Origin of the sequence: Micromonospora sp. CA-244673 (assembly GCF_050948395.1) — a bacterium.
In the GTDB taxonomy this organism is placed as follows: domain Bacteria; phylum Actinomycetota; class Actinomycetes; order Mycobacteriales; family Micromonosporaceae; genus Micromonospora.
In genome coordinates this window covers 110807-224235 of record NZ_CP192019.1, presented here as the reverse complement: position 1 = coordinate 224235, position 113429 = coordinate 110807, and the positions used below count along the sequence as shown (strand labels likewise).

The 113429-nt window shown below is 73.7% G+C and carries 106 protein-coding genes and 1 pseudogene; 46 read left to right on the top strand and 61 right to left on the bottom strand.

Annotated elements, in window-relative coordinates; all coding sequences use genetic code 11:
* Window positions 1–46: 46 nt before the first annotated feature.
* Window positions 47–1396 carry an ABC transporter substrate-binding protein gene (locus tag ACQP12_RS01105; protein WP_433284332.1) on the top strand — a complete coding sequence of 450 codons (1350 nt, stop codon included), beginning with the start codon at window positions 47–49 and terminating at the stop codon, window positions 1394–1396.
* Between the two features lie 55 nt (window positions 1397–1451).
* On the opposite strand, the gene ACQP12_RS01100 is transcribed toward ACQP12_RS01105, so the two are convergent.
* Both ACQP12_RS01100 and ACQP12_RS01095 read right to left on the bottom strand, forming a co-directional pair.
* A complete protein-coding gene (locus ACQP12_RS01100) occupies window positions 1452–2195 on the bottom strand; it encodes an enoyl-CoA hydratase/isomerase family protein (RefSeq protein ID WP_433284330.1) in 744 nt (247 codons plus the stop codon).
* Between the two features lie 52 nt (window positions 2196–2247).
* Window positions 2248–3105, bottom strand: coding sequence for a 3-hydroxyacyl-CoA dehydrogenase family protein (locus ACQP12_RS01095; RefSeq protein ID WP_433284328.1), 858 nt, complete (start codon window positions 3103–3105; stop codon window positions 2248–2250).
* Between the two features lie 166 nt (window positions 3106–3271).
* Here ACQP12_RS01095 and ACQP12_RS01090 point away from each other — a divergent pair, with 166 nt between their 5' ends.
* Entirely contained in the window at window positions 3272–3559 is a 288-nt protein-coding gene (locus ACQP12_RS01090) for a hypothetical protein (RefSeq protein WP_433284326.1), read from the top strand.
* Between the two features lie 37 nt (window positions 3560–3596).
* Here the strand turns inward: ACQP12_RS01090 and ACQP12_RS01085 are convergent, their stop codons facing one another.
* Window positions 3597–4373, bottom strand: a complete 777-nt coding sequence (locus ACQP12_RS01085; RefSeq protein ID WP_433284324.1) for a class I SAM-dependent methyltransferase — start codon at window positions 4371–4373, stop codon at window positions 3597–3599.
* Between the two features lie 54 nt (window positions 4374–4427).
* Between ACQP12_RS01085 and ACQP12_RS01080 the strand changes: the two genes are divergently transcribed.
* Window positions 4428–4805 carry a PPOX class F420-dependent oxidoreductase gene (locus ACQP12_RS01080; protein ID WP_313723643.1) on the top strand — a complete coding sequence of 126 codons (378 nt, stop codon included), beginning with the start codon at window positions 4428–4430 and terminating at the stop codon, window positions 4803–4805.
* Between the two features lie 91 nt (window positions 4806–4896).
* Here ACQP12_RS01080 and ACQP12_RS01075 read toward each other — a convergent pair whose 3' ends face one another.
* Together ACQP12_RS01075 and ACQP12_RS01070 are read right to left on the bottom strand one after the other, a co-directional pair.
* Window positions 4897–5106 (bottom strand): BldC family transcriptional regulator, encoded by a 210-nt coding sequence (locus ACQP12_RS01075; RefSeq protein WP_007073996.1) that lies wholly within the window; start codon window positions 5104–5106, stop codon window positions 4897–4899.
* Window positions 5107–5373: 267 nt separating this feature from the next.
* Window positions 5374–6213, bottom strand: coding sequence for a hypothetical protein (locus tag ACQP12_RS01070; protein WP_357943783.1), 840 nt, complete (start codon window positions 6211–6213; stop codon window positions 5374–5376).
* A gap of 174 nt (window positions 6214–6387) precedes the next feature.
* Here ACQP12_RS01070 and ACQP12_RS01065 point away from each other — a divergent pair, with 174 nt between their 5' ends.
* Both ACQP12_RS01065 and ACQP12_RS01060 read left to right on the top strand, forming a co-directional pair.
* A complete protein-coding gene (locus ACQP12_RS01065; RefSeq protein ID WP_433284321.1) occupies window positions 6388–7470 on the top strand; it encodes a Glu/Leu/Phe/Val family dehydrogenase in 1083 nt (360 codons plus the stop codon).
* A gap of 303 nt (window positions 7471–7773) precedes the next feature.
* A complete protein-coding gene (locus ACQP12_RS01060; protein ID WP_091315761.1) occupies window positions 7774–7992 on the top strand; it encodes a DUF3073 domain-containing protein in 219 nt (72 codons plus the stop codon).
* Window positions 7993–8138: 146 nt separating this feature from the next.
* On the opposite strand, the gene amcA is transcribed toward ACQP12_RS01060, so the two are convergent.
* The 5 genes from amcA to ACQP12_RS01035 form a co-directional block, all read right to left on the bottom strand.
* Window positions 8139–8375 (bottom strand): multiple cyclophane-containing RiPP AmcA, encoded by a 237-nt coding sequence (gene amcA, locus ACQP12_RS01055; RefSeq protein ID WP_151461157.1) that lies wholly within the window; start codon window positions 8373–8375, stop codon window positions 8139–8141.
* Window positions 8344–9447 carry a cyclophane-forming radical SAM peptide maturase AmcB gene (amcB, locus tag ACQP12_RS01050; protein ID WP_433289065.1) on the bottom strand — a complete coding sequence of 368 codons (1104 nt, stop codon included), beginning with the start codon at window positions 9445–9447 and terminating at the stop codon, window positions 8344–8346. The genes amcA and amcB overlap by 32 nt, the downstream gene beginning before the upstream one ends.
* Window positions 9448–9570: 123 nt before the next feature.
* Window positions 9571–10725, bottom strand: a complete 1155-nt coding sequence (gene purM / locus ACQP12_RS01045) for a phosphoribosylformylglycinamidine cyclo-ligase (protein WP_357943787.1) — start codon at window positions 10723–10725, stop codon at window positions 9571–9573.
* Window positions 10726–10783: 58 nt separating this feature from the next.
* Entirely contained in the window at window positions 10784–12349 is a 1566-nt protein-coding gene (gene purF, locus ACQP12_RS01040) for an amidophosphoribosyltransferase (RefSeq protein ID WP_357943789.1), read from the bottom strand.
* A 171-nt stretch (window positions 12350–12520) separates the two neighbouring features.
* Window positions 12521–12844: a sterol carrier family protein gene (locus ACQP12_RS01035; RefSeq protein ID WP_357944565.1), complete on the bottom strand. Its 324-nt coding sequence runs from the start codon at window positions 12842–12844 to the stop codon at window positions 12521–12523.
* A gap of 188 nt (window positions 12845–13032) precedes the next feature.
* On the opposite strand from ACQP12_RS01035, the gene ACQP12_RS01030 reads away from it, so the two are divergent.
* A complete protein-coding gene (locus ACQP12_RS01030) occupies window positions 13033–15126 on the top strand; it encodes a carboxypeptidase regulatory-like domain-containing protein (protein WP_433284318.1) in 2094 nt (697 codons plus the stop codon).
* Between the two features lie 178 nt (window positions 15127–15304).
* On the opposite strand, the gene ACQP12_RS01025 is transcribed toward ACQP12_RS01030, so the two are convergent.
* From ACQP12_RS01025 to purS, 4 genes and pseudogenes are all read right to left on the bottom strand, one after another.
* Window positions 15305–16054 carry a 2-phosphosulfolactate phosphatase gene (locus ACQP12_RS01025; RefSeq protein ID WP_433284316.1) on the bottom strand — a complete coding sequence of 250 codons (750 nt, stop codon included), beginning with the start codon at window positions 16052–16054 and terminating at the stop codon, window positions 15305–15307.
* A 477-nt stretch (window positions 16055–16531) separates the two neighbouring features.
* Window positions 16532–18914 (bottom strand): annotated as a pseudogene (gene purL, locus ACQP12_RS01020) (phosphoribosylformylglycinamidine synthase subunit PurL); the annotation flags it as partial.
* A gap of 67 nt (window positions 18915–18981) precedes the next feature.
* On the bottom strand, window positions 18982–19665 hold the full coding sequence (gene purQ / locus ACQP12_RS01015) for a phosphoribosylformylglycinamidine synthase subunit PurQ (RefSeq protein ID WP_357943795.1): 684 nt from the start codon (window positions 19663–19665) through the stop codon (window positions 18982–18984).
* A complete protein-coding gene (gene purS / locus ACQP12_RS01010) occupies window positions 19662–19925 on the bottom strand; it encodes a phosphoribosylformylglycinamidine synthase subunit PurS (RefSeq protein WP_030332194.1) in 264 nt (87 codons plus the stop codon). Before purS ends, purQ begins: the two co-directional genes overlap by 4 nt.
* Window positions 19926–20327: 402 nt before the next feature.
* Between purS and ACQP12_RS01005 the strand changes: the two genes are divergently transcribed.
* Complete coding sequence (locus ACQP12_RS01005; protein WP_357943797.1) at window positions 20328–21011, top strand: S1 family peptidase; 684 nt, start codon at window positions 20328–20330, stop codon at window positions 21009–21011.
* Window positions 21012–21140: 129 nt separating this feature from the next.
* Window positions 21141–21602 (top strand): YbjQ family protein, encoded by a 462-nt coding sequence (locus tag ACQP12_RS01000; protein ID WP_433289063.1) that lies wholly within the window; start codon window positions 21141–21143, stop codon window positions 21600–21602.
* A gap of 7 nt (window positions 21603–21609) precedes the next feature.
* On the opposite strand, the gene purB is transcribed toward ACQP12_RS01000, so the two are convergent.
* Window positions 21610–23031 (bottom strand): adenylosuccinate lyase, encoded by a 1422-nt coding sequence (gene purB / locus ACQP12_RS00995; RefSeq protein ID WP_433284313.1) that lies wholly within the window; start codon window positions 23029–23031, stop codon window positions 21610–21612.
* A gap of 258 nt (window positions 23032–23289) precedes the next feature.
* On the opposite strand from purB, the gene ACQP12_RS00990 reads away from it, so the two are divergent.
* Window positions 23290–25614 (top strand): PKD domain-containing protein, encoded by a 2325-nt coding sequence (locus ACQP12_RS00990; RefSeq protein WP_433284311.1) that lies wholly within the window; start codon window positions 23290–23292, stop codon window positions 25612–25614.
* A 162-nt stretch (window positions 25615–25776) separates the two neighbouring features.
* Complete coding sequence (locus ACQP12_RS00985) at window positions 25777–28089, top strand: PKD domain-containing protein (protein WP_433284309.1); 2313 nt, start codon at window positions 25777–25779, stop codon at window positions 28087–28089.
* A gap of 58 nt (window positions 28090–28147) precedes the next feature.
* Here ACQP12_RS00985 and ACQP12_RS00980 read toward each other — a convergent pair whose 3' ends face one another.
* Window positions 28148–29440 (bottom strand): acetyl-CoA C-acetyltransferase, encoded by a 1293-nt coding sequence (locus ACQP12_RS00980; protein WP_433284307.1) that lies wholly within the window; start codon window positions 29438–29440, stop codon window positions 28148–28150.
* Between the two features lie 54 nt (window positions 29441–29494).
* Between ACQP12_RS00980 and ACQP12_RS00975 the strand changes: the two genes are divergently transcribed.
* The 7 genes from ACQP12_RS00975 (at window position 29495) to ACQP12_RS00945 (ending at window position 36698) form a co-directional block, all read left to right on the top strand.
* Window positions 29495–30853 (top strand): 3-oxoacyl-ACP reductase, encoded by a 1359-nt coding sequence (locus tag ACQP12_RS00975; protein WP_433284305.1) that lies wholly within the window; start codon window positions 29495–29497, stop codon window positions 30851–30853.
* 293 nt (window positions 30854–31146) lie between these two features.
* Entirely contained in the window at window positions 31147–32037 is an 891-nt protein-coding gene (locus tag ACQP12_RS00970) for a MaoC/PaaZ C-terminal domain-containing protein (RefSeq protein WP_433289061.1), read from the top strand.
* An 81-nt stretch (window positions 32038–32118) separates the two neighbouring features.
* Window positions 32119–32871 (top strand): NUDIX hydrolase, encoded by a 753-nt coding sequence (locus ACQP12_RS00965; RefSeq protein ID WP_433284303.1) that lies wholly within the window; start codon window positions 32119–32121, stop codon window positions 32869–32871.
* Window positions 32868–33842 (top strand): serine/threonine protein kinase, encoded by a 975-nt coding sequence (locus tag ACQP12_RS00960; RefSeq protein ID WP_433284301.1) that lies wholly within the window; start codon window positions 32868–32870, stop codon window positions 33840–33842. Before ACQP12_RS00965 ends, ACQP12_RS00960 begins: the two co-directional genes overlap by 4 nt.
* A gap of 10 nt (window positions 33843–33852) precedes the next feature.
* Window positions 33853–34809: a hypothetical protein gene (locus ACQP12_RS00955; RefSeq protein WP_357943815.1), complete on the top strand. Its 957-nt coding sequence runs from the start codon at window positions 33853–33855 to the stop codon at window positions 34807–34809.
* The gene (locus ACQP12_RS00950) at window positions 34806–36056 is read left to right on the top strand and encodes an adenylosuccinate synthetase (RefSeq protein WP_433284298.1); all 1251 of its coding nucleotides are present in this window, start codon (window positions 34806–34808) and stop codon (window positions 36054–36056) included. Before ACQP12_RS00955 ends, ACQP12_RS00950 begins: the two co-directional genes overlap by 4 nt.
* A 24-nt stretch (window positions 36057–36080) precedes the next feature.
* Window positions 36081–36698, top strand: coding sequence for a DedA family protein (locus ACQP12_RS00945; protein WP_433284296.1), 618 nt, complete (start codon window positions 36081–36083; stop codon window positions 36696–36698).
* A gap of 25 nt (window positions 36699–36723) precedes the next feature.
* Here ACQP12_RS00945 and ACQP12_RS00940 read toward each other — a convergent pair whose 3' ends face one another.
* From ACQP12_RS00940 to ACQP12_RS00930, 3 genes are read right to left on the bottom strand one after another with little or no spacing between them, the layout of a single operon-like run.
* Window positions 36724–37941: a hypothetical protein gene (locus tag ACQP12_RS00940; RefSeq protein ID WP_433284294.1), complete on the bottom strand. Its 1218-nt coding sequence runs from the start codon at window positions 37939–37941 to the stop codon at window positions 36724–36726.
* A gap of 31 nt (window positions 37942–37972) precedes the next feature.
* On the bottom strand, window positions 37973–38620 hold the full coding sequence (locus ACQP12_RS00935; protein WP_433284292.1) for a response regulator: 648 nt from the start codon (window positions 38618–38620) through the stop codon (window positions 37973–37975).
* Window positions 38617–39771, bottom strand: a complete 1155-nt coding sequence (locus ACQP12_RS00930) for a sensor histidine kinase (protein WP_433284290.1) — start codon at window positions 39769–39771, stop codon at window positions 38617–38619. The genes ACQP12_RS00935 and ACQP12_RS00930 overlap by 4 nt, the downstream gene beginning before the upstream one ends.
* A 160-nt stretch (window positions 39772–39931) precedes the next feature.
* Here ACQP12_RS00930 and ACQP12_RS00925 point away from each other — a divergent pair, with 160 nt between their 5' ends.
* Window positions 39932–40603 (top strand): DedA family protein, encoded by a 672-nt coding sequence (locus ACQP12_RS00925; RefSeq protein WP_433284288.1) that lies wholly within the window; start codon window positions 39932–39934, stop codon window positions 40601–40603.
* On the opposite strand, the gene ACQP12_RS00920 is transcribed toward ACQP12_RS00925, so the two are convergent.
* Window positions 40578–41216: a TetR/AcrR family transcriptional regulator gene (locus ACQP12_RS00920; protein ID WP_433284286.1), complete on the bottom strand. Its 639-nt coding sequence runs from the start codon at window positions 41214–41216 to the stop codon at window positions 40578–40580. The two genes, ACQP12_RS00925 and ACQP12_RS00920, sit on opposite strands and share 26 nt — an antisense overlap.
* A 77-nt stretch (window positions 41217–41293) precedes the next feature.
* On the opposite strand from ACQP12_RS00920, the gene ACQP12_RS00915 reads away from it, so the two are divergent.
* From ACQP12_RS00915 to ACQP12_RS00900, 4 genes are all read left to right on the top strand, one after another.
* Complete coding sequence (locus ACQP12_RS00915; RefSeq protein WP_357943824.1) at window positions 41294–41746, top strand: SCP2 sterol-binding domain-containing protein; 453 nt, start codon at window positions 41294–41296, stop codon at window positions 41744–41746.
* Window position 41747: 1 nt separating this feature from the next.
* The gene (locus tag ACQP12_RS00910; RefSeq protein WP_433284283.1) at window positions 41748–42962 is read left to right on the top strand and encodes an acyl-CoA dehydrogenase family protein; all 1215 of its coding nucleotides are present in this window, start codon (window positions 41748–41750) and stop codon (window positions 42960–42962) included.
* Window positions 42963–43145: 183 nt separating this feature from the next.
* Entirely contained in the window at window positions 43146–44711 is a 1566-nt protein-coding gene (locus ACQP12_RS00905) for an AMP-binding protein (protein WP_433284281.1), read from the top strand.
* A 100-nt stretch (window positions 44712–44811) separates the two neighbouring features.
* Window positions 44812–46386 (top strand): N,N-dimethylformamidase beta subunit family domain-containing protein, encoded by a 1575-nt coding sequence (locus ACQP12_RS00900; protein WP_433284279.1) that lies wholly within the window; start codon window positions 44812–44814, stop codon window positions 46384–46386.
* 26 nt (window positions 46387–46412) lie between these two features.
* Here ACQP12_RS00900 and purD read toward each other — a convergent pair whose 3' ends face one another.
* From purD to ACQP12_RS00885, 3 genes are all read right to left on the bottom strand, one after another.
* The gene (purD, locus tag ACQP12_RS00895; RefSeq protein WP_433284277.1) at window positions 46413–47660 is read right to left on the bottom strand and encodes a phosphoribosylamine--glycine ligase; all 1248 of its coding nucleotides are present in this window, start codon (window positions 47658–47660) and stop codon (window positions 46413–46415) included.
* Window positions 47661–47700: 40 nt separating this feature from the next.
* Window positions 47701–48630 (bottom strand): hypothetical protein, encoded by a 930-nt coding sequence (locus ACQP12_RS00890; RefSeq protein WP_433284275.1) that lies wholly within the window; start codon window positions 48628–48630, stop codon window positions 47701–47703.
* A gap of 226 nt (window positions 48631–48856) precedes the next feature.
* Window positions 48857–50146, bottom strand: a complete 1290-nt coding sequence (locus ACQP12_RS00885) for an adenylosuccinate synthase (protein ID WP_357943836.1) — start codon at window positions 50144–50146, stop codon at window positions 48857–48859.
* Between the two features lie 122 nt (window positions 50147–50268).
* On the opposite strand from ACQP12_RS00885, the gene ACQP12_RS00880 reads away from it, so the two are divergent.
* The gene (locus ACQP12_RS00880) at window positions 50269–51267 is read left to right on the top strand and encodes a diacylglycerol kinase family protein (protein WP_433284273.1); all 999 of its coding nucleotides are present in this window, start codon (window positions 50269–50271) and stop codon (window positions 51265–51267) included.
* Between the two features lie 76 nt (window positions 51268–51343).
* Window positions 51344–53605 carry a chromosome partitioning protein gene (locus tag ACQP12_RS00875; protein WP_433284271.1) on the top strand — a complete coding sequence of 754 codons (2262 nt, stop codon included), beginning with the start codon at window positions 51344–51346 and terminating at the stop codon, window positions 53603–53605.
* 48 nt (window positions 53606–53653) lie between these two features.
* On the opposite strand, the gene ACQP12_RS00870 is transcribed toward ACQP12_RS00875, so the two are convergent.
* Window positions 53654–54082, bottom strand: a complete 429-nt coding sequence (locus ACQP12_RS00870) for a DUF3151 domain-containing protein (protein WP_357943842.1) — start codon at window positions 54080–54082, stop codon at window positions 53654–53656.
* A gap of 261 nt (window positions 54083–54343) precedes the next feature.
* Here ACQP12_RS00870 and ACQP12_RS00865 point away from each other — a divergent pair, with 261 nt between their 5' ends.
* The gene (locus tag ACQP12_RS00865) at window positions 54344–55555 is read left to right on the top strand and encodes an LOG family protein (protein WP_433284268.1); all 1212 of its coding nucleotides are present in this window, start codon (window positions 54344–54346) and stop codon (window positions 55553–55555) included.
* Between the two features lie 54 nt (window positions 55556–55609).
* Here ACQP12_RS00865 and fbaA read toward each other — a convergent pair whose 3' ends face one another.
* Together fbaA and ACQP12_RS00855 are read right to left on the bottom strand one after the other, a co-directional pair.
* On the bottom strand, window positions 55610–56632 hold the full coding sequence (fbaA, locus tag ACQP12_RS00860) for a class II fructose-bisphosphate aldolase (protein ID WP_357943846.1): 1023 nt from the start codon (window positions 56630–56632) through the stop codon (window positions 55610–55612).
* A 131-nt stretch (window positions 56633–56763) separates the two neighbouring features.
* Complete coding sequence (locus ACQP12_RS00855; protein WP_357943848.1) at window positions 56764–57147, bottom strand: phage holin family protein; 384 nt, start codon at window positions 57145–57147, stop codon at window positions 56764–56766.
* Between the two features lie 137 nt (window positions 57148–57284).
* On the opposite strand from ACQP12_RS00855, the gene ACQP12_RS00850 reads away from it, so the two are divergent.
* Window positions 57285–57497, top strand: coding sequence for a hypothetical protein (locus ACQP12_RS00850; protein ID WP_433289059.1), 213 nt, complete (start codon window positions 57285–57287; stop codon window positions 57495–57497).
* Between the two features lie 32 nt (window positions 57498–57529).
* Here the strand turns inward: ACQP12_RS00850 and ACQP12_RS00845 are convergent, their stop codons facing one another.
* Window positions 57530–58588 (bottom strand): LCP family protein, encoded by a 1059-nt coding sequence (locus tag ACQP12_RS00845; RefSeq protein WP_433284266.1) that lies wholly within the window; start codon window positions 58586–58588, stop codon window positions 57530–57532.
* Window positions 58588–59070 (bottom strand): SigE family RNA polymerase sigma factor, encoded by a 483-nt coding sequence (locus ACQP12_RS00840; RefSeq protein WP_433284264.1) that lies wholly within the window; start codon window positions 59068–59070, stop codon window positions 58588–58590. Before ACQP12_RS00840 ends, ACQP12_RS00845 begins: the two co-directional genes overlap by 1 nt.
* 179 nt (window positions 59071–59249) lie before the next feature.
* Here ACQP12_RS00840 and ACQP12_RS00835 point away from each other — a divergent pair, with 179 nt between their 5' ends.
* Window positions 59250–60824 (top strand): LPXTG cell wall anchor domain-containing protein, encoded by a 1575-nt coding sequence (locus tag ACQP12_RS00835; RefSeq protein WP_433284262.1) that lies wholly within the window; start codon window positions 59250–59252, stop codon window positions 60822–60824.
* 175 nt (window positions 60825–60999) lie between these two features.
* Window positions 61000–61782 (top strand): DedA family protein, encoded by a 783-nt coding sequence (locus ACQP12_RS00830; protein WP_433289057.1) that lies wholly within the window; start codon window positions 61000–61002, stop codon window positions 61780–61782.
* Window positions 61783–62015: 233 nt separating this feature from the next.
* Here ACQP12_RS00830 and ACQP12_RS00825 read toward each other — a convergent pair whose 3' ends face one another.
* The 15 genes from ACQP12_RS00825 to ACQP12_RS00755 all read right to left on the bottom strand — a co-directional run bounded on the left by ACQP12_RS00825 (window position 62016) and on the right by ACQP12_RS00755 (window position 75538).
* Window positions 62016–62393: an ArsR/SmtB family transcription factor gene (locus ACQP12_RS00825; protein WP_091081602.1), complete on the bottom strand. Its 378-nt coding sequence runs from the start codon at window positions 62391–62393 to the stop codon at window positions 62016–62018.
* Between the two features lie 57 nt (window positions 62394–62450).
* Window positions 62451–62990: an orotate phosphoribosyltransferase gene (pyrE, locus tag ACQP12_RS00820; RefSeq protein ID WP_357943858.1), complete on the bottom strand. Its 540-nt coding sequence runs from the start codon at window positions 62988–62990 to the stop codon at window positions 62451–62453.
* Between the two features lie 165 nt (window positions 62991–63155).
* On the bottom strand, window positions 63156–63965 hold the full coding sequence (locus ACQP12_RS00815; protein WP_433284259.1) for an SDR family NAD(P)-dependent oxidoreductase: 810 nt from the start codon (window positions 63963–63965) through the stop codon (window positions 63156–63158).
* On the bottom strand, window positions 63962–64828 hold the full coding sequence (locus ACQP12_RS00810) for a hypothetical protein (protein ID WP_433284257.1): 867 nt from the start codon (window positions 64826–64828) through the stop codon (window positions 63962–63964). The genes ACQP12_RS00815 and ACQP12_RS00810 overlap by 4 nt, the downstream gene beginning before the upstream one ends.
* A gap of 72 nt (window positions 64829–64900) precedes the next feature.
* Window positions 64901–65665, bottom strand: coding sequence for a hypothetical protein (locus tag ACQP12_RS00805; RefSeq protein ID WP_433284255.1), 765 nt, complete (start codon window positions 65663–65665; stop codon window positions 64901–64903).
* A 68-nt stretch (window positions 65666–65733) separates the two neighbouring features.
* Window positions 65734–66762: a hypothetical protein gene (locus ACQP12_RS00800; RefSeq protein ID WP_433284253.1), complete on the bottom strand. Its 1029-nt coding sequence runs from the start codon at window positions 66760–66762 to the stop codon at window positions 65734–65736.
* A 10-nt stretch (window positions 66763–66772) separates the two neighbouring features.
* On the bottom strand, window positions 66773–68341 hold the full coding sequence (locus ACQP12_RS00795) for a polyamine aminopropyltransferase (protein ID WP_357943868.1): 1569 nt from the start codon (window positions 68339–68341) through the stop codon (window positions 66773–66775).
* On the bottom strand, window positions 68338–69165 hold the full coding sequence (locus tag ACQP12_RS00790) for a hypothetical protein (protein WP_433284251.1): 828 nt from the start codon (window positions 69163–69165) through the stop codon (window positions 68338–68340). The genes ACQP12_RS00795 and ACQP12_RS00790 overlap by 4 nt, the downstream gene beginning before the upstream one ends.
* Entirely contained in the window at window positions 69165–69587 is a 423-nt protein-coding gene (locus tag ACQP12_RS00785) for a DUF350 domain-containing protein (protein WP_355337402.1), read from the bottom strand. Before ACQP12_RS00785 ends, ACQP12_RS00790 begins: the two co-directional genes overlap by 1 nt.
* A gap of 28 nt (window positions 69588–69615) precedes the next feature.
* Window positions 69616–70041, bottom strand: a complete 426-nt coding sequence (locus ACQP12_RS00780; protein ID WP_357943872.1) for a DUF4247 domain-containing protein — start codon at window positions 70039–70041, stop codon at window positions 69616–69618.
* Window positions 70038–70529 (bottom strand): DUF2617 family protein, encoded by a 492-nt coding sequence (locus ACQP12_RS00775; protein ID WP_357943874.1) that lies wholly within the window; start codon window positions 70527–70529, stop codon window positions 70038–70040. Before ACQP12_RS00775 ends, ACQP12_RS00780 begins: the two co-directional genes overlap by 4 nt.
* A gap of 3 nt (window positions 70530–70532) precedes the next feature.
* A complete protein-coding gene (locus ACQP12_RS00770; protein WP_433284248.1) occupies window positions 70533–71165 on the bottom strand; it encodes a DUF4178 domain-containing protein in 633 nt (210 codons plus the stop codon).
* A 93-nt stretch (window positions 71166–71258) separates the two neighbouring features.
* The gene (locus ACQP12_RS00765; protein ID WP_433284246.1) at window positions 71259–71636 is read right to left on the bottom strand and encodes a hypothetical protein; all 378 of its coding nucleotides are present in this window, start codon (window positions 71634–71636) and stop codon (window positions 71259–71261) included.
* Between the two features lie 109 nt (window positions 71637–71745).
* Window positions 71746–74337 carry an ATP-dependent chaperone ClpB gene (clpB, locus tag ACQP12_RS00760; protein WP_433284245.1) on the bottom strand — a complete coding sequence of 864 codons (2592 nt, stop codon included), beginning with the start codon at window positions 74335–74337 and terminating at the stop codon, window positions 71746–71748.
* 85 nt (window positions 74338–74422) lie between these two features.
* On the bottom strand, window positions 74423–75538 hold the full coding sequence (locus ACQP12_RS00755; RefSeq protein WP_433284243.1) for a hypothetical protein: 1116 nt from the start codon (window positions 75536–75538) through the stop codon (window positions 74423–74425).
* Between the two features lie 31 nt (window positions 75539–75569).
* Here ACQP12_RS00755 and ACQP12_RS00750 point away from each other — a divergent pair, with 31 nt between their 5' ends.
* From ACQP12_RS00750 to ACQP12_RS00740, 3 genes are all read left to right on the top strand, one after another.
* On the top strand, window positions 75570–76070 hold the full coding sequence (locus ACQP12_RS00750; protein ID WP_357943884.1) for a cation:proton antiporter regulatory subunit: 501 nt from the start codon (window positions 75570–75572) through the stop codon (window positions 76068–76070).
* A gap of 7 nt (window positions 76071–76077) precedes the next feature.
* Window positions 76078–77289 (top strand): cation:proton antiporter, encoded by a 1212-nt coding sequence (locus ACQP12_RS00745; RefSeq protein ID WP_357943886.1) that lies wholly within the window; start codon window positions 76078–76080, stop codon window positions 77287–77289.
* 171 nt (window positions 77290–77460) lie between these two features.
* Window positions 77461–77889, top strand: coding sequence for a hypothetical protein (locus tag ACQP12_RS00740; protein ID WP_151465805.1), 429 nt, complete (start codon window positions 77461–77463; stop codon window positions 77887–77889).
* A 120-nt stretch (window positions 77890–78009) separates the two neighbouring features.
* Here the strand turns inward: ACQP12_RS00740 and ACQP12_RS00735 are convergent, their stop codons facing one another.
* The 6 genes from ACQP12_RS00735 to dnaK all read right to left on the bottom strand — a co-directional run bounded on the left by ACQP12_RS00735 (window position 78010) and on the right by dnaK (window position 83839).
* Complete coding sequence (locus tag ACQP12_RS00735) at window positions 78010–78219, bottom strand: hypothetical protein (protein ID WP_357943889.1); 210 nt, start codon at window positions 78217–78219, stop codon at window positions 78010–78012.
* 156 nt (window positions 78220–78375) lie between these two features.
* Window positions 78376–79299 carry a ketopantoate reductase family protein gene (locus ACQP12_RS00730; RefSeq protein ID WP_433284241.1) on the bottom strand — a complete coding sequence of 308 codons (924 nt, stop codon included), beginning with the start codon at window positions 79297–79299 and terminating at the stop codon, window positions 78376–78378.
* A 136-nt stretch (window positions 79300–79435) separates the two neighbouring features.
* On the bottom strand, window positions 79436–79873 hold the full coding sequence (locus ACQP12_RS00725) for a heat shock protein transcriptional repressor HspR (protein WP_357943893.1): 438 nt from the start codon (window positions 79871–79873) through the stop codon (window positions 79436–79438).
* Window positions 79874–79904: 31 nt separating this feature from the next.
* Complete coding sequence (dnaJ, locus tag ACQP12_RS00720; RefSeq protein WP_433284238.1) at window positions 79905–81089, bottom strand: molecular chaperone DnaJ; 1185 nt, start codon at window positions 81087–81089, stop codon at window positions 79905–79907.
* A 79-nt stretch (window positions 81090–81168) separates the two neighbouring features.
* Complete coding sequence (grpE, locus tag ACQP12_RS00715; protein ID WP_433284236.1) at window positions 81169–81930, bottom strand: nucleotide exchange factor GrpE; 762 nt, start codon at window positions 81928–81930, stop codon at window positions 81169–81171.
* A 49-nt stretch (window positions 81931–81979) separates the two neighbouring features.
* Window positions 81980–83839 (bottom strand): molecular chaperone DnaK, encoded by a 1860-nt coding sequence (gene dnaK / locus ACQP12_RS00710; protein ID WP_357943899.1) that lies wholly within the window; start codon window positions 83837–83839, stop codon window positions 81980–81982.
* A 208-nt stretch (window positions 83840–84047) separates the two neighbouring features.
* On the opposite strand from dnaK, the gene ACQP12_RS00705 reads away from it, so the two are divergent.
* From ACQP12_RS00705 to ACQP12_RS00695, 3 genes are all read left to right on the top strand, one after another.
* On the top strand, window positions 84048–85889 hold the full coding sequence (locus tag ACQP12_RS00705) for an ABC transporter (protein ID WP_433284234.1): 1842 nt from the start codon (window positions 84048–84050) through the stop codon (window positions 85887–85889).
* Window positions 85890–85906: 17 nt separating this feature from the next.
* Complete coding sequence (locus ACQP12_RS00700) at window positions 85907–87565, top strand: GTPase (RefSeq protein ID WP_433289055.1); 1659 nt, start codon at window positions 85907–85909, stop codon at window positions 87563–87565.
* A gap of 67 nt (window positions 87566–87632) precedes the next feature.
* Window positions 87633–88853 (top strand): hypothetical protein, encoded by a 1221-nt coding sequence (locus ACQP12_RS00695; RefSeq protein WP_357943903.1) that lies wholly within the window; start codon window positions 87633–87635, stop codon window positions 88851–88853.
* 22 nt (window positions 88854–88875) lie between these two features.
* Here the strand turns inward: ACQP12_RS00695 and ACQP12_RS00690 are convergent, their stop codons facing one another.
* Entirely contained in the window at window positions 88876–89649 is a 774-nt protein-coding gene (locus ACQP12_RS00690; protein ID WP_433284232.1) for a hypothetical protein, read from the bottom strand.
* 485 nt (window positions 89650–90134) lie between these two features.
* On the opposite strand from ACQP12_RS00690, the gene pdhA reads away from it, so the two are divergent.
* The 5 genes from pdhA to ACQP12_RS00665 all read left to right on the top strand — a co-directional run bounded on the left by pdhA (window position 90135) and on the right by ACQP12_RS00665 (window position 97285).
* The gene (pdhA, locus tag ACQP12_RS00685; RefSeq protein ID WP_357943907.1) at window positions 90135–91313 is read left to right on the top strand and encodes a pyruvate dehydrogenase (acetyl-transferring) E1 component subunit alpha; all 1179 of its coding nucleotides are present in this window, start codon (window positions 90135–90137) and stop codon (window positions 91311–91313) included.
* Window positions 91313–92302, top strand: coding sequence for an alpha-ketoacid dehydrogenase subunit beta (locus tag ACQP12_RS00680; RefSeq protein WP_357943909.1), 990 nt, complete (start codon window positions 91313–91315; stop codon window positions 92300–92302). Before pdhA ends, ACQP12_RS00680 begins: the two co-directional genes overlap by 1 nt.
* 5 nt (window positions 92303–92307) lie before the next feature.
* Window positions 92308–93813, top strand: coding sequence for a dihydrolipoamide acetyltransferase family protein (locus ACQP12_RS00675; RefSeq protein ID WP_433289053.1), 1506 nt, complete (start codon window positions 92308–92310; stop codon window positions 93811–93813).
* Window positions 93814–94035: 222 nt separating this feature from the next.
* Entirely contained in the window at window positions 94036–94173 is a 138-nt protein-coding gene (locus ACQP12_RS00670; protein ID WP_165823299.1) for a hypothetical protein, read from the top strand.
* Between the two features lie 349 nt (window positions 94174–94522).
* Window positions 94523–97285: an LppU/SCO3897 family protein gene (locus tag ACQP12_RS00665; protein ID WP_433284230.1), complete on the top strand. Its 2763-nt coding sequence runs from the start codon at window positions 94523–94525 to the stop codon at window positions 97283–97285.
* Window positions 97286–97340: 55 nt separating this feature from the next.
* On the opposite strand, the gene ACQP12_RS00660 is transcribed toward ACQP12_RS00665, so the two are convergent.
* On the bottom strand, window positions 97341–97919 hold the full coding sequence (locus tag ACQP12_RS00660) for a TIGR03086 family metal-binding protein (protein ID WP_433284228.1): 579 nt from the start codon (window positions 97917–97919) through the stop codon (window positions 97341–97343).
* A gap of 87 nt (window positions 97920–98006) precedes the next feature.
* On the opposite strand from ACQP12_RS00660, the gene ACQP12_RS00655 reads away from it, so the two are divergent.
* Together ACQP12_RS00655 and ACQP12_RS00650 are read left to right on the top strand one after the other, a co-directional pair.
* A complete protein-coding gene (locus ACQP12_RS00655) occupies window positions 98007–98657 on the top strand; it encodes a TetR/AcrR family transcriptional regulator (RefSeq protein WP_433284226.1) in 651 nt (216 codons plus the stop codon).
* A gap of 70 nt (window positions 98658–98727) precedes the next feature.
* Window positions 98728–100563 carry an NHL domain-containing thioredoxin family protein gene (locus tag ACQP12_RS00650; RefSeq protein WP_433284224.1) on the top strand — a complete coding sequence of 612 codons (1836 nt, stop codon included), beginning with the start codon at window positions 98728–98730 and terminating at the stop codon, window positions 100561–100563.
* Between the two features lie 52 nt (window positions 100564–100615).
* Here the strand turns inward: ACQP12_RS00650 and ACQP12_RS00645 are convergent, their stop codons facing one another.
* Genes ACQP12_RS00645 through ACQP12_RS00635 form a run of 3 tightly spaced genes read right to left on the bottom strand, consistent with a single transcriptional unit; the run spans window position 100616 to window position 102883 of the window.
* Window positions 100616–101365, bottom strand: coding sequence for a LamB/YcsF family protein (locus ACQP12_RS00645; RefSeq protein WP_433284222.1), 750 nt, complete (start codon window positions 101363–101365; stop codon window positions 100616–100618).
* Window positions 101349–102275 carry a biotin-dependent carboxyltransferase family protein gene (locus ACQP12_RS00640; protein ID WP_433284220.1) on the bottom strand — a complete coding sequence of 309 codons (927 nt, stop codon included), beginning with the start codon at window positions 102273–102275 and terminating at the stop codon, window positions 101349–101351. Before ACQP12_RS00640 ends, ACQP12_RS00645 begins: the two co-directional genes overlap by 17 nt.
* Complete coding sequence (locus tag ACQP12_RS00635; protein WP_433284218.1) at window positions 102272–102883, bottom strand: 5-oxoprolinase subunit B family protein; 612 nt, start codon at window positions 102881–102883, stop codon at window positions 102272–102274. The genes ACQP12_RS00640 and ACQP12_RS00635 overlap by 4 nt, the downstream gene beginning before the upstream one ends.
* A gap of 76 nt (window positions 102884–102959) precedes the next feature.
* Between ACQP12_RS00635 and trhA the strand changes: the two genes are divergently transcribed.
* Window positions 102960–103637, top strand: coding sequence for a PAQR family membrane homeostasis protein TrhA (gene trhA / locus ACQP12_RS00630; protein ID WP_433284216.1), 678 nt, complete (start codon window positions 102960–102962; stop codon window positions 103635–103637).
* Between the two features lie 70 nt (window positions 103638–103707).
* Here trhA and ACQP12_RS00625 read toward each other — a convergent pair whose 3' ends face one another.
* Entirely contained in the window at window positions 103708–103998 is a 291-nt protein-coding gene (locus ACQP12_RS00625; RefSeq protein WP_357332072.1) for a DUF6458 family protein, read from the bottom strand.
* Between the two features lie 116 nt (window positions 103999–104114).
* Between ACQP12_RS00625 and ACQP12_RS00620 the strand changes: the two genes are divergently transcribed.
* Window positions 104115–104651 carry a SixA phosphatase family protein gene (locus tag ACQP12_RS00620; RefSeq protein ID WP_357943929.1) on the top strand — a complete coding sequence of 179 codons (537 nt, stop codon included), beginning with the start codon at window positions 104115–104117 and terminating at the stop codon, window positions 104649–104651.
* 26 nt (window positions 104652–104677) lie between these two features.
* Here the strand turns inward: ACQP12_RS00620 and ACQP12_RS00615 are convergent, their stop codons facing one another.
* The 4 genes from ACQP12_RS00615 to ACQP12_RS00600 all read right to left on the bottom strand — a co-directional run bounded on the left by ACQP12_RS00615 (window position 104678) and on the right by ACQP12_RS00600 (window position 108970).
* A complete protein-coding gene (locus ACQP12_RS00615) occupies window positions 104678–104947 on the bottom strand; it encodes a DUF6458 family protein (RefSeq protein WP_013283345.1) in 270 nt (89 codons plus the stop codon).
* A 170-nt stretch (window positions 104948–105117) separates the two neighbouring features.
* On the bottom strand, window positions 105118–106974 hold the full coding sequence (locus ACQP12_RS00610) for an acyl-CoA dehydrogenase (protein WP_433284212.1): 1857 nt from the start codon (window positions 106972–106974) through the stop codon (window positions 105118–105120).
* Between the two features lie 138 nt (window positions 106975–107112).
* Window positions 107113–108240 carry a PP2C family protein-serine/threonine phosphatase gene (locus tag ACQP12_RS00605; RefSeq protein ID WP_357943933.1) on the bottom strand — a complete coding sequence of 376 codons (1128 nt, stop codon included), beginning with the start codon at window positions 108238–108240 and terminating at the stop codon, window positions 107113–107115.
* Window positions 108241–108340: 100 nt separating this feature from the next.
* Window positions 108341–108970, bottom strand: coding sequence for a septal ring lytic transglycosylase RlpA family protein (locus ACQP12_RS00600; protein WP_433284209.1), 630 nt, complete (start codon window positions 108968–108970; stop codon window positions 108341–108343).
* Between the two features lie 197 nt (window positions 108971–109167).
* Here ACQP12_RS00600 and ACQP12_RS00595 point away from each other — a divergent pair, with 197 nt between their 5' ends.
* The 3 genes from ACQP12_RS00595 to ACQP12_RS00585 all read left to right on the top strand — a co-directional run bounded on the left by ACQP12_RS00595 (window position 109168) and on the right by ACQP12_RS00585 (window position 111300).
* Window positions 109168–109716 (top strand): phosphoribosyltransferase, encoded by a 549-nt coding sequence (locus ACQP12_RS00595; RefSeq protein WP_433289050.1) that lies wholly within the window; start codon window positions 109168–109170, stop codon window positions 109714–109716.
* 40 nt (window positions 109717–109756) lie between these two features.
* Window positions 109757–110776: a questin oxidase family protein gene (locus ACQP12_RS00590; RefSeq protein ID WP_433284207.1), complete on the top strand. Its 1020-nt coding sequence runs from the start codon at window positions 109757–109759 to the stop codon at window positions 110774–110776.
* Window positions 110777–110865: 89 nt separating this feature from the next.
* Window positions 110866–111300, top strand: coding sequence for an ASCH domain-containing protein (locus ACQP12_RS00585; RefSeq protein WP_433284205.1), 435 nt, complete (start codon window positions 110866–110868; stop codon window positions 111298–111300).
* 4 nt (window positions 111301–111304) lie between these two features.
* Here ACQP12_RS00585 and ACQP12_RS00580 read toward each other — a convergent pair whose 3' ends face one another.
* Both ACQP12_RS00580 and ACQP12_RS00575 read right to left on the bottom strand, forming a co-directional pair.
* Window positions 111305–112183 (bottom strand): LLM class flavin-dependent oxidoreductase, encoded by an 879-nt coding sequence (locus ACQP12_RS00580; protein ID WP_433284203.1) that lies wholly within the window; start codon window positions 112181–112183, stop codon window positions 111305–111307.
* 49 nt (window positions 112184–112232) lie between these two features.
* Complete coding sequence (locus ACQP12_RS00575; RefSeq protein ID WP_433284201.1) at window positions 112233–113288, bottom strand: MerR family transcriptional regulator; 1056 nt, start codon at window positions 113286–113288, stop codon at window positions 112233–112235.
* Window positions 113289–113429 lie beyond the last annotated feature (141 nt).

Sequence of the window (113429 nt, the reverse complement as noted above, 5' to 3'; positions counted from 1 at the left end):
GGCACGCTAGTGTGCGCAGCGGACCCTCGCCGGAGGAAGGACGACAATGCTCAGATCTCGCGCGTCGCGTGCGGCCCTGTCCACGGCCTGCGCGGCGCTCCTGCTCGCCACCAGCGCCTGCGGGAGCGACAAGCCCGAAGAGGCCACCGCCACCCAGGTGCGCCTCTACGGCACCGACGGCAACATGCAGAACTCGTACGTCGATGAACTGAAGGACCGCGCGGACCTTCTCAACGGCATGAAGGGCACCACCCCGCTCACGCCGCTGCCCGAGAGCTTCAAGGATCGGCTACGCACCGTAGACCCGAAGCTCAAGGACTACCTCTACTCGGCGGAAACCTACGACGCGATCGTGATAAGCGTGCTGGCCGCCCAGCTCGCCGGCACGACCGAGCCGGGCGAGATCGCCAAGCAGATCGTCGGCGTGACCACCAGCGGACAGCGCTGCGACGAGGTCGCGATCTGCCTCCAGCTGGCCCGCGCGGGCCAGGACATCGAGTACCGCGGGGTGTCGCTGACCCGGGCCGGGTTCACCGACGCCGGCGAGCCGGCCGCCGCCAGCTACGCGACGCTGCACTTCGGTAACCGGCAGCTCGACGACGGCAAGACCGAGTTCGTCGGCGCCGGTGACGAGTCGGGGGCGAGCACCAAGACGCCGCCGCGGGGCAAGAAGTCGCGTCCGGGCAAGTCCTACAAGGAGGACGGCTCCCCGCTGGTGCTCGGCGGCCTGCTGCCGAAGACCGGTGACCTGGCCCTGGCGTACCCGCCGATGGCGGCCGGCGCGGCGCTGGCGATCCGCGAGATCAACGCGGCGGGCGGCGCGCTCGGCGAGCCGGTGGTCTGGATCGACGGCGACGACGGCACCGACCCGAAGGTGGCGAAGGCGACCGTGACCTCGCACGTCCAGCAGGGCGTGCACGTCATCATCGGCGCCGGCGCTTCGGGCATCTCCCGGGCCGTGCTGCCCGACGTGGTGGCCGCCGGCCGGATCCTCTTCTCCCCATCGAACACCGACGCCGGGCTGAGCACGGTGGACGACAAGGGCCTCTACTTCCGCACCGCTCCGCCGGACGGCCTTCAGGGCCGGGCGCTGGCCGACGTGATAATGCGCGACGGACCGCACAAGATCGCGATCGTCGCGCGTAAGGACTCCTACGGCGAGGGCCTCCAGGAGAACGTCCGCTCCGAGCTGGAGCGGGCCGGCATGGGCGCCGACAAGGTGAAGCTGCTGTCGTACGTTCCCCCGGAGGGCGCGTCGGCGCCGCCGGTGGACTTCTCCGGGGGCGCCAAGGAGATCAAGGACTACGGAGCGGACGCCGTGCTGGTGATCGGCTTCGGTGAGTCCGCGCGGGTGATCACCGCGCTGGCCGACGCCGGGGTGCAGATCCGGCAGTGAGACGACGACGAGGGCCGCACCGGGCGAACCGGTGCGGCCCTCGTCGTGTCCGCGGTCAGCGCGAGCGGCGCCGCTCCAGGAACTCGGTCATCCGCCGGTGCTTCTCCTCGTCCTCGAAGAGCACCGCCTGGCTGAGCAGGTCGAGCTGCGGGTGGGCGGCCGCCGGGGCGTCCACCGCCAGCTTGGTCAGCCGCAGCGCCAGCGCCGAGCCCTTGGCCATCTCGTCGAGCAGGCCGTGCGCGGTGGGCAGCAGCTCCGCCGGCTCGGGCACCACCCGGTTGACCAGCCCGATCCGCAGCGCCTCGTCGGCGTCCACCCGCCGGCCGGTGAAGAGCAGTTCCTTGGCCCGGGCCTCCCCGACCAGCGCGGGCAGCCGGTAGGTCGCGCCGGCGCCGGCCAGGATGCCGAGCCGCACCTCGGGCTGGCCGAACACGGCACGCGCCGTGCACACCCGCAGATCGCAGGCGTACGCCAGTTCGGCGCCGCCGCCCAGCGCCGGGCCGTCCACGGCCGCCACGGTGGGCATCGGCAGCGCCCGGATCCGGGCGAAGGCGGCCTGGTTGATGGCGGCCAGCGCGTCCAGCCGGCCGCGCTCGCGGAGCTGGGCGATGTCCGCGCCGCCCGCGAAGATGCCGTCCGTCCCGCCGGTGAGCAGCAGCAGCCGGGGCCGTGCCTCCAACTCGGCGCAGACGGCGTGCAGCTCGGCGATCAGGTCCGCGTCGATCGCGTTGCGCTTCTCCGGCCGGTCCAGCGTGACCACGAGCCGGTCCGGCAGCTCCTCGATCCGCAGCCCGCTCACTGTGCCCGCCTCTCGTTCGCGACTGCGGGGCTCGCAAGCTCACTCCTCGCGATCACTGCTTGACCCCGCCTTCCCAGGTGTAGAAGCCCTGGCCCGACTTCTTGCCCAGCCGGCCGGCGGCCACCATCTCCTCCAGCAGCGGCGGCGGCGCGAACCGGTCCCCGTACGCGGCCTGGAGCGTGCGGGCGATGTCGAGCCGGACGTCCAGCCCCACCAGGTCGGTCAGCTCCAGCGGGCCGATCGGGTGCCGGTAGCCGAGCACCATCGCCTTGTCGATGTCGGCGGGGCTGGCCACCCCGTCGGCGACCATCCGGATCGCCTCCAGGCCGAGGGTCACGCCGAGCCGCGAGGTGGCGAAGCCGGGCAGGTCGCGTACCACGACGGGGTCCTTGCCCAGCCGGCCGGCGAGCGCGACGGCCGCCTCGGTGGTCTCCGGCGCGGTGGCCGGGCCGACCACGACCTCGAGCAGCGCCATGGCCCAGACCGGGTTGAAGAAGTGCAGCCCGATGAAGTCGGCCGGCCGCTTCAGCCCCTCGGCCAGCTCGGCGATCGGAATGCTGGACGTGTTGCTGCCGAGCAGGGCGGGCCGGCGGCCCTCGGCGTCGGCGAGCACGGCCCGCTTGAGGTCGAGTCGCTCGGGGACCGCCTCCACGATTACGTCGGGGCCTTCGGCCACCTCGGCGAGGCCGGCCCGCAGGGTGACCCGCTCGCGGTTCGCCGTCGCCGCCTCGGCGGTCAGCTTGCCGCGCTGCACGCCGCGCTCCCACAGCTCGCCGAGCCGCCGCACCGCGTCGGCGCCGCGTGCCGGGTCCACCTCGACCAGCTCGACCGCGTACCCGGCGCCGGCCGCCACGTACGCGATGCCGAGGCCCATGGTGCCGGCCCCGACGACCACAAAACGACCACTCATCGATGTCCCTCCGCCGCGGCCTCCACGACGGGCGGGGTCTCCGCCGCGCCGGTGGGTCCGCTCGCTCGTTCCTGGATGCGACCCTATGCAGGGCCGGCCCGCGGGCATGCGTGGGGGCGCGCCGGATCGGGTACAGACGGCCGTCAACGCCGAGGGAAGGATCGAGATGAGCCAGGCACCGGAGAGCGCGGAGAGCACCGAGACCGTGGAGACCCGCGGCGACGAGCGGGTGGACCTGCTCCGCGCGGACACCAACAACGACGGAAAGACCGACGTCTGGGTGGTGGACACCGACGGCGACGGGAAGGCCGACCTGTTCCAGTTCGACACCGACGGCGACGGCAAGGTGGACATCACCATGGTCGACATCGACGAGGACGGCACGCCGGACGAGGTGGTCGACGGCGACGGCGGCCTGCCCCCGGAGCACACCACCCCCACCGTTCAGGTCTGACGCGTACGCCGGCGGGCGCCCCCGGTGCCCGCCGGCGTCAGGCCAGCCTCAACGTGGCCAGGTAGTACGGGTGGTCCCGGTCGTCCACGTCGGCCAGGCGCCACGGCGAGCCCTGGACCAGCTCGGCGAACTCCTCGACCGAGCACACCAGATAGTCGAACCACTCGGTGCCGAGCAGCCGGTAGCGCAGCCGCAGCCGGAGCTGCCCACCCAGCCGTCCCCGCCGCCGGTTCAGCTCGTGGTAGCCGGTGTGCACCGGATCAGTGGTGCCGTACGGGTCGGTGCCGTGCGCGATGACCTGGGCGCCGGGTCGGGCCAGCGCGGCGAGCGCGGCCAGCAGCCCCGGGGCGCGTTCCCGCCCCTCGAACAGCCCCAGGTTGTTGCCGAGCAGCAGGAAGGTGTCGTAGCGCCGGCCGTCGGCGACGTGCTCGTCCACGGTGCCGAGCACCAGGTCACGTACGCCCCGGTGCCGGCTGACCCGCAGCGCTCCGAGCGAGGTGTCCAGCCCGGTGACCGGCACGCCGCGCTCCTGGAGGTGCAGCGCGATGCGGCCGCCCCCGACGCCGATGTCCAGCACCTGCCCGTGCACCCGGTCGACGGCCCGGTGGTCGTACGGCTGCCACCGCTCCGGCGGGTCCAGGTAGTGCTCGGTGGGCGCGCCGTTGACCAGCCCGTCGTCGCGTTCGATGATCTCGATGACCGGCCGGGGCAGCCGCCCGCCGACCAGCGGCCGCGGCCCGATCCCGGTGCTGACCGCGTACGCGTCGCGGATCATCTCGCCGAACACGTCGCCGATCGCGGGTTCCCCGGTCATGGCGATCACGCTATCCGGGCTCCACCCGGCTGTCGCGGCCGTATCCTGAGCGGCGTGACAGACCTGGACCGCCTGGCGGCGGAGAAGTACGTGCTGCTCACGACATTCCGTAAGGACGGGCGGGCGGTGCCGACTCCGGTGTGGGCGGTGCGCGACGGCGAGGCGCTGGCGGTGTGGACCGTGTCGGACTCCGGCAAGGTGAAGCGGATCCGGCGCGACGGCAGGGTCACGGTGGCCCCGTGCGACGTGCGCGGCCGGCCGCATGGCGAGGCGGTGCCGGGGCACGCGACGGTCAGCGGCCCGGAGTCGACCCGGCGGATCCGGGGGCTGCTCAAGCAGAAGTACCGGCTCATCGGCCGGTTGAGCCTGCTGGGGAGCCGGCTGCGCCGGGGCGAGGGCGGCACGGTCGGCCTGCGCATCGTGCTCGACTGAGCCGCGCCCGGAAACGACTGAGGGCGGCGGATCGTCGCTGTCGCGACGTCCCACCGCCCCTGATCGGAACGCCTGAGAAACGTCCGGGTCGTCAGTCCCCCTGGCGCTGCTGGGGAATCTGCCCCTGCAGCAGGGCCCGAACCTCGGACTCGCGGTAACGGCGGTGGCCGCCCAGGGTCCGGATGGCGCTGAGCTTGCCAGCCTTGGCCCACCGGGTCACCGTCTTCGGGTCGACACGGAACATCGACGCCACCTCGGCCGGTGTGAGTAGCGGCTCTGGTTCGTGCGTTCGCGATGCCATCGGGTCACTCCTCCACATGTATAGACATCGGCCGGGGTCCCGCCGGCCGACGCGCCTCCCATGGTCCGGCTAGTCCCCGATGTCCGACATGGGCCGAACGGCTGAAGGTCCCTAGACGGACGGATGAACCATGCCCGATTTTTACGACTTTTATGCCGCAGAAACTACCTTAATAGGACTCATGATCACGGTTCGTGATGCGTCAACTACGAGACACTCTCGCATCGAGAGGTCTCAACCCGGGCAAACCCGGCCCCCGCGCCGGGCCTAGTTGCAGCGCTCCAGCAGCTGCACCGCGCGCCACCTGGCAACCAGCTTGTCGTACGCCGCGGAGGCGTCCTCGGCCTCGCCCCGGGAGAGCCCGGCCAGTCCGGCCGCGACCAGCTCGGTCGAGTCGTCGGCGGCGAGGGTCTCGTCGGGGAGCAGCTGCACGAGGCCGCCGTAGTCGAGCTCCACCACCGAGCGCGGGTGGAACTCCTCCAGCCAGCGGGCGGCCTCCTCGACCGCCTCGGTGATCGGGGCCTCGCCGACCGACTTGCGCAGCACCGACAGCGCCCGGGACGACCGGCGGCGCGCCTTGGAGATCTCCGTCCGGTAGCGCAGTGCCCGCCGCTCGGGCTCGGTGACCAGGTGCCGCTCCTGCGAGTCGAAGAGCACGAACCAGCGCAGCGGCACCCCCCAGGTGGCGATCTGCTCGTGCACCCGGGGCACCCCGTGCTCCAGCACCCGCGCCCCGCTGCGCCAGTCCTCCACCACCGCCTTCGCCTGGCCGGCCAGGACCGGCGGGACGAACGCGTCGGCCAGCACCGAGGGCACGCCGTCCCGGGCGCTCAGCGCCGCCTCGGCGACCCGGATCCGCAGGTTCCACGGACAGACCAGAAGCGTGTCGTCGGCCTCCAGGACGTACGCCTCGTCGGGCAGGTCGGGCAGCCGGGTCCAGCCCGCGCCCAGCGCCTCGATCACCGCCGTCCGCTGCCGGACCGGCCCCTCCAGCGGGGCGACCGCTCGGCCCTCGTTGACGTAGCGGCGCCAGTACGACTGGCGGTCACGATCGAAGGCGGTCAGCGGCTCGTACACGCGCAGGTATGAAGCGAAGAGCGACGGCACGGCGCGATCCTCCCACGAGACGGGACTTCTCCGCCGCCGCCGTCACGAGGCGTCGTGACGTGCGCGACAGTACGGCTGCGGCCGATATTAGGCTCAGCAGCACCGGCACCATCCCGCCGGCGTGCCAACAGGGTCCGCGCCCCACAAGGGCGCACACCGACACAGGAGTCAGCCATGGGCGTATTCGCCAGCACCGACGACCCGGGATCGACCGGTCACGAACAGGTCGTGTTCTGCCAGGACAAGCAGTCCGGGCTGAAGGCGATCATCGGGATCTACTCCACCGCGCTGGGCCCCGCGCTCGGCGGCACCCGGTTCTACCCGTACGCCAGCGAGTCCGATGCCGTCGCCGACGTGCTCGACCTCTCCCGGGGCATGGCGTACAAGAACGCCCTGGCCGGCCTCGACCTGGGCGGCGGCAAGGCGGTCATCTGGGGTGACCCGGACCAGATCAAGAGCGAGGCGCTGCTGCGGGCCTACGGCCGCTTCGTGGAGTCCCTGGCCGGCCGCTACTACACCGCCTGCGACGTCGGCACCTACGTCGCCGACATGGACGTGATCGCGCGGGAGACGAGCTACGTCACCGGGCGCAGCGTGGAGCACGGCGGCGCCGGCGACTCCTCGGTCCTGACCGCCTGGGGCGTCTTCCAGGGCATGCGGGCCGCCGCCGAGCACGTCTGGGGCAGCCCGACGCTGGCCGGCAAGCGGGTCGGCGTGGCCGGCCTGGGCAAGGTCGGCAAGTACCTCACCGGCCACCTGCTGGAGGACGGGGCCGAGGTCGTGGCGACCGACGTCAACCCGAAGGCCCTGGAGTGGGTGCGCACCACCCACCCGCAGGTCGCGCTGGTCGACGACACCGCGGCGCTGGTCGCCTCCGACATCGACGTGTACGCCCCGTGCGCCCTCGGCGGCGCCCTGAACGACGACACCGTGCCGGTGCTGCGGGCGAAGGTGGTCGCCGGGGCGGCCAACAACCAGCTCGCCCACGCGGGCATCGAGAAGGTCCTCGCCGACCGGGGCATCCTCTACGCCCCGGACTACGTCGTGAACGCCGGCGGCGTGATCCAGGTTGCCGACGAGATCGAGGGCTTCAACTTCGAGCGCGCCAAGCTGCGGGCCACCCGGATCTTCGACACCACCCGCGAGATCCTGCGACTCGCCGACGACGAGGGCGTCCCCCCGGCGGTGGCCGCGGACCGGCTCGCCGAGCGCCGGATGGCCGAGGTCGGCCGGCTGCGCACGATCCACCTGCGCTGAGCGTCACCCGGGGGCGGGCCACCGGCCCCGCCCCCGGTCCGCCCGCGCTGCGGGTACCAGCGTTAAGCTGGACGTTGGGGTGCTTCGTGCCGATTTGACCGGTGTCACGGCCGGTCCCGGTGTCCGCTCCTTACCGGGTACACTTTGTGACGGCCGGCTCACTGCGACGCGCAGGGCCGGTTGACGGTAACCCGAGGTGCCGAACGGTGGCATCCCCATGTACCGTAAGAGCCACGAGAGATGCCTGACGTCATCGGGGCCCGCCTTCGGGCTGCCCCGCATTCTGTGCGAGGGGGTCGAGCCATGGGGCGCGGCCGTGCTAAGGCCAAGCAGACGAAGGTGGCGCGGGAGTTGAAGTACCACTCCCCGAACACCGACCTCACCGCCTTGCAGCGCGAGTTGGCGGGTGCTGGTGGGAAGTCTGAGCAGCACTTCGACGACGACTACAAAGAGTATGTCGACGACGATGATGAGGATCACGCGGACGACGACCCGGACACCTGGGTCCGTCCGACCCGCTGACCTCCGGTCGCATCTGAGCACGCGGTGACTGCCCGCGTGCTCACGCATGTGCCCTTCCGAAGCGGCGCACCGACGATCAGGGGCCACGCCGTCGTCCCGGAGCTGATCCGGCCGACCGGCGGGCCCCTGATCGCGGACGCGTGCCCTCAGCGGGGCCGGTTGTTCCAGTTGTAGAACGTCGGGATGTTCTCGAAGTGGTTCCAGGCGCACACCGCGCTGGCACCGTCGCCGCCCGACACCTCCGCCCGCAGCAGGCGCGCGGCCTCGGCCTCGTGGAGCAGTGCGGTCAGTCCGCCGGCGGCTTCCCGCACCCGGTCCGCGACCGGATCGGGCTCGGCTCCTCCGACGCGCTCAGGCTGCCGGTGACTCGTGGTCTCGGGCATGCTCCAACACTCCCTCCAGTAGGCGGATCTTGCTGTTGCGGCAGTGCTCGGTCTCCGTACCGTCAAAACGCCCCAGCTCGAAGTAGCGGTTGGCCGCGTGGCCGCCGCCGCAGAAGCCGAAGTAGGGGCAGGACGACCGGCACGCCTCCACGCCGGTGAGGAACTCGCCCACCCAGGGTGTCCGCCCGGCACCGGCCAGGATCTCGGCCAGCGGGGTGCTCAGCACGTTGCCGCTGCTGAAGTCGCCGTAGCGCGGGTCGGTGAAGCCGGCCAGCTCCGGGGAGAGCACCACCACCGAGCCGTCCTGGGCGACCGTGGGGATCGGGTCGAGCCGGCGGGGCAGCAGGTCGTCCGCCGTGCCGGCCAGGACGGCGCCGGCGTAGCGCAGCGACCACTCGACCTCGCGCAGGTGGATCCGGGGATCCCGGCGCCAGGCGCCCACCAGCTCCGCCCAGAACCCGGTCACCGCCGCCGCGTCCCGGGCGTTCGTGCGGGTGTTCACGCCCTCGGTCTCCTCGATGTTGATCCCCAGCACGTCACAGCCGAGGTCGAGGAAGTAGTCGTAAAGCTCCGTGGCCAGCCCCGGCTCCGGCCGGGAGACCACCGCGAGCGCGGAGAACGGCAGCCCGTGCCGGCGCAGCGCCGCCACACCGGCCAGGATCCGGTCGTACGCCGGACGCCCGCCCCGGGTGACCCGCTCGCCGTTGCGTTCCCGGGGGCCGTCCACGCTCACGCTGACCCGGATCCCGTGCTCGGCGAAGAACGCGCACCAGGCGTCGTCGATCAGCGTGGCGTTCGTCTGGACGTGGTGCTCCACCTCCGGCCCGAACGGGGCCAGCAGGGCCGCCAGATGCTCCCGGCCGGCCGCGAGCGGCTCCCCGCCGTGCCAGACCACCGAGAAGCGCCCGGCGGCCGCCCAGGGGTTCACCGCCGCCGCCACCGCCTCGGCGACCGGCACGGGCATCCGCCGGTCCACCGCCCGCATCGGCAGGTAGCAGTAGACGCAGTCGAGATTGCAGAGCGTGGTCGGCTGCATCACCACGTACGAGGGGACGGCGGCGATGCCCCGCATTCCGGTGTGCGTACGCGCAGCCATCACCCCTCCCCCGTTAGCCTGAACTGCCCTTCAGGCTAGGCGGCGGTGGCTACTCGGGTGAACCCCCGATCAGGTGCCCGGATGATCACCGGAGAGTGATCAACCGCGGGTGTGCTGGCCGATCATCTGCACGTTGCCCGAGCCCTCGATGATTTCGCCGGCCTGCCAGGCGTCGACGCCGCGGCCGGTCAGGGTGGCCAGCGCGCGGTCGGCGTCCTCGGCGGAGACGATGGCGAACATGCCGACGCCCATGTTGAACGTCGACTCCATCTCCGGGTCCTCGATCCGGCCCTTGGACTGGATCAGGTCGAAGATCGGCTGCGGCTTCCAGGTGGAGCGGTTGACCACCGCGTCGACGTGCTCGGGCAGGATCCGGACCAGGTTGCCCGGGATGCCGCCGCCGGTGACGTGGGCCAGCGACCGCACCTCGGCCTCGGCGATCAGCTTGAGGCAGTCCTGCGCGTAGATCTTGGTGGGGGTGAGCAGCTCCTCGCCGAGGGTGCGCTGCCGGCCGAAGTCCTCGATCACGACGTCCAGCCGCATCCGCGCGGCGCCCAGCAGCACGTGCCGGACCAGGGAGTAGCCGTTGGAGTGCAGGCCGGAGGAGCGCATCGCGATCACGACGTCGCCCACCTCGACCCGCTCCGAGCTGAGGATGTCGCTCTCCTCGACCACGCCGACGCCGGTGGCGGAGATGTCGTACTCGTCGGGGCGCAGCACGCCCGGGTGCTCGGCGGTCTCGCCGCCCAGCAGGGCGCAGCCGGCGTAGCGGCAGCCGTCGGCGATGCCCGCGCCGATCTCGGCGACCTTGTCGGGCACGACCTCGCCGGTGGCGATGTAGTCGAGCAGGAAGAGCGGCTCGGCGCCGCAGGCCACCAGGTCGTCGACGACCATGGCGACCAGGTCGATGCCGACCGTGTCGTGGATGTCGAGCTGCTGGGCGATCACCAGCTTGGTGCCCACGCCGTCGGTGGAGGAGGCCAGGATCGGGTTCTTGTACTTCTTCGTGTCCAGCCGGAACAGGCCGGCGAAACCGCCCAGGTCACCCATGACCTCCGGGCGGCGGGTCTGCCGGACCTTGGACTTCAGCAGCTCGACAGCGCGGTCACCCGCGTCGATCGACACCCCGGCGTCGGCGTACGAGACCGAGCGTTTGCGCTGCGTACGGCCGGTCCCCGCCGACCAGGGCTGGCGGTCGCCGCCGGCGCCCGTCGGGCTGGATCCTGCGCCGCTGCGCTCGGACACGTGGGTCACGGTTCTCCCCTTTGTGGTTCCCGCGGGCCGGCCGGAGGGCCGCCCCGCGTCGGTGGTGCTACGGGCGGTGGGTGGCTGCGCCGCCCGGAGTGGCGGCCGACGGCGTCAGACGCGCCGAGCTGAAGTTGTCGTCGAGTGGGGCGGTGGGCTCGGACGCCTCGGCGGCGACCCGGCGGCCCACTCCTTCGAGCACGTGCTTGCCGATCAGGTTCCCGGCCGGCAGCTCGATCGGGTATTCCCCGTCGAAGCACGCCCGGCAGAGCCGCGTCTTCGGCTGCTCGGTCGCGGCGATGAGACCGGAGAGCGATACGTAGCCGAGCGTGTCGGCCCCGATCGACCGCCGGATGCCCTCGTTGTCCAGCCCGTTGGCCAGCAGCTCGGCCCGCGTGGCGAAGTCGATCCCGTAGAAGCAGGGCCAGTTGACCGGCGGGGACGAGATCCGGACGTGGACCTCCAGCGCCCCCGCCTCGCGCAGCATCCGCACGATGGCCCGCTGGGTGTTGCCCCGGACGATCGAGTCGTCCACCACCACGAGGCGCTTGCCGCGCACATTCTCCCGCAACGGGTTGAGCTTGAGCCGGATGCCGAGCTGGCGCAGGGTCTGCGACGGCTGGATGAAGGTGCGCCCGACGTACGGGTTCTTCATCAGTCCCTGGCCGTAGGTGATGCCGGACTCCTCGGCGTAGCCGATCGCCGCCGGGGTGCCCGACTCCGGCACCGGGATGACCAGGTCGGCCTCGACCGGGTGCTCCTTGGCGAGCTGGCGGCCGATCTGCACCCGGGCGGACTGCACGTTCCGCCCGGCGATGGTGGCGTCCGGGCGGGCGATGTACACGTACTCGAAGAGGCAGCCCTTGGGCTCCGGCGCGGCGAACCGGCTGGACCGCAGCCCGTCCTCGTCGATGGCGATCAGCTCGCCGGGCTCCACCTCGCGGACCACGCTCGCGCCGACGATGTCCAGCGCCGCGGTCTCGCTCGCCACCACCCAGCCGCGCTCCAGTCGGCCGAGCACGAGCGGGCGGACCCCGTGCGGATCACGCGCCGCGTAGAGGGTCGACTCGTCCATGAAGACGAAGCTGAACGCGCCGCGCAGCTGGGGCAGCACCTCCAGGGCGGCCGCCTCGACGGAGAGGTCGGGGCGGCTGGCCAGCAGCATGGTGACCAGCGAGGTGTCGTTGGTCGAGCCGTCGGAGTCGAGGCCGCGATCGGCCACCTCACGCTGCAGCTCGGCCGTGTTGACCAGGTTGCCGTTGTGAGCCAGCGCGATCGTGGTGCCGGAGGTGGTGGCCCGGATCGTCGGCTGGGCGTTCTCCCAGGTCGACCCGCCGGTGGTCGAGTAGCGCGCGTGCCCGATCGCCACGTGCCCGCGCAGGCTCGCCAGGGTCGGCTCGTCGAAGACCTGGGCGACCAGGCCGAGATCCTTGTAGACCACCACGCCCGACCCGTCGCTCACCGCGATGCCCGCGGCCTCCTGGCCGCGGTGCTGGAGGGCGTAGAGCCCGAAGTAGGTCAGGTTCGCGACCTCTTCCCCCGGCGCCCAGACACCGAAGACGCCGCACGCGTCCTGGGGGCCGGGTCGCTGGGGATCAAGGTCGTGGCTCAGCCGGCCATCGCCTCGGGGCACCTGCCGCTCCCTCTTGCTGGGGTCTGGACTGGCCTGGCGGAGGTCGGGGGGCAAGCTCCGCACCGTGGGCCGGGGACCGTCGTCAGCCTCACAGTGTACGCGAACAGCGGTCGACACCGACAGTCACGAGCTGCCCGCTGAGTGTGATCGTGCGCCGCCCCGTCGCCGCAGCTAGAGCGGAAGGTGCTCGGAGAGGTCCGCCCGGATACCGGACACCCGTACGCGACCCTCGGTGACGGCCTCGGCCCACCCGAGGCGGCCGGTGGCCAGCTCCAGCCAGGTCGCCGGGTCCATTTCCACCACATTGGGGGGCGTTCCACGGGTGTGTCGCGGCCCCGCCACGCACTGCACCGCGCCGTAGGGTGGAACCCGCACCTCCACCGATCGGCCGGGGGCGCGCTCCGCGAGGGTGGCCAAGAGGGTACGGACCGCCTCCCGGTACACCGGCCGATCGGGCGTACGCCCCTCATCCAGCGCCGTCAACGTCGCCGCCACGGCGGCCGAATAAGTGTGCGGAGAGGACACGACGGGACGATACGACCCCGCGGCAACGCGCTCGACGCTGGCCCTGGGTAGAGATAGCCCGGCCAGACAAGGCATAGTTGCCGACGGCGTATTCGTACCGTGAGTGATCACCCGGCCGGACCGGCCGGCGGGGAGATCAGACCCGGAAGGCGGTGGACGTGTCAACACACCGACGTGCCTGGAAGCAGCGGGCCGGTGTGGTCGTGGCGCTGGTCTTCGGCGCGCTACTCGCCGTCCCCGCCACATCGGCCTCGGCCGCCAAGATCAGCACCGCCGACAACTCGGTCACGATCGACGCCGGCAGGAGCAGCACCGTCAACGTCGTGGTGCGGCCGGACGCCGGCGAGACGTCCGCGGACATCGACGTGACCGGCCTGCCCGACGGAGTCACCTGCGGGGGCTGCGGGCCGATCGACTTCGGCGGCATCCCGGCGCCGAAGCCGGTGACCCTGACGCTGTCGGCCGCCGCCACCGCGCCGGCGGCCAACGGCGCCCAGGCGAGGATCACGGTCACCGGGGACAATCCCCGCAACCTCCGCGTCACAGTCCGGCCCGCCGCGCCCCCGACCCCGGATCAGCCGCAGACGGTCAAGTCCATCTCCGGCAAGGTCGTCACCGCGGACAGCGGCGATCCCGTCGAGAACGCTCTCGTCATGCTCCGGGACAGCCGGAACAACAAGCGCGAGACCCGCACGGACGGCAGCGGCAACTTCAAGTTCACCGGCTCCGACTCGGACCCGATCGCACCGGGTCGGATCGACCTCGGCGCCACGAAGGGTGACGCCGAACCCGGCACCAAGTCGATCAACGCGGCGGCCGGCCAGTCGGTGACCAGTGTGCGCATCAGCGTGCCGATCAAGGCTTCGGCTTCGCCGAGCCCCAGCGCGTCGGCCAGTGAAGAGGTCCTGCCGAGCGACGAGGCGACCGACGAGCCGACCGACGAGGCGGCCAGCGAGACTCCCGCGGCCCAGCAGCCGGCCGCCAACGAGGACTCGGGCGGCTTCGGCTCGTGGCTGCTGATCCTGCTCGGCGGCCTCTTCGTCGCCGTCGGCGTGGGCACCATCGTGCTGCTCTACATGCGGCGCAAGAACGAGGACGGCGAAGCCGACGGCGACGGTCCGAACGGACCGACCGGGCCCGGTGGCCCGGCGGGAGCGGCCGGCGCCATGCCGGGTGCCCGGGGCGCCTACCGGGGTGCTGACGACCAGACCCGGGTGGTGAACGGCATGGGCGCCGGGGCGGCACCGACCATGGTCGGCGGCGCCTCGCTCAGCGACGCGCCGACCATGATGCACCGCCCGGTCGTGGACGACGTCCCGCCGGACCCGTACGGCGCGCCCCCCGGGCCCTCGTACGGCGTCGGGGCAGGGCAACCCGGCTACGGCGGCTACGGCGACGAGCCTCCCGGCCCGGGCGGCTACGGCGGCAACAACGGCTACGGCAACGCCCCCTCCTCGGGCGGCGGCTACGGCACGGCGCCGTCCTCGGGCGGCGGCTACGGCACCCCCGACTACGGCGCCGGTGCTGCCGGCTACCCGCCCGCGCAGGGCGGCGGCTACGGCAACGAGCGCTACGACGAGCCCACCGGTCGCTACACGGGTGACAGCACCCAGTACGCGCCGCCGGCCGACCCGTACCCGACCAGCACCTACCAGCCCGAGCAGGGCCGGGGCTACGACCAGCCCGGCCAGGGCCAGTACGGCCGCGGCGGGGAGCAGGGCGGCTACGGCTCCGGCTCCGGCGGCTACGGCGCCCCGGCCGGCGGTTACGACAACGGTCCGGCGGGCGGTTACGACAACGGCGCGGCGGGGGCCTACGACAGCGGCCCGAGCGGTGGCTACGACAGCGGCCAGACCGGTGGCTACGACAACCGTCAGGGCGGCGGCTACGACGGTCGCCAGCAGGGCGGATACGACGCCGGCCAGCAGGGCGGCGCGTACGACGGCGGCCAGCAGGGCGGCGCGTACGACGGCGGCCAGCAGGGCGGCTACGACGGTTACGACCAGCGCGGCGGCTACGGCGGCGGCGACGGTTACGGCCAGCCCCAGCAGGGCGGCTACGGCCAGCAGGGCGGATACGGCCAGGAGCAGCCGCCGCAGCAGCGCGGTGGTGGCTACGACAGCCAGGGCTACGACCAGGGCGGCCAGGGCGGCCAGGGCGGCTACTACGCCGACCCGGCCGAGGCCGGCCGGGGCCGATCCGACGCCCCGCAGGACCGCAGCGGTCGCCGCCTGGACTGGCTGGACGACTGACGGCCGGGGCGCGAGCGCCCCACCGAGCACGACGAGAGTGGCCGCCCGGCTGATCCGGGCGGCCACTTCACGTTGGTGGCGACGCCACGGGCGACCCACCGGGCCAAGGCTGAGTCGTTCCTGTCATCAACTTTGTAGCCGCGCTGAATTACACGCCGGCCCGACCGAACGGCGCCAGCTAGGCGGCGGCGAAGTAGCCGTGGCGCAGCACCGGCACCACGTCGGAGACGCCGAGTTCGACGGCAACGGCGACATCCTCGGCGAAGCCGCCCTCGACGAGCTCCCGCCCGGAGACGCAGCCCCGCACCGCGGCCGGCACGTCGGGCGTGCTGGCCAGGGCGGCCAGGGCCATGGCCGCCTCCACCGAGAGCCCGCCGGGGACCCCGGAAAGGGCGTCCAGCACGCTGGCCGCCCCGAGCTGGTCCTCCACGCCGGGGCGCAGCGACCCGTCCGGCCAGCGTTCACCGGCGGCCACCACACCCACGGGGGCGTCGGTCGAGCCGTACCCCTGGGCCAGGAGCCAGCGCCCGACGGCGGGCGCGTTGCGCAGGCACGCCGCGACCACCGGCACGCCCGTGGCGCTCGCGGCGGCGCTGATGGCCGAACCGTTCGGCGACGGCAGCACCAGGTCGGCGACGACCGGAGCGGTCCGCAGCGCCGCCGGGGAGAGCGACCACGGATGCTCCGGGGTCGTCTTCCGGCGGCCCACCGCCGCGACGGCTCCGACCCGGCGGGCGTAGTCGGCGGCCTGCTCGCCCCAGGGGAACGGGTGGACCCGCATGCCGCGGCTCACCGCCACCTCCACGGCGGTGGTGAACGAGAGCACGTCCACCACCACCAGGGCGGCGCAGACCCGGCCGAGTTCCGCGGCCCCGCTCAGCCCCCAGTCGAACCGGGCGCCAGCGCCGGGTTGGGCGAAGACGGCCAAGGCCAGGGCCTCAGCGCTGATCCGGGGCGGGGCGCTGGTCCGGGTCAGCGGTAGCCGTCGCGGAGCCGTCCGGGCCGGCCGTCGCCTCGGGAGCGTCGGTCGAGGCGTCGGCCTCGTCCGCCGGAGCCTCAACCTCGTCCGTGGCGGCCTCGTCGGCCAGGGCCTCGCTCACCCCGGCCTCGTCGGCCTGCGCCTCGCTCGCCGCAGCCTCGTCGGCCAGGGTCTCGTTCAGCGCGGCCTCGTCGGCCAGGGTCTCGTTCACCGCAGCCTCGTCCGCCGCAGGGGCGTCGTCGGCCACCGGAGCCGCCACGTCCGTGGAGGCGGCCGCCTCGGACTCGGTCTCCACCGGGGCGACGCCGGCCTGCGCGATCGGCTCTGCGGCGACCTCGGCCGGGTCGACGCCGATCGGCTGCTCGGCGGTGGCCGGCAGGACGGTGGTGGTCCCGGTGCGGGTGGCCTCCACCTCGACCCGGGCCGCCTCCGGGCCGCCGAAGAGGCGCGGCAGGGTGCCGGTGTGCGCCTCGCGCAGCTCGTCGAGGCCGATCCGGAACTGGCCGTGCACCTCCAGGGCGCCGCCGGCCGGATCGGTGACCCCGATGAACTCCCACGGGACGCCACGCTCGGCGCAGAGGGCGGTGAACGCCTTCTCGTGCCCGCGCGGCACCGACACCAGCACGCGGCCGGCGGACTCGCTGAACAGGAAGACGAACGGCATCGAGCCGCCGGCGAAGTGCTCCGGCAGCACCACCCGGGCGCCGACGCCGCGCCGCAGGCTGGACTCGACCAGGCTCTGGGCGAGCCCACCATCGGAGAGGTCGTGCGCGGAGCTGAGGTGCCCGACCCGGGCCGCCTCGGCGAGCAGCTCGGCGAGCTGCCGCTCACGGGCCAGGTCGACCTGCGGCGGGATGCCGCCCAGGTGCTCGTGGGTCACCCAGGCCCACTCCGACCCGGAGAGCTCGACGTGCGTCTCGCCCAGCAGGAAGAGCTGGTCGTGGTCGCCGGCCGGCCGCGGCACGAAGCCCATCGGCACCCGGTCCGCGACGTTGTCCAGGATGCCCAGCACGCCGACGACGGGGGTCGGGTGGATGGCCGCCGCGCCGGTCTGGTTGTAGAAGCTGACGTTGCCGCCGGTCACCGGGATGCCCAGCTCCAGGCAGCCGTCCGCCAGGCCGCGCACGGCCTCGGCGAACTGCCACATGACGCCCGGGTCCTCCGGCGAGCCGAAGTTGAGGCAGTTGGTCACGGCGATCGGCTTCGCGCCGGTCACCGCCACGTTCCGGTACGCCTCGGCCAGCGCGAGCTTCGTCCCGTGGTACGGGTCGAGGCGGGCGTACCGGCCGTTGCCGTCGACGGAGAGGGCGACGCCCAGGCCGGTCCGCTCGTCGATCCGGATGACGCCGGAGTCCTCCGGCTGGGCGAGCACGGTGTTGCCCAGCACGTACCGGTCGTACTGCTCGGTGACCCAGGTCTTGTCGGCCAGGTTCGGCGACGCGATCATGCGGAGCAGGGTCTCCCGGAGCGCGTCCGGGTCGCTCGGCCGGGGCAGCGTCTCGGCCCGGTCGGCCTGGAGCAGGATCAGGTCGGCCGGCTCACGCATGGGGCGGGCGTAGACGGGCCCGTCGTCGACCAGCGAGCCCGGCGGCACGTCCACCACCATCTGGTCACGCCAGGTGATGAGCAGGCGGCCCGGCTGGCCGTCCGGCGACGGCGCGGTGACCTCACCGATGGCGGTGGCGAGCACGCCCCACTTCTCGGCGGTCTTGAGCACCGCCTCCAGCTTGTCCGGCGCGACCACCAGCAGCATCCGCTCCTGGGACTCGCTGGCCAGGATCTCGTGCGGCTCCATCGACGGCTCGCGCAGCGGCACCCGCTCCAGCCAGACGCGCATGCCGGTGCCGGCCGCGGCGGCCGTCTCGGTGAGCGCGCAGGTCAGGCCGGCGCCGCCGAGGTCCTGGATGCCGACGACCAGCTCGGCGTCGTACAGCTCGAGGCAGGCCTCGATGAGCAGCTTCTCGATGAACGGGTCGCCCACCTGCACGGCCGGGCGGCGCTGCTCGCTGCCCTCGTCGAAGGTGGCGCTGGCCAGCACCGACACGCCGCCGATGCCGTCCCGGCCGGTCTTGGCGCCCATCAGCACCACGACGTTGCCCGGCCCGGCCGCGGCCTTGTTCTGCAACCGGGACACCGGCAGCACGCCGAGGCAGAGCGCGTTGAGCAGCGGGTTGCCCTGGTAGCTGGGATCGAAGACGAGCTCGCCGCCGATGTTGGGCAGGCCCAGGCAGTTGCCGTAGCCGCCGACGCCGGCCACCACGCCGGGGAGCACCCGGGCGGTGTCCGGGTGGTCGGCCGCGCCGAAGCGCAGCGGGTCCATCACGGCGACCGGGCGGGCGCCCATGGCGAGGATGTCCCGGACGATGCCGCCGACACCGGTCGCCGCGCCCTGGTACGGCTCGACGAAGCTCGGGTGGTTGTGCGACTCGACCTTGAAGGTCACGGCCAGCTCGTCGGAGACCTGGACGACACCGGCGTTCTCGCCGATGCCGGCCAGCAGCCGGTCGCTGGGCGGGGCCTTCTCGCCGAACTGGCGCAGGTGCACCTTGCTCGACTTGTAGGAGCAGTGCTCGCTCCACATGATCGAGTACATGGCCAGCTCGGCCTGGGTGGGCCGGCGGCCGAGGATGTGCCGGATCCGGTCGTACTCGTCGTCGCGGAGGCCCAGCTCGGCGTACGGCTGGAGCTCTTCGGGGGTGCCGGCGGCGCGCGGCACGGTGTCCAGGCCGAGGGCCCAGTCGTCGGCGGGGCCGGCCTGCGGCACCACGCCCGGCGTCTCCCGCAGGGCCGGGTCCGGATGGGTGGTCATGACCTCTCCTCGCTGCGCTCGCCGCCGTGGCGGCGGGTGAGCCGACCGATGATCGCGCCGCGCACGCTCACGCCGGGGCCCCCACCAGGTGCTTCAGCACCGAGGTGAAGAAGCCGAGACCGTCCAGCGAGGGGCCGGTGAGCGCCTCCACCGCGTGCTCGGGATGCGGCATGATGCCGACCACGTTGCCGGCCTCGTTGGTGATCGCGGCGATGTCGCGCTGCGATCCGTTGGGGTTGCCGCCGACGTAGCGGGCGACCACGCGGCCCTCGGCCTCCAGCCGGTCCAGCGTCGCCGGGTCGGCGACGTAGCAGCCCTCGCCGTTCTTGACCGGGACGAGCACCTCCTGGCCGGGCTGGAACGCGTTCGTCCAGGCGGTGCCGACGGCCTCGATCCGGAGGACCTGGTCGCGGTTGCGGAAGTGCAGGTGCTGGTTGCGGGTGAGCGCGCCGGGCAGCAGGTGGGCCTCGCAGAGAATCTGGAAGCCGTTGCAGATGCCGAGCACCGGCAGGCCGCCGCGGGCGGCGTCGACGATCGAGCCCATCACGGGGGCGAACCGGGCGATCGCGCCGCAGCGCAGGTAGTCACCGTAGGAGAAGCCACCGGGCAGGACCACGGCGTCCACGCCGTGCAGGTCCGGGTCGTCGTGCCACAGCCGGACCGGTTCGGCGCCGGCGATCCGGACAGCCCGGGCCGCGTCCCCGTCGTCGAGCGAACCCGGGAAGGTCACCACACCGACCCGCGCGGTCACGAGCGGGCGTCCGCGGTCTCGTCGGCCTCGACCAGGCGGACGGTGAAGTCCTCGATGACCGGGTTGGCGAGCAGCTTGTCGGCGATCTCCCGGGCCCGGTCCAGGTCCGGTTCACCGGTGAACTCGATCTCGATCCGCCTGCCGATCCGGACCGAGGCGACGTCGCTGACGCCGAGCCGGGGCAGCGCGTTTGCGACGGCCTGGCCCTGAGGATCGAGGATCTCGGGCTTGAGCATGACGTCGACGACGACGCGAGGCACGGGGCACTCCTGACTGTGTACGCAGTTGGGTGCCGGCCCACAACGGGCGAGCGCAGCCAGCCTACCTGGCAGAGGCCGTCCCGCCCGCACCGGCCGGTGCCGGCTCAGGCAGTGATCGGCGTAACCGGCCGCCTCGACGGAGGGCCGATACGCGTTCGTTGCGGCGTCGATATGAATTCGTTGCCGGGCACCGCGGCCGGGGTCCGATGGCAGCGCTTTCACCAGGCATTCTGCCGCGTACGCCGCGCCGCGGGACCGGTTTCCGACAGCCGGCCCCCGGCAGCCGCCGCAGCCGGGGACGTCGATCGGTCGATTTCGATCGAGGTCTTGTGACGAGCAAGGATCGACCCTTAGCATTCATCGTCAGATGTCGATGCCTTCAGTGCAGAAGGAGTACCCCGCATGCGTCTCCGTCCCCTGCTCGCCGTGCTCACCACCACCCTCGCCGGCGTGCTCGCCACCGCCTCCGGCGCCACCGCCGCACCGGCCGGCCCGCAGCCGATCATCGGCGGCAGCACCGTCTCGTCCGCCCCGTGGGCCGCCGCCGTGTTCAGCAACGGCTCATTCACCTGTTCCGGCAGCGTGATCGCGTCCCAGTGGGTGCTCACCGCCCGGCACTGCGTCAGCGGCACGATGTCGGTCCGGGTCGGCAGCGTCTACCGCGCCTCGGGCGGCGTCACCCGCACGGTGAGCGCCTCCTACACCCGCAACGACCTGGCCCTGCTGCGCCTCTCCAGCGCGGTGAGCACCTCCACCGTGACGCTGGCCAGCAGCAACCCGCCGGTCGGCTCGACCAACTCGATCTACGGGTGGGGCATGACCTGCTACAGCGGCTGCAGCGCCTCCAGCCAGCTCAAGACCGCCAACGTGCAGGTGACCAGCACCAACGCCACGGACGCCTACGGCGGCCAGGCCATCCGCAGCACCCGGATCAACGGCAACGCCTGGCGGGGTGACTCGGGCGGCCCGCAGTTCTACAACGGCCGGCAGGTCGGCGTCGCCTCCACCGCCGACGGCTCCAGCATCCAGAACTACGGCAGTGTCGCGTACAACCGGGCCTGGATCACCTCGACGGCCGGTGTCTGACGGTTAGCGCCGGTCCGGCGCGGATCGGTCGGTGGCACCCCGACCGTCCGCGCCGCGCCGTTTTGCAGCATCCGATCAGGTGAACACGGCTCACGAACCGGCCGCCCGATGGCTGACAGCATCGGAACCGTGCTGGTCGTGACGACGGATCAACTGCCCGGCTACGAGATCCGCCAGATCCTCGGCGAAGTGGTCTCCTCGATGGCGCGGACCCGCAACCCGTACCGCGAAGGGGTCAAGAACCTGCGCGGTGGCGCCTACGACCCGATGGCGCCGGACAACCTCACCCGCTGGCGTACCGACTCGGTGGCCCGGCTCGGCGAGGAGGCCATGCGGCTCGGCGCGAACGCCGTGATCGGGATGCGCTTCGACAGCCGGGACTGCGGCGAGATGTGGATGGAGATCTGCGCGTACGGGACGGCGGTGATCGTCGTACCCAAGACGCCCGACGTCATGCCGCCGGACCAGCCGATGATCGCGGCCGAGACCGCCCACGAGCCGGAGATCGCCACCGCGCCCGGCGGCATCGCCGAACCGGCCAGCGCCCCCAACCTCGGGACCGCCGGCGAAACCCCCACTCCGGGTTCCTGACTTCGGATCAGAGGATGGGGGGCGGCGAGTAGGCGGCCGCTTCGGGGTGGGCCTCGACGATCCTGGTGATGCGCGCGGTCACCCGGTCGACCTGGGCGCCGGCGGCACCGACGAAGGCGTTGCGGTCGGCGACCAGGGCGTCGATCTCGGCCCGGCTCAGGCCCAGCCGGCCGTCGGCGGCGAGGCGGTCGAAGAGGTCGTTCTCGGCCGCGCCCTTCTCCCGCATGGCCAGCGCCACGGCGACCGCGTGCTCCTTGATCACCTCGTGTGCGGCCTCCCGGCCCACGCCCCGGCGGACCGCCGCGACCAGGATCTTGGTGGTCGCCAGGAAGGGCAGGAAGCGCTCCAGCTCCCGGTTGATCACCGCCGGGTACGGCCCGAACTCGTCCAGCACGGTGAGGAAGGTCTGGAACAGCCCGTCGGCGGCGAAGAAGGCGTCCGGCAGGGCCACGCGGCGGACGACCGAGCAGGAGACGTCCCCCTCGTTCCACTGGTCGCCGGCCAGCTCGCCGACCATCGACAGGTAGCCCCGGATGATCACCGCGAAGCCGTTCACCCGCTCCGACGAGCGGGTGTTCATCTTGTGCGGCATGGCGCTGGAGCCGACCTGACCGGGCTTGAAGCCCTCGGTGACCAGCTCCTGGCCGACCATCAGCCGGATGGTGGTGGCCAGCGACGACGGCGCGGCGGCCACCTGCGCCAGCGCGGAGAGCACGTCGAAGTCCAGCGAACGCGGGTAGACCTGGCCGACGCTGTCCAGCACCCGGGCGAAACCCAGGTGCTCGGCGACCCGGCGCTCCAGCTCGGCCACCCGGCCGGCGTCGCCGTCGAAGAGGTCGAGCTGGTCGGCGGCGGTGCCCACCGGCCCCTTGATGCCCCGCAGCGGGTACCGCTCGATCAGGTCCGTCAGCCGCTCGTACGCGATGAGCAGCTCCTCGGCGGCGGACGCGAAGCGCTTGCCGAGCGTGGTGGCCTGCGCGGCGACGTTGTGCGACCGGCCGGTCATCACCAGGCCCGAGTACTCGTTGGCGTGCCAGGCGAGCCGGGCCAGGGTGGCGACCACCCGGTCCCGGATCAGCTCCAGCGAGGCCCGGATCTGGAGCTGCTCGACGTTCTCGGTGAGGTCCCGGGAGGTCATCCCCTTGTGCACGTGCTCGTGCCCGGCGCGGGCGCTGAACTCCTCGATCCGGGCCTTCACGTCGTGCCGGGTGACCCGTTCGCGTTCCGCGATCGAGGCCAGGTCGACGTCGTCGACCGCCCGCTCGTACGCCTCGACCACCCCGTCCGGCACCGGCACGCCGAGGTCCCGCTGGGCCCTGAGCACGGCGAGCCAGAGCCGCCGCTCCATGCGTACCTTCTCCTCGGGCGACCAGAGGGCCACCAGCTCGGGGGAGGCGTAACGGTTGGCGAGCACGTTCGGGATCGTCACGGCCCCATTCTCCCGTACCCGCCGGCCAGCGCTCCGGCCGGCCCACGAGCCGGATCCGGCGGGCGGGGGCGGCCGGTGCGGGCTTGGCGGTAGACGCACATGCGAGGTTTGTGCGATTTCCGCCCTGTCGGGTCCGGTCGTCCACCTCCAAGACCGCCGCCCGTTATGCCGGTCGGGACAGCGGTACAGCCGCCGGTGGGCAAAGATCATCACTGGCCCTTCCTGGGTCCCCCCTTCCTCCTCGAACCGAGGATCAACATGCGCAAAACCCTTCTCGCCGGCCTCGCCACAGCCGCGCTGACCAGTGGTTCACTCCTGGCCCTCGCCGCACCCGCACAGGCCGCGGCCGGGACGACCCTCTACGTCCGACCAACGGTCACCATCTGCTCCGACGCCGGGCCCGGCACCTACGACCAGCCGTTCTGCACGATCGGCGCCGCCGCGTCGGTCGTCTCCGCGGGGCAGACCGTAGAGATCAGCGGCGGCGTCTACCGGGAGCACGTCACCCTCACCCGGTCCGGCACGCCGGACGCGCCCATCGTCTTCCGGGGCGGCTCCTTCAGCCCGCAGCTGATCGGCCCGGCGGGCGGAATCACCGTCGACGGCCAGCACGACATCAGGATCGAGCGGATCCAGGTCGCCGGCGCGGCCGACGGTCCCGCACTCGACATCCGCAACGCCACCCGGGTCACGGTCGAGGGCGGCGGCTACTCCCTGACGGGCGGTGTGACCGGAACGGTCGTGCGCCTCTCGGGCGTCACCGACTCGGTCCTGAGCAACTTCTTCGTCTCCGGCAGTTCGCTGACCACCGGCGTGTCGCTGGACGACGCCACGTCCGGCGTACGTCTGTCGTCGGTAGGCGTCGACGGCAACCCGGTCGACCCGATCGAGCAAAGCGTCGGGGTGCGGATCGAGGGCGCCGACAACACCGTCGTCGGCGGTTCCTTCCGTCGCCTGAGCGGAGCCGCCGTCAGCATTGCGGCGAGCGCGCGCGGAACGACCGTGGCGAACAACGAGATCACCGAAGGACTTGGGTACGGCGTCCACAACGCCGGCGCCACCGGCACGGCGATCACCAACAACACGATCCAGGACCGCTGCCGCGGCGGCGTCCGCGTCGACACCGGGTCCACCGGCGTCTCGGTGCAGAACAACCGGCTGGTCAAGAGTCGCGACCACAGCTGCCCGTCCCCGCCGGGACACGGCGTGCAGATCGCCGTCGAGGGCGGCGCCACCGCCGACACGGTGGTCGACTACAACCTCGCCGACCTCTACCTGCCCGGCTCGTCGGCGATCTATTCCTGGAACGGCACCCCCATGGGCCTGGCGGCGTTCCGCGCCGCCTCCGGCCAGGCCGCGCACGACCTCGACACCCCGGCCCCCACGGGCGGCTACGACTCGGCGAACTCGGCCGCTCCGGGCTTCCCGGCGACCGACCGCAACGGCACCGCCCGAGTGGACGACCCGGCGGTGCCGAACACCGGCGCCGGGCCTCAGCCCTACGCCGACCGGGGGGCGGTCGAGACCGTCCGAGGCCCGGACACCCGGTTCGCCCTCACGCCGGACCTCGACACGGGCTCGGTCACCGTCGACGCCTCCACCACCGTGCCGGGGGTCGCGCCGGTCGCCACCTACCGGTTCGACTTCGGCGACGGCACCGTCGTCACCCAGGACACGCCGGTCGCCACGCACCGGTACGCCACCCGGAACACGTACAGCGTCTCGGTCCGGGTCACTGGCACGGACGGCCGCAAGGACGACACTTCGCACGGGGTGAGCGTGCTGCCCCGCACCGGCACCGTCGGCCTGCTCACCACGTCCGCCCTCCGGTACGTCGCCCAGATGGCCAACGTGCCGTGGCCCGCGCTCGGCGCGGACCGGCCGGATCTCGGCCCGGCCGCCCAGCTCGACCTGGTCGATGCCGGCGACGGCAAGGTGGCCCTGTTCCTGCGTTCGGCCGGCCGGTACGTCACCGCCGACACGGCCGGGCTGGCCGCACTGTCCTACGAGACCGTGGTGGTCGGTGACACCGAGCGGTTCACCCTGATCCGCAACGCGGACGGAACGGTCAGCCTGAAGTCCCTCGCCAGCGGCAAGTACGTGACCGCGACCGCGAACGCGACGACGCCGCTGGTGGCCAACGGCAAGACCGTCGGCACCGAGCAGAAGTTCTACCGGGTCGACGTCGCCAACGCGGGACGCACCCTGAAAGCGGGCGCCAACGGCCGCTACGTCACCGCGGACAGCGCCAGTGTCAAGCCCCTGATCGCCAGCGGCACCAGCGCCGGCGCCGCGCAGCGGTTCGACGTGCTCGACCTCGGCGGCGGCAAGGTGGCGCTCCTGGCCTGGGCCAACCGGCTGATCGTCACCGCGGACGGCGCCGGCGCCAAGCCGCTGATCGCCAACCGCGCCAGCGCCGGCGCGTGGGAGACGTTCACCCTGGTCCGCAACACCGACGGCACGGTCAGTCTCAAGGCGACGGTCAACAGCCGCTACGTCACCGCGGACAGCGGCGGCGCCAAGCCCCTGATCGCCAACCGCACCTCGATCGGCCCCTGGGAGAAGTTCACCCTCGGCGGCTGAACCACCGCACCACGACCGACGCCCGCCCGGCCGCGACAACCGGGCGGGCGTCGCCGTGACCTCCGCCCGAAATGCCGACCGGGGCAGCGGGGACACGTCCCGATAGGTGAGGATCGGCCCCAGCCCGTCCGGGTTTCCATTCCTCCCCCACCGAGGACGCACATGCGCAATTCCTCAGTCGCCGGGCTCACCGCACTCGTGCTGACCGGCGGATCCCCGCTGTCCTTCACCACCCCGGCCCAGGCGGCCGACGCGACGGTTCTCTACGTCCGCCAGACGTCGACCGCCTGCTCCGACACCGGGGCTGGCACCCTCGCCCAGCCCTACTGCTCCATCGCTCCGGCCGTCGCGCGGGTCACCGCCGGCCAGACCGTGGACGTCGGTCAGGGCACCTACCCGGAGCGCATCACGATCGCCAGTTCAGGCACGCCGGACCAGCCGGTCACCATCCTGAACAGCGCCGGCTCGGCCGCCACCCTCAGCGGGCCGAGCGCCGGTTTCGTCGTCGACGGCAAGCACGACATCGTGCTCCAGAACCTCCGGGTCAGCAATGCCGTCGACGTGCCCGCCCTCGACCTGCGAGACGCCTCGGGGATCACGATCCAGGGCGGCTACTACGCCATGGCGGCCACCGGCACCACGCCGGCCGTACGGCTCAGCGGTGTGACCCGGTCGGCCGTGAAGCAGGCGAACGTCAAGGGCAGCAGCCTGGTCGGCGGGTTGGCGCTGGACGCCGCCACAACCGGTGTCGAGGTCCGGTCCGCGATCGTGACGAGCATCGCGAACGAGAGCAGCGCGGACCACGGTGCCGGCATCCAGGTCGACGGCCCGGACAACAGCATCCTGAGCAGCAACGTCTTCGGCTTCGCCGCCGCGGGGATCGCACTCGGCCCGGACGCGGCCGGCACGCAGGTCGTCAACAACCAGCTGTCCGGCGGCGGTGGCTTCGGGCTTCTCAACCACGGGGCCACCCGCACGGCGATCACCAACAACACCATCCAGTACCACTGCCTCGACGGCATCCGGGTGGACGCGGCATCGACCGGCGTCTCCGTGCAGAACAACGTGCTGACCGGCAACGGCCAGAACGACGAACTCAACTGCGACCCGGCGAACGCCCCCACCGCCGAGATCGGGCTCTACGACGACGCGGGCCAGCAGACGGTGGTCGACTACAACAACACCTCCCACGGCTTCATGCCGTCCGGGACGAACTACTCCTTGAACGGCACGCGGATGGGCCTGGCGGCGTTCCGGAGCGCGTCGGGGCAGGCCGCCCACGACAAGGAGGGCACCACCATCAGGGACCGGGAGGACTCGGCGAACTCCGCGGCGCCCGCCTACCCGGCCACCGACAAGACCGGGGCTGCCCGGGCCGACAACCCGGCGGCACCCAACACCGGCGCCGGCCCGGTCACCTACGCCGACCGAGGTGCCACCGAAACCCTCGGCAACCCGACGGCGGCACTCGACGCGGCACTCGACCTCGGCGCGGCCTCGGTCACCCTCGACGCCTCGGCCTCCACCCCCGGCTACGTCCCGATCACCTCGTACGTCTTCAACTTCGGGGACGGCACGGTGATCACCCAGGGCACGCCGGTCGCCTCACACACCTACGCGGCCACCGGCACGTACCAGGTGTCGGTGACGGTGTCCGGCAGCGACGACCGGGTCGCCACCAGCGCGCAGAACGTCAGCGTGCTGCGGCGTACCGGCACCATCGGGCTGCTCTCGCTCTACAACCTGCGGTACACGGCCTCGGCGACCGCCGGGCAGGGCGTGGTGGCCGACCAGCTCACACTGGGCGCTGCCGGCCAGCTCGACCTCGCGGACGCCGGCAACGGCAAGGTCGCCCTCTTCTCCCGGGCCACCCACCGCTACCTCGGCAACATCGGCTCGGTCCTCCCGCTCAGAACGGACGTCACCGCGAATGAGACGTTCGACCTGCTGCGCAACTCCGACGGCACGGTCAGCCTGCAGAACGGCGACACCTACGTGGGCACCCCGTCGGGCACCGCGCCGCTGACCGTGACCGCAACCACGATCGGCTCCCGGGAGAAGTTCTACCGGGTGAACGTCGCCGACGCCGACCGTTCGTTCAAGGCCGGCGCGAACGGCAGGTACGTCACCGCCGAGAACGCCGGCGCCAAGCCGCTGATCGCCAGCCGGACCAGCGTCGGCCCGTGGGAGCGGTTCGACCTGGCCGACCTCGGCAACGGGCAGATCGGTGTGTTCGCCCACGCGAACAACCGCTTCGTCTGCGCGGACAACGGCGGCCTCAACCCGCTCATCGCCAACCGCGCCAGCGCCGGCGCGTGGGAGACGTTCACCCTGGTCCGCAACACCGACGGCACGGTCAGTCTCAAGGCGACGGTCAACAGCCGTTACGTCACCGCGGACAGCGGCGGCGCCAAGCCGCTGATCGCCAACCGCACCTCGATCGGCCCCTGGGAGAAGTTCACCCGCGGCGGCTGACCGGAACGCAGGACGCCCGCCCGGATCCACCGATCCGGGCGGGCGTCGCCGTTCGAGGTCAGCGCTCCAGGATCGCGGTCACGCCCTGCCCGCCGGCCGCGCAGATGGAGATGAGCCCGCGCCCGCTCCCCTTCTGGTCGAGGAGCTTGGCCAGGGTCGCCACGATCCTGCCGCCGGTGGCCGCGAACGGGTGCCCGGCGGCCAGCGAGGAGCCGTTGACGTTGAGCTTGTCCCGGTCGATCGACCCGAGCGGCGCGTCCAGGCCGAGCCGCTCCTTGCAGAACTCCGGCGACTCCCAGGCGGCCAGGGTGGCCAGCACCTGCGAGGCGAACGCCTCGTGGATCTCGTAGTAGTCGAAATCCTGCAGGGTCAGCCCGGCCCGGGCCAGCATCCGGGGCACCGCGTACGCGGGGGCCATCAGCAGGCCCTCGTCGCCGTGCACGAAGTCGACCGCCGCCGTCTCGGACCAGGAGAACCAGGCCAGCACCGGCAGGTGGTGCTCACGCGCCCACTCCTCCGACGCGAGCAGCACGGTGGACGCCCCGTCGGTGAGCGGCGAGGAGTTGCCGGCCGTCATGGTGGCCTGCTCCGCGTCCGGACCCTTGGCTCCGAACACCGGCTTCAGCGAGCCGAGCTTCTCCAGGCTGGTGTCCGGGCGGAGGTTCTGGTCGCGGGTGAGCCCCAGGTAGGGGGTCATGAGGTCGTCGAAGAACCCCTTCTCGTACGCGGCGGCGAGCCGCTGGTGCGAGCGGAGCGCCAACTCGTCCTGGGCCTGCCGGTCGACGTTCCAGTGCAGCGCGGTCTTCGCGGCGTGGTCGCCCATCGAGAGCCCGGTACGCGGTTCGGCGTTGCGCGGGATCTCCGGCTTGAACGGCTGGAGCGGCCGGAGCTTGGCGGCGATCTTCAGCCGCTCGCCGAGGGTCCGGGCGGAGTTGAGCTGGATCAGGGTCCGGCGCAGGTCCTCGTTGACGGCGAGCGGCGCGTCGGAGGTGGTGTCGACGCCACCGGCGATGCCGGCCTCGATCTGCCCGAGGGCGATCTTGTTGGCGACCAGGATGGCGGCCTCCAGCCCGGTGCCGCAGGCCTGCTGGATGTCGTACGCCGGGGTGTGCGGGTCGAGCCGGGAGCCGAGCACCACCTCGCGGGTGAGGTTGAAGTCCCGGGAGTGCTTGAGCACGGCGCCCGCCACCACCTCGCCGACCCGCTGCCCGGCCAGCCCGAACCGGGCGACCAGCCCGTCCAGCGCCGCACCGAGCATGTCCGCGTTGGACGCGTGCGCGTAGCGCGAGTTGGAGCGGGCGAAGGGGATGCGGTTGCCGCCGATCACCGCGACTCGCCGGACACTCTGCACGATCGGCCTCCTCGAAGCTGTTGCCCGAACCCTACTCGCCAGTAGGCTACGCCTATGACCGACAGGTACGCGAGCTTCGTCCAAACGGGGGCCGGCCGCGCGCTGGTCAAGCGCCTCGGACTGCCCGACCCGCCCCGACTGCGCCGGCACACGCCGGGCGACCCGCTCGTTCCCGGGCCGGTCCTGCTCGGCTCGTCGACCGGCGGCCGGCTGGCCGAGCCGGTGGGCAAGGTGCTGACCGCCGCCGGGGTCGAGCTGGTCGACCCGGCCGCCGCCACCGACGCCACCGCCCGCTTCGCGGCCCTGGTGTACGACGCCAGCGGCATCACCGACTCCACCGGGCTGCGCCAGCTCTACGACTTCTTCCACCCGCAGGCCCGGGCACTGCTGCCCAGCGGCCGGGTGATCGTGCTGGGCACGCCGCCGGCCGAGTGCGGCTCGCCCCGCGAGGCGACCGCCCAGCGCGCGCTGGAGGGGCTGACCCGCAGCATCGGCAAGGAGTTCGGTCGGGGCGTGACCGCCCAGCTCGTGTACGTCACGAAGGACGGCGACGCCGGCACCCCGGTCAGCCTGGAGTCCACCCTGCGCTTCCTGCTGTCCGGCCGGTCCGCGTACGTCTCGGGTCAGGTGATCCGGGTGGGCGCCGGGACCGCCGCCGCGCCGGCCGACTGGGACCGGCCGCTGGACGGCCAGGTGGTCCTGGTCACCGGTGCGGCCCGGGGCATCGGCGCGGCGCTGGCCCGGGTGCTCGCCCGGGACGGCGCCTCGGTCGTCGCGCTGGACATCCCGGCCGCCGGCGACGAACTGGCCGCGGTCGCCAACGAGGTCGGCGGCAGCGCCGTGCAGCTCGACCTGACCGCGCCGGACGCACCGACCCGCCTGGCCGAGCACCTGGCGAGCCGGCACGGCCGAATCGACGTGGTGGTGCACAACGCCGGCATCACCCGGGACAAGACCCTCGGCCGGATGGACGCCGACCGCTGGGACTCGGTGATCGACGTGAACCTCTCCAGCCAGGAGCGGATCAACGATGTGCTGCTGGAGCGCGACCTGATCCCGGCCGGCGGCCGGATCGTCTCGGTCTCCTCGATCGCTGGCATCGCGGGCAACCGCGGCCAGACCAACTACGCGACAAGCAAGGCCGGGGTCATCGGCCTGGTCGACTCCCTCTCCCCGGTGCTGCGCGAACGGGGCATCAGCCTCAACGCGGTCGCACCCGGTTTCATCGAGACCCGGCTGACCGCCCGGATCCCGCTGATGATCCGCGAGGCGGGCCGGCGGATGAACAGCCTGGCCCAGGGCGGCCTGCCGGTGGACGTGGCCGAGACGATCGGCTGGCTGTCCTGGCCGGCGAGCGGCGCGGTCAGCGGCAACGTGGTCCGGGTCTGCGGCCAGAGCCTGCTGGGGGCGTGATGGCGCGGCGGAAGCAGCGGCCGGAGGAGCCGGCCGAGGAGCTGTCGGTGCACGAGCTGATCGAGGGGCCGACCCAGGACCTGACCTCGGCCCGCGCGGCGCTGGCCGCGCGGGCCGTCCCGGAGCCGCCGGTCGAGGCGACCCAGGACCTGTCCGCGCTGGCCCACGACCACACCCAGGATCTGTCCGCGCGGGCCGACGATCGGACCCAGGACCTGTCGGCCCTGGCCGACGGCCGCACCCGTGACCTGTCCGGCGCGGCCGCCGCGGTGAGGTCGGGCGGCGCGGGCACCCTGACCGCACCGGACCGCACCGGGCCGGAGGGGCGCCTTCGTATCGACCTACCCCGGCTGCCCGCGCCGGGGGCGCTCTACCGGCGGGCCCTGCTGGGGGCGCTGCCCGGGATGGGCGGCCGGCGCCGGCCGGACGTGCCCGCCGTGGAGTTGGGCGTCTCCGGCGTGACGGTCGACCCGGCCCACCTGGCGGACTACGACCGGGTCTGCGGGTTCCGGCTGGCCGACCGGCTGCCGGCGACATACCTGCACGTGCTGGGCTTTCCGCTGTCGCTGCGGCTGATGACCGCGCCGGAGTTCCCCATCCCGCTGAGCGGGGTGGTGCACGTGGCGAACCGGATCACCGTGCACCGGCCGGTGGAGGCCGGCGAGACGGTGGACTTCCGCACGTACGCCGAGAATCTGCGCCCGCACGAACGGGGCCGGCAGCTCGACGTGGTGCTGGTCGGCTCGGTCGGCGGGGAGGAGGTCTGGCGGGGCGTCTCGACGTACCTGGGGAAGGAGCGCACGGCGGGCGGCGGTCCGCGGCGCGACCGGGGTGACGGCCCGACACCGCCGGCCGCCTCGGCGCAGTGGCGGGTGACTCCCCGGGTGGGCACCGACTACGCGCGGGTCTCCGGCGACCACAACCCGATCCACACCTCGAAGCTGGGCGCGCGGCTGTTCGGCTTCCCGCGCCCGATCGCCCACGGCATGTGGAGCAAGGCCCGCTGCCTGGCGGCGCTGGAGAGCCGGCTGCCGGAGTCCTACACGGTGGAGGTGGCGTTCAAGCTTCCCGTGCCGTTGCCGTCGACGGTGGCCTTCAGCGCCGCCGTCACGGACGGGACCTGGGACTTCGCGCTGCACGACGCGCGACAGGGGCGGCCGCACCTGGTGGGCACCGTCCGCTGAGGAAAGAGGGGGCTTGGCGTCCCCTCTTTCGTACGCTAAGTTGTTCTCAGATTGAGTTGTTCTCAAGATGAGAGAGACGCCGTGAACGAGCAGGACTTTCTGGCCGCGTACGACCCCCGGGACTACCCGGCGGTCGCCGTCACCGTCGACGTGGTGGCGCTGACCATCCGCGAGGGCGCGCTGCACCTGCTGCTGATCCGCCGGGCGGCCCCGCCCTACGCGGGCCACTGGGCGCTGCCCGGTGGCTTCGTCCGCCCCGACGAGGACCTGGCCGCCGGCGCCCGGCGCGAGCTGGCCGAGGAGACCGGGCTCGGCGGCGAGCGGCTGCGCCGCGTCCACCTGGAACAGCTCGCCACCTACGGCGGGCCCGACCGGGACCCCCGCATGCGGGTGGTCTCCATCGCCCACCTGGCCTTCGCCCCGGACCTGCCCGACCCGGTCGCCGACACCGACGCCGACGACGCGATCTGGCTGCCGGTGACCGCGCTGACCAGCCGGCAGCTCGCCTTCGACCACGGCCGCATCATCGACGACGGGCTGGAGCGGGCCCGGTCCAAGCTGGAATACACGCCGCTGGCCACCCGCTTCCTGGCACCCGAGTTCACCATCACCGAGCTGCGGGCCGTCTACGAGACGGTCTGGGGGCACCCGCTGCACGCCGGCAACTTCCACCGCAAGGTGCTCTCCGTGCCGGGCTTCGTGGAGAGCACCGGCGACAGCACCGAGCGCGGCGGCCCGCGCGGCGGGCCCCGGGCCAAGCTCTACCGGGCCGGCGACGCCCGGCTCCTCCACCCGGCGCTGCTGCGCCCCGCCCGGGAGGAGACGGTGCGGTGAGGACCGAGGAGGCGATCCGGCTGGTCGCCACGGCGCGCGGCGCCGCCGACCTGTTCGGCACCGACGCGCCGGCCCGCCGCTACCGCGAGCTGGTCACGGCCCTGCACCCCGACCGGCTCGGCGCGGTCGACCCGGGGGTACGCGCCGCCGCCTCCGATGCGCTGATGACGGTGACCGCCCGCTGGCGGGGCGGCCGCGGCACCCGACTCGGCGACTACACGCTGCGTCGGATCGCGTACGCCGGGGACCTGGCCGACCTCTACGACGCCGGGCGGGACCGGCTGCTCAAGCTGCCCCGCGATCCGGCCGACAACGACCTGATGGCCCGCGAGGCACGCGCCCTGCGGCGGATCGCCGACCGGGGCGATCCGAGGCACCTGCCCTACGTGCCCCGGCTCATCGACCACCTGCCCGCCCGCGACCCGGCGACCGGCGCGGAACGGCTGGTCAACGTGGTGGCCGCGGCACCGGGACTGCGCAGCCTGGACGAGGTGCGCCGGGCGTACCCGGACGGCGTGGACCCGCGCGACGCGGCCTGGATGTGGCGGCGGCTGCTGGTCGCCCTCGGCCTGGCCCACCGGGCCGGGGTGGTGCACGGCGCGGTGCTCCCCCGGCACGTGCTCATCGAACCGGACGCGCACGGCGTGGTCCTGGTCGACTGGTGCCTCTCCACCGAGCCCGGCGCGACCATCCCGGCGCTGGTTCCCGGCCACGAGGAGTGGTACCCGGCCGAGGTGGCCGCGCGGCGGCCCGCCGGCCCGGGCACCGACCTGGCCATGGCGGCGCGCTGCATGACCTGGCTGATGGCCGACCGGGCACCGCGCGAGCTGCGCGCCTTCGCGGCCGGCTGCCGGCGCCCGGGGTTGGCCGCGCGCCCCGACGACGCCTGGCGGCTGCTCCGCGAACTCGACGAGGTGCTGGACGGCCTCTACGGCCCCCGCACCTTCCGACCCTTCACCCTCAACCCCTAGGGAGGCTGTCATGGGCAGCGGAATCTGGTCCACCGACGTGTACGACGCCGCCGACCGCTACCGGCGGGCCACCGGCGCGAGCGCCTTCTCCTACAGCGACGGCGGAGCGCGCACGGTGCACCCCGCGCTCGACCCGCGCGGCGCGGTACGGGAGAGCCGCGACTCGGACGAGCACCCGCAGTCGACGCCCATCGCGGTGCTCTTCGACGTGACCGGGTCGATGGGGCACGTGCCCCGGGTGCTCCAGAGCAAGCTGCCGCAGCTGCTCGGCCTGCTCCTCCGCCAGGGCTACGCCCGCGACCCGCAGCTGCTGTTCGGCGCGATCGGCGATGCCACCTGCGACCGGGTGCCGTTGCAGATCGGCCAGTTCGAGTCCGACAACCGGATGGACGACGACCTCGGCCGGATCGTGCTGGAGGGCGGCGGTGGCGGCCAGATGACCGAGTCGTACGAGCTGGCCCTGTACTTCATGGCCCGGCACACGGTCACCGACAGCTGGACGAAGCGGGGGCGGCGCGGCTACCTGTTCATCATCGGCGACGAGCTGGCGTACCCCCGGGTGGACCGGCGGCAGGTGGCCCGGCTGATCGGCGACGACCTGCGCGAGGACGTGCCGCTGCGGCAGATCGTCGACGAGGTGACCCGGCGCTGGGACACCTACTACCTGCTCCCGGCCGGCAGCGCGTACGCGGGCAGCCGCAAGGTCCTCGACTTCTGGCGTGACCTGCTCGGGCAGCACGCCGTCGAGCTGGACGACCTCGACGCGGTCTGCGAGACCATCGCGCTCACCGTCGGCCTCGGCGAGCAGGCCGTCGACCTGGACACCGGGCTGCGCGACCTGGACCGGGCCGGGTCGACGGCCGGCCGTACCGTCTCCCGGGCGCTCGCCCGCCTCGGCGGCGGCCGGCGCGCGGTGGCCACGCTGCCGTTCGCCCCGACCGACGGCAGCGGGGTCACCCGGCTGTGAGGCACGTGATGGTGGTCGACCTCGGCTACGGCGACGCCGGCAAGGGCACCGTCGTCGACTGGCTCTGCGCGAGCCGGCCGGTGCACACGGTGGTCCGGTTCAACGGGGGCGCGCAGGCGGCGCACAACGTCGTGCTGCGCGACGGGCGGCACCACACGTTCGCGCAGTTCGGCGCCGGGACGTTCCGCCCCGGGGTCCGTACGCACCTGTCGCGGCACGTGGTGGTGGACCCGCTGGCGCTGGCCGCCGAGGCCGACCACCTCACGGCGGTCGGGGTGCCCGACGCGCTGGACCGGCTGACCGTGGACGGGGAGGCGCTGCTCGCCACCCCGTACCACCGGGCCGCCAACCGGGCGCGGGAGATCGCCCGGGGAGCCGACCGGCACGGCTCCTGCGGGCTGGGGGTGGGCGAGGCGGTCGCGTACGGCCTCGCCCACCCCGACGAGGCGCCCCGGGTGGCGGACTGCGGCCGCCCTGCGGTGTTGTGCCGCCGGCTCACCGCGCTGCGGGACCGGCTCACCGCCGAGCTCGGCCCGCTGGACGCCCCGCCGGTCGAGGACTGCCTGCCCGCGTACGCCGGGTTCGCCGGCCGGGTGGCGATCGTCGACCGGACCTGGCTGTCCGGGGCGCTGCGGGCCGGGACCTGCGTCTTCGAGGGGGCACAGGGGGTGCTGCTGGACGAGTGGCACGGCTTCCACCCGTACACCACGTGGAGCACCACCACCTTCGCCAACGCCGAGTCGCTGCTCGCCGAGGCCGGGCTCGCCGGCACCGCGCAGCGGCTCGGCGTGCTGCGGGTGACCACCACCCGGCACGGCCCCGGGCCGCTGGTCACCGAGGACCCGGCGCTGCCGTTCGCCGACCCGCGCAACCCGACCAATCCCTGGCAGGGCCGGTTCCGGTTCGGCCACTTCGACGCCGTGGCCCACCGCTACGCGCTCGAGGTGGCCGGCGGCGTGGACGTGCTCGCCCTCACCCACCTCGACCTGGCCGGCCCGGGCCTGCGGATCTGCCGCCGCTACGACACGGCCGACCGGCTCGTCCCCGGCCCGGCCGGCGACCTGGACCGCCAGGCCGCGCTCACCGAACGGCTGCTCCGGGCCCGCCCGGTCCTCGACGAGGCGCCCACCGACTGGCCGGCCGCGGTGGCGGCCGAGCTGGGCGCGCCGGTGCTGCTCACCTCGCACGGGCCGACCGCCGAGGACAAGGTCGCCGCCCTCGCCGGAGCCGTTTCCGCTCCCCGCTGACACCGCACCACCGAGCATGGGGGCATGGGGGACGTGCTCGACCTGCTGCACCAGACGGTGACCTCGCCGTGGGTGTACCTGGTGATCATCGTGGTCACCGCCGTCGACGCGTTCTTCCCGGCGGTGCCCGGCGAGACCGTGGCGATCACCGCGGGGGTCTTCGCGGCCGGCGGGGAGCCGAACGTGGTCGGGGTGATCGTGGCCGCCGCGGTCGGCGCGTTCGCCGGCGACCACATCTCCTACGCCATCGGGCGCGGTGGCGGCGCGCACCGGCTGGCCCGGCTGCCCGTCGACAGCCGGCGCCGGACGGGCTCCGAGTGGGCCCGCCGGGCCGTGGACCGGCGCGGCGGCATCATCCTGACCACCTCCCGGTACGTCCCGGGCGGCCGGACCGCGGTCACCCTGACCATGGGCGCGGTCCGCTACCCGTACCGCTCCTTCCTCATGTACGACGCGCTGGCCTGCGGCACCTGGGGCATCTACTGCGGCCTGCTCGGCTACTTCGGCGGGCTGGCCTTCGAGCACAACCCGGTCCAGGGCCTGCTCGCCGGGGTCGGCATCTCGGTGGCGGTCACCGGCCTGTTCGAGGTGGTGCGCTGGGCCCGCCGCCGCGCCCGCGCCCGCGCCACCGCACGCCACTGACCCCGGCGCCTGGCGTTCCGAGGGATCAGCGGCCTGCGGCGCCGCCCTCGGTCAGGTATGCGGCGAGACTCTCGACGTCGTGCGCCAGGCCGTAGCCGCCGACCATGACACCGAAGTTGACGAACGGGTGCCCCCCGATCAGCCAGGTGCCGGGCGAGGCGGCGAGCGCTTCCGCCAGCCTCCGCTGCCGGTCGGTGAGCGCCGTCGCCGGCGTGCCGGCGGGCAGCGGGCCGTCCGGGAACGCCAGCCGCAGCGCCTGCTCGACCACCGGCAGCGCCGGAATACCGGATACGGCCGGAATCCGGGCCACCAGGACGTCGAAGCCCTGGCCCGCGTGCCGGGGACCGATCTGGCGCAGCGCCAGGCCGGCACACCCGGCGAGGTCCCCGTCGAGGAAAGGCACCCCGGTCGGCCCCTCGGGCGCACCCGCGGCCCAGGCCATCAGCTCGTCGACGGTCGCCTGGTCCGCCGCCGCGCCGAGCACCCGTGCGCGGCCGACCGCCGCCCCCCAGCGAACCGTCGGCCGGGGGTCGGTGAGCAGCGCGGCATCGGGCGCGACGCCGAGCAGGCCGGTCGCCGCGAGCGCGGTGCCGACCACCGGAGGGAGTTCGGTGTCCGGGTCGGCCGCCACGACCGCCGCCAGCGCCGGGACGCTGCCCGCCGCGTCCTCCGGGAACCAGGCGAGCGCGTACGCCGCGCGGGCGCGCAGCGCCGGTTCCGGGCGGGTGAGCAGCGCACGGAAGAGAGGTACGCCCGCGCGCACCGCGTCGTAGGCGGCCAACTCGACGTACGCGTACAGCCGCTCCTGGTCGGCCTCGGTGAGCGACTCGAGGTAGGCGTAGTCGCCCTCGTCCTCGTCGTAGGCGTCGTCACCGGGCCGGGGCCCCGCCGCCAACAGAGCCTCCCCACCGGCCGCCCGGCGGCGCCAGTCGGCCACCGGCAGGCCGTCGGGGAGCCAGCCCTCGTCGTAGCCGATGGCGATCGCGACAAGTAGTTCCAGCAGCTCGGCCGGCTCCCCGGTGCGCGGGTCGGCGAGCAGTTCCAGCAGGAAGGGCACCGCGTACGCGGTCGCCTCGTAGCGGGTGCCCTGGTGGAAGATGTTGCCGTAGAGCTCGTGCCGGGCGCGTGCCCGCTCGCCAGAGTCGGCCGAGGCGAGAGCGCGCAGCTGCCCCGGCACGTCGTTCGCCGGGCCGTACGCGTGGCTCAGCCGCGACCAGTCGATCTCGTCGATTCCGTTCAGCACGCCGCGATCATGGTGGTGCCCACCGACAGTTTCACTCCTCCAGGAGGTCGGCGTCGTGGACCAGGATGGCGAGCTGGACCCGGTTGGCCACGTCGAGCTTGGCCAGCGCGCGGCTGACGTGGGTCTTCACGGTGGCCTCGCTCGTGCCGAGCCGGCGGGCCACGTCGGCGTTCGCGTCGCCGCGGGCCACCTCCCGGACGATCGCCGCCTCCCGGTCGGTGAGCCGGGCCAGCCGCTGCCGGGCGGCCTCCCGCCGGGCCGGGCCGCGCTCCGCGAACGAGCTGATCAACCGCCGGGTCACCGTCGGGGCGAGCATGGCGTTGCCGGCCGCGACGGTCCGCACGGCGGCCGCGAGTTCCCGGGGCGGGGTGTCCTTGAGCAGGAAACCGACCGCGCCGGCGCGCAGCGCGCCGTGCACGTACTCGTCCTGGTCGAAGGTGGTGAGCATGACGACCTTCGGGCCCGCGGCGACGATCAGCGACGCGGCGGTCAGCCCGTCGGTGCCGGGCATCCGCACGTCGAGCAGCACCACGTCGGGCCGCAGCCGTACGGCGGCGGCGAGCGCCTCGGCCCCGTCGGCCGCCTCGCCCACCACCGCGATGTCGGGCGCGGCCTCCAGGATCAGCCGCAGGCCGGCCCGGACCAGCTGCTCGTCGTCGGCGATCACGGTGCGGATCATGAGGGGCCCTCCGTCGGCACCAGCGCCCGCAGCAGGAAACCGCCGTCGTCGGTCGGGCCGGCCGACAGCCGTCCGCCGGCCAGCTCGACCCGCTCGCGCAGCCCCACGAGGCCGAGCCCCGCGCCGGGCAGGGGGTTGCCGGGCCGGGCGGACGGCCCGTTGCGGACGGTGGCCTCGATCCCGTCGGGCAGGTGCCGCAGGCGGACGGTGACCGCCGCGGCCGGGGCGTGCTTGCGGACGTTTGTCAGCCCTTCCTGGACAACCCGGTGCACGGTCCGGGCCACGCCGCCGGGCACCGTCCCGGGCGTCCCCTCGTCCCGCCGGTCCACCCGCAGGCCGGCCGCCCGCGACTCCCGGATCAGCTCGTCCACCGCGTCCAGGCCGGTCGGGGGCAGCGGCGTGCCGTCGCCGGCCCGCTGGCGCAGCACGCCCAGCACCTCGCGCAAGTCGGTCAGCGCCGCCCGGCCGGTGGAGCGGATCAGGGCGGCCGCCTCGACGGTGGCCGGCTCGGCGGCGGTCACCTCCAGCGCCCCGGCGTGCACCACCATGAGCGAGACCCGGTGCGCCACCACGTCGTGCATCTCCCGGGCGATCCGGGCCCGCTCCTCGGCGCGCACCCGGTCGGCGCGCGCCTCCTGCTCGCGTTCCAGGCGTGCGGCGCGGTCGTGCAGGGCGGCCAGCGTGTCCCGCCGGGCGCCGATCCACAGGCCGGCGACCAGCGGGAAGACCACCACCCAGGCGAAGAGCGCCGCGGCGTTGGCGCCGGTGGCGGTGGTCAGCCGGCGCTCGCCGCCGACCGCGACGCCGACGGCCACCCCGAGCAGGGCGACGCCGCCCGCACCGAGCAGGTACGCGGCGAGGCGCCGACCGCGCAGCGCGACCCCCGCCCGCCAGGAGGCCAGGACGGCGGCCGGGCAGGCGGCCAGGACGAGCCAGCCGACCGTCGCCGCCGCGACCAGCGGCCACCGGCGGGCCGCGACGGCGGCGGCGCCCGAGGCCAGCGCCACGACCAGCACCAGCGGGCGGGGCAGCGGCGAGCGGACGCCCAGGGCACCGGTGGCCGACGCCCAGGTGCAGGCGGCCACCAGCGCGGCGAGCAGGAGCGGCGTGTGCCGCTCGGCCCGCCGCAGCAGGGCGACGCGGGTGGTCACCCGGCGAGCCTAGGCCGGGCGGGCGCGCGACGGGGCGTACCTCCGGGAGGGTTGGGGGTCGACCCCGACGGCCCGTCGGGGTACGACGCGACGAAAGTAGCCGTCGCCGGGCGACCGACGGCAGATGGCCGGGACGGCCGGCGCGACCAGCATCGGGGCCATGGATTCCGTGCTCGACCTGCTCCACCAGACCATGTCCTCGCCCTGGATCTACCTAGCGCTGTTCGCCGTCGCGGTGGTCGACGGCTTCTTTCCGGTGGTGCCGAGCGAGACCGCCGTGATCACGGCCGGGGTGTTCGCCGCGACCGGCCAGCCCGACCTGCCGCTGGTGGTCGTGGTGGCCGCGCTCGGCGCGCTCGTCGGCGACCACGTGTCGTACGCGATCGGCCGCCACGGCGGCGGCCGGCTGCTGGCCCGCCTCCCGGCGGCCGTTCCCGCGGCCCAGGTGGTGCCGGGCCGGAGTGGCCGTGGCAGCCGGCGGCGGGCCGCGCTGGAGCGGGCCCGGCGGGGCATCGCGGCGCGCGGCGGGCTGATTCTCACCGTGGCGCGCTACGTCCCGGGTGGACGGACGGCGGTCACCCTGACCATGGGGGCGGTCCGGTTTCCCCGGCGGCGGTTCCTGCTCTTCGACGCGCTGGCCGCCGGGTCCTGGGCGATCTATTCGGCGCTGGTCGGCTACCTGGGTGGGCTCGCCTTCGAGCGGGATCCGGTCCGCGGGTTGCTGCTCGGGCTGGGGCTGGCGCTGACCTTGACCGCCGTCGTGGAGGCGGTGCGCTGGGCGCGCGGCCGGCGGGTCCGGGCCCGGGTCAGCCGGCCGGCGGGTGCCAGGTGATGCCGCGCAGCAGCTGGTCGGCGCCCAGCCAGGCCACGTTCATCATCCGGGTGGCGGTCTTCTCCGGGTCCGCCTCCGGGTGGTCGGCCAGCCAGTCGGCCAGCGATTCGGTCGCGCCGACCAGGGCGTACGCGACGACCTCCAGGTCGGTGGCGCCGACCTCGCGCCCGTTGGCGCGCAGCGCGTGGTCGAGCATCCCGGCGACCACCTCGACGAGCCGGCCGCGCATGGTGGCCAGCTCGGCGGCGAACGGCTGCTCGCCGCGGGCCTGCCGGTAGAGCACCGCCCAGCCGTCCCGGTGCGCGCCGACGAAGCCGAAGAAGGCGCGCAGCCCGCGCCAGAGCCGCTCGTCGGCGGGCAGGTCGGGAGCGGCCGCCCCGGCGATGGCCTCCATCATCCGGGTGCCCTCGCGGTGCAGGCAGGCGACGAAGAGCTCCTCCTTCGTGCCGAGGTAGGCGTAGACCATCGGCTTGGAGATGCCGGCGTCGTCGGCGATCTCGTCCATGCTGGCCGCGTGGAAGCCCCGGCGGGAGAAGACCTTGACCGCCGCGTCGAGCATCTGCTGCTCGCGCACGGCGCGGGGGAGGCGCTTGAAGGTCGGTGTGCTGGACACCCTTGCGAGCATACCTACTCGTGCGTAGGGTTACGCCTGAGTAACCAAAGTCGGCTCGCCCGAGAGGTGCATCCCCCATGAGTGACTTCGACCCGGCCAACTTCGCGAACGTCGGCCCGAAGGAGTTCGCGCAGCTGGTCAAGTCCACCCCCGACGACAAGATCGCCGAGATCATGTCCGGCGACCTGCGCGGCAAGATCCTGAGCGAGGTCTTCAACCGGATGCCGTCGCTGTTCCGGGCCGACCGGGCCGGCTCCACCAACGCGGTCATCCACTGGAACATCACCGGTCGCCCCGACGGTGGCACCGACACCTACGAGATCGTCATCGAGAACGGCACCTGCGCCGTCTCGGAGACGCCCACCCGGGACCCGAAGCTCAGCCTCACCATGGGCCCGGTCGAGTTCCTGAAGATCGTGTCCGGTGGCGGCAACCCGGTCATGATGTTCATGACCGGCAAGCTGAAGGCCAAGGGCGACCTGGGCCTCGCCGCCAACATCGCCAACCTGTTCGACATCCCCAAGGCCTGAGATGGCCGAGTTCTCGCTCGACCTGAACGAGGAACAGCGGGACCTTCGCGACTGGGTGCACGGCTTCGCCGCCGAGGTCGTGCGCCCGGCCGCGGCCGAGTGGGACGCCCGGGAGGAGACTCCCTGGCCGATCATCCAGGAGGCCGCGAAGGTCGGCCTGTACGGCTTCGAGTTCCTCGCCACCTGCTGGGCCGACCCCACCGGGCTCTCCCTCCCGATCGCCAGCGAGGAGCTGTTCTGGGGTGACGCCGGCATCGGCCTGAGCATCTTCGGCACCTCGCTGGCCGTCGCCGCCATCTACGGCGCCGGCACCCCCGACCAGCTCATCGAGTGGGTGCCGCAGTGCTTCGGCGACGTCGACCAGCCGGCGGTCGCCGCGTTCTGCACCACCGAGCCGGAGGCCGGCTCCGACGTCGGGTCGATGCGGACCCGCGCGGTCTACGACGCGGCCGCCGACGAGTGGGTGTTGAACGGGCAGAAGGCGTACGCTACCAACGGCGGCATCGCCGGGGTGCACGTGGTCACCGCCTCGGTCGAGCCCGACCTGGGCTCGCGGGGGCAGGCCGCGTTCGTCGTGCCGCCCGGCACGCCGGGGCTCACCGCCACCCGCAAGCTGCGCAAGCTCGGGCTGCGCGCCTCGCACACCGCCGACGTCTTCCTCGACGACGTACGGGTTCCGGGGCGCTGCCTGCTCGGCGGCAAGGACGCGCTGGACGAGCGGCTGGCCCGGGCCCGCACCGGCCAGCGGGCCTCCGGCCAGGCGGCCATGCGCACGTTCGAACTGTCCCGCCCGACCGTCGGCGCGCAGGCGCTCGGCGTGGCCCGCGCCGCGTACGAGTACGCCCTCGACTACGCCAAGGAACGGGTCCAGTTCGGACGCCCGATCATCGAGAACCAGGCGGTCGCGTTCGCGCTCGCCGACATGAAGATGGAGATCGACGCGGCCCGGCTGTTGGTCTGGCGGGCCTCGTGGATGGGGCGCAACAACCGGCCGTTCACCGCGGGCGAGGGCTCGATGTCCAAGCTCAAGGCCGGCGAGGTGGCCGTCTCCGTCACCGACCGGGCGGTCCAGCTCCTCGGCGGCGCCGGCTTCCTGCGCGACCACCCGGTCGAGCGCTGGTACCGGGACGCCAAGATCTACACCATCTTCGAGGGCACTTCCGAGATCCAGCGGCTGGTCATCTCCCGGGCCATCTCCGGCATGCAGATCCGCTGATCGCCGGCGGACCCCGACCCGACCCGCGACGGCACCGCCGTGCCGGGCGTACCGCCGTCGCGGGTCGGGCCGCCGGTCCGCGCTCCGCATTCCGCAGGCTGGGCAACTGATCACCTCGGCTGGGCGCCGTCGCCGCCGCCGGTGCATGATCGGGAGAACACGAACGCGAAGGAGGGTTGCGACTTGGACCTGCCGTTCATCGTCGCCACGCTGACCCGACGCGGACTGCTCAACCCGGGCCGCCCGATCCGGGTGGCCTCCCAACTCAACGCCCTGCGCCGCTGGGGCTGGAGCCTCGCCGGCGAGCTGCGCCAGGCCGCCGCCCGCGACCCGGGACGGATCGCCGTCATCGACGAGCACGGCGCCTCGCTGACGTACCAGGAGCTGCTGGACCGGTCGGAACGGCTGGCCCGGTCGCTGCGGGCCGGGCTCGGCGTGCAGAGCGGCGACCGGGTGGGCGTGCTCTGCCGCAACCACCACGGGCTGATCGAGGCGATCGTCGCCGCGATGCTGCTCGGCGCCGACGCCGTACTGGTCAACACCGGTCTCTCCGCGGCACAGCTGGCCACCGTGGCCGAGGAGCAGGGTCTGCGCGTGCTGGTGCACGACGCCGAGTTCGCCGAGCGGGTCCTCGGCCTTCCCCCCGAGCTGCACCGGGTCGACGAGCGCGGCCAGGAGGAGCTGATCGCCGGCGCGCTGCCCGGAGACCAGCTCCAGCCGCCGGAGCGGGACGGCCGGACCATCGTGCTCACCTCCGGCACCACCGGCGCGCCCAAGGGCGCCCGCCGGCCCACGCCGCACGGCTTCGGTCCGCTGGTGTCCATCATCGACCGGATCCCGCTGCACGTTCACGACACCGTGCTGATCGCCGCGCCGATCTTCCACACCTGGGGGTACGCCGCACTCCAGGTGTCGTTCGCGCTGCGCGCCACGATCGTGCTGCACCGCCGGTTCGACCCGGCCGCCACGCTGGCCGCCCTGGCCGGGCAGCCCTGCGACGCGCTCTTCGCCGTGCCGGTGATGCTGCAACGGCTCATGGAGACGCCGCCGCCCGAGCCCCGGCCGCCGCTCAAGGTGGTGGCGGTCAGCGGCTCCGCCCTTCCCGGTGGCCTGGCCACCGCATTCATGGACCGCTTCGGCGACGTCCTCCACAACCTCTACGGCTCGACCGAGGTCTCCTGGGCCTCCATCGCCGGCCCGGCGGAACTGCGCGCGGCCCCCACCACGGCGGGCCGCCCGCCGCACGGCACCCGGGTGGAGATCGTGGACGACGCCGGCGAGCCGGTCCGCGACGGCCGGGTCGGCCGGATCTTCGTGGGCAACGAGATGCTCTTCGAGGGCTACACCTCGGGGGCCGGCCGGGAGCGGCGCGACGGCCTGCTCGACACCGGCGACCTGGGCCGGATGAACCCCGACGGGCTGCTCTTCGTCGACGGGCGGGCCGACGACATGATCGTCTCCGGTGGGGAGAACGTCTTCCCGTCCGAGGTGGAGGATCTGATCGCCCGGCTGCCGCAGGTCCGCGAGGTCGCCGTGATCGGCGTGCCGGACCCGGAGTACGGCCAGCGGCTCGCCGCGTTCCTTGCCCTGCACCCCGGTGAGACGCTGGACCCGGAGGCGGTCCGCGAGTACGTGAGGCACTACCTGGCCCGCTTCTCCGTCCCCCGCGACGTGGTGTTCGTGAAGTACCTGCCGCGCAACGCCACCGGCAAGGTCCTCAGCCGCGAACTCCGCCGCTACTACGGCTGAGGGGGGTCCCACAGGGGACAGACGGAGCCGCCGGGCCGGTGGTATTTTCCGTGTGCCGGCTGTCCCGGCAGTGACTCTCATCTGACCCGGAGCTGCTCGCATGGTTCGACTCCGTCGGCGCTGGGCCCTGGGCCTCCTCCTCGGCGGCGTCTCCGCCACCGCGCTCGGCGGCTCCAGCGAGCCCGTGCTGAGTCACCGCCGCAGCGGCCCGCCGACCCGCCGCCAGACCGCACCGGTCGGGGTGGACAACCGTGCTGCCGGCGGGTCCTGGAGGATGCCGGACGACGTCCGGCCCGCCGACGACCGGCGGCGGCAGATCCAGGGGTACGCCTCGACGACCAGCCTGGCCCCCGGCGAGTCCGTCGACTTCCACGTCGCGGTCAACCCGGCCGGCCCGTTCCAGATCAGCGTGAAGCGGCTCGGTTGGCACGACGGCGCCGGCACCCCCCGGACCATGCTGACCAGCCCGGCACTGGACGGCACCCCGCAGCCCGTGCCGCCCGCCGACCCCGACACCGGAGCGATCGCCTGCCGCTGGCCGGTGTCCTGGACCCTCCGCATCCCCGAGGACTGGACCTCCGGCCTCTACCAGGCGGTCTTCACCTCCGCCGACGGCTGGTACGCCTCCACCCCCTTCGTGGTGCGGGACGACACGCGGGCCGCCGCGCTCTGCGTGGTGCTGCCGGTGACCACCTGGCAGGCGTACAACCAGTGGCCGCAGGACGGGCAGGCCGGCAAGAGCCTCTACAACGGCTACACCGCCAGCGGGAAGCGCGATCCGGCCCTGCGAGCGCGCGAGGTCTCCTTCGACCGCCCGTACGCCGACGCCGGCCAGCCGGCACACTTCACCCGGGACCAGGACGCCGTCCAGTGGCTGGAGCGCAACGGCTACGACATCTCCTACGCGACCAGCTTCGACCTGCACTCCGGGCGGCTCGACCCGGCCCGGCACCGCGGGCTGATCTTCTGCGGGCACGACGAGTACTGGTCGGTGGAGATGCGCCGGGCCGCCGAGGCCGGCCTGGCCGGCGGCACCAGCCTCGCCTTCTTCGGCGCGAACAGCGTCTACTGGCACATCCGGGTGCGCCCCTCCGCCGACGGCCGCCCCGAGCGGGTCGTCGCCTGCGCCAAGACCGACCCCGACCCGGACGAGGACGCCGCCGGGCCGACGGTGACCTGGCGCTACCTCGATAAGCCCGAGCAGTCGCTGATCGGCATCCAGTACAACGGCATCGTGGCCACCCCGCAGCCGCTGGTGGTCCGGGCCGCCGACCACTGGGTGTGGGCCGGCACCGGGGTGGCCGACGGCGATCGGATCCCCGGGCTCGTCCTGGGCGAGGCGGACGGCGTCAACAACGGCGCCGCCCGCCCCGGAGGGCTCGGCGACACCCTGCTCAGCAGGTCTCCGTACATCAACCGTGAGGGCGCGAAGCGGGTGCAGAGCACCCACGTGTACGAGACGCCCCGGGGAGCCGTCGTGTTCGCCACCGGCACCCTCGGCTGGACGATGGCGCTGAACCGGCGCACGCACCGCGACGAGCGGATCGAGCGGGCCACCGCCAACGTGCTCGACCGGATGGTCAACCGCGCTCCCGGCGGCTCGGGGCCACCGGACCGCACCGCCCCGGAAACGGCGGGTCAGCCCGAGGTCTCACCCGGCGCGACGAACCGCTGACCACCGCGCCGGCGTCGGCCTGCTGGTCAGGCGGGAAGGTCGATCCGGCCGTCCACCGCGGCAGCCGCGATGTCCGAGCGGTAGTGCGAACCGGCCAGCTCGATGCCGCGTACCACCTCGTAGGCGGCGTCCCGCGCGGCGGCCAGGGTGGGGCCGGTGGCCGTACCGCAGAGCACCCGGCCCCCGGCGGAGCGCAGGCTGCCGTCGGCGTCCCGGCGGGTGCCGGCGTGGATGGCCCCGGCGCGGTCCGCGCCGGTGATCACGTCACCGGTACGCGGCGCCGCCGGGTAACCCTCGGCCGCCGCCACGACGGTGACCGCCGCGCCGTCGCGCCAGCGCAAGGGCGGGTGCGCGGCGAGCGTGCCGGTGGCGGCGGCGTGCAGCAGCCCGGCCAGGGGCGTCTCCAGCAGCGCGAGCACCACCTGGGTTTCGGGGTCGCCGAAGCGGGCGTTGAACTCGATCACGCGCGGGCCGGCGGCGGTGAGCGCCAGGCCCACGTAGAGCAGGCCGGCGAACGGCGTGCCCCGGCGGCGCAGCTCGGCCAGCGTCGGGTGCACGACGTCGCGCATCACCTCGTCGACCAGGCCGGGCGGAGCCCAGGGCAGCGGCGCGTACGCGCCCATGCCGCCCGTGTTCGGCCCGCTGTCGCCGTCGCCGACGCGCTTGAAGTCCTGGGCGGGCAGCAGCGGCACGGCCGCCTCGCCGTCGGTGACCACGAAGAGGGAGACCTCGGGACCGGCCAGGTACTCCTCGATCACCACCCGGCCGCACTCCTCGGCGTGCCGCTCGGCAACGGCGCGGTCATCGGTCACCACGACGCCCTTGCCGGCGGCCAGCCCGTCGTTCTTCACCACGTACGGGGCGCCGAACTCGTCCAGCGCCTTCCCGACGCTCGCCGGGTCGGCACAGGTGTACGCCCGGGCGGTCGGCACGCCCGCCGCGGTCATCACGTCCTTGGCGAAGGTCTTCGAGCCCTCCAGCCGGGCCGCCTCGGCCGACGGACCGAACGCCGCGATGCCCTTGGCCCGCACCGCGTCGGCAACCCCGGCCACCAGCGGCGCCTCCGGGCCGATCACCACCAGATCCGCCGCCACCTCGACGGCGAGCGCCGCCACGGCCGCCGGATCGGTGCCGTTCACATCCCGCAGCTCCGCCACGGTCGCGATCCCCGGATTTCCCGGAGCCGCGACCAGCGCCGAGACGGAGGGATCACCGGCCAGTCCGAGCGCGAGCGCATGCTCCCGCCCTCCACCACCCACAAGAAGAACCCGCACGACCCCGCATCCTACTGACCACCCCACCCGCCCCCGTCGATCATGAGGTCCGCTGCCCGGATGGTGGTCTCCGCGCGTCGACGGCCTGCCGGACCACCCAGGGGATGTAGTCGGGGCGGAGGGTGTCGGCCCAGGTGAAGCGCAGCACCGTCCAGCCGGCGTTGACCAGGCGGTTCTGCCGGTGCCGGTCGGCGAAGAGCGCGCTGGGCCCTCCGTGCGCCCGCCGGCCGTCCACCTCGGCGATGACCCGGGCGGCGCGCCAGGCCAGGTCACCGACGCCCAGCAGGTAGCCGTCGCCGTCGCGGACCTCCACCTGAAGGGCGTCCGGCGGGATCCGGCCGTCGACGCAGCGGAGCCGGGCGCGCGTCTCCAGCGGCGACTGGGCCAGACCGTTCGCCTCGGCGAGGTAGCCGCGTGCGGTGACCGCGCCGCGCCGCCCCCTGAGCAGCGACGGCATCCGTTCGATGTCGCCGGGGGCGAGCAGGCGTCGATTCAACGCGGAATCCACGAGCGAGACCGCCTCGTACCGGTCCTCCCGCAGCACGAGATCGGCCACCGTCCGCAGCGGATCGGTCGCCATGATCCCGGCCACCCGCTGGAACTGCCCAGGCCCGATGACGAGCTGGTGCACCACCACCTCGGGATGGGACGCACGGACCGGTCGCGCCGCGGAGCCCGGCACCGACAGGTGGATCCGGTCGCCGTGTGGCAGCCCCTCGATGCGGTGCAATTCGGCGGCGGTGCCGAGCACCGCCGCGGCGCCCGGACCGAACGATGCGACTGCCGCTCTGATCCGCGCACGTCGCGGGATGCCGTCGTAGGCGTCCGCGTCGACCAGGTAGCCGCCACGAGCCAGGGGCCGCCACCGACCGGCCCGGCACATGCGCTGCACCTCGTGCACGGTGAAACCGGCGGCACGCGCCTGAGCCAGCGTCACCACACCGTCCCGAGCCGCGGCAACCCGCCGCACGATCGCCAGAGCATCCACAACCCGGCACAATCCACCGCCCCACCCCCACAGACCACCCCTGTGGAAAACCCTGTGGATTACGCCCTCACGGGGTCTGCGTTGATCATGAAGTTATTGCCACCGACCTCGGCGTGTCGGAGCAATAACTTCATGATCACCGGGCCGAGCCGGGCCGGGCCGGGTGGGTGGGTGGGTGGGTGGGTGGGTGGGTGGGTGGGTGGCGGGGTTACGGGAGGAGGGGGTGGCGGATTACGTTTTCTTCTCGGCCTGGGCCTACGCCTACGATGCTCACCTTGGTGCCGCAGAGTTCCTCGATGCGGGCGATGTAGCGTCTCGCGTTCTCCGGGAGCTCGTCCTCGGTGCGGGCCTTGGTGATGTCCTCCCACCAGCCGTCGAGCTCTTCGTAGATCGGGGTGGCGTGGTGGAAGTCGGTCTGCGTCATCGGCATGTCGTCGAAGCGCTTGCCGTTGATCTCGTAGCCGACGCAGATCGGCACCTTGGGCATGCCGGTCAGCACGTCCAGCTTGGTGATGACCAGGTCGGTGACGCCGTTGAGGCGGCAGGCGTACCGGGCCACGACGGCGTCGAACCAGCCGGTGCGCCGCTCGCGGCCGGTGGTGGTGCCGTACTCGTGGCCGACCTTGCGCAGGTGCTGGCCGTTGTCGTCGAACAGCTCGGTCGGGAACGGCCCGGAACCCACCCGCGTGGTGTACGCCTTGCTCACCGCGATGACCTTGGTGATCGCGGTCGGCGGGATGCCGGCGCCCACGCACGCCCCGCCCGCCGTCGGGTTCGACGAGGTGACGAAGGGGTAGGTGCCGTGGTCCATGTCGAGCATGGTGGCCTGGGCGCCCTCCAGCAGGACCGTGTCGCCGCGGTCCAGCGCGTCCCAGAGCATGACCCGGGTCTCCGCGATGTACGGCCGCAGCCGCTCCGCGTACCGCAGGTATTCCTCGACGGTCTCTTCGAGGTCGATGGCCTTGCGGTTGTAGACCTTGAACAGCAGCTGGTTCTTCTCGCGGAGCGCCAGCTCCAGCTTCTTGCGCAGGATGCCGGGGTCCAGCAGGTCCTGGAGCCGGATGCCCATGCGGGCGACCTTGTCGCCGTACGCGGGGCCGATGCCCCGGCCGGTGGTGCCGATCCGGGAGCTGCCCAGGTAGCGCTCGACCACCCGGTCCAGCGCCCGGTGGTGCGGCATGATGAGGTGCGCGTCACCCGAGATCCGCAGCCGGGAGACGTCCACGCCGCGCTCGGCGAGACCGTCGATCTCCTCCAGCAGCACCTTCGGGTCGACCACCACACCGTTGCCGATGACGATCATCGCGTTGGGCGACAGCGCGCCCGACGGCATGAGGTGCAGCGCGTACTTCTGGCCGTCCGGGGTGATCACCGTGTGGCCGGCGTTGTTGCCGCCGGAGTAACGCACGACGTAGTCGACCCGCTCACCCAGCAGGTCGGTAACCTTGCCCTTGCCCTCGTCGCCCCACTGAGCGCCGATGAGCACGATCGCTGGCATCTTCTCCGCCTCCAGAAGGCTCGGGTGCCAGGTGGCGACCGGTCGGCGAGCCCGGGGTGTCAGGCTAACAAGTAGTGATGGCGGGACCGGCAGGGGTTCGTCGAGAAGCAGGAGGCTCCTTCGTGTACGACGTGGTGCTGCTCACCCTCGGCTCGGAGCGGGACGCTCCCGGTGGGGGCTGCGGCAGCGGTGGAGCCTGCTGCGGCGGCGCCTCGGACGCGGCGGGCGAGCGGCCCGAGGAACGCTGCGAGACGCCGCGCGTGCCGGTGCTGGCCTGCGCGGACGCGCTGACCGCCCGGGGTGCCCGGGTGGAGACGGTGACCGCCCGCTCGGACGCCGAGATCGACGAGGTGCTGGCCCGCCTCGACGGCCCACCCCGCGCCGACGGCCTCACCTGGCCGGACCCCGATTCCAAGACCCGGCTGGTCGTCGCCACGGCCAGTGACGGACAGTTGCGCGCCGTGCTACGCCGGCTGGTCCGGCGGTACGCTCCGCCGCCCAGCCGCCGCCCCGCCGACCTGCCCGGCAACCGGACGGTGCCGGATTTGCCGCCGGTCGGCGTACTCCCGCTCGACCCGGCCCGGTCCGGCACGGCAGGCGACCTGGCCGCGCAGCTCGGCCTGCCCCGCGACCCGGCGGCGGTGGCCGCCGCGGTGCTGGACGGCACCGCCCGGCGGCTCGACCTGCTGCGCAACGACGGCGGGTCGGTGACCCTCGACGGCGCGCTGCTCGGCGCGGCCGACGACGCAGGCCGGCCGCTGCACTGGCGAGCCCGGATCGAGGTCGACGGCACGCTGCTGAGCACCGGCGAGGAGCCGATCATGGCCTGCGCGATCGGCAACGCCGGCGGGTACGCGCGCCTGGACGACGTGGTGCTGCTGGCCGACCCGGACCCCTCCGACGGCCGGGTCCAGGTGGCGGTCGCCGTGCCCGTGGTCACCCGGTCCGCGCTGGGCCGGAAGAGGGTACGGCTGGAGGTGCGCCGGGCCCGTGGCCGGGCGGCGGCGGTCGTACCCCGCGACGAGAAGGTGCCCTTCCTCGACGACGGCGTCGAGGGCGAGCTGAGCCGGAAGCGGTCCTGGTGGACCGAGCCGGGCGCCTGGGCGGTCTGGACGGCCTGACCTCCGTCGATCCCCCCACTCGGGCCACCCGGCTGGCCGGACGGCCTATCCTCGGCGGGAGGAATGGGGAGGAACCGTGGTGCACGAGAACGCCGACCGGGCCCACGTGCCAGGTCAACCGCAAGTGCCGGAACGGGACATCGAGCCGCTGTGGCCGCCCGAGCAGACCGACGCGGTCGTCACCGCCCCGCCGTGGGCGGCCCCGACCCAGCCCAACGTGGCGGCCTGGCCCGTCCCACCCGCCTGGCCGGCACCGGCCCCGAGCGAGCCGGCGCCGTCGGCGGGCGACGGGTCGGAGAACGGGGCACCGGCGAGCGACCCGGTGCCCGCGGCCCGCGCGGCCCAGGCCCCGGTCGACCTGGACCTTCCGTTCACCCTCGACCAACCTGCCCCGGCCGGGCCCGAGGTTCCCGCACCCCGATCGGCGACCACCACCGGCCCGCAGGTAGCGGTCAGCTCGGGCGGCACCGCAGCCACGGACGGCACGATCGGCCCGGTCACCGGCACGGGCGGCGCGGCCGGCCCACGCGGCACCACCGGCACGGACAACCCGGACAGCGGCGCCAGCCCGCCCAGCACCACCGGCACGGACGGCGCGGTCGAGCCGGTCACGGCGGCGGGCGGGAGCGGGGAAGTCGACCCGATGAGCGCCACCGGCCCGGGCGGTTCGGTCAGCCCACCCGGCACCCCGGCAGCGACCACGCCGGAGACGGCGGGCGCAACCGCGGCGGACGCCCCGGGCGGCGCCGACGGGACGCCCGGCGAAGCGGCGCTGGCCTCCGGCGAGCGCCGGGCCGGCGCGCCGCCGAACGGCCGGCCGGAGTCACCCTGGGCCCAGCCCCCGCAGCGCCCCACCGCCGACGCGCCCACGCCGCCGGCACATCCCGGGCCGGTCCCGCCGCCAACCCATGCCGCGCCGGCGACCCCGGGCCACCCGGCCGAGCCGGACGCCACCGCCCCGGCGCACTCCCACGAGCCGCACCCCACCGCCCCGGCGACCCCGCCCGACAGCGCCGGCCCGGCACAGCCGACCGCCGGCCCGGTGGCGCCCGCGGCCGGAACCACGCAGGGCGTTCCCGACAACCCGGCCGAGGGCTCGCCGCCGCGGCTCGGCCCGTTCCCGCCCTCACCGGGCGTGCCCCTCCAGCAGCCCTACGGCGACGGGACGGGATACCCGCCGGGTCCGGTCGGCTACGGGCAACAGCCACCCCAGGCCGGCGCGCCGGGCTGGTACCCGCCGGCCTGGCCCCAGCAGGCCGGCCCGCCCCCGCAGCCGGGCGCACCCCAGCAGCCGTCCGCACCGCCACAGCCCGGTCCCCGCCAGCCCGCGCCGCCACAGCACGGGCCGCAGCAGGCCGGGCCGCAGCAGCCGGCCGCGTACCCGGAGCAGGTCTGGACCCCCGCGAGCGGCGCCCCGCCGACGGCCGAGGACTTCGCCCGGCGGCGGCAGGCGCGGCCGGTCGACCCGGTCGCCACCATGGGCGTCCGGGCGGTGGTCAACAAGATCGGGCTGGTCCGGCTCGCGCCGGGGCGGCAGGAGCAGGAGATGCGGCGCGACATCGAGATGGTGCGCCGCAACTTCGGCGGGCTGCGCCAGGTGACCGTGGTCAACCCGAAGGGCGGCGCCGGCAAGACGGTCGCCATCCTGCTGCTCGCCATGACCTTCGGCCAGAAGCGGGGCGGGTACGTGCTGGCCTGGGACAACAACGAGACCCAGGGCACCCTGGGGATGCGGGCCCAGCAGGACTTCCACTCGCGCACGGTGCGGGACATGCTGCGCGACCTGGGCCAGTTCCAGGGGCCGCACGGCCGGGTCGGCGACCTGTCGCAGTACGTCCGCTCGCAGGGTGAGGGGATGTTCGACGTGCTCGCCTCGGACGAGTCGGCGACCGGCGGCGAGATGCTGACCGCCGCCGCGTTCGCCGAGATCCGCGAGGTGGTGAGCCGCTTCTACAAACTGATCTTCGTGGACACCGGGAACAACGTCCGGGCGCAGAACTGGCAGGCCGCCATGGACGCCACCGACCAGCTGGTGGTGACCATGTCGGCGCGCAACGACTCGGCCGAGACCGCCGCGCGGATGCTCGACCACCTGGAGCAGAGCGGCCGGCAGCGGCTGGTCCGGCAGGCCGTGACGGTGGTGTCGATGCCGCCGTCCCGCAAGGAGATCGACCTGCCGGCCATCCAGGAGCACTTCGCCGCCCGGACCCGCGCGGTGCTGCTGGCGCCGTATGAGCGGCTCATCGACACCGGGGAGCCGATCCGTTACGGGCAGCTCTCCTCGGCCACCCGGGACGCCTGGTTGAAGATCGCCGCGTCGGTGGCGGAGGGGCTGTAGCGCGGCGCGACGGCCGGCTCCCGAGCGGGGAACCGGCCGTCGCGTGCGTCAGTGGCTGGCCAGAGCGTCCCCGGCGGCCGGGTCGCAGTCGCGGAGGAACTGGGCGCAGCGCGCCGCCTCGTCCGCCTCGCCGATCTCGCCGGCCGCCCGGGAGAGCACGTAGAGGCAGCGGAGGAAGCCCCGGTTGGGCCGGTGCGACCAGGGCACCGGGCCGTGGCCCTTCCAGCCACTGCGGCGGAGCTGGTCGAGGCCCCGGTGGTAGCCGGTGCGGGCGTACGCGTACGCCGGGATGACCTGGCCCGCGTCGAGCGCCCGGGTGGCCAGCGCCGCCCAGCCCGCGCTGTAGGTCGGGAAGCGGGCCGCGACCTCGGCGTACGCCTCGTCGGTGTCCTGCTCGGCGGCGGACGCCAGCGCGGCGTCGGCCTCCTCGTCCACGGGGAGCAGGGTGGCCGGTGGCTCAGGCAACAGGTTCTGCATCGCCCCATTCAACCCGCTTCGCCCTGGGGTACGCGAGGGGGTCCGGCGAGCCGGTCGGCTGAACGGCTGAGGGTTTCGTCACGCCTGCGGTGCCCGCCCACGTACCGGCGGCCCATGCCGCGGCGAGGATTTTTCCACTACAACTACAGATCCGGAGCCTCCCCAGGACCGGGTAATGCAGGAGCCCGGCGGCCTGGCCACCGGGCTCCTGTCCGTGCCGCCCAAGTTTGCCGGCTTGCCGACCGGGGGCAGGATGATCTGGTGCCGACCCCACCACCCGCGGACGTCATCGAGCCGCACGCCAACCCCGACGAGATCGAAACCCGGACCGCGTTCGAGCGGCGGCTGGCCGAGGGCACCCTCGCCGGCCTGACCGTGCAGGGCCTCCGCCTCGACCTGGACCCGGTCCCCGACCTGCGCGGCGTCGAGGTCGCCGGCACGCTCTTCGTGGGCTGCCGGTTCGCCGACCGCGAGGTCGGCGCGGACCTGGTCCGGCGGGGCGCGAACGTCGTCCCGCCCTTCTCCGGGCTGCCCTACCCGACCCAGCCGTCCCACCTCTACACCGCTGACGACCTGGCCGCCGGCTTCGCCGAGGGCGGCTTCGCCGGAATGTACGACACCCGGGTGTACGCGCACTTCCGGGCGCACGGCGGCGCCCTGCCCGACGTGCGGGAGGCGCTCGGCCAGCGGCTGCACGACCACGGGGTGGACAACGCCCTGGCCGACGCCACCCGGGCCTGGCTGGCCGTGCACGGGCCGCAGTCCGTGGTGGGCGTGATGGGTGGGCACGCGGTGCCGCGCGGCAGCGCCGCGTACCGGATGGCGGCCGTGCTGGGTTGGGAGCTGGCGCGGGCCGACCGGCTGGTGGTGACCGGCGGCGGCCCCGGCGTCATGGAGGCGGCGAACCTGGGCGCGTTCCTCGCGGCCTGGCCCGCGGAGGAGCTGACCGCCGCGATCGACCTGCTGGCCACGGCGCCCGACTTCACCGACCACGACCGCTACACCGACGCGGCGCTGCGGGTCCGGGCCCGGTTCGCGGCCGGCCCGTCCCTGCCCACGCCCCGCCCGGCGGCGCCGGGCACCGAGTGGGCCCGCTCGGGGGGTCTGGCCATCCCCACCTGGCTGTACGGGCACGAGCCGGCGAACCTGTTCGCCGGGCGGATCGCCAAGTACTTCTCCAACGCCATCCGGGAGGACACCATCCTGCGGCTGGCCCGGGGCGGGATCGTCTTCGCGCCCGGCCGGGCGGGCACGGTGCAGGAGGTGTTCCAGGCGGCCACGAAGACCTACTACGGCACCGACGGGGCGAGCGGCGCGTACGTGTTCCTGGACCGGACCTACTGGACGACCGAGCTGCCGGTGGAGTCGCTGCTGCGGCCGCTCTTCGCGGCCTCCCCGTTCGGCGACCTGTCGGCCACGATCCACCTCACCGACGACGCCCGCGAGGCGGTCCGGGTGCTCACCGCCGGCTGAGACGCGCGGAGGCCGGCACCCCGATCGGGTGCCGGCCTCCGGCTCACGCGGTGGTCACTTCATCGTGGTGCCGGTGGAGCGCAGGTGCTCGCAGGCCTCGACCACGCGGGCGGCCATGCCGGCCTCGGCGGCCTTGCCCCAGACGCGCGGGTCGTACATCTTCTTGTTGCCGACCTCGCCGTCGACCTTCAGCACGCCGTCGTAGTTGCGGAACATGTGGTCCGCGACCGGCCGGGTGAAGGTGTACTGGGTGTCGGTGTCGATGTTCATCTTCACCACGCCGTAGTCCAGCGCCTCGCGGATCTCGGACAGCAGCGAGCCGGAACCGCCGTGGAACACCAGGCTGAGCGGCTTGTCCTTGCCGTACTTGGCGCCCACGGCCACCTGGATGTCGTGCAGCACCGCGGGGCGGAGCTTGACGTTGCCCGGCTTGTAGACGCCGTGCACGTTGCCGAAGGTCAGCGCCGCCATGTAGCGGCCCTTCTCGCCCAGGCCGAGCGCGTCGACCATGGCCAGGCCGTCCTCGACCGTGGTGTAGAGCTTCTCGTTGATGGCGTTCTCGACGCCGTCCTCCTCGCCGCCGACGACGCCGACCTCGATCTCAAGGACGATCTTGCCCTTGGCGGCCTCGGCGAGCAGCTGCTCGGCGATCTCCAGGTTCTCCGCCACGGGCACGGCAGAGCCGTCCCACATGTGCGACTGGAAGAGCGGCTCCTGGCCGTTCTTCACCCGCTCCTGGGAGATCCCCATCAGCGGACGGACGAACTTGTCCAGCTTGTCCTTCGGGCAGTGGTCGGTGTGCAGCGCGATGTTCACCGGGTACTTCTTGGCCACCTCGTGCGCGTACGCCGCGAACGCCACCGCGCCGGTCACCATGTCCTTCACGGACGGGCCGGACAGGTACTCCGCGCCGCCCGTGGAGACCTGGATGATGCCGTCGCTCTCCGCGTCGGCGAAGCCCTTGAGCGCCGCGTTCAGCGTCTGCGAGGAGGTCACGTTGATCGCGGGGTACGCGTACCGGCCGGCCTTGGCCCGGTCCAGCATCTCCGCGTAAGCCTCGGGGGAAGCGATGGGCATGTCGAACGCTCCTTACTTACCGCTCTCGGCCGTGCAGGCCGCTGTCTTCCATGGGTGCGCCGGACCGCGCTGTCCACCGCGGGAAGTATCCCGTAGGAGCGCGCGGCGGACACAACCGACCCGGGAACCGCTCACCGCTCATCCAGGCTGTCCGGCACCACGACGCTGATCAGCCAGCTCACCACCGCCACCACGATGGCGCCCCAGAACGCGGCCCAGAAGCCGTTGACGTGGAACGACAGGTCCAGCCCGCGGGCGATCCAGTCGGTGAGCAGGAACAGCAGCGCATTGACCACGAGCGCGAAAAGACCGAGCGTGAGCAGGTAGAACACGCAGCCGATCACCTTGATGACCGGCTTCAGCAGGGCGTTGACCGCGCCGAAGATGAGCGCCACCACGACCACGGTGAACACGGTGTTGAAGCCGTTGTGGCCGGTCACCTCCACCCCGGGCACGATGAGCGTGGTAATCCACAGCGCGACCGCGGTGATCGCCAGCCGGATCAGGAAGCCCACGCCACCATCCTGGCACCGGCTGCTCGTCCCGGACAGCACAATTGCCGATCCACCGTTCCACCCGCTGCCGAGCGGGGACCCGGGTCAGCCCGTACGGTGTGGTGGTGACCGTCCGCACCGAGATCCAGGGAGGGACGATGGGTCAGCCCGACGAGGACTTCGCTCCGAGCGACCACCTCGCTCCGGAGGAGCGCGACCTGGAGGCGGAGCCGGCCGACGCGGTCGAGCAGGCCACGGTGGTCACCCCCGAGGAGGGTGACGGCGAGCCGCAGCGCGGGCTCGAGGTCGACGACTGGGACGCCATGGAGCAGGCCCGGGTGGTCACCGCCGACGAGGACGACTACCGCTGAGCAGGCGGGCGGGGCCGGCGGCCCCGCCCGCGTCAGCGCAGGCCGGTGACCTGCTTCGGGTGGGCCGCCGTCCACTCGCCGAGCCGGTCGGTCCGCAGCGCGTCGAGGAAGCCCGGGGCCAGGGCGGTGTCGAGCCGGAACCCGTACGGCGGCTTCGCCTCGTAGCGGACCGGCAGGCCGACCGCGACCGGCTCGGCGGTGGCCGCCTTCCCGGCCGCCGAGACCAGCACCGGCAGGGACAGCTCCCCGGTGTCGACCATCGCGGTCGAACCGACCTGCGTGATCAGCCGAGTGAGCAGCGCCGGGTTGGTCAGCGCACCCTGCTCGTTGATCCGGCGGAGCAGTCCGGCCGCGTACCGTTCGGCGTTGCGGTCGCGGTCCAGGGCGCCCTCGGGCAGCCCGTAGCGCTGGCGGAGCAGGTCCACCGCGGCGGCACCGCCGAGCCGCTGGCACCCGGCGGGGAAGCTGCGCGCGGTGTGGTGCGAGCGGACCTTCGTCGGCAGGCAGACCGACACGCCGCCCACCGCGTCGGTGAGCTCGCCGGCGGCCCGGTAGGTCAGCACGGCGCCGGCGTCGATCCGTACGCCGGTCACCTGGGCGACCACCCCCCGGGTGGCCTGGTACCCACTGGCCAGGTCGCGCCCCGGTCCCGGTATGCCGTAGGCGAAGGACGTGTTGAGTTTGGTGATCCCCACGCCGTAGACCGGCACCAGCAGGTCGCGCGGGAGCGAGACGAGGTAGAGCCGGCTCCGGTCCGCGGGGACGTGCACCAGCAGGACCGAGTCGGCCCGCAGGTTCGCGTCGGCGCCGGACCCGTCCACGCCGAGCAGCAGCATGTTCAAGGCCCCGGTGGGGGTCGGCGTCGCCGGTACGCCGAGCAGGTTCGCGGTCTCCGGCGGACGGGGCGCGATCGCGGTGAAGCCGGCCAGCGCGGCGGCGACCACCGCCATAGCGGTCCCCGCGAGCCGCAGCCGAAGACGGCGGCGCCGGCGACGGACCACCGCCCGGTCGATGGCGGCCCGGACCGGGCCGGTGGGCGGGGTCAACTCCTCGCGGCGCGCGAAGGCCGCCCGCAGGTCGTCCTCGGTCATCAGCAGACCTCCACGTACTCGGCTCGGAGGGTGGCCAGGGCGTGGGAAATGCAGGAGCGGACGGTCCCGACGGCGCAGCCGAGAATCTCCGCGATCTCCGCGTCGGGCAGGTCCTCGTAATAACGGAGCACCAGCGTGGCCCGCTGCCGCCGGGGCAGCCGCGACAACCAGGACCAGAGCTGGTCGCGGTCCACCGCGGACTGCGCGTGGTCGGTCAGGGCCGGCAGCGCCTCGTCCGGTTCGCCGCGCAGCAGCACCCGCCGGGCCCACGAGCCGCGCCGCCAGTCGACGAACTGGTTGGTGAGCATCCGGCGCACGTACCGCTCCGGCGCGTCGCTGCGGGCGACCCGGCGCCAGTTGAGCTGGACCCGGACCATCGTCTCCTGCACCAGGTCCTGGGCCTGGTGCGGATCCCCGGTCAACATGACCGCGTACCGCAGCAGGGCGCCCAGCCGCGCGTCGGCGAACTCCTCGTACGTCACTGCACCTCCCGGTGTCCCGCCCTGTTGACGGGTACGGGCCGGCGAAACATTGCATCACCGCTGATCAACCGTTCGGTCAATATCTGCGGTGCGGCGTCACCTAGGACTGTGCGGCGACTTAAGGATTCTTTAAGCTCCACGGGCTCCACCTGATCATCCCCCACGGAGGAACCCCCACCATGTTCAGCAACTCCACTCGGCGCTGGCTCGCCGGGTTGGGCGTCGCAGGCGCGTTCGTCGCCGCCTCCGCCACTCCCGCCGTCGCCGCCGAATCCCAGATCAAGCTGGGCCTCTACTTCAGCGACACCACGATCGCGACGAACTCCGACGGCAAGATCGGGGACACTAGGATCTTCAGCTCCGCCCCGACCGTGCTGCACGACGTCGCCATTCGCTACGACTTCTCCGACCTGGCCGGCAAGGTGACCGTCGGGGAGGAATCCGGCAGCGACTGCAGCACGCCGTCGGAGTACGTGCTGCTCTGCACCGACCCGTTCGACGTCGAGGTCTACGAGTGGGGCTCGACCGGGTTCTTCGACGTGCAGCTCAAGACCACCAGCGAGGCGAAGGACGGCGACGCCGGCACGCTGAAGGTCACCATGACCGCAGCCGGCCAGGACCCGATCTCGCACGACGCGAAGATCCGGGTCGGCGAGGGTGTCGACCTGGCCGCCGGTCCGGAGACCAAGACGTCGGCCGCGCCGGGCAAGGCCTTCACCGCTCCGGCGACCGTCAGCAACGTGGGCGAGACCGCCGCCAAGGGTGCCGTCGCGATCTTCTTCAACGACTACGGCCTCAACGCGGCCAAGCACTTCAGCAACTGCACCTACGTGGGCGACGAGCTGCGCACCTGCCGGTTCGACGAGGAACTGGCGGCGGGCAGCACCTTCACCGCGTCGCTGCCGTACGTCCTCGGCGCGGACACCTACGCCCCGAGCTCCAAGTACGGCGAGATCATCTGGATGACCCCGTCGGAGTTCGAGGACTTCCAGACCGACGTGGACTTCAACCAGGAGACCATCGGTAAGCCGGGCACCGACGGCGAGTTGGCCCTCACTCAGGTCCCCGGCAAGGCGACCGCCCAGGGCTTCCAGGCCGACCGGCAGCCGGACAACAACGGCACGATCATCACGGTGACGGCGACCGGCAAGAACGGCACTGATCTCGAGGCGCTCGGCACCTCGGTGACCGGCACGGCCGGCGCCACGGTGAAGGCGACCTTCGGGCTGCGCAACAACGGCCCGGCGACTCTCGACTACAACCGGGCGGGCAGCTCCGTCACCTACCTGAACTTCGTCGTGCCGCAGGGCACGACGGCGGTCGCGGTTCCGGAGAACTGCATCACCAGGAACGGCGACGAGTGGGGCGAGCCGGGCCAGCCGGGCCAGCGCGTCTACTTCTGTTACTTCGGGTCGGTGCTGAAGGCCGGCGACTCGGACATGGTGGACTTCTCGCTCCGGATCGACAAGGCGATCGCCAACGCGACCGGGCCGGTGAAGATCAATGTCACGTGCCAGTGCGATGGCGGCTTCACCCGTGACCTGAAGCCGGCGAACGACACCGCCAAGGTCGTGGTGAACGCCGCGCCGGGCGGCGACGGCGGCCAGGGTGGCGGCGGCCAGGGTGGCGGCGGCACGCTGCCGATCACCGGTTCCTCCACCGCTCTGATCGCTGGCGTCGGCGCGCTCCTGCTCGCCGCCGGCGCGGCCGGCTATGTGGTGTCCCGCCGCCGCCGGACCCGCTTCGTCGCCTGACCGGAGCACCAACGAACCACGGTGCCCCGCCGACCCCCTGGTCGGCGGGGCACCGCCATGTCCGGTCCCCGAGACCGGGTCGCCCCGCGCCGGTGACCAGTACGCCCGGTCCGGTGAGGTGCCTGAACGCACCCGGGTACCCTTTGTGGCCGTGGACACAGCAGAGAAGACCCGGATGCTCTCCGAGAGCGTGGCCCTGAACCCGCTCGACCCGAAGGACCTCATCCACACCTTCGGGATGGTCGGCGTGTGGGCGATCCTCTTCGCCGAGACCGGCCTGCTGGTGGGCTTCTTCTTTCCGGGCGACTCGCTGCTCTTCCTGGCCGGGGTTGCCGCCTCGCCGGTGGCCGACGCGATCTTCGGCAGCGGCACCCGGCTCTCGCTGGCCGGCCTGCTGATCGGCGGCCCGCTCTGCGCGATCGCCGGCGCCCAGCTCGGCCACTGGCTGGGCGCGCGCTACGGCAAGCGGATGTTCGACCGCCCCAACTCCCGCCTGTTCAAGCGGGAGTACGTGGAGAAGGCGGAGTACTACTTCAAGAAGTTCGGCCCGGCGAAGGCCGTGGTGCTGGCCCGGTTCATCCCGATCGTGCGGACCTTCCTCAACCCGGTGGCCGGCGTGCTCGGCATGCCCGCCCGGCAGTTCCTCCTGTGGAACGTGGTCGGCGCGATCCTCTGGGTGGACGGCATCCTGCTGATCGGCTACCTGCTGGCCCACCAGATCTACGACGCGATCGGCGACAAGATCGACCGGTACATCCTGCCGGTGGTCGCGCTCATCATCCTGATCTCGGTGCTGCCGATCTTCTTCGAGTTCCTCCGCGACCGGCGGGCGCGCAAGCGCGGTGAGGCGGTCGCGGTGATCGCCGCGGCCAGCGCGGCGGGCGCCGTGGACGCGGTCCGGGACGCGGTCGACGGCGACGACGACCAGCACCGGCGCGGCGGCCAGCACCGCCGCTGACCCCGGACAGACCGAAGGCCGGCCCCCCTTCTCGGGAGCCGGCCTTCGACTACGACCTGTCGACCTGCGGGTGGCACGGATGACGGACAGCCGTCACCGGTGGCCATCCGGGCTCGGCGCGTCTGACGCCGCGCCACGACCCCGGACAGCCATCCGATGGGTGACGCCACCCCTGGCACGCCACCCGTCGCCGCACTCACATGAGGCGGCCACCCCTTCGGACACGTCCGGATTCAGCGGGCCTTCTTGGTGGCCCGCTTCCGCGGCGGGGTGAGCAGATCCGCGATCGTGGCGATCGCGGACGGCACCAGCCGGTAGTACGCCCAGACACCGCGCTTCTCCCGCTCCAGCAAGCCGGCCTCGGTGAGGATGCGCAGGTGGTGGCTGACCGTCGGCTGCGAGAGGCCGAGCGGCGCGGTGAGGTCACACACGCACGCCTCCCCCTCGGGAGCCGACTGGATCAGGCTGAGCAGCCGCAGCCGGGCGGGGTCCGCGAGGGCCTTGAGGACCCCCGCGAGCCGCTCGGCGTCGGCACGTTCGATCGGCTCGCCGGCAAGCGGCGAGATCTGAGGCATGGTCATTTCAGCCAACGCAGTTCCCACGTTTTCCATCCTTCCACCAGGAGCATCGATCCGCCTGCATATCAGCAGATCCGAATCGGCAGACTTTTACGCCACAAGGCCGAGGTCAGCCAACGTATAGGCCGCCCGATAAGGCAATCCGGCGGCTCGCACCGTGTCGCCGGCACCTCGATCAACAATAACCGCCACACCCACCACCTCGGCCCCGGCCTCACGCAATGCCTCGACGGCGGTCAACACGCTGCCGCCCGTCGTCGAGGTGTCCTCGACGGCCAGGACGCGGCGGCCGGCCACGTCCGGCCCCTCGATCCGCCGCTGGAGGCCGTGCGCCTTGCCCGCCTTGCGGACCACGAAGGCGTCCAGCGGGCGGTCGGTCCCGGCCGCCGCGTGCAGCATCGCGGTGGCGACCGGGTCGGCTCCGAGGGTCAGCCCGCCCACCGCGTCGTACGCCCAGTCGGCGGTGAGGTCGCACATGACCCTGCCGATCATCGGTGCCGCCCGGTGATGGAGCGTGACGCGACGCAGATCGACGTACCAGTCCGCCTCCCGACCCGACGAGAGCACCACCCGGCCGTGCACCACAGCCAGGTCAGTGATGAATTTACGCAGGTCGTCGTGGTCCCCCATGGCGATAGAGGGTACTTCGCAAGTCTGGGAGGCGGGCGTGGGGCCCACCCGGGTCAACCCTGCGGGCGACCGACGGGTGGCGATGGCCGACTACGCTGTGCGACCGTCCATCCCGGTCGGCGGGCGGGCATCCCGGCCACGGGACCTCCGGCGGGTCGCCCCTGGTCAGCCGCCGGACCGGCCGACCCGCCCGCGGGTGTCCCGGGAGACGCCGCGCAGCAGCCGCCTGGGGGCGTGCCGCAGCCCGGCCACGGCCAGCTTGTACTTCCAGCTCGGCACGCTGACCGGCTTGCCTTTGCGCAGGTCACGCAGCCCTTCGTCGACCACGTCCTCGGTCCGCAGCCACATCCACGCCGGGGTGCGCGACATGTCGATGCCGGCCCGCTCGTGGTAGCCGGTGCGGGTGTAGCCGGGGCAGAGCGCCATCACGCGTACGCCGAGCGGGGCGACCGACTGGCCGATCGATTCACTGAAATTCGTCACCCAGGCCTTGCTGGCCGAGTAGGTCGATCCCGGCATGGGGACACCGAAACCAGCGACCGAAGAGACATTTATCACTGCCCCATGGCCTCGTTCGGTCATCGGACCGAGGGCCGCGTGGGTCAGCCGGAGCACGGCCAGCACGTTGAGCCGGACCAGTCGGGCCTCGTCCGCGACGGTCGACCGGACGAACGGGGTGTTGAGGCTGATCCCGGCGTTGTTCACCAGCAGTTCCACCGGCGGCTCGGCGGTCAACCGGGCCTCCACCGCGGCGCATCCGTCGTCCGTGGACAGATCCGCGGCGATGGTCTCGACGCCGTGGCCGTGCCGGCCGGTCAGCTCGGCCGCCAGCCCGTCGAGCCGGCCCGCGTCCCGGGCCACCAGGACGAGGTCCCAGCCGTCGGCGGCGAGCCGGCGGGCGAACGCCTCGCCGATGCCCAGGCTGGCACCGGTGATGAGGGCCCGGCGGGGCGCGGGAGGTGGTGCGTCGGTCACGGGCGGTCCTCGGGGGGTGGGGTCGACCCGGGCGGGGCCGGCGGCGGGGTGGGGGGCGTGCCGGGCGGGGGCGGCACCGGCCCGGCCGGCGGCGGCCCCCAGGGCGAGGGGTGCCCGTGGGCCGGGGCGGCCGAGGCGGGGGCGTGTCCCGGTGCGGGCGGACCGACCGGCGGGGCCGGGACCGGGACTGGCGGCGGACCGTAACCCGGCCCGGCCGGCACCGGACCGGCCGGCGGAACCGGCCCGGCCTGCGGAACCGGCCCGGCCTGCGGAACCGGCCCGGCCTGCGGGCGCGGCGGGCGGCGGTGGAAGAAGGCTCCGGCCGACGGCAGGGTGAGCAGGGCGGCCACCACCAGGTAGCCGAGGATCTGCGCCACCGACAGCGTCGCGTTCACCGGGATCCACCAGCCCGGGTAGGCGTCGCCGACCAGGGCCAGCAGGTCGGCGGTGACCCGGTCGTCGGCGCCGAGCCGGAGCGGGGCGGCCCGCTGCCCGACCAGGACGGCCAGGCCGCAGCAGCCGCAGAACAGCCCCAGACCGGCGACCACCCAGGTGGACACCCGGGCGCCGGCGCGGCCCGACAGCAGGCCGAGGGCGAGCCCGACGAGCAGGAGCGCGACCAGCACGCCGAGCACGGCGGAGAGGACCGTGGAGGCGCGCAGCAGCGACGCCACCCCGTCGATCTCGCCGCCACTCGCGTCGGTCGCCCGCGCCGCCTCCCGGAAGCGGTCCACCGTGCCCGCCGTGACCAGCAGGTTGGCGACCGCGTACGCCACGGCGCCCACCGCCATCAGCAGCAGCAGCGCCGCCGCCGAGACCACCGCGCCCGGCCGGCGGGGCGGGGCCTCATGGGGGTACGACACGACGAATCCCTCCGGTAGGCGTCGGGTTGCAACCTACTCGGAGGGATCGTCGGCGTCGCTCTTATCCGGACGTCAACTTGCCGATGGCGGCTCGCCGTCCCGGCGCTCCCCGGGCTCCGGCGACGGACCGGCCTGGCCCGGCTGCCCGGGAGCCGGCTGGCCCGGCTGGCCGGGGGCGGGCTGGCCCGGGTAACCGGGCGCGGCCGGGTAGCCCGGGGTCTGCGGGTAGCCGGGCTCCGCCGGGTAGGCGGCGCCGGGGACCGGGGGCTCCCAGCCCTGCTTCGGCTTGCGGAAGAACTCGTTGGCCTTGGGCAGCGCCAGCAGGATGAGGGCGACCAGCAACGAGACCAGCCCGAGCACGCCGAGCAGCGTGTTCACCGGCGTGTACCAGGACGGCAGGGCGTCGTCGAGGCTGCGCCGGAGCTCCTCGGCGGAGGGCCCCTCGCCGCCGGTGTTACCGCCGACGGCTCCGGTGGCGCCGCTGATCAGGCTGCCGCCGAGGCAGCAGATGAGAATGCCGCCCAGCACCCAGGTGGTGATCCGGGTGCCGTTGCTGCCCCGGTTGTTGAACAGGCCCAGGACGACCAGGACCAGCGCGAGGACGAGCAGCAGGGCGGCGGTCCCGATGGTGAACCCGACCACGAACGTGCCGACGTCCTGGGCGCCCGTCGTGGTGCCCTCGAACGCCCGCTCGAAGCCCTCCTTCAGCCGGCTGCTGACGGCGACCGTCGCGATCAGACCGATCAACTGGGTGAGCGCGAAGAGCAGCAGCAGGTAGAAGGACGCCGCCACCACGCCCGGACGCGCTCGGCCCGGCGTCGGGGAGGAATCGGTCATGACTCTCTCCTTCTCTAGATCAGGCCCACACAGTAACGGTCCCGACCCATCGATGCCGCGCGTCAAGGTCAGCTCGACTGGTCCTCCCCGGCCTCCCGGCGCAGCCGGCGGTACTCGGCGGTCACCACCGCGAGCAGGAAGAGATCCACGCCGAGTGCGAAGACCGCGCCGAACTGGTTGACCGTGAAGCTGAAGATCTGCCCGAACAGCAGGTCCACGAGGAGCGCGAGCTTGAACAGCCGGAAGGCCCGCGTCTGGTCGCTGGGCAGCAGCAGGGCGCCGCGGATGCTCAGCACCGCGGTGATCAGCGCGGAGACCGAGACCCCGAGCAGCGCACCCCATTCGTCCTGGTCGGGCAGATGGCCGGTGATCGCGTCGAGCAGCACCCGCAGCACCACGACGAACGGCTCACCGATCACGTAGAGGACGACCAGGGACACGACCCACCGGTGCGTGGTCACCCAGACCAGGCCGCGGCGGGCCAGGCGGACCCAGCGGTGCCAGAACCGGAACGGGGGTGTCTCCCGCTGGGGCACCACGTCGAGCAGCCGGACGACCGCCTCCTCGACCTCCGGCCCGCACCCCTGGACCAGGCGCAGCACGGCCGCCCGGCGCCGGGCCGTGAGGCCGGTCGTGAGGCCGCCGACGACGGTGTAGAGCGCGTTCGCCGTGCGCTCCGGCCCGGACAGCCGGGTCCGGCCGCGCAACGCCTGGGTGATCACGACCAGCAAGGCGAACGCGACGTAGATGATGCTGGCGGCCGGTGCGTAGAAGTAGTCGGTGCCGGCGGTGACGAACTTGCCGACCTCGTCGATGAAGAGCCCGAAGCCCATCCCGCCCAGGATGGCGCCCACGATCCGCGCCACGCTGCCGAGGAAGATCAGCCCCACCGCGAGGCCCGCGGTCATGAGCAGGCCGCCCCAGAGCACGTGCGCGATGTGCAGCCCGCCGCCGCCGAGCTGCGGGAACCCGGTCGCCTGGAGGTACGCCCGGGTGACCAGCACGGTCACCACCCCGGACAGCACGAACGCCTGAAGGTACGACGGCGCCTCCAGTGCCCGGGGCGGTCGCGACCAGCGGGACGGACGGGCGGGCATGGCTACGACGCTAGTAGCCGCGCCACTCCGCTCGGGCGTACTCCAGCACCCTGGGCTGCAGCAACGTGGAGGCGGGCACGTCCAGCCGGGCCCGGTCGGCGGGGAAGCTGGCCGCCGCGGCGAGCACCGACGGGGTGAGGAAACGCAGCGGCGGCGCATCGTCGGGCAGCCCCAGCGTGGGCGGCGTGGCGCCCGGCGCGGCGAGCACGAAGCCCCAGTCGCCGAAGCTCGGCACGTCCACGTGGTACGGCACGGTGGCGAAGCCGGCCTCCCGGATCGACCGCTCGATCGACCAGTACGACCGGGGCGCGAAGTACGGCGAGCCGGACTGCACCACGAGCCGGCCGCCGGGTGCGAGCACCGGCCGGATCAGCGCGTAGAACTCGATGGTGTAGAGCTTGGCGGTGGCCGTCTCGTCCGGGTCGGGCAGGTCGGCGACGACCACGTCGAAGCGTTCCGTGGCGGTCCGCAGCCAGCCGAACGCGTCGACGTTGAGCACCCGGACCCGCGGGTCGGCGAGCGAGTGGTGGTTGAGGTCCCGCAGCTGCGGCTCGGACCGGGCCAGCCGCACGACGGCCGGGTCGAGGTCGACGAGGGTCACCTGGCGCACGTCCGGGTACTTGAGGATCTCCCGCAACGCCAGCCCGTCCCCGGCACCGAGCACCAGCACGTTGCCGTGCGGCCCGCGCATCGCCGGGTGGACCAGCGACTCGTGGTAGCGATATTCGTCGATCGAGCTGAACTGGAGGTCGCCGTTGAGGAACAGCCGCAGGTCGGTGTCGGCGTGGCCGACCTCCCGCACCGACCGGGTCAGCACGATCTCCTGGTAGCGGCTGCGCTCGGCGTGCACCACCGGGTCGCGGTAGAGCTGCTGCCGTGCGGTCACCTCGAAGTCGTGCGCGGTGACCCAGGCGTACCCCAGGCCGAGGGCGACCACGACGGCGCCGGCGCCGAGCGCGACCCGGGACCGGCGGCCGAGGTCGGCGCGGAAGACCGTGCAGACCAGGGCGAGGCCGGCCACGGCGTTCACCGCGCCCACCACGAGGGCACCCTTGAGCTGGCCGAAGACGGGCATCAGCAGGAACGGGAAGGCCAGCCCGCCGAGCAGCGCGCCGACGTAGTCGGCGGCGAAGAGGTCGGCCACGGCGCTGCCCGCGGACTGTTCGCGGATGCGTTGCAGCAGCACCATGAGCAGCGGGATCTCCGCGCCGATCAGCAGGCCCAGCACGAACGCGGTGCCGACCAGCGCCGGCCCGTAGAGGTCGAGCCAGGCGAACGCGGCGTAGAGGCCGAGCACGGAGAGGCCGCCGAGCAGGGCCAGAGCCAGCTCGATCGCGGCGAACGCGGCCGCCGCCCGGGACTGGAACGGCTTCGCGACCAGCGCGCCGACGCCCATCGCGAACACCATCACGCCGAGCACGATCGACGCCTGGCCGACCGTGTCGCCGATCAGGTAGCTGCCGAGCGCGACCAGGGCCAGCTCGTACACCAGGCCGCAGGCCGCGCACACGAAGACCGCGAGCAGGACCGCCGCGCGGGCCGGGCGCCACCGCGGCCGCGCGGGCGCGTCGGCGGTCACGCCTTCTCCCGGGTACGCCCGGCGGCGCCCGCCCCGGCAGGCTGCGCGGGCACGGCCACCCGGCGCTTGCGACCAGTCCGGCTCGGCGCGTCCGGCGCCGCGCCGCGACCCGGAGCGGTCGCCCGGCGGCGCTGCACCACGCCCACGGTGACGAAGATCGCGGCGAGCAGGAGCAGCCCGACGGTGGCGAGCAGCCAGCCCCACCGGTCCCGCAGGTAGTCGCTGCCGGCGTCGGGCAGCGGGGACGGGCTGCCCACCGCCGGTAGCGGAGTGTCGGCGGGCTGGGCCAGCCCCGCCTCGACGGCGAGCAGCGGCAGCATGACCGCGGCCCGGGTGACCGCCCAACCGGGGTCGTCGACGAAGACGTCCTCGGTGAGCCCGAGCCGCTCCAGCCCGTTCTCGACCCGCACGAGGGCGAGCGTGTCGATGTCCGGGGAGCCGGTCACCTCGATCCGGGCGAAGTCGTTGCTCTCGCTGCTCTCCGAGACGTAGCCGATGTTGGCCGTCACCTGCACCCAGCGCGGGCAGCCCGGGTTCTCCTCGACCGCGATCCCGTCGCCGAGGTTGGAGCCGACGTTGCGCGGGGCGGCGCCGTAGTCGTAGTAGTCCTCCAGCACCCAGCCGTAGCAGAGGCCCTGCTCGGCGCTGGTGCGCTGGAGGACCGCCACGCTGTCGGCGCGCTCGTCGGCGGCCGGCGCCGGCACCGTGGTGTCCCCGTCGGTGTTGAGCACCCCCACCGCCACGCAGCCGGCGAGGACCAGGCCGACGGCCAGCCAGGCGACCCAGCCGGTCTTCTTCTTCGCGGCCCGCTTGCCGGCTGTCATCAGCTGATGGCGGCGGCGATGATCGCGCCGGTCGCCAGGTGCACGACGGCGGAGACCCACACCGCGGGGTGCGGCTCCGGGTCGACCAGGATCTCGCCGAGCTTGCCGGGGGTGGCCATGTCCAGCAGCAGGAACGACGCGGCCATGATGACCAGCCCGAGGATGCCGTACGCGGCGGCGCCGACCAGGCCGAGCGCGAAGTCGTCCGCGCTGGCGGCGATCGCGGCGACCACGATGATGCCGACGCCGGCCAGGTTCGAGGCGAGCAGCAGCGCCGCGTTGCGGTTGCGCTCCGCCCAGATCAGCTCGTGCAGCTTGCCCGGGGTGGCGACGTCGACCAGCACGTAGCCGACGGCCATCAGGGCGACGCCGACCACACCGTAGGCGAGCGTGACGAGCAGATCGGTGAAGAGGGTCTGCACAGGGGACTCCAGGATTCGTCGGGTCAGGTCACTTGCCGGAGCCGGGTCCGCCGCCGCGGACCGTGCTGCCCCGCCCCCAGCCCCAGTGGGTGCCCACCCGGGAGTGGTAGCGGGGGTACGCGGTGGTCATCCGCTCCAGCAGGATCACCGAGCCGGCGGCGAGCGGCAGGATCACCACCGAGTCGTCGTCGTAGCGCAGGTAGACCCCGCTGCCGTCGACGTACTGGTCGGCCGGCTGCCAGGCGTCGGTGATCTCCTTCGACACCTGGCTCGGCGCCCGGTTCGACGTGTACGCGATCGCGTCGGAGCCGAGGTCCCGGCTGGTCGCCCGGCTGTAGCGGTCCTCCACGTAGCCCCGGGGCGAGAAGTTGCCGTAGAAGATCGCGAAGGCGGCGACCACGGCGCCGATGACGGCGAACGCCACCCCCACCACGAACCACCGTCGATACGTCACAGCTTCACCACCGTCTCGGTCAGGACCAGCTCGTTGGTCTGTGGATACGCGTGCCAGGTGCGCCAGGCCACCGAGCCGTCCGGCGGCTCGGGGCGGACGGCGAGCGCGGTGACCGCGTCCTCGTCGCCGGGGAAGACCCCGACCAGCGCGTACGGGTCGTCGGCCAGGTCGGCGCGGAGCGCGGCGACCCGGGTGCGCAGGCCGTCACCCGCCGGCCGGAGCACCGTGGCGGTGAACCGGTAGCCGGCGGTCGCGTCGTGCAGGGCGTCCGGCAGGTGCGGGGCGCGGCCGGGCAGGCAGGCGACCGTCTCGGTGAGGTCGCCGCAGACCACCTGGTGCGAGGCGCCGAGCAGGCGCAGCCGCAGCCGCAGCCCGCCGGGCAGGGTCAGCTCGCGTACGTGCAGGGCGGGGCGTTCAGGGCCGCCGAGGGCCAGGCTCAGGTCGGCGGCGCGGGTGTCGACGTACGGAGCCTCCAGGGCGACGAGCACGTTCTAGCCCACCTTCTCCGGACCGCCCTGCGGGTAGATCATCACCTCGGCGCGGTGCAGTTGCTCACCGAGGTTCACCTCCCAGCCGGCCTCCCCGTACGCCTCGAACGAGAGCCGGGCCCCGCCGGGCGCCTGGTAGTCGTGGTAGCGCATGGTGCCGCGCGGGTCGAGGCCGGTGCCCTCGGTGGCGGTGAACTTCGCCTGGCCGGACTCGTCCCAGTTGTAGCGGCGGCCCGCGATCTCCAGCGTCGGCGCCCCAGGGGTGACGGTGGCCGACGGCTCGCTGGTCCAGAGCACCAGCTCCAGGTCCGGCTCCGACTCGACGGAGAGCCAGCGCTTCACCCCGCCGGCGTCGTCGAGCAGGTGCTCCGCCCAGCTCCAGCCGCCCTCGACCAGGTGCACCGAGCCGCGCACGGTGTAGGGGACCTGGCGGATCTCCACGATGTCGCCGGGCTTGAGCGCGCGGGGGTCGCCGCGCAGCGCGTCGGCGTCCCGGTCCCGGAACGGGTCACCGGGGGCGGCCTTCGGGCGTGGCGCGGACCGGGCCCTGCGCAGGGCGATCACGGCGATCACCACGCCGGCCACCCCGACCAGGCACCCCAACGTGGTCACCACGTACGCCAGCGAACCGTTCACGGCCGTCTCCCCCCAAGGTGTTTCGGCGGAGACGGTAACAACCAGACGCACGTGCGTCGTAGTGACGTTCGTTGAGTGACCGGTCAGCTACGGTCAGGCGCCGGAGAGGCGTTCGGCGGCGTACTCGCGCAGGGTGGCGCGGTCCATGAGGCACCCGCTGAACGTGGTGAACTCTCCGTCGTCGTCGCGCAGCCGCTCCCAGGCCGCCCGGCCGGCGGCCGGGTCGACCGTGTCCAGCAGCGTGGCCGCGTACGCCTTCCCGGCCGGCGTCCCGTGCTTCAGCAGCCGGTCGACCTTCTTCCGAGCCGCCTCGGGGTGCTCCCGCAGGGCCTGCTCCACGTGCCGGTACGCCTCGGTCGCCGGCAGGATCTGCCCCGCGATCCCGACCCCGCCGAAGGCGACCGTGTCCGCCCGCCGAAGCTCCTCGACGGCCGCGTCCAACTCCCGGTCCTTCTCCCCGATCCCGAACATGCCCCCACTATTTCCCCGGCCGGCCGCCACCGACCCTGTTGATCAAGAAGTTTGCGCCGGCCGATGTGCCACAGCCGACGCAAACTTCTTGATCGCCCGGGGTCAGGGGTCAGGCGGCCGTCACCGTCAGGCCGTCCTTGGTGTCGGCCAGGTCGACCTTCACCGTGTCGCCGTCGCGGATCTGGCCGGCCAGCAGGGCCTTGGCGAGCTGGTCGCCGATCGCCGACTGCACGAGGCGGCGCAGCGGGCGGGCGCCGTAGATCGGGTCGTACCCGTGCTCGGCCAGCCACACCCGGGCGGCGTCGCTGATGTCCAGCGACAACCGGCGGTCCGCGAGACGGCGTCGCATCCGGTCGAGCTGGATGTCGACGATCGCCCGCAGGTCCGCGCCCTGGAGGGCGGCGAACACCACGATGTCGTCGAGGCGGTTGAGGAACTCCGGCTTGAAGTGCGACCGGACCACCGCGAGGACGCCCTCCCGGCGCTGCTCCTCGGCCAGCGTCAGGTCGCTGATCACCGACGACCCCAGGTTCGAGGTGAGGATCAGGATCGCGTTGCGGAAGTCGACCGTGCGGCCCTGGCCGTCGGTGAGCCGGCCGTCGTCGAGCACCTGAAGGAGCACGTCGAAGACGTCCGGGTGGGCCTTCTCCACCTCGTCCAGCAGGATCACCGAGTACGGTCGGCGACGCACCGCCTCGGTGAGCTGGCCGCCCTCCTCGTAGCCGACGTAGCCGGGCGGGGCGCCGACCAGGCGGGCCACGGAGTGCTTCTCCCCGTACTCACTCATGTCGATGCGGACCATGGCCCGCTCGTCGTCGAAGAGGAACCCGGCGAGCGCCTTGGCCAGCTCCGTCTTGCCGACACCGGTCGGGCCGAGGAAGAGGAAGCTGCCGGTCGGGCGGTCCGGGTCGGCGACACCGGCCCGGGCCCGGCGGACCGCGTCGGAGACCGAGGTGACCGCCTCGGCCTGACCGACGACCCGCGCGCCCAGCGTCTCCTCCATCCGGAGCAGCTTGGCGGTCTCGCCCTCCAGCAGCCGGCCGGCCGGGATGCCGGTCCAGGAGGCGACCACCGCGGCGATGTCGTCCGCGCCGACCTCCTCCTTGAGCATCGCGCCGTCCGCCTGGAGCCGGGCCAGCTCCTCCTCGGCCTGCTTCAGCTCGGCCTGGAGGGCGGGGATCCGGCCGTAGCGCAGCTCGGCGGCGCGCTCCAGCTCGCCGTCGCGCTCGGCCCGCTCGGCCTCGCCGCCGAGCCGCTCCAGTTCCTCCTTGGCCGTGGAGAGCTTGGTGATGTGGCTCTTCTCCAGCTGCCAGCGCTCGGAGAGCGCGGTGAGCTGCTCGCGCTTGTCGGCCAGCTCCTTGCGCAGCCGGGCCAGCCGCTCGGCCGAGGCGGCGTCCGGCTCCTTGGCCAGCGCCATCTCCTCGATCTCCAGCCGGCGTACCGCCCGCTCGATCTCGTCCACCTCGACCGGGCGGGAGTCGATCTCCATCCGGAGCCGCGAGGCGGACTCGTCGACCAGGTCGATCGCCTTGTCGGGCAGGAACCGGTCGGTGATGTAGCGGTCGGAGAGGGTGGCGGCGGCGACCAGCGCGGCGTCGGTGATCCGGACGCCGTGGTGCACCTCGTAGCGCTCCTTCAGGCCGCGCAGGATGCCGATGGTGTCCTCGATGGTCGGCTCGCCGACCAGCACCGGCTGGAAGCGGCGCTCCAGCGCCGGGTCCTTCTCGATGTGCTCGCGGTACTCGTCCAGCGTGGTGGCGCCGACCATCCGCAGCTCGCCGCGGGCCAGCATCGGCTTGAGCATGTTGCCGGCGTCCATCGAGCCCTCGCCCTTGCCCGCGCCGACCACGGTGTGCAGCTCGTCGAGGAACGTGATGACCTGGCCGTCGGAGTTCTTGATCTCCTCCAGCACCGACTTCAGCCGCTCCTCGAACTGGCCGCGGTACTGCGCGCCGGCCACCATGGCGCCGAGGTCGAGCGAGACGAGCTTCTTGTCCCGCAGCGACTCCGGCACGTCACCGGCGACGATCCGCTGGGCCAGGCCCTCGACGATGGCGGTCTTGCCGACGCCCGGCTCGCCGATCAGCACCGGGTTGTTCTTGGTACGCCGGGACAGCACCTGGATCACCCGGCGGATCTCCGAGTCGCGGCCGATGACCGGGTCGATCTTCCCCTCGCGGGCGCTCGCGGTCAGGTCGACGCCGTACTTCGCGAGGGCCTGGTAGGTCTGCTCCGGATCGGCCGTGGTGACCCGCCGGTCCCCGCCGCGCACGGTCGGGAAGGCGGCGACCAGGTTCTCCTCGGTCGCGCCGGAGTTCTTCAGCGCGACGGAGACCGCGCCACCCACCCGGGCCAGCCCGGCCAGCAGGTGCTCGGTGGAGGTGTACTCGTCGCCCAGCGGCCGGGCGATCTGCTCGGCGGCGCCGATGGCGTTGACGAACTCGCGGGCCAGGGTGGGCTCGGCGATGCTGGAGCCGCGTGCCGCGGGCAGGGCGTCGACCGAACGCTGGGCGACCCGGCGCAGCTCGGCGGGGTCGGCCCCGACGGCGCGCAGCAGGCCGGCGGCGGTCGAGCCCTCGGTGTCCAGCAGCGTCAGCAGCAGGTGCCAGGGCTCCACGGTGGCGTGGCCGCGCTGGTTCGCCAGCGCGACGGCACCGGTGATGGTTTCGCGGCTCTTGGTGGTGAGTCGTTCCGTGTTCATGGGCTCCCCCGGATCGGCGTGTCCACTGGGAAGGACACAACCAGAGTTGAGTCTATTCCGCTCAACTCCAACCGTGTGACACCCGTCACTCGGGCTGGCCGTCCAGCACCACCCTGACCCAGCGGCGGTTGGCCGTCCAGCCCGTGCCGAGCACCACGTCGTCCGGGCCGCGGGCGGCGATCGTGCCGTCGCCCAGGACGGTGAGGTGGTGCTCGGCGGTGAGCGGCCAGTCCACCCGGTAGTAGCGGCCACCGGCCACCACGCCCACCCCGTCCGGGCCGGTCACCGCCACCAGCTCGGCGCCGAGCGGCGCCACCGAACGGGCCTGCGCGGGATGCCCGACGGCACGGACCGGGTCCCACTCCGGGCCACCCACCAGCCGCCAGAGCGCCGGGAAACCGGTCCGGTCCGGGCGCTCCCCGACCAGCCACGCGCCGCCGTCCGGGGCGATCACCACGCGCAGCACCCCCACCTCGTCGCCCCGCCAGGACAGCGGCGTCGACACCCAGTGCCGGCCCCCGTCCCGCGACACCGCCGCAGCGGGCCGGCCGTCGCGCGCACCGGCCGCCACCACCAGGTCGCCCGAGTGGCCCACGGTGTTCAGCCCGGGTACGGCCGGCTGGGCGGACAACGGCCGCAGGGCGCCGCCGTCCCACTCGGCGACCGCACCGGACCCCTCGGCCACCTGGAAACGACCGCGGGTCGCCACCAGGGCCGCCGGCTCCCCGCCCGTGGTGTGGGCGAACGTGGCCCCGCCGTCGGTCGAGGTGTACCAGCCGTACGGCTCGGCGAGCAGCACCAGCGCCCCCGGCACGGCGTAGAGCTGCTGGTTCACGGCCACCGGACGGGGGTGCCGCAGGGCCTGCCAGGAACGGCCGCCGTCCACGGTGGCGTACAGCAGGGCACCAGGGCAGCCGCCGCTGGGCGGTGGGTCGTCGCAGGCGGCGACGAAGAGGGCGTACCCGTGGTCGGCATCGACGAACTCCACGAACGGGCGGTCGTACCGGCGGTCGACGGCGACCCGGACGTGGCGTACCTCGTCGAAGCCGACGGCCCGCGACGGCACCGGCGCGGTCGGCGCCGGCCGGGGGGACGCGGACGACCGGTCGGGTGGGGTCCGGCGGACGTCGCCGATCGAGCAGGCCGCGAGGACCGGCACCAGCAGAAGACCGACGGCCGGGAGCACACGGCGACCGATCATGGCCCCTCCTCCGCACGGTAGCCTTGCGCGGGTGCGAGTACGTGTTGAACAGACTGCCCTACCGGGGATCGGCGTCCGTCACGATCTGATGACGGAATCCGGCCGCCGACTGGGCGTGGTCTCCCACCGCAATGGCCGCCGCGACCTGGTCCTCTACGACCCGGACGATCCCGACTCCTGTCAGCACGACATACCGCTGACCGACGACGAGGCGGAGGCGCTGGCCGACATCCTCGGCGCGTCGCTGATGCTCGGCCAGCTCGCCGGGCTGCGCGACCAGGCCGCCGGGCTGCTCACCGAGCAGATCGCCATTCCGGCCGGCTCCCGGTACGTCAACCGGAAGCTCGGTGACACCAAGGCACGGACCCGCACCAGCGCCTCCATCGTGGCGGTGCTGCGTCAGGGCGAGGTGAACGTCTCGCCCGATCCCACCTTCCGGTTCGAGGCCGGTGACGTGGTGGTCGTGGTCGGCACCCGGCAAGGGCTCGACGGGGTGACCGCGATCCTCGCCGAAGCCGACCCGGACGGCTGAGGCGCGGATGCACGAAACCACAACGCTGCTCGTCGAGGTCGGCGCGCTGCTGCTCCTGCTCGGCCTGCTCGGCCGGCTCAGCCGCCGCTTCGGTGTCTCACCCATCCCCCTCTACCTGCTCGCCGGCCTCGGCTTCGGCCACGGCGGCCTGCTGCCGCTCAACGCCAGCGAGGAGTTCTTCGCCGTCGGCGCGGAGATCGGCGTCATCCTGCTGCTCGTCATGCTCGGCCTGGAATACAGCGCCAACGAGCTGGTGGGCAACCTCCGCTCGGCCGCACCGGCCGGCCTGATCGACGCGGTGCTCAACGCACTGCCGGGCTTCGCCTTCGCCCTGCTGCTCGGCTGGGGCTGGGTGGCCGCCGTGGTGCTCGCCGGCGTCACCTGGGTCTCCTCGTCCGGGGTGATCGCGAAGGTGCTCGGCGACTTGGGCCGGGTCGGTAACCGGGAAACCCCGGTGATCCTCTCCGTCCTGGTGATCGAGGACCTGGCGATGGCCCTCTACCTGCCGCTGGTCACCGCGCTGCTCGCCGGGGTCGGCCTCGTCAAGGGCGGCATCGCGCTCGCCGTCGCGGTGCTCTCCGTGGTCGTCGTGCTGACGGTCGCGATCCGGTACGGCCACCTGATCTCCGCCGCGCTCTCCGCGAAGGACCCGGAGGCCCTCCTGCTCGGGGTGCTCGGCCTGACCCTGCTGGTCGCCGGCGTCGCCGCCAAGCTCCAGGTGTCCGCCGCGGTCGGCGCGTTCCTGGTCGGCATCGCCCTGTCCGGGCCGGTGGCGCACCACGCCACCGAGCTGCTGTCGCCGCTGCGGGATCTCTTCGCCGCGGTCTTCTTCGTCTTCTTCGGCCTGGTCACCAAGCCGCTGGACATGCCGCCGGTGCTACTGCCGGCGCTGCTCCTGGCCGTGGTCACCATGGGGACGAAGCTGGCCACCGGGTGGCTGGCCGCCCGCCGGGCCGGGATCGCCGAGCCCGGTCGCTGGCGGGCCGGCTTCGCGCTCACCCCGCGCGGCGAGTTCTCCATCGTCATCGCCGGGCTGGCCGTCGCCGCCGCGTACCCCGTCGAGCCCCGCCTGGCGGCGCTCGCCACCGCGTACGTGCTGATCACCGTGGTGACCGGCCCGATCCTGGCCCGCCTGCCCGACATGCCCTGGTTCAAGCTCTGGCTGCGCCGGCGCAGCGCCGCCCGGCAGCCCGTGCCGGTCGGAGTGGCGTCCGAGTGACCTCAGCCGGGCCGGGTCGGCCGTACGGTCGACCCGGCCCGGCCAACGGTTGCCGAATTGATTCCGGGAAGGGCTATCGCCGCCTGGCGAAACCGCGTTAACGTTTCGGCCCAGCAAGCCAGGGTCCGCGGGTGGCCGGTGCCCCCGCCAGCGGAAGCGGAAGGTCGGCCGGTGAGCGTGCAGGAAGAGACGTTCCACGGCTTCGCCAATCCCGTCGACCCCTCGCCCGCCGAGCTGCGGTCGTGGGCCTACCAGCCGGACTCGGTCCCGCTGACCTCGATGCCACCCGACTGGGACCTGCTGGTCGCCGGGGACCACCTCGTGCAGACCCTCTTCGACCTGGCCATGGACCCGGCCTGCCCGGCCCGCCGGTTCGCCCTGCACTGCCTCTACATCTACGCCGCCGACGGCATCCGGACGAACTTCCGGGCCCACCCGAAGCGCCGCTTCCGCAAGCTGGTGGAGCAGGCCGAGCGGGCCGGCGACGAGCTGATGCGCAACTGGGCGCACAACAGCCGCGTGCTGCTCGCCCGGCCGGACCTCTTCGTCTACCGGGACTGGTGCGAGGGCGGCCTGGTGCGGGAGAACCGACGGCTCTGAGTCGTCGCCGCGAAAGCGGCGAACGGGCCAGGACCTCCCGCCGGCGTCGCCGCGTCCCGTCTTTGACGGCGAACGGGCCGGGACCCCCCGTGGGTCCCGGCCCGCACGTCGACGGATCGGTCAGCCGGTCGATCCGCCCTGCTTCTTGCGCCGCTCGTCGTCCCTGGCCCGGTCGACGCCATGGTCCACCTGGTCGGCGAACCGCCCTTCCTTGACCTTGTCGGTGAAGCGGCCCTCGGTGACCCGGTCGAATCGCTCCCGGACGTTCTGGGCCACCTGTTCCAGCCGTTCCTCCGCCCGTTCCGCCACCGTCTTGGCCGATTCCGCCATGGCTCCCCCTGCCAGTTCGGAGTCCGGATTAAGTTGGTTGGGCCTGGTTCAGACGTTAGCGGATGGCCCTCGCCCGGCACCCTGCTTTCCCCGAAGACAGCGGGCGGCCAGGGGCGACCTGCGCGGGCCGACCGGCGCCTGACCGTTGCGACGGCACTAGCCCCGGGTGAGGCGCTGTTCGTGCACGCGCAGAGCCACCGTCGTGGCGTCCAGCAGAGGAGTGGGTACGCCGAGCGCACGGGCCCGCGCCGTGAGGTCGCCGAAGATCTGCTCGGCCTCGGTGGGCTGCCCGGCGACCAGGTCCCGGTAGAGCGAGGCGGTGTCGGCCGAGCCGGGTCGGGTCACGAAGGCCTGGACGTTGTCGAGGGCCTGCTTCGGCACCGGATACCCGGCCGCCGCGGCGACGGCCGCCGCCTCGGCGGCGATCTGCGGGCCGAGCCGGTCGCCCCCGGTGATTGCCGTCGCGTCGCCCACCGAACCGCGGACCAGGGTGTTGAGGGCGCCCAGGGTGCTGATGAAGACCCACTTGTGCCACATGGCCCTGCGGATGTCCGGCGAGACGGAGAAGTCGAATCCCGCGCCGGACAGCACCTCGGCGATCTCCTCGACGCGCTGCGACGCGCCGCCCCGCTGCTCGCCGATGACGATCTCGGCAAGCGCGCCCAGCCGGACGATGTCACCCTCGGCGTCGAGCATGGTCAGGACGCGGACCACGCCGCCGAGCACGGCGCCCTCGTCGAACCGCTCGTTCAGCGCGTCCATGTGCGCCATCCCGTTCAGGAACGGGATCACCGTGGTACGCGGGCCGACCGCGGCGGCGACGTCGTCGATCGCCGCCGGCAGTGCGGTGGCCTTCACGGAGACGAGCACGACGTCGTAATGGCCCTCGATCTCGGCGGCGGTGAGCAGCCGTGGCACGAGCACGGTCTCGGTCCCCAGGCCGGTGATCCGCAGCCCGCGCTCGCGGAGCACGTCGGCCCGCTTGGGCCGGACGAGGAAGGTGACGTCCCGGCCGGCCTGCTGGAGCAGGGCGCCGAAGTAGCCTCCGGTCGCGCCCGCCCCGACGACAAGAATCCTCATGCGCCGAGACGCTACCGCCGACCGATCCCACGTCGGCAGCGTGGCCGTGCAGCGGTCAGAGGGAGCGGAACGCGGAAGGCCGGCGCGGCCCGGAAGGGCACGCGCCGGCCTGCGTCGGTGTGCGGCGGAGCGGGGATCAGCGTTCGGTGCGGCGGGGCCGCCAGACGACGAGCGCCGTGGAGGTGCGGTTGGTGGGGACGAGGTCACCGCGGGAGAAGCCGCCCAGCGACTCCAACTCGGCGATCCGGCGGTACGCGGCGTCCAGCTCCGCCTCCAGCCGGGCCACCCGCTCCTGGGCCTCCTCCAGCAACCGTTCCAGGTTGATGATCCGCTTGACCCCGGCGAGGTTGATCCCGTCGTCCTGGCTGAGCCGCTGCACCTCGCGGAGCAGCACCACGTCCCGGACGCTGTACCGGCGACCGCCGCCGGCCGCCCGGCCGGCCTGCACGAGGCCCAGCCGGTCGTACTGGCGCAGCGTCTGCGGGTGCATCCCCGCCATCCGGGCCGCCACCGAGATCATCAGAACCTTGGCCTCGTAGGCAGGGTCACCCGAGCCGACGAACTCCTGTGACATCCCCGCTCACCTCCGGTGCCTCGTCACCCGGTCAACTGAATCGACGCACCCGCGCGTCGAGATGTTCCCGCGCGGCCGGCGGGGTCTGCTCGGCGAACGTCTCCAGCGCCGCCCGCGCCTCGTCCGACAGCGTCGCGGGGACCACCACGTCGAGGGTGACCAGCAGGTCACCGGCGTGGCCGTCCCGGCGTACGACGCCCTTGCCCCGGGCGCGCAGCACCCTGCCGCTGGGCGTGCCCGGCGGCACCCGCAGGGTCACCGTGCCGTCCAGGGTCGGCACCCGCAGGTCGATGCCGAGCACCGCCTCCGCGAACGTGATCGGCACGGTCAGGGTCAGGTCGTCCCCGGTGCGCCCGAACAGCTCGTCCGGGCGGACCTTGACGTGCACGAACAGGTCGCCCGCCGGGCCGCCCCGCTCGCCGGGCTCGCCCCGGCCGGCCAGCCGGATGCGCTGGCCGTCGGCCACTCCGGCGGGGAAGCGCACGTTCAGCGTGCGGGTCTTGGTGACCCCGCCGGTGCCATGGCACTCCGGGCACTTCTCCTCGACGACCGTCCCCACGCCCTGGCAGTTGCGGCACGGCTCGGAGAAGCTGAACGACCCCTGGTTGCGGGTGGTCACCCCGGCGCCGTGGCAGACCGGGCAGGCCACCGGCTGGGTGCCCGGCTTCGCCCCGTTGCCGTGGCAGGTCTCGCAGACCCCGGGTGCGCGCAGCGTCAACGGGAGGGTGACGCCGCGGACCGCGTCCGGGAAGTCCAGCGCGACCTCGGTCTCGACGTCGCGGCCCCGGGCCGGGCCGCGCGGACGGGCCGCACCGCCGGCGCCCCCGCCCGTGAAGATCGAGCTGAACAGGTCGCCCAGGCCACCGCCGCCGAACCGGGCCTCGCCGCCGCCGCCCGCCCCGCCGAACAGGTCGGACACGTCGAACGGCATGCCGCCGGGCTGGCCCGCGCCGCGGGCGTTGCGCCGGAAGGCCCCGGAGCCGAAGAGCGACCGCATCTCGTCGTACTCGCGGCGCTTCTTCTCGTCGCCCAGCACGGCGTACGCCTCGGAGACGGCCTTGAACCGCTCCTCGGCCTTCGGGTCACCGGGGTTGTGGTCCGGGTGCGACTCCCGAGCCAGCTTCCGGTACGACTTCTTGATCTCGTCCGAGGAGGCGGACTTCTGCACGCCCAGCGCGGCGTAGTAGTCCTTCTCGATCCAGTCCTTGGAACTCACCGGTCCACCCCCTTCCACGGGACGTACCCCGGTCGTCCCGCCCGCCCGGTGTGGGCGGGCGGGACGTCACGGGTCGGCACTACTCGGGCTCGGCGACCGCGACCATGGCGGGCCGCAGCAGCCGTTCGCCGAGCTGGTAACCCCGGCGCATGACCTGCACGCAGGTCGCCTCGGTCACGTCGGCGGAGGTCTGGTGCGCCACCGCCTCGTGCCGGGTCGGGTCGAACGGGTCGCCCTGCTCGCCGAACGCGGTCAGGCCGAACTTGGTCAGGGCGGTGGTGAGCTGCTCGGCCACGCTGCCGAACGGGCCCACCAGGTCGCCGTGCTCGCGGGCCCGGTCCAGGTCGTCGAGGATCGGCAGCAGCGCGGTCAGCACCGCGCCGGTCGCCTGCTCCTGGACCAGGCTGCGGTCCCGGTCGACCCGTTTGCGGTAGTTGGCGTACTCCGCCGACACGCGCTGGACGTCGCGGGTCCGCTCGTCCAGCTCGGCCCGGAGCGACTCCACCTCGCCGCCGAGCGGCGCCTTCTTCGCGGTGGAGGACTCCTCGCTCGGCTGGGCCGGCGCGTCGACCACCGGCGGGCCGGGGACCGGGGCCTCGGCCTCACCCTCGATCTCGTCGACCACGACCTCGGCCTCCTCGACCAGCCCCTCGGCCGGCGCGTCGGCCGCGGCGTCGGCGGCCGACGTGTCGGCCACCGACTGCTCGGTCGTCTTGCTGATCTTGCGCTTGTCACGGATGACGACGCGCGGCTCCTCGCCGGCGCCCTGGCCGGCGGTCGCGGAGCCACCCGGCGCCGGCCCGGTGGATCCCGGGTCGGCGGCTCGTGGCTTCTCCGTCATGCGGCTACCTCATCCCTCTCGCGGCGAGAAACGTGTCCGGGACCGAAGGTCACTTCTTGTCCTCGTCCACGATCTCCGCGTCGACCACGTCGTCGGGGCCGCCGGCCTGAGGGCCACCGGTCGCGCCCGCGCCGGCGCCCGGCCCGGCCTCACCCGGCGCGGCCTGCTCGCCCTGCTGCTGGGAGTAGAGCAGCGAGCCGGCCTGCTGGGAGACCTGCGCCAGCTTCTCGTGCGCGGCCTTGATCTTGTCGATGTCCTGGCCGCCGAGGGCGCTGCGCAGCTCGCCGAGCGCCTCGTTGAGCTGGTCGCGGTTCTCGGCGGGCAGCTTGTCGCCGCTCTCGGCGAGGAACTTCTCGGTCTGCCACTGGAGCGCCTCGGCCAGGTTGCGGGTCTCGGCCTCGTCGCGCCGGCGCTTGTCCTCCTCGGCGTGCTCCTCGGCGTCCCGGCGCATCCGCTCGATGTCGTCCTTCGGCAGCGACGAGCCGCCGGTGATCGTCATCTTCTGTTCCTTGCCGGTGCCCAGGTCCTTGGCGTGCACGTTGACGATGCCGTTGGCGTCGATGTCGAAGGTGACCTCGATCTGCGGCACGCCGCGCGGCGCCGGCGGGAGGCCGGTCAGCTCGAAGGTGCCGAGCTTCTTGTTGTAGGCCGCGATCTCCCGCTCGCCCTGGAACACCTGGATCAGCACCGACGGCTGGTTGTCGTCGGCCGTGGTGAAGACCTCGGAGCGCTTGGTCGGGATGGTGGTGTTGCGCTCGATCAGCTTGGTGAAGATGCCGCCCTTGGTCTCGATGCCCAGGCTCAGCGGGGTCACGTCGAGCAGCAGGACGTCCTTGACCTCGCCCTTGAGGACACCGGCCTGCAGGGCGGCGCCGACGGCGACGACCTCGTCCGGGTTGACGCCCTTGTTGGGCTCCTTGCCGGTGAGCTGCTTGACCAGGTCGGTCACGGCCGGCATCCGGGTCGAGCCGCCGACCAGGATGACGTGCTCCACGTCCGAGACCTTGATCCCGGCGTCCTTGACGGCCTGCTCGAACGGGCCCTTGCAGCGGTCCAGCAGGTCCTGCGTCATCCGCTGGAACTCGGCGCGGCTCAGGGTCACGTCGAGGTGCAGCGGGCCCGCCGAGCCGGCGGTGATGTACGGCAGGTTGATGTTGCTGGTGGTGGCGGCGGACAGCTCGATCTTGGCCTTCTCGGCCGCTTCCTTGAGCCGCTGCATGGCCATCTTGTCCTGGGACAGGTCGATGCCGTGCTCGCCACGGAAGGTCTTCACCAGGTGGTCGATGATGCGCTGGTCCCAGTCGTCACCACCGAGGTGGTTGTCACCGCTGGTGGACTTGACCTCGATGACGCCCTCGGCCAGCTCCAGCAGCGAGACGTCGAAGGTGCCGCCACCCAGGTCGAAGACCAGGACGGTCTGCTCCTTGGAGCCCTTGTCGAGGCCGTACGCCAGGGCCGCCGCGGTCGGCTCGTTCACGATCCGCAGCACGTTGAAGCCGGCGATCTCGCCAGCCTCCTTGGTGGCCTGCCGCTGGCCGTCGTTGAAGTAGGCCGGCACGGTGATGACCGCGTCGGTGATCTGCTCACCCAGGTACGCCTCGGCGTCCCGCTTGAGCTTCATCAGCGTGCGGGCCGAGATCTCCTGCGGGGTGTACTTCTTGCCGTCGATGTCGACGGTCCAGTTGGTGCCGATCTCCCGCTTGACCGAGCGGATGGTCCGGTCCGGGTTGGTCACCGCCTGGCGCTTCGCGACCTCACCGACGAGCACCTCGCCGTTGCGGGCGAACGCGACGATCGAGGGGGTCGTCCGCGAGCCCTCCGCGTTGGCGATGACGGTGGGCTCACCGCCCTCGAGAACGCTGACGCAGGAGTTCGTCGTGCCGAGGTCGATGCCGACCGCACGTGCCATGTTCGCTTCCTCGCTTCGTAACGGTGAGCAGGTCAACGGGCCTGCCCGGCGGGTCGCCCGCAGCGACCGCACCACAAGTTGAGTGAACTTGACTCAATAGTGCCACGCTCCGGGCAATCCGCAAGTCGAGGTTGAGCCGACCCGACGCAACCTGACCGTTATTACCGTCCGGTTGTCTTACCTTGCATCGGTCGGGCACGCTTTAGCGGTGACGACGCATGGCGATCCCGCCACCCATGCCGGCGCGCCCGCCGTCGCAGCCCGCACCGGACCCGACGACACCGGCGGGGACCTGACCGCCGACACCGCGGAAGGTCTGCCCGCCGCGCTCACCGGCCTGCGGGCCGCGATCGGGGCGGCCCGGTTCCCGCTCGCCCTGCCCTCGGCCGAGCCCGCCCGCCGCAGCGCCGCCGGCCTCACCGACCAGCTCGACGACTACCTGCTGCCCCGGCTCGCCCGCCTCGACGCCCCGCTGCTCGTGGTGGTCGGCGGGTCGACCGGCGCCGGCAAGTCGACACTTGTCAACAGCCTGGTCCAGGCGCGGGTCAGCGCCGCCGGCGTGCTCCGCCCGACCACCCGCTCGCCGGTGCTGGTCTGCAACCCGGCCGACGCGGCCTGGTTCCGCCAGGGCGAGCTGCTGCCCGGCCTGACCCGCACCACCGAGCCGAGCGAGAACCCGGGCACCCTCCAGCTGGTCACCGCCCCCGCGCTCCCGGCCGGGCTGGCCTTCCTCGACGCGCCCGACATCGACTCGGTGGTCGACGCCAACCGGGCGCTCGCCGGTCAGCTGCTGGCCGCCGCCGACCTCTGGCTTTTCGTCACCACGGCAGCCCGCTACGCCGACGCCGTCCCGTGGGAGCTGCTGCGCAGCGCCCGGGCCCGCGGCACGGCCGTCGCCATGGTCCTCGACCGGGTGCCCCCGGAGGCGGCCGACGAGATCGCCGCCCACCTGTCCGAGATGCTCGCCGCACAGGATCTCGGCGCCGCGCCGCTGTTCGTCCTGCCGGAGACCTGGGTGGACGGGCAGGGCCTGCTCCCCGACCGGGTCACCGCACCGCTGGCCGCCTGGTTCGCGCGGCTCGCCGCCGACGCCGAGGCCCGCTCGGCGGTGGTCCGGCAGACCCTCGACGGGGCGCTGGCCGCCCTGCACCCCACCGTCGACGCGCTGGCCGACGCCGCCGACGAGCAGGTGGCCGCCGCCGACGCGCTGGACGAGCGGGTCCGGGCGGCCTACCGGGGGGCGGAACGGACCGTCGACCAGGGGCTCAAGGACGGCCGGCTGCTCCGGGGCGAGGTGCTGGCCCGCTGGCAGGAGTTCGTCGGCACCGGTGAGTTCTTCCGCAGCCTGGAGGCGCGGATCGGCCGGCTGCGCGACCGGGTGGTGGCGGCGGTCACCGGCCGCCCGGCCCCGGCCGCCGAGCTGCGCAACGCCATCGAGTCGCAACTGGTCACGCTGCTGCGCGGGGTGTCCGCCGAGGCGGCGGAGAACGCGTACACCGGGTGGAAGGCGCACCCGGCCGGGGCGGCCCTGCTCGAACCCGAGCTGGCCCACCCGTCGGCCGATCTCCCCGAGCGCGCCGAACGCCTGGTCCGCGACTGGCAGCGCGGCGTGCTCGAGCTGGTCCGCGCCGAGGGCGGCGACCGACGCTTCGTGGCGCGCACCGCGGCGTACGCGGTCAACGCCACCGGCCTGGCCGTCATGATCGCGGTCTTCGCGGCCACCGCCTTCATCCCGACCGGGCTGGAGGTCGCCACCGGTGCGGGCACCACCGTCGCCGCGCAGGCGGTGCTCCAGGCGATCTTCGGTGACCAGGCGGTCCGCAACCTCGCCACCAAGGCGCGGGTGGACCTGCTGGACCGGATCGGCGCGCTGCTGACGGAGGAGGCCGACCGCTTCCTCGCCCGCACCGCCGAGGCGCGCCCGGCCGGCGAGACCGGCGCCGCGCTGCGCCGGTCGGCCGGCGAGGTGGAGAAGGCCCGGCACCGCGCCGGCCTCTCCGGCACGCCGGGCCCGACGTTGCCGGCCGCCGACCAGGGTGGGCGCGCGTGAGCAACATCGTCGGCCGGATGCGGGAGGCGTTCCGGGGCGGGCAGCGGGTCGACCCCGACGTCCTGATCGCGCGGCTCCAGGCCCTCCAGCGCTTCCTCGGGGCGGTCGACGGCCAGGTGCCGGACGCCGAGCTGGTCGCCGCGCACACCGTGGTCGAGCGGGCCGGCACCCGGCTCGCCCTCTCCGGCCACCACACCGTTGTCGCGCTGGCCGGGGCGACCGGCAGCGGCAAGTCGAGCCTGTTCAACGCCCTGGCCCGGCTGGACCTGTCCCCGGTCGGCGTCCGCCGGCCGACCACCGGCGTGGCGCACGCCTGCGTCTGGGGGCAGCTCGACGGCGCGTCCCGGCTGCTCGACTGGATCGGGGTGCTGCCGCGGCACCGCTTCGTCCGGGAGAGCCCGCTGGACGGCGACGACGAGTCGGCCCTGCACGGCCTGGTCCTGCTGGACCTGCCCGACTTCGACTCGGTGCAGCGGACCCACCGGCTGGAGGTGGACCGGCTGCTCGGCCTGGTCGACCTGGTGGTCTGGGTGGTCGACCCGCAGAAGTACGCCGACCGGGTGATCCACACCAGCTACCTGCGCGAGTTCCACCGGCACCGGGACGTGACGGTGGTCGTGCTCAACCAGGCCGACCGGCTGCCCCCGGCCGAGCTGCCCCGGGTCCTCGGCGACCTGCGCCGGCTGCTCGACGCCGACGGGCTGGAGGGGGTGCCGCTGCTGCCGACGGTGGCGGTGGACCCGGCCGGTCTGGACGGGCTCCGCGCCGAGCTGGAGCGTACGGTCGCCGAGCGGCAGGCCGCCCTGCGCCGGCTGGCCGGCGACGTGGACGCCGTGGTGGCCGGGCTCGACCCGCTGGTCGGGCCGGAGCCGACGCGCACCGGGCCGGGTGACGCCTCGGCCCGCGAACTCACCTCGGCCCTGGCCGGAGCGGCCGGGGTGCCGACGGTGGCCGGGGCCGTCGAGGGCGCGTACCGGCACCGGGCGGTGGGCAGCACCGGCTGGCCGCTGGTCCGGGGCTGGCGGAAGCTGCGGCCGGACCCGCTGCGCCGGCTGCACCTGCCCGGCGGGGGCGCCGACGCGCCGGCGGAGAGCCTGGTCGCGGCCACCTCCGTACCCGATCCGACCGCCGCGCAGCGCTCGGCGCTCAACCTGGCCATCCGCGCGGTGGCCGACCGCTCCGCCGCCGGCCTGCCGGCGCCCTGGCCGGCCGCGGTGACGGCCGCGGCCCGGTCCCGGCTGACCGACCTGCCGGACGCCCTGGACCACGCGGTGGCCGCCACCGACCTGGGCATGGACCGCCGGCCGACCTGGTGGCGGGTGATCGGTGGGCTCCAGTGGCTGGTCACCCTCGCCGCGCTGGGCGGCCTGGCCTGGCTGGTGCTGGGCTACGCGCTGCGCATCCTCGGCCTGCCCGCCCTCGACTACCCGGACCTCGGCGAGGTGCCCTGGCCCACCGTCCTGCTGCTCGGCGGCCTGCTGGCCGGGCTGCTGGTGGCGGCGCTGACCCGGCCGGTGATCCGGTGGGCCGCGCGGCGCGCCCGGCGCCGGGCCGAGCAGCGGCTGCTCACCTCGGTGGGCAGCGTCGGCGAGAAGCACGTGCTCAACCCGGTCTGGGCGGTGCTGGCCCGCTACGGCGAGGCGCGCGAGGCGCTGCGGGAGGCGGCCCGGGGCTGAGCCCCGGCGCGGAATGCCCGGCGTGCTGACCGGTGTCCGGGCGGGCCGGGCGGCGTAGGGTCGGTGCATGGCCACGCCACAGACCCCCTACGAGGCGGTGCTGCACGCCGCTCGCGACGTGACGAGGCTCGACTCCGCCCTGGACGCGGAGATGCTCGGCGCCGCGCTGCTCGGCAGCGTCTACGCCGTTGCCGAGACCGACCGGGACAACGCCGTCCGCGAGTTCGTGGCCGGCTTCCTCACCGCCACGTCGCGCCGCCGCAGTGCCGCCGCGACCACCATCCGCGCCATCTTCGCCACCCTGGTGCCCGACGCCGAGGGCGCCGCCCGGGTCCGCCCCGGCGCCTACGCCCCGGCGTGGGCCGGCCAGCTGGGCCGGGTGCACCTCACGGGCGCCTGGTCGTACGGCGACGTGTACGGCGACCAGACCTCCTACCTGGCCACCTTCGCCTACGACGACGACGAGGGCGGGCCGGAGCACGCCCTGGTGGCCCTGGTCGACCACAACATCGGGATCACCAAGGACGTGTTCGTGGGCGGTCCGGCCGCCCGGATCGTCGAGCAGGCCCGGGAGATCTGCACCCAGGACGAGTTCACCTGGTTCCGCACCGAGGACCCGGCCCGGATGCGCACCGAGGTCAGCCGCCACCTGGCGGTCACCGACGACCTCGGCGAGCTGCCGGCGCAGGGCTCGCTGGCCACCGACCGGGCGCTGGTGGGTGCGCGGCTGGCCGCGCTGCCCGGCTCGGCTCCGGCGGGGACGGCCGACGTCCCGCCGCTCACGGACGAGGCACGGACCCGGCTGGTACGGGCCTTCCTCGGCTCACCCGAGGCGGTCCGGTTCGGCCTGGACCGGGTCGCCGACGGGGAGCTGGCCTCGCTGCACTTCTGCCTGGGGCTGCTGCTGGACCACGCGGCGAGCTTCCCGGACGCCGACCCGATGCGCTGGAGCCCCACGGTCGCGGAGCTGTTCCTGCTCGACTGGGTGCACCGGCGGGCCGTGCTGGACATGGACGACGCCGCCATGCTGCCCCGGGTGCTGCGCGGCTGGGCGGCGTACGCGGCCCGCCAGCGCGGGCTCGCGCCGGCGGCGGCCGCCCGCACGGACGAGGCGATCGAGGAGATGGTCCCCGAGTTCGCCCGGCTCTACAGCACCGGCGAGCGCCGCAGCCCGGCCACGGCCGCCGTCGCCCAGCTCATGGCGGACGGCGTCGACCCGGACGATCCGGCGGCGCTGGACGCCTGGATCGAGGCGAACCGCCACCGCCTCACCGACGACCCGGCCTGACCCACCGGGGAGTGGCTCACGTTCAGTGCGCGGTCGGGGCCGTGCTGCCCGACGCCGTGGCGCTCGGGCGCGGGTCGTCGCGCGGGCTGACCGTCGGCGTGGGCGACTCCTCCGGCGGCGTGCCGGTCGGTGACGGCGTGCCGTCGGTCGGCTCGGTCGTCGGGTCCGGGTCGTCGGACGGCGACGGCTCGGAGGTCGGGGTCGGCTCGGCGGTCGGCGACGGCTCGGCGGTCGGGGTCGGTTCGGCGGTCGGGCTGGGGCTCGGCTCCGGGTCGGACGGCGACGGTGAGGGCACCGGCGACGGGCGCGGCGGGCCGGCCGGCGTGGTCCGGACGGGGCGAGGGGTCGGCGCCGGCGCGGGAGCGGCCGGGTGCGACCGGTGGCGGGCGCCGAGGTCGGTGTCGTCGGGCAGGGCCGGGGCGGCCGGGAGCACCGGCGCCGCGGGCGGCACGGTGGTGGCTCCGGCGACCGGCGACGGGGTGGGCAGCAGCGGGGACTGGGTCCCCTCGGGCAGCGGGATCACCACCGGGCCGACCGAGGGAGTCGGGATGAACGGGGTGCTGCTGTCCGGGAGGGCGCTGTTTCCCACGGTGGCCGACCCGGCGCTGATCGCCGCGAGGATCGGCATGGACGCGGTGCCGGCCAGCAGCGCGACGGTGAACAGGTAGCCCCGGCTCGGGCCGCCCAGGCCCTGCGCGCGGTGCGCGCCGACCACCCGCCGGTAGCCGGATCGCGGCACCGCCCGGTGCCGGCCGAGGAACGGAGCTCCCGGAGGACCCTCTGGCGGCTCGGACACCGGCACACTCCTCGTACGTGTCGACAGGGCGGGATCCCGGCCAGGCTAAACGGACAAATGCCTCAGGGGGACCACCGTCAGCTTGAACCAGTGACGCTCAGTTCACCAGTCACCACAGCGTGTCGACACACAAACTGTCCGTCGCTCGACGACGGCTCAACGGACAAATGTGTCTATGCATCGCGAACACGGCGGAACGTCACCGGCGGAGGAGGCCGTACTGTGGGCCCGCTCACCTCCTCTGCAATCATTCAGGCACGACGGCAACGCAGCCGCCACCTCCGCGCACCCCGCGGCTGGTGCGGTACGGCGCCGGCGCTCCCGGGTCGGGCTCGGAAACGGACCCGGCTCACGCCGCGCGGCAACCCTCACCGGGGCTAGGCGCGGCCGCCAGGGACCGGTCCGGCACCAGCCGGATCGGGCGCACGATGTGCGCGGCACGGGTCACCCCCCGGCGCCGGCGCAGACCAGACAGGGAGAGACGGATGGCAAAGGGCGATCCCGGGGCCGCCACCCGCAGCAAGCGGGCCGCACCCCGTACCAAGCGCGCCGCCGCCACGAGTGAACCGGAGCTCGTGCAGCTGCTCACGCCCGAGGGCGAGCGGATCGAGAGCGCGCTCGGCCCGGACGGGACCGAGTACCGCGTCGACTTCACCGACGAGGAGTACCGCGGGCTCTACCGCGACCTCGTGCTGGTCCGGAAGCTCGACGCCGAGGCCACGGCGCTCCAGCGCCAGGGCGAGCTGGGCCTCTGGGCCAGCCTGCTGGGCCAGGAGGCGGCGCAGGTCGGCTCCGGCCGGGCGCTGCGTACGCAGGACATGGCCTTCCCGACCTACCGGGAGCACGGCGTCCTCTACTGCCGGGGCATCGACCCGATCATGCCGCTCGGCCTGTTCCGCGGCGTCGACCAAGGCGGCTGGGACCCGAACGAGTTCAAGTTCAACATGTACACGATCGTCATCGGGGCGCAGACCCTGCACGCGACCGGCTACGCCATGGGTGTCGCCATGGACGGCAAGACCGGCAGCGAGGACGGCGAGGCGGTGATCGCCTACTTCGGCGACGGCGCCACCAGCCAGGGCGATGTCAACGAGTCGTTCGTCTGGGCCAGCGTCTTCAACGCCCCGCTGGTGTTCTTCTGCCAGAACAACCAGTACGCCATCTCCGAGCCGCTGGAGCGGCAGACCCGCGTCCCGCTCTACCAGCGGGCCGGCGGCTTCGGCTTCCCCGGCGTCCGGGTGGACGGCAACGACGTGCTCGCGTCGTACGCGGTGACCCGGCACGCGCTGGACAACGCGCGGCACGGCCAGGGCCCGAGCCTCATCGAGGCGTACACCTACCGGATGGGCGCGCACACCACCTCCGACGACCCGACCCGCTACCGGATCGCCAGCGAGGTCGAGGCCTGGCAGGCCAAGGACCCGATCGCCCGGATGAAGGCGTTCCTCACCAGGCAGCAGATCGTCGACGAGTCGTTCTTCGCCGAGGTCGACGAGCAGGCCCGCGCCGAGGCGGTGCACCTGCGCGAGCGGGTGCTCGCCATGCCCGACCCGGAGCCGGTGACCATGTTCGACCACGTCTACCCCAACGGGTCCCCCGAGCTCGACGAGCAGCGGGCCCAGTTCAGCAAGTACCTGGAGTCGTTCGAGGGGAGCGCCCACTGATGGCCACGGAGACGCTCACCCTCGGCAAGGCCCTCAACGCCGGCCTGCGCAAGGCCCTGGAGAACGACCCGAAGGTCGTCATCATGGGCGAGGACGTCGGCAAGCTCGGCGGCGTCTTCCGGATCACCGACGGCCTCCAGAAGGACTTCGGCGACCAGCGGGTGATCGACACCCCGCTCGCCGAATCCGGCATCATCGGCACCGCGGTCGGCCTGGCCATCCGCGGCTTCCGGCCGGTCTGCGAGATCCAGTTCGACGGCTTCGTCTACCCGGCGTACGACCAGATCGTGTCGCAGGTGGCGAAGATGCACTACCGCTCGCAGGGCAAGGTACGGATCCCCATGGTCATCCGGATCCCGTACGGCGGCGGCATCGGCGCGGTCGAGCACCACTCGGAGTCGCCCGAGGCGTACTTCGCGCACACCGCCGGCCTCAAGGTCGTCACCTGCGCGAACCCGCAGGACGGCTACTCGATGATCCAGCAGGCCATCGCCTCCGACGACCCGATCGTCTTCCTGGAGCCGAAGCGGCGCTACTGGGAGAAGGGTCCGGTCGAGCTGGACGCCCCGCTGGCCGAGGCGTACCCGCTGCACGCCGCCCGGGTCGCCCGGCCGGGCACCGACGCCACCGTGCTGGCGTACGGCCCGATGGTGCGTACCGCCCTGGACGCGGCCACCGCCGCCGCCGAGGACGGCCGGGAGCTGGAGGTCATCGACCTGCGCACGCTCTCGCCGCTGGACCTGACCGCCGCGTACGAGTCGGTGAAGCGCACCGGCCGCTGCGTGGTCGTCCACGAGGCCCCGGGCAACCTGGGCCTCGGGTCGGAGATCGCCGCCCGGATCACCGAGGAGTGCTTCTACTCCCTGGAGTCCCCGGTGCTGCGGGTCACCGGCTTCGACACCCCCTACCCGGCCGCCCGGGTGGAGGAGGAGTACCTGCCCGACCTCGACCGGGTGCTCGACGCCGTCGACCGCACCTTCGGCTGGTGAGCGGCATGTCACGGATCAAGACGTTCAACCTCCCCGACCTGGGCGAGGGCCTGACCGAGGGCGAGATCCTCGCCTGGCTGGTCAAGGTGGGCGACGACATCGAGCTGAACCAGCCGATCGTCGAGGTGGAGACCGCCAAGGCGGCGGTCGAGATCCCGGCGAAGTGGGCCGGCCGGGTGCAGACGATCTACCATCCGGAGGGTGCCACGGTCGAGGTCGGCAGCCCGATCATCGCGATCGACACCGACCCGAACGCCGGGCCGATCGAGCAGTCGACGACCGGCGCGCCGGCCGCGGACCTGCCCACCCCGTCGGCGGCCTCGCTGGCCGCCGTGGCGGTCGCGCCCGAGGAGGGCATGGTCGAGCCGGGCCTCATCGGCGGTGTGGCGCCGGGCGGGCGTACCGCGGTGCTGGTCGGCTACGGCCCGCGGAACGCGCCGGCCAAGCGGCGGCCGCGCAAGGGTGGCGTCCCGGCCCAGGCCACGACGGCCCCGGCCGCTCCGGTCCCGGCCGCTCCGGTCCCGGCCGCTCCGGTCCAGGCCGCTCCGGTCCAGCCGGCTCCGGCGCCGGCCCCGGTGGTCCCGGCGCCCGCGCTGAACGGCAACGGCCGGCCGGCCGGCGGCCCGGTGCTGGCCAAGCCGCCGGTCCGCAAGCTCGCCAAGGACCTCGGCGTCGACCTCGCCACGCTGACCGGGTCGGGCCCGCTGGGCTCGATCACCCGCGAGGACGTACAGCGGGCGGCGGCGGCCCCGGCGGCGGCCGAGCCGCTGGCGGTCACCGCGCCGGCCACGGCGGCCGCGAGCTTCGGCGCCGACCGCGAGCAGCGCATCCCGGTCAAGGGGGTACGCAAGCTCACCGCGGAGAACATGGCCCGCTCGGCGTTCACCGCCCCGCACGTCACGGAGTTCCTGACCGTCGACGTGACCCGGGCCATGAAGGCGCTGGACCGGCTCCGGGAGCGGCGCGAGTGGCGGGACGTGCGGGTCTCGCCGCTGCTGCTGGTCGCCAAGGCGGTGCTGCTGGCGGTCAAGCGCCACCCGATGGTCAACTCGACCTGGGCCGGCGACGAGATCGTGGTCAAGGACTACGTGAACCTGGGCATCGCGGCGGCCACCGAGCGTGGCCTGATCGTGCCGAACATCAAGGACGCCGGCCGGCTCTCGCTGCGCGAGCTGGCGGACGCCATGACCGCTCTCGTCCAGACGGCCAAGGCGGGGAAGACCTCGCCGGCCGACATGTCGGGCGGCACGCTGACCATCACCAACGTCGGCGTCTTCGGCGTCGACACCGGCACCCCGATCCTGCCTCCGGGCGAGTCCGCCATCCTCGCCTTCGGCGCGGTGCGGGAGCTGCCCTGGGTGCACAAGGGCAAGGTCAAGCCGCGCCAGGTCACCACGCTGGGCCTGTCCTTCGACCACCGGATCATCGACGGTGAGCTCGGCTCGAAGTTCCTCCGCGACATCGGGGACTTCCTGGCCGACCCGGAGGCGGCGCTGCTCGCCTGGACCTGACAGCGCATCGCACCAGGCCACGGCCGGTGTGCACGGGTGAACGCCCGGGCACACCGGCCGTTGCCGTTGGGGAACGAAACGTCGGCCCGGACACCCCGCTTGCCTACGATCCTTAGGCACGTGGCTCAGCTCACCTAATAATCGATGGAAGTTCGGGGCGTTCTGGGGTTCAATAGAGACATCAAGGGGCTGACAACCGAATAGCCAGGAGGAGAGACCCAGATGAGCATGATCGAGCGAATCCGCAACCGCCGCGACGCCAACCGCCGCGCCCGTGCCATCGAGCACGCGCTGCGTTCCGCCAACTCGCCGGCCGTCCGCGAGGAGCTTCTCGCCATCGCCCAGCGTCACATGAGCTGACGCTCCACTACTTTCCTCACCTCCTCCAGTTCGAAGACCCGCCCGGGCAACCGGGCGGGTCTTCGGCGTTTCACGTCGATTGACACCGGGATTCCACCTCGCCGCACCGCCCGGTACGGTGGGGCTCGGTCGCCAACCGCCCGCCCCCGGACCGATCGCCTCATGGAGCAACCGATCGATATCGTCCGGTGACGTTCGGTGACGGCCCGTGCTCCCCCGGGCGCCTCCGGGCGGCCACCGGATACGGTGCGGGGAGCCCGCACGGCCGGTACCTGCCGGCGACTCCGGCAGCCATGCCGACGGTCCCGATCGGCATCGGCGGCCGACATGTGATGGAGGAGGCGCACCCATGACGTCCGAGGCCCCGCACCGCCCCGGCCAGGAGCCGGGCGAGGTGTCGCCGGGCGCCGGCGGACCGGTGCCGTACGGCGACCGCCCGGCGCAGCAGGACAACGGGTACGGCGCGCCCGACCTCGGCTGGGCCCCGCCCCCGCCGGCCGGTCGGCCCGCCCAGCCGGCCCCCGCCTGGGCCGCGGCCGACGACCAGCCCCCCGCCTGGACACCTCCGGGCAACCAGCCCGCCGCCGGCCGCGCCACCGCGCAGGTGCCGCCGCCGGCCGAGCCGGGCGGCTGGAGCCCTGCCTCGCAGCCCGCCTGGGCCGCTCCGGAGCAGTCCGCCCCGGCCTGGGGCGCGCCCGACCAGGGAGCACCCGCCTGGGGCGCGCCCGAGCAGGCCGACCCCCACCGCGGCGCCGAGCCGGGGCAGCCCGCCTGGGCCGCCGCCCCGCCGGACAACGCCACGGAGTCGGCACCGCCGGCCTGGGCGAACGAGCAGAGCGGGCCGACCTGGGGCGCCGCCCCGGCCCCGTCCGGTGAGCAACCCGCGTGGGCGCAGGCCGGCGAGCCGGGTGCCCGCGGCGCCGCCTCGGTGCCCGCGCCCGCCACCGTCCCGAACGAGTCGTGGGCCACACCCGCTGGGCAGGACGACGCGAACCGGCCCGGTGGGTGGACCCCGGCGACCGGTCAGCAGGACGACGATCCCGGCCGCTCCGGCGGCTGGCGCGCGGCGCAGGAGGACAACTCCGGCGGCTGGGCCGTCGGGGCCGCCGCCCAGCAGCAAGACGCCCAGCCCGCCTGGGGCCAGCAGGGCGAGCAGGGCTGGTCGCCGGCCGAGCCGCCCGCCCGCGCCGCCGCCAAGGTCTCCGTCCCGGGCGCCGCCCGGCCCGAGAGCGCCTGGCCGGCCCAGGACGACCAGGGTCACGCCGGTGCCTGGCAGAGCGCCCCGGCCCCGTCGCAGGGCGAGGACCAGGGCCATCCCGACCGCTGGCAGCAGGGCCAGGCCGACGAGCAGGGCGACTCCGGCCGCTGGCAGAACGGCCGGGCCGCGCAGGACGACGATCCGGACCGCTCCGGCGGCTGGGCGGCGGGCCGGTCCGCCGGCGCCGCCGAGGCGCCGCAGCCGGCCGCCTGGGGCGCGTCCGACGAGCAGCGTCCGGGCGCCGCGTGGAACGGTGCCGCGTCGGTGCCGCACCAGCGCGAGCCGGAGCGTCCGGCGGACGAGCCGGGGCAGCCCGGCTGGGGTTCCGCCGCCGTCCCGGCGGCTGCCGAGTCGCCCGCCCGGGCCAGCGCGTCCGTGCCGTCCCCCGACTCGCCGCCCGCCTGGGGCGGCAACCAGGACAACCAGGGACAGTGGGCGCGCGAGCGTCCGGCCATCCCGGAGGCCGAGCCGTGGGCGCCCGGCGAGGCCTGGGGTCGCGCCGCCGAGGCCCAGCCCGAGCAGTCCGCGGCACCGGGCTGGGAGCCGGCCCGCGCCGACGACGGTCCGATCTACCAGCCGGCGCCGGGCCCGGGGATCTCCCCCGCCAACGCGGTGCCGCTGCCCCCGCAGGAGCAGCGGGTGCCGGGCGCCGCGCTGGCCGCCGCTCCGCCCGCCGACTACGCCCCGTTCAACCCGGGCGGCGAGCCGGGCGACCGCAACCCGCAGGCGTACGAGCCGGCCGCCGACGCCGGCCGGGCGCACGAGGAGCCGCAGTCACCGGCCGGGCCGATGGTGCCCGGGCCGCGTACCTCGCCGGAGGGCGGTGCCGTCTCGGCCAGCGCCTCGGTGCCGATGACCAGCCGGGTGACGCCTCCGGCCGACCAGCCGCTGCCCACGAGCGGCGCGCCCGGCCCACAGCCGCGCGTCTACGGCCGGCCCGCCCGTCCCGAGCCGGAGGAGGCGCCCGGGCAGGACGGCCCGAACGGCTTCGCCGAGCCGGGCCCGCACCCCCGGACGGACGAGTCGGATCGCCAGCACGGATACGCCGACGCGCCCCCGGTGCACTCGGCCCCGCCGTCCTCGCCCGCCGCCCCGCCGCCGTTCCCGCCCGGCGTGCCGTCCTTCGTGGACCCGCCGGGTAACAACCGACCGGTCAACGGGGTGCACCCGCACAACGGCGAGCGCCCGGGCGGGCCGCACGACCCGTTCGGCGGCCCCGCCGGCCCCCACGAGCCGTTCGGCGCTCCCGGTGGGCACCAGGACCCGTTCGGTGGGCCTCCCGGCCACCGTGACCAGTTCGGCGGGCCGGGCGGGCCCGGTGAACCGTTCGGCGGGCCGGCCGGCGGCCGAGCCTCGGTCGGCGTACCGGGGCAGGGGCCGATGGGCGAGCCGGGCGGCTTCCCGCCGGCGTTCCCGCCGCCGCCCCAGCAGGGCCCGCCGGCCTGGCCGCAGGCCGCTCCCGGCGGCGACCCGGACCAGGGCCGCTTCGAGGCGTTCAAGCCGGACGCGGAGCCGAAGACCGAGGCGCCCACGCCGAAGGTGCGCAACGGACGGGTGCTGGCCGCGGTGCTGATCGCCGCGGTGCTCATCCTCGCCGTGCCGCTCGGCCTGCTCACCCTGCTCGGCAAGATCGGCGGGGACGACAAGCCGGCGGCCTTCGACCCGGCGGTGGGTTCCTGCGTGAAGCAGTCCGGCACGACCGCCGTGGCGGCCGACTGCGGCGAGCAGGGGGCGTTCACCGTGGTGTCGAAGGTGGACAGCAAGGACAAGTGCGCCGACCCGGCGCAGCCCCAGGTGGTCCTTCCCGGCGACGGGACCAACCGGGTGCTCTGCCTCAAGCCGGCCGGCCAGTAGCAACTCCCACGACGGCGGGGCCACGGTGATCCGTGGCCCCGCCGTCGTCTGTCTGTCACTTCTGCCAGTGCGGGTCGCGACCGAGGTAGGCCAGCAGGGCGGCGACCGGGTCGGCACCGGGCCCCGCGGGCAGCGCGGCGGCGTACGCGAATCCGCGCAGTGGCTCGGCGGTCGCCCGGGCCGCCGGCATGAGCTGCTCGGCCAGCTCGGCGGTGAGCGGGGCCGGCTGCCCGGTGGCCACCGCGACGTCCCAGGCGTGGATGGCGGCGTCCAGCGCGCAGGCCGCGGCGGCGAGCTGGGGGTCCATGGTCGGCACGGGCGGCAGCGGCGTGCCGACCGGACCGGCCGCCGGGTCGACCCGCGCCCACACGGCGGTGGCGCCCTCGACCGCGCTCCGGACGACGCTCTGCACGCCCTCGTCGTGGCCGCGCGGCGGGTCGAACGGGTTGTACGCCGGCATCGTGCCGGTGCCGACGGACGCCGCCCACGCGTGCTGGTCGCCGGCGGCGTGCATGAGCACCTGCCCGACGGTCCACTGGGCGCACGGGGTCGGGTCGTCGAGCCGGTCGGCCGGCACCCCCTCGGCGGCGCGGCGCAGGAGGTCGAGAGCGGTGGTGAGGACGGGGAAGCTCACGAGGCCGGTCCTTTCGGGGAACGGAATGTTTCGTTCCGTTCAAGCTTAACAGAACGGAACGATCCGTTCCACTGCTATCGTCGACCCATGTCCGAACCCGAGACCGGCCCGCTCAGCGGCCGCCGCGCCCAGGCGGCCCGCAACGACACCCGCATCCTCGACGCCGCCCGCGAGGTCTTCCTGGCCGACCCCGAAGCGCCCGTCTCGGCCGTGGCCGCCCGTGCGGGCGTCGGCATCAGCGCCCTCTACCGGCGCCACCCCAGCAAGCAGGACCTGCTGCGCGCCCTCGCGGCCGACGGCCTGGCCCGCTACATAGCCGACCTTGAGGACGCTCTCGCCGCCGAGGCGCCGCCCTGGGGCGCCTACGTCACCTGCCTGCACCGGGTCGTCGAGGGCGGCGGCCAGGCCCTCGCGCAGCGGCTGGCCGGCACGTTCGCCCCCACCCCGGAGTTGAGCCGCATGGCGGAACGGGCGACCCAACTGGCCGACACGCTCCTCGACCGGGTACGCCGGTCCGGCGACCTGCGCGACGACGTCAGCGGAGCCGACATCGTGCTGCTGCTGGAGACCGTCATGCTGGTCGACCTCCCCGGCGCCGACCGCGGGGCCGCGCTGCGGCACCGCTACCTCACCCTGCTGCTCCAGGCCCTGCACAATCCCGTCGAGGCCCCGCTCCCCGGCGCCCCGGCCCGGCAGGAGGACCTGGTGGCCCGCTGGCGGAGCCGCTCCGACGGGTGATCGCCCGAAGGTGTCGCTCTTCACCGCCCCATCGGGCCGGCGGCCGCCGGCGGTGCGGCACGATGGGGGCATGAGCGCACGAGTACGGGCCCCCGAGCTGCGCGGCCGGGGCTGGCTGAACACCGGCGGCAAGGACGTCACCCTGGCCGACCTGCGCGGCAAGATCGTCTTGTTGGATTTCTGGACCTTCTGCTGCATCAACTGCCTGCACGTGCTCGACGAGCTGCGCCCGCTCGAGGAGAAGTACGGCGACGTCCTGGTCGTGATCGGGGTCCACTCGCCGAAGTTCGAGCACGAGAAGGACGCCGCGGCCCTCGCCGCCGCCGTCGAGCGGTACGGCGTGCACCACCCGGTGCTCGACGACCCCGAGATGGACATGTGGCAGCAGTACGCGGCGAAGGCCTGGCCGACCCTGTCGGTGGTCGACCCCGAGGGCTACGTGGTCGCCACCATGGCCGGCGAGGGGCACGCCGAGGGGCTGGCCCGGCTGATCGACGACCTGATCGCCACCCACGAGGCGAAGGGCACCCTGCACCGGGGCGAGGGCCCGTACGTGCCGCCGGCCGAGCCGGAGACGGCGCTGCGCTTCCCCGGCAAGGCCGTGGTGCTCGACGGCGGCAACCTGCTGGTCTCCGACTCGGCCCGGCACTCCCTGGTCGAGCTGGCTCCGGACGGGGAGACCGTGGTCCGGCGGATCGGCACGGGCGTCCGCGGTCACGCCGACGGCCCGGCGGGGGAGGCCACGTTCTCCGAGCCGCAGGGGCTCTGCCTGCTGCCCCCGCAGGTGGCCGAGCTGGCCGGCTACGACCTGGTCGTGGCGGACACCGTCAACCACCTGCTGCGCGGCGTGCAGCTGGAGACCGGCGAGGTGGTCACGGTCGCCGGCACCGGGCGGCAGTGGCGCTCGACGGTCGACGACCACTCGCACGACGCCCGCTCGGTCGACCTCTCCTCCCCCTGGGACGTCGCCTGGTACGACGACCGCGTCATCGTCGCGATGGCCGGCATCCACCAGCTCTGGTGGTTCGACCCGGCGAAGCGGACCGCCGGCATGTACGCCGGGACCACGGTGGAGGCGCTGCGGGACGGCCCGCTGCCGGACGTCTGGATGGCCCAGCCCTCCGGCCTCTCCGTCTCGGCCGACGGCGCCCGGCTCTGGGTCGCCGACAGCGAGACCAGCGCCATCCGCTACGTGGAGAACGGCGTGATGGGCACCGCCGTCGGGCAGGGCCTGTTCGACTTCGGCCACGTCGACGGGCCGGCGGACCGGGCGCTGCTCCAGCACCCGCTGGGGGTGTGTGCGCTGCCGGACGGTTCGGTGCTGATCGCGGACACCTACAACGGCGCGGTGCGCCGCTTCGACCCGGAGACCGAGCAGGTCGCCACGGTGGCCGACGGGCTGGCCGAGCCGAGCGACCTGGTGCTCACCGCCGAGGGCGAGGTGCTGGTGGTCGAGTCGGCCGCGCACCGGCTGACCCGGCTGGCCCCGGGCGCGTTGACCGCGGCGGGCGCGAACACCGTGGACGGCCCGCGGCACAAGCTGGAGCGCAAGCCCACCGACGTGGCGGCCGGCGAGCTGACCCTCGACGTGATCTTCACGCCCGCGCCCGGGCAGAAGCTGGACGAGACGTACGGGCCGTCGACCCGGGTGGTGGTCTCGGCGTCCCCGCCGGAGCTGCTGGTCGAGGGGGCCGGGACGAGCACGGACCTGTCCCGCCGGCTGGTGCTCAGCGGCGATGTGGCGGAGGGCGTGCTCCAGGTGACCGCCCAGGCGGCCACCTGCGACGCCGACGTCGAGCACGCCGCCTGCCACCTCACCCGCCAGGACTGGGGCGTCCCGGTGCGCGTGGTGCCCGGCGGATCGAGCCGCCTGCCGCTGGTGCTGCGCGGCCTGGACGAAGGCTGAACCCCGCCCAGACGTCAGGAAGGGCCCCCGCTACCGGAAGGGGCCCTTTCTTTCACGCGAACGGGGTCGGAGTGACCCCGGCGTCGATGAGGGCGGCCCGGACCAGTTCGGCGCAGCGCACCGCGCCCGGGGTGTCGCCGTGCAGGCAGATCGACTCGGCCGGGCAGGGCACCACGCTGCCGTCGACCGCCACGACGGTCCGCTCGGTGGCCATCCGCACGGCCCGCGTGGCCACCTCGTCGGGGTCGGTGACCAGCGCGTTCGCCGCGCTCCGGGGCACCAGCTGCCCGTTCGGCAGGTAGTTCCGGTCGGCGAAGCCCTCGGCGACCACCCGCAGGCCCGCGCCCACGGCGAGCTGGGCGAGCACGGAGCCGGGCGGGCAGAGCACCGGCAGCTCGTGCTCGTACCCGCTGACTGCGGCGACCAGCGCGGCGGCCTGGACCTCGTCGCAGGCGGCCGCGTGGTAGAGCGCGCCGTGCGGCTTGAGGTAGCGCACCCGGGTGCCGGCCAGCCGGCAGAAGGCGTCCAGCGCCCCGAGCTGGTAGATCGTCTCGTCGCGCAGGACGGCGAAGTCGTACGCGATGTGCCGCCGGCCGAATCCGGCGAGGTCCCGGTAGCCGACCTGGGCGCCGACGGCGACGCCGCGCCGCGCGGCGGCGGCGCAGATCCGGTGCATGGTGGACGCGTCACCGCCGTGGAAGCCGCAGGCGACGTTCGCGGAGGTGACCAGCCCCAGCAGCGCCTCGTCGTCGCCGAGCCGCCAGATGCCGAATCCCTCACCGAGGTCAGCGTTGAGGTCCATGGAACGTCACCGTAGTCCCTGGGCGGGCCTGCGCGAGCGGGGTCACGTCCTCGACCACCCCGATGACCGGGTATCCGCCGGTGGTGGGGTGGTCGGCCAGGAAGATCAGCGGTTGGCCGTCCGGGGGCACCTGCACCGCGCCGAGGACGAGGCCCTCGCTGGGCAGCTCGCCGGCCACCGCGCGGGGCAGGGCCGCGCCGGCCAGTCGCGCGCCGACGCGGTTGCTGGCGGGACTGATCGCGTACGCGGTGCGGAGCAGCAGGTCGAGCGCCGCGGGGGTGAACCAGTCCTGCCGGGGGCCGGGGCGCAGGGCCAGCCGCAGGGCGGCCGGCACGGCCGGGGCGACGGTGAGGTCCACCGGGACCGGCGGGCCTGTCGGTGCGCCCAGGGGCAGCCGGTCGCCGTCCCGCAGCGGGGGCGGGCCGAGGCCGGAGAGCGTGTCGGTGGCCCGGCTGCCGAGCACCGGCTCGACCGCGATCCCGCCGGAGACGGCGAGCCAGCTGCGCACCCCGGCGCGGGCGGGACCGACCCGCAGGGTCGCCCCGGCGGGCAGCGACAGCGGCCGGCCCGTGTCCCCGGGCCGGCGCTCGACGCCGGAGGGCACGCCGGATGGCCGGTGCCCGGCCGGCCGGGCACCGCCGGTCGGCACTGCGGCGGGCCGGCGCTCGACCAGCACGTCCACCGCCGCGCCGGTGAGTGCCACCGTGACGGCCCGGCCGAACCGCAGCACGCAGCCGGTCAGGGTGATCTCCAGGCCGGCGGCGTGTTCGGGGTTTCCGACGAGCCGGTTGGCCAGCCGCAGGGCGGCCGGGTCCAGCGCGCCCGAGCGGGGCACGCCGAGGTGGGCCCAGCCGGGGCGGCCCTGGTCCTGCACGGTGGTGAGGGCACCGGCCCGGAGCACCTCGATCACGCGCTCACCAGCCGGACGCGGGTGCCCGGGGTGAGCCGGGCCGGTGGGTCGGCGTGCACGTCGAAGAGGACGAGGTCGGTCCGACCGACCAGCAGCCAGCCGCCGGGCGAGGCGGTCGGGTAGATCCCCGCGTACGGGCCGGCCAGCGCCACCGAGCCGGCCGGCACCCGGGTACGCGGGGTGGCGAGCCGGGGCACCGCCAGCTCCGGCGGCAGCCCGGTGAGGTACGCGAACCCGGGCGCGAAGCCGCAGAACGCCACCCGGAACTCGGTCCCCCGCAGCCGCTCGACCACGGCGGGCACGTCGACGCCCCAGTGCTCGGCGACGGCGGGCAGGTCCGCGCCGTCGTACACCGTGGGGACCCGGACCTCGGCGGCGCCGGCGGTGGTGGCCACGTCTGCGGGGCTCCACCCGGCGATCCGCGCGGCGGCGGCCTCGGGGTCCGGCACGCCGTCGACCAGGACGGTGGCCGCCGCCGGGACGATCTCGACGGCGCTCAGGTCGCCGGCCGCCCGGCGGCGCCACAGCTCGGCCCGCCACGCCTCGACCTGCTCGGGGCCGTCGCAGTCGAGCAGCAGGGCGTGCGCGCCGACGGGCCGGATCCGCATCCCGTCATCCTCGCGTCGGCGACCGTGACGGTCCACACTACTTGCAAGTAACCTACGGTGTCGTAACCTGATTGGCGTGACAACCTCCGCACCGCTCCGGCTCAAGCCGGCCGACATCGGGAAACCCCGCATGCGCGGCTGGCTGCACACCTACGCGTTCTTCGCCGCGCTGGTCTGCGGCCTCGTGCTGTGCTCCATCGCCGCCGTCCGCCCGGGCTGGGCCCCGCTGGTGAGCTGCCTGATCTACAGCCTGACCGTGTGCGGGCTCTTCGGCACCAGCGCGCTCTACCACCGCCGGGTCTGGTCCGAGCGGGGCTACCAGATCATGCGCCGGATGGACCATTCGATGATCTTCGTGTTCATCGCCGGCACCTACACGCCGTTCTGCACGCTGCTGCTGGACACCCGGCACGCCACGATCATGCTCGGCCTGGTGTGGGGCGGGGCGCTGGCCGGGGTGGCGATCAAGCTGATCTGGCCGCATGCGCCGCGCTGGGTCTCCGCCCCGCTCTACCTGGCGCTCGGCTGGGTCGCGGTGGCGATGCTGCCGGAGATCCTGCACGCCGGCGGCGTCACCGCCCTGGTGCTGCTGACGGTCGGCGGGGCGATCTACAGCGTCGGCGCGGTCTTCTACGCGTTGCGCCGGCCGAACCCGTGGCCCACCGTCTTCGGCCACCACGAGTTCTTCCACGCCTGCACGCTGGTCGCGGCGATCTGCCACCACATCGCGATCTACTTCGCGCTGTTCGCCTGATCGCCGCCGGTCCGGAAGACGGGCGAGGGCCCCGCGCCGTCGCGGGGCCCTCGACAGTTCATGGCGCGGGTCAGACCGGGTAGCCCGAGCCCGGGCGGCGCACCTCGCGGTACTCCTCGCGCACGACCCGGTCGTCCTGCACCGGCACGACCGGCTCGGCGACGACGCGCTCCCGCACCGGGGCGGCCACCACCCTGCGGCGGCTGTTCCAGAAGTAGAGCGTGGTGATCAGGCCCGCCACTCCGGCGAGCATGAGCACCCAGCCCACCACGTTCAGGTTCAGCCATCCCAGGTTGGCGTCGATGGCGAACGCGAAGATCGCGCCGAGCGCGATGAGGAAGATGCTGGCACCGATGCCCATGACGTCGCCTCCTTGGCGTCCTACTGGCGTTTCCTGCCCGCCGCGGCCATGGCTCAGGTAGCGGCACACATCGACATACCCAGGCGCCGAGATCGCCAATCAGGCAAGCTGAGCGCATGACGGACGGCAGGAACCAGCAGCGGACGTTGGTGCTGTTGCGACACGCCAAGGCCGAGCAGTCCGAGGAGATCCCGGACGAGGAACGGTCGCTGACCGCACGGGGGCACGCCGACGCGGCGGCGGCCGGCGCCTGGCTGGCCCGGCACGCGCTCCTCCCCGACGTGGTGCTCTGCTCGACCGCCCGGCGGACCCGGCAGACCTGGCACGGGCTGGCGCTGGGCGCGACGGGATCCCCGCCGGAGGGGGGCCCGGCGGGATCCGCGCCGGTGGTCCGCTACGAGCCGGCCGCGTACGACGCGCACCCGGACGTCCTGCTGGACGTGGTCCGGGCGGTCGACCCGAAGGCCGGCTCCGTGCTGCTGATCGCCCACAATCCGGGCATCTCGCTGCTCTCCGCGCTGCTCGACCCCGAACGGGCGGATCCGGACGGGCTGCGCACCACCGACCTGGTCGTGCACCGGCCCACCACCCGATGGGCCGAGCTCGGGCCGGGCGGGGCACCCATCACCGCCCGGCACACCGCACGCGGCTGAGCCCGCCGGGCGGCGGGCTCAGCCGGTCAGGACGGCGGGGCCGTGGGCGGCGGCGGGTCCGGCGGCGGGGGCATCATCGCGGTCGGGTGGGAGAGCCGGTTCTCCTCCACGATGAGCGTGCGTGCCCGCTTGCGGCGGTCCTGCCAGAACCAGAGCGTGGTGAGCAACACGCCCAGCCCGGCCAGGATGAACACCCAGCCGACCGCGCGCAGGTCGATCCACCAGACGTTGGCCCGGATGGCGAAGGTCATGATCGCGCCGAGCGCGATGAGAAAGATTGCGCTGCCAATGCCCATGTGCGCTGCACTCCCCCGTGCGGTGGCCCTTGGGCGTGCCCTGTCGTGGTCCGCGACGGTTACCCGCCACGCGGCCGGCCTACCGGCCACGGGGTGAAAACACGGCGGCGGCCGGCGAGCTGTGCGCTCGCCGGCCGCCGGTCGTCAGGGTCGAATCGCCCCAGCGGGGATCAGAACGCCTCCTCCGGGAGGTCCATGATCTCCAGGTCGGTGCCCTCGATGATCCGCCGGTCGGCGCCGATGCGGGGCAGCACCTCGCGGGCGAAGAACCGGGCGGCGGCCACCTTGCCGGTGTAGAACGCCTTGTCGGTGGCGGAGACCTCGCCGCCGAGCGCCTTCAGCGCCACGTCCGCCTGCTTCTGCAGCAGCCAGCCGACCACCAGGTCGCCGACCGCCAGCAGGAACCGGCGGCTGCTCAGGCCGACCTTGTAGAGGGCGCGGGCGTCGCCGCCCTGGGCCTCGGTCAGCCAGCCCATCATCACGCCGAGGATGTTCTGGATCTCGCCGAGCGCCTTGCCGAGCGCCTGGCGCTCCTCCTTGAGCTGGCCGTTGCCGGCCTCGGAGGCGATGAACTCCTGGATCTCGCCGGCGACCGCCATGAGGGCCTTGCCGTTGTCCCGGACGATCTTCCGGAAGATCAGGTCGAGGCTCTGGATCGCGGTCGTGCCCTCGTAGAGGGTGTCGATCTTGGCATCCCGGACGTACTGCTCCAGCGGGTAGTCCTGCAGGAAGCCGGAGCCGCCGAAGGTCTGCAGCGACTCGTGGCCGAGCAGCTCGTACGCCCGCTCCGAGCCGACGCCCTTCACCAGCGGGAGGAGCAGGTCGTTGACCCGCTTGGCCAGCTTGGTGGCCTTCTCGTCACCGGCGGCCTCGGCGACCGCGACCCGGTCCTGCCAGGTGGCCGTGTAGCAGACCAGCGCGCGCAGGCCCTCGGCGTACGACTTCTGCATGAGCAGCGAGCGGCGCACGTCCGGGTGGTGGGTGATCGTCACCCGCGGAGCCGTCTTGTCGGTCTGCTGGACCAGGTCGGCGCCCTGCACCCGGTTCTTGGCGTACTCCAGCGCGTTCAGGTAGCCGGTGGAGAGGGTGGCGATCGCCTTGGTACCGACCATCATCCGGGCGTACTCGATGATCATGAACATCTGCCGGATGCCTTCGTGCTTCTCGCCGAGCAGCCAACCCTTGGCCGGCACGCCGTGCTCGCCGAAGGTCACCTCGCAGGTGTTGGAGACCTTCAGGCCCATCTTGTGCTCGACGTTGGTGGCGAAGACGCCGTTGCGCTCGCCCAGCTCGCCGGTCTCCTCGTCGAAGTGGAACTTGGGCACGACGAAGAGGGACAGGCCCTTGGTGCCCGGGCCGCCGACGCCCTCGACGCCGACCGGGCGGGCCAGCACGTAGTGGACGATGTTGTCGGTCAGGTCGTGCTCACCGGAGGTGATGAAGCGCTTGACGCCCTCGATGTGCCAGGAGCCGTCCGGCTGCGGGACGGCGCGGGTGCGGCCGGCGCCGACGTCCGAGCCGGCGTCCGGCTCGGTCAGCACCATGGTCGAGCCCCACTGCTTCTCGATGAAGAGCCGGGCCCACTTCTTCTGCTGCTCGGTGCCCTCGACGTGCAGCACGTGCGCGAAGGACGGGCCGGAGGCGTACATCCAGATCGGGGCGTTGGCGCCGAGCACCAGCTCGGCCAGCGACCACCAGAGGGCGCGCGGGGCGTTCGTGCCGCCGAGGGCCTCCGGCAGGTCCAGGCGCCAGAACTCCGAGTCCATGAACGCCTGGTAGGACTTCTTGAACGACTCCGGCAGCGGCGCGGTGTGCGTCGCCGGGTCGAAGACCGGCGGGTTGCGGTCACTGTCCGAGTAGCTGGCGGCCAGGTCCTCGCGGGCCAGGCGGTCGACCTCCGAAAGGAAGCTGCGGGCGGTGTCGACGTCCAGGTCCGTGTACGGCTCCTGGCCGAACGTCCGGTCCGCCCCGAAGACCTCGAACAGGTTGAACTCGAGGTCCCGAAGATTGCTCTTGTAGTGGGTCATGCTCGCTGGCCCCGCTTCCGGACAGGTGTTACCGATCAGTAACTCCAGACTGTATTACTCGCCGGTAGCCAACGACAAGCCGATCTCGGAAGTGACAGCGATTACACACTTCCGGTTCACCCGATGGTGACCGCCGGCTCAGCCCTCGGCCGCGCCGACCTCCCAGCTCGGCACGGGCGCGGCGGCGGCGCTGCGCGGCCCGGTGTATTCCATCAGGACCAGCGCGATGTCGTCGTCGAGCCGGCCGTGCACCCACTCGACCAGGGCGGTCTCCAGCGACGCCAGGCCGTCGGCCACGGTGCCGTGGCCGAGCAGCCGCCAGGCCCGGTCGGCGGTCGGGAAGAACTCCCCGTCCCGTCGCGCCTCGCCCAGCCCGTCGGTGAAGAGCAGCAGCCGGTCGCCCGGCTCCAGCCGCTCCACCCGGGGCCGGACCACCGGCATGAACCCGAGCGGCGGCGCGGGCGCCGGCGGTTCGAGCGGGATGACCGCGCCCCGGCGCAGCAGCAGCGGCGGCGGGTGGCCGCAGTTGACGATGGTGAGGGTGCCGCCCCGCTCCTCGACCAGCGCGGCGGTGACGAAGTCCTCGTCGCCCACGTTGCGGGCCACCGCCCGGTCCAGGTCGGTCACCACGGCGCGCAGGTCCGCCCGCTCGTACGCCACGTGCCGGTAGGAGCCCAGCACGATGCTCGCCAGCCGGACCGCGTCCAGCCCCTTGCCGCGCACGTCACCGATGATCATGCGGACGCCGTACGGGGTGTCCATCGCCTCGTACAGGTCGCCGCCGATCTCGGCGGTCGCCGTGGAGGAGATGTAGCGTGCGGCCACCGCCAGGGTGCCCACCTGGGGGCCGAGCGACCGGAGCACCGCCTGCTGGGCGACCGAGGCGAGCCGGGACAGCTCGGCGATCCGCTCGGACTGGCGCTCGCGGACCCCCGCCACGGCGCCGGCGATGGCGGTGGCCAGCGCGATGCCGGCCACGTTGACCGCGGTGACCAGCGACATGGTCTGCTCGGCGAGGGCGAACGCGGCCCCGATCCCGGTGGCGAGCAGGCCCACCCCGAGCACCACCCGCCAGGACGCGAGCGCGGCGGCGAGGAACGGGGCGGCCACCATGAGCGCGATGTAGTGCGCCGGCCGCCCGTCGGCCAGCTCGACGGCGGAGACGATCGCGAGCAGCGCGAGGGCCGCGCCGAGGCCGGCGCGGGATCCGGGGCTCAGTGGGCCGCGGCCCGACTGGAAGGGTTGCGTGCGTACACCGGACAGCATGCCTGATGGACGTGAACGGGTGAATGAACCTGGCCCGTCGTCCGAGGATGTTCTGGCCGGCCGGGTCCCCTCACCGGCCCGATCGCCGCCGGCCACCCGGTCAGCCGAGGACCTCGTACCTGACGGTCAGCTCGCCGAGGTCGGTCGAGGCGATCGCGGCGAAGGCGGCCCGGGAGAGGTCGATGCACCGGCCGTCGATGTACGGGCCGCGGTCGTTGATCCGGACCACGACCGACTTGCCGTTGGTCGGGTTGGTCACCCGGACCTTCGTGTTGAACGGAAGGGTCTTGTGCGCGGCGGTCAGCGCGTCCGGGTTGAACGTCTCGCCGTTCGCGGTCATCTGCCCCTCGTCATAGAAGGACGCTCCGCAGGAGCCGCTGCTCACGACCTTCGCGGCGGAGGCGGTCTTCTTCGCGGTGGGCTTCGGGCTCGCGGTCCGGGTCTTGCTGCGGGACGCCGCCTGGGTCCGGGTCGCCGTCGGGCTCGGGGTGGCCTTCGGCGAGGGGCTGAGGCTCGGTGACGCGCTCGGCGAGGCGGAGGGCGATGCCGAGGTGGGGGCGAGCGTGCTGGGCAGGGCCTCGACCGCGGCCGGGGCCGTGGCGGGTTCGGCCGAGGTGAGCTGGACCGCGCCGACGGTGCCGCCGATGGCGAGCACCACGCCGACGGCAGCGGTGGCGGCGATGCCGGCCGGCGAGGAGAACTTGCGGGTACGAAGGTGCCTACCAGCCACCGCCCGGTCCTTTCGTTAGCTGAACAAACCGGCTCGGACCGTAACGAGAGAAGCACTTCGGAAGTCAACGTGATCATGGTGCTATGCCCGCATTTACCCTGGTACGTGTAGCCGATCAAGCCAGCACCACTCCACCGAACGGACGAATGAGCGCTGGCCGGGGCCGGTACGCCACGCTCTGGCACCGGTGCCCCAGGATGGAGGGCGTGCTGAGCCGACGCCTGGTCGAGCTGTTCCACTGGGTCGACCCCGGCCCGGGGAGCAGCCATCTGGTCAGCGACCTCTCCGCCTGGTGGCGCGATCCCGAGGTGCTGGCCGGGGTCGGGCCCGCCCTGGCCGGCCTGTTCCCGGCCGCCCGGCCGACCGTCGTGATCGCCCCGGAGGTGACCGGGCTGCTGCTCGGCCCGCTGGTCGCGGTGGCCGCCGGCGCCGGGTTCGTGCCGGCGTACAAGGACGGCGGGGAGCGGCGCCGGCCCGGGCCGATGCGCTGGGCCGACACACCCCCCGACTACCGGGGCCGGCAGCTCCGGATCGGCGTGGACGCCCGGCGCCTCGGCCCCGGCGACCGGGTGCTGCTCGCCGACGACTGGGTGGCCACCGGGGCGCAGCTCGACGCGCTGCACCACCTCGTCCGGGACAGCGGGGCCGAGTTCGTCGGGACGGCCGCGCTCGTCGCGACCTGTCCGGCGCCGGTCGCCGAGCGGCTCGGGCTGCGCGCCCTGCTCACCGCGGACGAGTTGCCCTGAGGGTTGACCTGAAGGAAGCTTCAACTCCGAGGATCGACGCATGGACGACGGCATCCTCGACGAGGCGTACCAACGGCTGCACCGGACCGGCCCGGAGTTCGCGGGCTGGCTCTCCAACCACGGACCCATGGCGGTCGAGGCGCTGGTCCGCCACGGCCACGGCCCCCGCGTGCACCGGTGGCTCGACGACTACCTGCGCCGGCTGGACGAGCTGCCCCGCGGGCTGCGGCCGATCGACGACTGGCGGGCCGCGCTGGGCGACCCGAAACGGGCCGGCGACTGGCTCGCCCACTTCGACCGGGAGCTGCGCGAGCGCCCCTGGCGTGAGGTGCTCGGCGACTGGTGGCCGCGGCTGCTGCCGGGCATCGCGGCCGGGGCCACCCACGGGGTGATCCGGGTCGGGCACGCGGTGCGGGTGCTGCGTACCGACGGGGAGAACCCGCAGCGGCTGGCCGAGCTGGGCCAGGCGCTCGGCTACTGGGCCGCCCGCTGGCAGCCCGTGCCCGGCGCCGGCCCGCTCATCGGGCGGTCGGACGTGCCGGCCGCGCTCGAGGCGGTGCCCCGGATCCCGGCGCAGACCGGCGGGATCCGGAACCGGCTGGGCCGGCTGACCGACGTACCGGAATGGCCCGCCGCGGTCACGGCGCTGCGCCCACCCGCCGACCCGGCCGGAGCCGAGCGGACCCTCACCGAACTGGTGCACCGGACCGCGCTGGACTACCTGCGGTTCGGGCACGGCAACCCCGTGATGCTGGTGCACGCGGTGACCGCGCCGACCGCGGTACTGCGTACCCTGCCGGCCCTGGATCCGGCGCTCTGGGCGCCGAGCGTCGCCGCGGCCTGGTCGGCAACGGCCGCCGTGACCTCGGTGTACGCCCCACCCACGCCGGCCCCCACGCCGGCGGTTGCGGCGGGTGAGCCGGCGGAGGTGTTCGCCCGGGCGGCCCGGCACGGCGACGAGCACGTCGTGAAGCTGGCCGACGCGGTGCTGGAGGCGCACGCGGCGACCGGCGACGCCCGGGTGCTGGCCGCCGCCGGCTACGCCGGCCAGCTCATCTGAGCAGGTCCTCGACGGCGTCGCCGACCCCGGCTCGTGGGGGCGGGCGAAATCCCGCGACGGGCCGGCGGCCGGCGGTTAGCCTCGGCAGGATGTGGCCCCGCATCGGTGGACTCCGCACCCTCGCCCTCGGCACGCCCGGCGAGCTGCGCACCACCCTCAACACCCTCGTGCTCTCCGGCGTGAAGACCGCGACCGCCGGCCTGCTGACCGACGAGTACGCCACCGAGAACGAGGAGCTGGAGCACGTCGGCGAGCGCCTCGTCCTGGTGGACGACGACGACAAGCTGATCGGCCTGGTCGAGGTCACCGACGTCGAGGTGGTCCGCTTCGCTGACGTGTCCTGGGATTTCGCCCGCTCCGAGGGGGAGGGGGACCGGTCCATCGAGGAGTGGCGCGAGGGCCACCGCCGCTACTGGGCCCGGGTGGGCTTCCCCGTCGACGACGACAGCCAGGTGGTGTGCATCCGGTTCCGCCTGGTCTCCGCCGGGGACGGCGGCATCAGCACGGGCGACCTCGGCACCTGACCGGTCAGAGCCGGCGCAGCTCCGGCAGCAGCTCGGCCGCCCGGACCAGCACCGCCTCGTCGCCGGCGTACCAGCTGCTGGCCCGGGGCCAGTGGGTCACCACGTCGGTGAAGCCCAGCCGGGCGGCCCGGGCGACCTGCTCGGCGAAGAGGTCCGCGTCGCGCAGCGAGAAGACCGGCGCCGAGTCCAGCGACAGGTAGCGGTCCAGGGTGGCCGGATCGCGCCCCGCCTGCTCCAGCGTCGCGTCCAGCCGGGCGGACAGCTCCGCCACCGTCGACCACCAGCTCTCCAGGTCGTCGCCGCCGAGACCGGTGGTCACCCAGCCCTGCCCGAAGCGGGCGACCAGCCGCATCGAGCGGGGCCCGTTCGCGGCGAGCACGAACGGCACCCGGGGCTGCTGGACGCAGCCGGGATTGTTCCGCGCGTCGACCGCCGCGAACCACTCGCCGCGCCAGGTCGTGCCGTCCTCCCGCAGGATCAGGTCGAGCAGCTCGGTGAACTCGGCGAACCGGTCGACCCGCTGCCGGGGCGGCAGGGTCTCCCCGCCGAGGACCGCCGAGTCGAAACCGATGCCGCCGGCCCCGAGGCCGAGCAGCACCCGCCCCTCGGAGACGTCGTCCAGCGCGGTCACCTGCCGGGCGAACGCGGCCGGGTGCCGGAAGTTCGGCGAGGCGACAAGGGTGCCGAGGCGGATCCGGGACGTCACCGTCGCGGCGGCGGTCAGCGTGGTCATCGAGTCGAACCAGGGGCCGTCGACCAGGTCGCGCCACCCCAGGTGGTCATATGTCCAGGCGTGGTCGAAGCCCCAGTCGTCCGCCTGCCGCCAGCGCCGCCGGGAGTCCGACCAGCGCTGGTCGGGCAGGATCACGATGCCAATTCGCATGATCGCCAGGGTACGACCCGGGTCGGACAGGCCGACCCGGGTCGACCGACTACGCCTCCACGAGATCGGCGACCACGCAGGCGATGTTGTCGGGCGCGCCCGCGGCGTACGCGAGGTCGACCAGGCGCCCGACGGCGGTCTCCGGGTCGTCGGCCCCGGCGAGCGTGGCGTGCAACGCCTCGGGGTCGACCACCGCGGCGAGCCCGTCGGAGCAGAGCAGGTAGCGGTCGCCGGGCAGGGCGGTCCGCAGCGCCAGGTCCGCCTCGACCTCGGCCCCGGCCCCGAGCGCCCGGGCCAGCAGGGCCCGCTGCGGATGCGCCCCGGCCTCGGCCGGGCTGAGCTTCCCCTGGTCGACCAGCGACTGGACGTAGGTGTGGTCCTGGGTGAGCCGGGACAGCTCGCCGCCACGCAGCAGGTACGCCCGGGTGTCCCCGACGTGCACCAGGGCCAGCCGGGTGCCGCGCCGCAGGACGGCGGTGAGCGTGGTGACCGGCTGGTGGGCGTCGGTGGCGTGCGCGCGTACCGCCCGGTCGGCGGCGCCCACCGCGTCGGCCAGCGCCGCGAGCAGTTCGGTGTCCGGCGCGTCGGCCGGCTCCAGCGGCCGCAGGGCGTCCACGGCGGCGGTGCTGGCGGCCGCACCGCCCGGGCCCCGCATACCGTCCGCCACGGCGAGCAGTGTCCCGCTGGCGTACGCGGTGTCCTCGTTGGAGTCCCGGACGGTGCCGGTCTCGCAGCGGACGGCGTACCGGAAGGTGGTGTCGGACATGGTGGTGCCCCTCTCGGTGAGCTGGTCGACGAGGAGCGCGACGGTGCGACCGCGGGCTGCCGTGTCGGCGCTGACCCGCCGCCACCAGGCGTCGACGGCCTCGGCGGCGGCGTCCGGCGGCAGGCCGCAGACGGCCTGGATCTCGGCCAGCGGCATGCCGGCCCGGCGCAGCGCGGCGATCAGCCGGGCGCGGTCGAGCTGGGCCGGCGCGTAGTACCGGTAGCCCGAGTGCGGGTCGACGGCGGCGGGAGGCAGCAGCCCCAACTCGTCGTAGAGCCGCAGCGCCTTCGGCGTCAGGCGCGCCGCGCGGGCGAACGCCCCGATGGTCAGCAGCTCCACAGGCCCATCCTCCTCGCGCCGGTCGCGTCTCCTCGTGCCGGTCGCGGCGACCGGCACGGACCACGCTGGGCCTTGCCGCAGGGGCAGGGTCAAGGCGTTGACGATGTATCGATCACTTATATATGTTGCCGGTGTGACTCA

Bases quoted from the DNA above. Each gene is read 5' to 3' on its own strand.
- ACQP12_RS01005 (WP_357943797.1), top strand. From the start codon at position 20,328: ATGCGTCTCCGTCCCCTGCTCGCCGTGCTCACCACCACCCTCGCCGGC.
- ACQP12_RS01060 (WP_091315761.1), top strand. From the start codon at position 7,774: ATGGGGCGCGGCCGTGCTAAGGCCAAGCAGACGAAGGTGGCGCGGGAG.
- grpE (WP_433284236.1), bottom strand. From the start codon at position 81,930: ATGACGGAGAAGCCACGAGCCGCCGACCCGGGATCCACCGGGCCGGCG.
- ACQP12_RS00935 (WP_433284292.1), bottom strand. From the start codon at position 38,620: ATGATCCGCACCGTGATCGCCGACGACGAGCAGCTGGTCCGGGCCGGC.
- ACQP12_RS00790 (WP_433284251.1), bottom strand. From the start codon at position 69,165: ATGACAGCCGGCAAGCGGGCCGCGAAGAAGAAGACCGGCTGGGTCGCC.
- ACQP12_RS00955 (WP_357943815.1), top strand. From the start codon at position 33,853: ATGGGCAGCGGAATCTGGTCCACCGACGTGTACGACGCCGCCGACCGC.
- ACQP12_RS00610 (WP_433284212.1), bottom strand. From the start codon at position 106,974: ATGACCCACTACAAGAGCAATCTTCGGGACCTCGAGTTCAACCTGTTC.
- ACQP12_RS00975 (WP_433284305.1), top strand. From the start codon at position 29,495: ATGACCGACAGGTACGCGAGCTTCGTCCAAACGGGGGCCGGCCGCGCG.
- ACQP12_RS01065 (WP_433284321.1), top strand. From the start codon at position 6,388: ATGGGCGTATTCGCCAGCACCGACGACCCGGGATCGACCGGTCACGAA.
- ACQP12_RS00665 (WP_433284230.1), top strand. From the start codon at position 94,523: ATGACGTCCGAGGCCCCGCACCGCCCCGGCCAGGAGCCGGGCGAGGTG.
- pdhA (WP_357943907.1), top strand. From the start codon at position 90,135: ATGGCAAAGGGCGATCCCGGGGCCGCCACCCGCAGCAAGCGGGCCGCA.
- ACQP12_RS00635 (WP_433284218.1), bottom strand. From the start codon at position 102,883: ATGCGGATCCGGCCCGTCGGCGCGCACGCCCTGCTGCTCGACTGCGAC.
- ACQP12_RS00835 (WP_433284262.1), top strand. From the start codon at position 59,250: ATGTTCAGCAACTCCACTCGGCGCTGGCTCGCCGGGTTGGGCGTCGCA.
- ACQP12_RS00645 (WP_433284222.1), bottom strand. From the start codon at position 101,365: ATGGACCTCAACGCTGACCTCGGTGAGGGATTCGGCATCTGGCGGCTC.
- ACQP12_RS00765 (WP_433284246.1), bottom strand. From the start codon at position 71,636: ATGTTCGGGATCGGGGAGAAGGACCGGGAGTTGGACGCGGCCGTCGAG.
- ACQP12_RS00695 (WP_357943903.1), top strand. From the start codon at position 87,633: ATGGCCACGCCACAGACCCCCTACGAGGCGGTGCTGCACGCCGCTCGC.
- ACQP12_RS00990 (WP_433284311.1), top strand. From the start codon at position 23,290: ATGCGCAAAACCCTTCTCGCCGGCCTCGCCACAGCCGCGCTGACCAGT.
- amcB (WP_433289065.1), bottom strand. From the start codon at position 9,447: ATGCGGGGCATCGCCGCCGTCCCCTCGTACGTGGTGATGCAGCCGACC.
- ACQP12_RS01105 (WP_433284332.1), top strand. From the start codon at position 47: ATGCTCAGATCTCGCGCGTCGCGTGCGGCCCTGTCCACGGCCTGCGCG.
- ACQP12_RS00845 (WP_433284266.1), bottom strand. From the start codon at position 58,588: ATGACCGAGGACGACCTGCGGGCGGCCTTCGCGCGCCGCGAGGAGTTG.
- ACQP12_RS00650 (WP_433284224.1), top strand. From the start codon at position 98,728: ATGAGCGCACGAGTACGGGCCCCCGAGCTGCGCGGCCGGGGCTGGCTG.
- ACQP12_RS00680 (WP_357943909.1), top strand. From the start codon at position 91,313: ATGGCCACGGAGACGCTCACCCTCGGCAAGGCCCTCAACGCCGGCCTG.
- ACQP12_RS00850 (WP_433289059.1), top strand. From the start codon at position 57,285: ATGGGTCAGCCCGACGAGGACTTCGCTCCGAGCGACCACCTCGCTCCG.
- ACQP12_RS00580 (WP_433284203.1), bottom strand. From the start codon at position 112,183: ATGCGAATTGGCATCGTGATCCTGCCCGACCAGCGCTGGTCGGACTCC.
- ACQP12_RS00670 (WP_165823299.1), top strand. From the start codon at position 94,036: ATGAGCATGATCGAGCGAATCCGCAACCGCCGCGACGCCAACCGCCGC.
- ACQP12_RS00735 (WP_357943889.1), bottom strand. From the start codon at position 78,219: ATGGCGGAATCGGCCAAGACGGTGGCGGAACGGGCGGAGGAACGGCTG.
- ACQP12_RS00595 (WP_433289050.1), top strand. From the start codon at position 109,168: ATGGAGGGCGTGCTGAGCCGACGCCTGGTCGAGCTGTTCCACTGGGTC.
- ACQP12_RS00655 (WP_433284226.1), top strand. From the start codon at position 98,007: ATGTCCGAACCCGAGACCGGCCCGCTCAGCGGCCGCCGCGCCCAGGCG.
- ACQP12_RS00945 (WP_433284296.1), top strand. From the start codon at position 36,081: ATGGGGGACGTGCTCGACCTGCTGCACCAGACGGTGACCTCGCCGTGG.
- ACQP12_RS00870 (WP_357943842.1), bottom strand. From the start codon at position 54,082: ATGCAGAACCTGTTGCCTGAGCCACCGGCCACCCTGCTCCCCGTGGAC.
- ACQP12_RS01085 (WP_433284324.1), bottom strand. From the start codon at position 4,373: ATGACCGGGGAACCCGCGATCGGCGACGTGTTCGGCGAGATGATCCGC.
- ACQP12_RS00590 (WP_433284207.1), top strand. From the start codon at position 109,757: ATGGACGACGGCATCCTCGACGAGGCGTACCAACGGCTGCACCGGACC.
- ACQP12_RS00730 (WP_433284241.1), bottom strand. From the start codon at position 79,299: ATGAGGATTCTTGTCGTCGGGGCGGGCGCGACCGGAGGCTACTTCGGC.
- ACQP12_RS00925 (WP_433284288.1), top strand. From the start codon at position 39,932: ATGGATTCCGTGCTCGACCTGCTCCACCAGACCATGTCCTCGCCCTGG.
- ACQP12_RS00745 (WP_357943886.1), top strand. From the start codon at position 76,078: ATGCACGAAACCACAACGCTGCTCGTCGAGGTCGGCGCGCTGCTGCTC.
- ACQP12_RS00825 (WP_091081602.1), bottom strand. From the start codon at position 62,393: ATGGAAAACGTGGGAACTGCGTTGGCTGAAATGACCATGCCTCAGATC.
- ACQP12_RS00885 (WP_357943836.1), bottom strand. From the start codon at position 50,146: ATGCCAGCGATCGTGCTCATCGGCGCTCAGTGGGGCGACGAGGGCAAG.
- ACQP12_RS00755 (WP_433284243.1), bottom strand. From the start codon at position 75,538: ATGATCGGTCGCCGTGTGCTCCCGGCCGTCGGTCTTCTGCTGGTGCCG.
- ACQP12_RS00620 (WP_357943929.1), top strand. From the start codon at position 104,115: ATGACGGACGGCAGGAACCAGCAGCGGACGTTGGTGCTGTTGCGACAC.
- ACQP12_RS00915 (WP_357943824.1), top strand. From the start codon at position 41,294: ATGAGTGACTTCGACCCGGCCAACTTCGCGAACGTCGGCCCGAAGGAG.
- ACQP12_RS00615 (WP_013283345.1), bottom strand. From the start codon at position 104,947: ATGGGCATTGGCAGCGCAATCTTTCTCATCGCGCTCGGCGCGATCATG.
- ACQP12_RS00725 (WP_357943893.1), bottom strand. From the start codon at position 79,873: ATGTCACAGGAGTTCGTCGGCTCGGGTGACCCTGCCTACGAGGCCAAG.
- ACQP12_RS01090 (WP_433284326.1), top strand. From the start codon at position 3,272: ATGAGCCAGGCACCGGAGAGCGCGGAGAGCACCGAGACCGTGGAGACC.
- ACQP12_RS00675 (WP_433289053.1), top strand. From the start codon at position 92,308: ATGTCACGGATCAAGACGTTCAACCTCCCCGACCTGGGCGAGGGCCTG.
- dnaK (WP_357943899.1), bottom strand. From the start codon at position 83,839: ATGGCACGTGCGGTCGGCATCGACCTCGGCACGACGAACTCCTGCGTC.
- pyrE (WP_357943858.1), bottom strand. From the start codon at position 62,990: ATGGGGGACCACGACGACCTGCGTAAATTCATCACTGACCTGGCTGTG.
- clpB (WP_433284245.1), bottom strand. From the start codon at position 74,337: ATGAACACGGAACGACTCACCACCAAGAGCCGCGAAACCATCACCGGT.
- ACQP12_RS00805 (WP_433284255.1), bottom strand. From the start codon at position 65,665: ATGACCGATTCCTCCCCGACGCCGGGCCGAGCGCGTCCGGGCGTGGTG.
- ACQP12_RS00800 (WP_433284253.1), bottom strand. From the start codon at position 66,762: ATGCCCGCCCGTCCGTCCCGCTGGTCGCGACCGCCCCGGGCACTGGAG.
- ACQP12_RS00585 (WP_433284205.1), top strand. From the start codon at position 110,866: ATGTGGCCCCGCATCGGTGGACTCCGCACCCTCGCCCTCGGCACGCCC.
- fbaA (WP_357943846.1), bottom strand. From the start codon at position 56,632: ATGCCCATCGCTTCCCCCGAGGCTTACGCGGAGATGCTGGACCGGGCC.
- amcA (WP_151461157.1), bottom strand. From the start codon at position 8,375: ATGCCCGAGACCACGAGTCACCGGCAGCCTGAGCGCGTCGGAGGAGCC.
- ACQP12_RS00900 (WP_433284279.1), top strand. From the start codon at position 44,812: ATGGTTCGACTCCGTCGGCGCTGGGCCCTGGGCCTCCTCCTCGGCGGC.
- ACQP12_RS00830 (WP_433289057.1), top strand. From the start codon at position 61,000: ATGCTCTCCGAGAGCGTGGCCCTGAACCCGCTCGACCCGAAGGACCTC.
- ACQP12_RS00605 (WP_357943933.1), bottom strand. From the start codon at position 108,240: ATGCTGTCCGGTGTACGCACGCAACCCTTCCAGTCGGGCCGCGGCCCA.
- ACQP12_RS00700 (WP_433289055.1), top strand. From the start codon at position 85,907: ATGCGGGAGGCGTTCCGGGGCGGGCAGCGGGTCGACCCCGACGTCCTG.
- ACQP12_RS00910 (WP_433284283.1), top strand. From the start codon at position 41,748: ATGGCCGAGTTCTCGCTCGACCTGAACGAGGAACAGCGGGACCTTCGC.
- ACQP12_RS00985 (WP_433284309.1), top strand. From the start codon at position 25,777: ATGCGCAATTCCTCAGTCGCCGGGCTCACCGCACTCGTGCTGACCGGC.
- ACQP12_RS00625 (WP_357332072.1), bottom strand. From the start codon at position 103,998: ATGGGCATCGGTGCCAGCATCTTCCTCATCGCGCTCGGCGCGATCTTC.
- ACQP12_RS01075 (WP_007073996.1), bottom strand. From the start codon at position 5,106: ATGGCATCGCGAACGCACGAACCAGAGCCGCTACTCACACCGGCCGAG.
- ACQP12_RS01095 (WP_433284328.1), bottom strand. From the start codon at position 3,105: ATGAGTGGTCGTTTTGTGGTCGTCGGGGCCGGCACCATGGGCCTCGGC.